Origin of the sequence: Pseudomonas tremae (genome assembly GCF_001401155.1) — a bacterium.
Lineage (GTDB): Bacteria > Pseudomonadota > Gammaproteobacteria > Pseudomonadales > Pseudomonadaceae > Aquipseudomonas > Aquipseudomonas tremae.
The window spans coordinates 172,453-286,607 of the sequence record NZ_LJRO01000090.1; the positions used below are offsets into that span (position 1 = coordinate 172,453).

Genomic DNA, 114,155 nt, shown 5'->3' on the forward strand with positions numbered 1-114,155 from the left:
ATGAGCGCTGATCGGGCACGCTTGTTTAAATGTCGGGAAAGGTCAGGACGCCCTGGTCAGGCGTCCTGTGGTGCTTAAAGGCAACGAGAGGATGACTGCTGTGTCCAGCTTTGAGCGGTGGCAGCGATCTTGTCGGCCAGTTTAGATACGGCTTTTTGGTGAGCCACGATGAGGTTCTCCATGCCTGCGCCGGCCTGTTCGCGGATCACGCTGCTGCAGGTCAGGCTTTTTCGCTTGCTGCCAGCAATTGCGCCGCCCTCGCGCAGCCCCAGCGTCCACACCACATCGATCAACGCATAATTGCCTGGCATCGACTCGAAGCGCCTGACGTCAGTGCGGATGGAAAGCACCGGCTGGTCAGCGCTCTTCGGCAGACCGGCCATGTCCCGGCTGCCGAAGCGACGCTCCAGTTGCGGCGTCAACGCATCATGAAACTCGTCGCCCAGTGGTGAAGCCCAGCGTTCGGCGTCAAGGATCGCCAGGCTGCCGTTGCCCTGGCGAACCACCAGCGGCGGCTGGTCGACCTGCACGGCCATCAGCACGGGAAGCATTTCAAACTGGAAAGGCATGGGCCTGGCTGCGGAAGCCTCGGTCTGGCCCATGGGCGCAATCAGTGTGTAGTAGTGAGTCTGCGTCGAGGTGCAGGCACCCAGTCCCAGCGTCATGGCCAATACCGTCAGTTTCAGGCGCAAGGTCATTGTTTTGGCTCCGGATCAATGGCTCGGGACGAGGAGGGGGCGTTGAACGAACGTGGGGCGGCATCGCCGGTACGACCACGAATCAACGACTCTGGATGGCGGCTGAGGAAGTCTGTCAGCACCCTGACCGACCGTGCAGTGCGTTGTACTTCGTCCAGTGCCTGGCCCAGTTGCTGGCGTGCTGGCGAGTCTTCGGCGAACGAATCGTTGGCAGTCCCCAAGGTTTTTTCAGCCTGTTGCAAGGTGCCGCGCATTTGCGGCAGTACGCTGCTATTGACCTGTTTGAGGGTTTTTTGCAGCTCGCTCAGTGTGCCATTGAGGTTGCCCGCCAATTGGTCGATTGGCAGTTTACTGAGCTTCTCTACGAATGCCTGCAACTGCTCCTGCAGCTTGTCGAAGCTGCCAGGCACGGTCGGGATCTCGAGCGGGCGAGCCTTGGCGTTGAACGCCACCTTCGGCGCCTTCGGATCGAATTCCATCGCGATGTACAGCTGGCCGGTCAGCAGGTTGCCGTTGCGCACCTGAGCACGCAGGCCATTGGCAACAAAGGCGCCCAGCACTCTGGCCGACTGCTCCTCTTCGTCCCCCGAGCCGCCGAGCTCCTGTAACTTAGACTCGGCTGCGCCCAGACGCTTGGGATAGATCACTGCGCCTACGATGCCCGGGAAGGTCTTGGTCGCCGGATCGTAATCCAGATCGACCGACACCACCTTGCCGATGTTGACGCCCAGGAAGTCCACCGCGGCATTGACCGTCAGGCCACGCAGCGACTGATTGAAACGCATGCGGATGTAACGTGGCTCGCCATCCGGAGGCGCCATTGCAGTGGTTTGATCATCGAAGATCTTGAATTCGGCATTCTCGTCGGCCAGCTTGGCATCCGGGCTCCAGTTGGGTTCGCGGAAGGCGATCCCGCCGGAGATGATCGAGGTCAGGGACTGGGTATTGACCTTGACGCCCGATGCGCCGACCGTGATGTCCACGCCACTGGCGTTCCAGAAGCGGGTATCGGTGGTGATGTATTGGTCGTTCGGCGCGTTGATGAAGATTTGTACGTCAACCCCGCGGCCATCCTTGGACAGCTCATAGGCGACGACCTGGCCAACCTGAATCCGTCGGTAATAAATAGGCGAGCCAATGTCCAGCGAACCCAGGTCATCGGTGTGCAGGATGAAACGCTTGCCCTTTTCACCGAACGTCACTGGTGGAGGTGTTTCCAGGCCGGTGAAGCTGTTTTTGGTTTCTTCGGAGCTGCCTGCATCGGCGCCAATGAATGCGCCGGAAAGCAAGGTATCGACGCCCGACACGCCGTGCGCACCAATGCGCGGACGCACCACCCAGTACTGGCTGTCTACTCGGGTAAAGGGGGTGGCGCTGGTATTCAGTTCGATGGTCGCCAGCACGTGAGTGCGGTCTTCGCTGAGGCTGATTTCCGTGACCATGCCGATGACCACATTCTTGTACTTGACCTGAGTCTTGTTGGCCTCCAGGCCCTCTGCGGTCAGGAAGCTCACAGTGATTCGCGGCCCGATATTCATCCAGTCGTGAAAGGCCATGGACAAACCGATGATCGCTGCGATGATCGGCACCAGCCAGATCAGCGAGACGCGCAGGCGACGACGTTTGACTTCAGGCCGTGGCACTGAAGCAGACGGTGGGAGGGTATTGTCAGACATCTTCAACCTCTGCGTCCCAGATAAGCCGGGGATCGAAACTCATGGCGGCGAACATCGTCATCACCACTACCAAGCCAAAAAACAGAATACCGATTCGCGGCTCGATGGTGCTGAGCTCGCGAAACTGAACAAGAGACGCCACAAGGGCTACAACCAGCACATCGAGCATCGACCAGTAGCCGATCAGTTCGATGAACCGGTAAAGGCGCGCACGTTCGCGCATGGCCCAGGTGCTGCGGCGCTGACAGGTGATCAGCAGCATGGCCAGGACCAGAAACTTGATACAGGGCACCAGCACGCTCGCGACAAAGATCAGGATGGCGATGTCCCAGGAGCCGCTTTCGAAAAACTCGATCACACCGCTCATGATGGTGCTTTCGCTGCGGTTGCCCAGCAGGTTGGTGTACATCACCGGCAAGACATTGGCCGGAACGTAGAAAATCAGCGCAGCAATCAGGTACGCCCAGGTGCGGGTAATGCTGTTGGGCTTGCGCCGATGCACCGGCGAGTCACAGCGCGGGCAGCGCGTGGCGTCTTCCTGGCAGGCGTAGCCGCAGGTATGACACAGGCACAGTTTGTGTTCGTGGGCGAAAGGGATGCCATTCATTCAGGCTTTACTCCCAGTTCATCCCAAAGCCGCCGGATATCCTTGTTGGCGATCAGTAGAATCAGCACCATCAGCATGGCCATCGCCCACAGGCCTACGCCGGGGTGAACATCGAGCATGCCGGACAATTTGATGATCGCCACCAGGATGCCGAGCATGCACACCTCAAGCATGCTCCACGGCCGCAGATGCTCCAGGGCGCGCATGCAGGTTCTGAAACCGGGCGCGATGATGCCACGCTGCGCATGCACCAGCACCCAGAACAGCAGCACGATCTGCAGCAACGGCGCGAAGATGATCGACAGGCCCGCGACCAGCGCAATGAGGGTGATCCGCCCCTGTGCCAGCGCCTCGACCGACTGCCAGAGCGTGACCTCGTTGGTCAGGCCCTTCATGCTGATACTGATCACGGGGAAAAAGTTGGCAAAAACGAAAAACATGGCCGCGGCGAGAGTCAGCGCCAACAACTGTTCGATGGTCATTCGCCGACCACGACCGAGCAGGGCTTCGCAACGAAGGCAGAACGCAGCTTCGCCCGGTTTCAGCGGCTGGGCTTCGTACAGCGAATCGCAATGCTCGCAGATGATCAGACCGGTTGAGTGTTCAGTAGGATGCACAGTGCTCATCGACGCCATGGGTGCAGAGGTAAAGGGTGAGGGTGCGAAGCACGAAAAGATACCTCGTTAATGGCGTTTTGTAGCTTTTATTTTGTACCGCCCGCGCCAACTGGCGGTACAAACCATTGACCGCGATCGGGGGAGGTGGTTCAGATGTCATAGCGCCATTATTTCATGGTCGTTATTTCATGAGAATAGCAATACGAGGAGTTAGCCTGTGCCCTTCACAAACCGATGAAGGGCACAGGTCATTATCGCGTCGTCTGCCTAGAGCTTGCCGGGTTTGACACGCTGTTTCAGAAACCCCAGCAATTGGCGGGCTGAAGCGGGTACGTTGTGTTCATCGAAGGTCATGCAGATTTCCTGAGCCGTGTCTTCGATGGTGATTTCATACTGATTCAAGTCCCGCGCCTCTTCGTTGAAGGCGCTGCCTGATTTATTCAGGCCGCTGTCACTCACCAGTTGCTGCAACTGCCGAGCTTCTGATGGGTCCAGCGTTTCAGTATCGACCTCACATCGTTTTACCGTGCCTGCAAAACCGCCTGACTGGACTAGACAGACCTTCATTTTATGCACCTTTCTGGTTAGACCTGACCCTCAAGCCTGTTCCTCATACCTTGACCCCGACTTCTTTCCAGGCCGCTTTCACGGCTTTTTTGGCGTCTGGACCAAAACGTGGGTCTGCGGCGATTTTCAGGCTGGTTTTGGCGCAATCGACGAACTGACTGTCCGATTTCAGCGCCAGCATCGTTTCATACCAGATTCTGCCTGCAACTTCCCAGGCATTTCCGCCGAGTGCCTTGGCAACCAGCACGAAAGCACGGTTGGGAATGCCCGAGTTGATGTGTACGCCACCCCGGTCCTTGGCACCTGTGTAAAGGTTGGCCATTGTTGCCGGTTGTGGATCGTCCCCCAGGTCCGGGTCATCTGTGTACGCCGTGCCCGGGTTTTCCATGTCGCGGATACCGCGGCGGGTCGGCGCGGGCACCAATAGCTCCTTGCCGACCACCCAGTCCGATTCAGTGGCGCTGGTGCCTTGTTTCCACTGGCGTACCAGCATGCCGAACACATCGGCAAAGTGCTCGTTCAAGGCCCCGGACTGACCGCGGTAGTCCAGGTTGGACGTGAAACTCTGCACGCCGTGGGTCAACTCATGGCCTATTACCTCAAGGCTGCCGGTGAAACGCTTGAAGACCAGATCGTCGCCATCGCCATAGGCCATCTGGCTGCCATTCCAGTAGGCATTGCTGAGGGGGACGTGTTCGCCGTTGAAGTCCACTTCGGCGACGTGAACAGTCGACACCAGTGACATGCCGCTGTCGTCCAGCGAGTTACGCTCGAACAGCTCGGCATAAAAGTCGTATACATCGCCGGAGCCTTCGTAAGCCTCGTCCGCCGCCTTGTCGCCCGTTGGCGCTTGGCCCTCGGTGCGGACAACGGCACCGGGAAGGTCGTCAGTCCCCTTGGCGTCATGAATTTCGCGATGTTTTCGGCCGTCAGGGGATTTTACTGCGTGCATGGACGGCATGGTCCTGGCGGTCAGGCGAGAGGCGAGGAATGCCGAGCTGCTCGTCAGGTTGGCAATGGCCCGGGTGCTGACCAGGGGCTGGGGGGATCGCGCCATACGCTCCAGCATATAAGGCGGAATGAAACAATGCAGCGGGTTTCGGTCGCACATGATGAACTCCTGTACTAATGCACCGATGGCAGCACGCCACCGATCAACATGGTCGCAGAAGGTTTGACACCTCATGTATCGTTTATATGCAAAGAAATATCCGATTACATGATTACCAATGCCCTATAAACCAGCCTTGGTGGCGAGAGCCCGCGTGGCCGGGGTTTTGTGTCGCCAGGCGCAAGCTGCGACACCTCGACACAGTCGCTCAACACCGCGCGCGAGAATGCTAGACTCGCGCCACTTCAGACGAGGAGCAGACTCACGTGCGCAAGACGGTAATGATAATGGCGATACTGGCGTTGGCTGGATGCGATGCAGGCAGCTCTCGTGCGCCAGCCAGAGAAAAAGCCCAGGACGCGGCAGTGACTGCTCCGGTGTCCGCGCCGCAATGGTTCATCCAGATGAACTCGCGCGAAGCGGTAAGCGATACCAGTGCCTGGCTGCTCGAGCGCAGCTATGCGCCAGTCATCGTGGACATAGACGGTAAACAGCAATTGTTGATCGGACCTTACGAAAGCCAGGCCCAGGCCGAAGAGCAACGTGAAGCGCTGCAGGCCAAGGTGAGCAAATCCCATCGGTTCGCAGAACCTTCAGTGGTGCAACACACCCGGTAATAGCTTCAGCCGACGCTGCTCGGGTCACGCCAGATATTTATTCAAGCAAAAAAACGGGCCTGTGATCAGGCCCGTTTTACGTATCAGCGGGGTGCGTCGATCAACGGCGACCCAGCAACAGCCCTACCACCAGACCAAAGCCGGCAGAAATGGCGACGGTCTGCCAAGGATGGCCACCGATGTACGTCTCGGTCGCTTCGACCACAGGTTTGGTGCGGTCGCGCACGCTGGCCATCGAGTCGAGTGCCTGCTTCAGTTTGACGCTCAGCTGTTCGCGCAGCGTTTCAGCTTCTTCGCCCACCAGTGCAGCGCTTTCCTTGAGCAGCTTGTCCGATTCCTCGATCAGTGCCTGAAGATCACTGAATGCCTGATCCTTGATTTGATCGGCGTTGTATTGAGCTGAGGTCTTGCGAGCCATGGCATTTTTCCTTTCAAGTGATGGCAATAGTGATAAATGGAGTCTCGCTTATCCTGAAAAGTTGCAATTGCTTGAATGACCCGACGCAAGACTCTGCAAGAGAAGCCCGTTACGGGTGTAAGATGCAGCCGTTTTTAGCCGTAGGTGACTGTCATGAGCTTCAATCTGGCCAACCGGCCGCTGCCTGAACGTACCGCTCTGGAAGACGAAAAATCCCGCTTGTTCGACCTCTGGCAGAGCAACCTGGGAAAGGCCAAGGGGGAGGCTGCACGCCTGATGGGCGAGCGCGCCAAGCGCAAGGGTAAATGGTCTGAGTGGGTGCGCTCCGAGCTGGACACAATGAGCCCTCCGGAGTACGCCAACATGGTTCGCAGTGAAGTGAATCGTCTGGTGGCGGCTGCCAGGTAGTCGAGTGTCCTGGCTGACTCTCGCGCCAATGCACCGGCTGGAGAGTCAGCAGGTTTTGTACAACGCCAGGCATGGAGCGCAAAAACAATCATTATTGCTATTTGAACCCCATTTTCAGGGGGCATCAGGCCTGTAGAGATATTTGATGGCCGAAGCCAGCGCAAGATTTACCCAAGGCAGCGTAGCGCGTCATATTGCCGTGACTGTCAGCACCAGTGCCGTTAGCCTGTTTGCAGTGTTCCTCGTGGATATCCTGACACTGGTCTACGTCGCGATGCTCCACGATCCGGTCTTGCTGGCGGCCATCGGCATTGCCAAAGTATTGATGTTTTTCAACAGTGCCCTCGCCACTGGCCTGATCATCGCAGCAACAGCCGTACTTTCCGAGCGCATTGGCCACCGTGCTGCCGGGTCGATCCCGAGGCTCACCGCCAGCCTGCTGCTGATGGTGTTTGCAGTCTGCGCCGTTTCTGCAGGCGTGCAGATAGCGCTGATCGGCCCGATTACAGGCTGGCTCGGTGCCGAAGCGGCCACTTATGACGCCGCGCACAGCTTCATCTGGTTGACGCTGCCGTTTACGGCGATTCAGGCCGTCATGCAGATGTCGGCACAAATGCTCAGGACTGCCGGGGATAACAACCGGGCGTTATGCGTTGTGCTGTCAGCCGCAGCCACATTGGCGGTTGCCGACCCGTTATTGATCTTCGGGCTCGACTTGGGCCTCAAGGGCGCAGGTATTGCGTTTGCGCTGTCCGCCTGCGTTTCTGCATCGTTGGGCGTGTATTGGCTGCGACAGCGAACAGGGCTGGTGCTGACGCGCAACCTCAAACTGTTTCGGCTCCATGCCGTGCGCACGTTCAGGATTGCCCTGCCAGCGATGGCCGCCAACCTGGCGACACCTGTGGGGCTGGCGTACTTCGTGGCTTCGTTGTCGGCATTCGGTACCTCGGCCCTGGCTGCCATGGCGGTGCTGGACAGGGTTGTGCAATTTTCCTATTGCGCATTTTTCGCGTTGCCTGGTGCCCTGGCCCCTGTGTTGGGGCAAAATATCGGGGCGCAACGGGATGATCGTGTCAGTGCGGCAATCGTCTTCACGCGCAAGCTGGTGATTTGCTACGGTCTGGCGGTGTGGCTGCTGCTGGTGCTGTGTGGCGGAATGATCGCCGATCTCTATCAGCTTGACGGCGACGCGCGGGCTCTGTTCCTTGCCTTTTGTCATTTTGGCGGAGGGTTGTGGGTGCTTATCGGGCTGGATTTTGTTGCCATCTCGGTATTCATGACCATGAACAGGTCGTGGTGGGTGCCGGTTTTCGCCTGGCTCAGGGCTACAGCAGGTACAGTGCCCTTCGTTCTGGCAGGCATTCACTGGTTTGGCAGCAGCGGTGCGTTCCCCGGGATGCTTGCCGGCAATGCGATCATTGCACTGATATCGATCGGCACCGCCTCGCGGACGGCAAAGCGTTTTTTCACCGGCAGGGTCCAGGCAGCAAGCACCCGGGCATATTGAATCAAGGCGTAATCAGGTTTTTATGGTCATCGAAGAATCAGGGAATGAATCCGAAGCGGCAACTGCGCCCAAGCGGCGCCGGGCGCCCAAAGGCGATATGCGTCGAAAGGCTTTGCTGGATGCTGCCACGGTGGTGTTCGCCAGAGATGGCTACTCAAGTGCGTCGATGCGCGAAGTCGCGCTGCTTGCGGGAATCACGACGGTCGGGCTGCTGCATCACTTTCCCAACAAGGAAGCGTTGCTCAGTGCGCTGCTGGAGCGTCGGGATCAGCGGGTGACGTCAAGGTTTCAGGACCTGACCACCGAGCTGACGCTGGAAGGGTTTCTGAAATTTCTCAAGCTGAGCATGAGCTTCAGCATCGAAAATGCTGATGAATGCCAGGCTGCATTGCTGATGAATACCGAAAGTCTTTCACCTGCGCATCCGGCCTGGTCGTGGCACCGCGAGCGCTTTCACATAACCCACGAGCATGCACGCGGCCATTTGAATGCGTTGATAGAGGCAGGAGAGGTGCGTGCGGACATCAATGTGAAAGCCATGGCTCAGGAAATATTTTCAGTCATGGACGGTTTGCAGATCCAGTGGCTGAGAAGTCCAGAAGACGTAGATGTCATGGCTGTCTTCGATATTTATGTGCAGCGTCTGGGAAGGGATATCAAGGCTCTTCCCTGAGCCTTGACGGGTTCATCAGTAGGTCTGTGCCGCGCTGACCTGCACTGCCTTGCGCAGTGGCAACGGCAGCGGGTTGCTGTCGCGGGTGGTCAGTTTTTCGGGGTATAGCGTGATCAGGGTCTTGTCGAGCGTCAGGTTCTCGGAGTCGGTGCCCACGAGAATCTTGAACTTCCCGGCATCGACGTCCCAGCTTGCAGTCTTGTCAACGTAGTAGGCCAGCGAACGCGAGTCTATCGGCACGCTGACCGTCTTGCTCTCACCGGGTTGCAAATAGACTTTGGTAAAGCCCTTGAGCTCCTTTTCCGGACGATCTGCAGCAGGCTTCACTGGCTGCACGTAGAGCTGCGCCACCTCGAAACCTGCCTTGTCGCCGGTGTTGGTCACGGTGAACTTGACGTCAATCGTAGCGCCTGGGGTCAGGACATTGGTCGAGAGCTTGAGGTCGCTGTAACTGAACGTGGTATAGGACAGCCCGTAACCGAACGGGTACAGCGGCTTGGCGTGCTTCTTGTCATAACCGCGATAGCCCATGTACAGGCCTTCGCTGTAAGTCATTTCAGTCAGCGCCTTGTCACCACGGTAGGCCGCCGGGTCCGGGTAAGAGGCGTAGCTCGGGTTATCCTCGATCTTCTTGTCGATCGTGACCGGCAGCTTGCCCGACGGGTTGATCTTGCCATAGAGGATTTCGGCCAGAGCCTGGCCACCTTGCTGGCCCGGGAACCAGGCTTGCAGGGAAGCGCCGACCTTGTTCGCCCAGGGCTGCATGTTGGCCACGCCGCCACCGTGCATGACGACCACGGTATTGGGGTTGGCTTTGGCCACGAAGCTGATCAGTTCTGCCTGCTGGTCTGGCAGATCGAAGCCGTGGTCAGAACCTTCGCCTTCGTTTTCAGATGTGGTGCCGGTTGCCACTACGACCGCATCGTACTTCGACAGGTCCTTTGGCGGACGCAGCGACGCCCAGCTCATCTGCACGCCAGTCAGGCCGCCGAGTACCGGGATGAAATTACCCTGAATGCGCTTGTACTCCAGCTTCACGGTATAGGGTTTGCCAGCAGTCAGTGCAGCCGTTTTTCCCGAGGTGGTTAGCGCGTTCACTACGTCGCCCGAATAAGGTACGCCGTCGCTCTGCAATACCAGTTCATCGTTGACCCAGAGTTTGTAAGGGCCGTCTGCACGGACCTTGAATACCTGCGGGCCGGAAACAGTAGGCTTGATGACGCTGGTAAATCGTGCTGAAAACGCGCCGGGTGATGTGCTGAAACCGGCAACGGCCGTCGCGCCGGCACTGGTGACGTTGGTGCCGGTGGCCCAGTTCAGGTTTACGCCTGGTTCGACACGCGTCAGTGCGGGATCACCGGAAAGGCCTGTGTTGGAGTAGTACTCGGCTTTTACCCCGGAGTTGCTGATGCCGTTGTCTCCCGACGCCGGCTGATACCACGCCGAACTGGCCGGGTTCAGGCTCATTTCCGGGAGGTAGGTAACGTTGTCACTGCTGGACGCCAGTTGCTGCAGGCCGCTCAGTTCGGTGACATAGCTGTTGGGTGGCGAGTTCGCAGTGCCGAAAGGCGAGGCAGGCACATCGTGCGCCCAGTTACCGATCACAGCGATCTTCGCCGAGCGCGCCAAGGGCAGCAACGGCTTGCCTGTTGCGGTGTTTTCGTTGCGCAGCAGGACGATGGACTCACGCGCGGTATTTAGCGCTGCACGCATGCCGTACTCGGGGTGGTCCAGTGTCTTGGCGGTATTGAGGTTTTCCTGGAGGTCATAGCTGACAATGGCTCGCAGGTTGCGTTTGACCTTGTCATCAATCACGTTCTGAGTCAGCTGGCCGCTCCACAGGTAAGGCAGCAGGTTGGCTTCGGTAAATTGAAGGCCAGACGGCATGTCGATGTCGGTACCGGCCCACGCGCCCTTGAATGCATCATGAATAGCATTGAAGTCGCTGATCACGGTTCCCTGATAACCCCATTCACCTTTGAGCACTTCGGTGATCAGGTGATGGTTTTCGCAAGCGTAGTCGCCATTGACCTTGTTGAAACCGCACATGATGGACGCCACGTTGGCGTTTTTCACCATCGATTCGAAGCCCGGCAGATACAGTTCACGCAGGGTGCGTTCATCGACCTTGACGTCGACTGCCTGGCGATTGGCTTCCTGCTCGTTGGCCAGGTAGTGCTTGCCGCTGGCCTGAATGCCTTGCGCCTGGATGCCGTTGACGATGGCCGGTGCCAGCACCGCGCCGAGGAAAGGGTCCTCACCGCTGACATACTCAGCCGAGCGTCCGTTGTAGGGAGTGCGATACAGGTTCACTCCGGGCGAAAGCATCTGTTGGCCGCCGGAAACCCGGGTCTCGTAGGCAATCGCGAGGCCGAATTCCTTGGCCCGGTTGATGCTCCAGGTCGCTGCCAGCGCGGACTGCGACGGGTACTGGGCGCCAAAGGTGGCATTGTTGACGTGAACCCCCATCGACGAGTCGTACGCCACGGTGCCCTTGATACCCCATTTGAGCAGGGATGGGATCATGTGCCCGTCATTGACACGTGTGAAATTAATTTTCTCGGACTGATTCATGTTGTCGAGAATAGAGCTGACGCGCGCTTCGACTTCATTGCCGGTGGCTGGCGTCACCGCCGCAAGAGCGAGGTTTGCCTGCATGACGCTGAATGTCAGCAGGCTCAGGCCCAGTGTCTGTTTGAACGCTGACAAGGCATCAATCCTTTTTTTCAGGGCAATCTGTGAATGGGGGTTGTTCATGGGCGTTGCACCTGCGCTGGCGCGTCTTCTGTGTCCACGGGTGTATCAAGCAGCGTGGAAGAATTCTTTTGCGCGGCCGGGGTGATCTTGTCGGCGCCGGACAGCTGGGCCCTTTGCGCGTCTACCTGCACACGCACCTGTTGATCAGTGGCCGTGGAAGTTGTGTCCGCTGCAAGAGCAGCCACACTTTGCGCGCACAGAAGTACTGCGCTGAAAACAGACAGCATGGTTCTAGTCATCGATTGCATCTCGATTGAGGGGTCAAAGTTAAAAAGACAGCGGTCGCAGTCCTGCAGTGCCGGGGCGGAAATCAAGCCCGGCGTGGCGTTATAAAGTTTGCTGGCGAGTAAAGTATTCGGAAGCCTTGAATAAAGAAATGATGTCACTTTGATATCTATAAATTTAGAGCTTGTTTTCGAAAAATCAAGTCTTGAAATAAAAGGAAATATCTGTATTTTTTGGCATAAAACGTGTGCTTTTGTAATTTTTTTGAATTCTAAAGCTAATATTTAGGTGTTCAATGATTATTTATTGTTTTTTATAAACCTAACTGTTGTTAGGTTTAACGATCTGTTAAGCTTTGTGCTGTGAATGGAAATCCTGCTTTTTACCGTGCCATGTATTTAAAAAGTGCATGTTAACCGGGTGCCAGATCTGTGCCAGACAATAAGTAAGGTAGTGCTTTAATTATTTAAGGTTCGTCAGGTGTTTTTGTCTGATTTCATTCGGCACGTTGTCTGGATTATAAGTCTGTGTGTATTGATTCTTCATGCGAGCCGCTGGGCAATACGCTGTCGTCGCTTGCCAGCGTTCGTTGTTCAAATACTTATACGGTGAGTGACTCTTTGTTTCGGACTGACCTTGCGATCTTGAAGGCCGTCAGGCGCCTTTGCGCCGGCCAGCCCCGAAAATTGACGTTCGGTCAGATCTACCGAGAGCTGGTCCGCGCCCATTCGAGCCTGCCTGCAATCGATGTGTGCGTTGCAATGGTCGATACGATGGTCAGGGAAGGGCTTCTGAGGTCAGCCAGGGTTCTTGAACACGATCTCTCATTTCCCTACCCACAACACATCATCAGCGGCCTGACCGAGATCGGTGCCGCTTCTCTGGTTGAGCGTGAACAGGCTGCGGGCTTTCGTTGATACTGCCTGGGTTAACCCGCGCCTGTCCGGTCATTCGCTGTAAGGCAACGACAGGTAGTACTGACCCAGTTCGGTCAGTCTGCCTTCGTCGCTTAACAGACTGGAAAAATGCGGGTCGTGATTCATGCGCCCAGTGAACCAGGCGTATCTGAACACGTCGGCTCGTCCCTCAAGCGTGGCAACCATATCGGCCATTTGCTGCTTTTGCTTTTCCACAGAGTCAATCTGCATTCCGTCATTCAGGCTGTGCCAATTGGCGAACTCCGTGACCCATACCGGCTTCCCGTAGCGTGTCAGCCTGTCGAGCATTCCTGACATACCGTAGTCGTACCAGTGAAAGGCCAGATAGTCGACCTGAGGATCGCGATTCTGGTTCAGGGAGCGATAGGCTGCGTAGAACGCGTCGAGCCATATCACAGGGTCGCCGTAGCCCGGCTGGGTTCCCCAGTTCATGGCCGGGCCTACCAGTTTTACCCCGGTCTGCGCTGAAATCTGTTCCAGCCTTGGCCAGAAGCGGGCAACTGCTTCGGGGCTCATGTTGGCTTGATCCATCAGATTGGGTTCGTTGATGACCAATAGATAGCGGATGGCGGGATGTGCCTGCAGATAGAGTTTCAGCTGGCCGTCATCGACGTTGTCGTTCCAGACCATCGGGATGAAGTCCACGCCATACAGTGCGGCATAGTCGTAGGATGCCAGGCGGTCGTGGGGTTTCGGGCTCCAGTTGTACCACCAGCTCAGGCCTGACGATAAAGTGCTGAGGTCGGCGGGTGACGTGATGTCGTAGGCGATACCGCGCTTGGCGCTTTTACTGGCGGCCCACGTCGAGGCGGTCGATGCGCAGAGCAGCAGCGCCAAAAGGGCATATAAGGGCAGGGTATGGAGGGTGGCCGACAGCTTGCGCAGCATCATGGGGTGTCTTCCTTGAAGTGAGGGGAGCAAACAGGCATAAACGGATTCAAGCAGCAAACATGCCAGCGCTTTCAAACCCACTCACGTTGGCATCCGCTTTATGCCCCCGCCACGTACGCTGGCCGCTCAGGGCGCAGGTCTTACCACGGATCCCCCTCTGCCTGACGCAGGTCCAGTGTGCCGCTGTCGCTGAAGCGCAGGGTGCCGAATAACCCGCCAGCCAGTTTGCCGCGCAACGTATAAGGCAGATTGTCCAGGCGCTGGCTTTGCGAAAGGCCTAGCGCCTGGCGCAAGGCGGCAAAGGCCGAGACACTGACCGGGACCACCAGCACAGCCTCGGAGAAGCGTCCTACCGTACCTTTCTGGTTGCTGACACCGGACGCCAGCAGCTTTCCATTCACGTCCAGGTCCAGTGCCACGCCGGTGTAATTGATCTCGGCATCGTTGGGGTTCTGAACACGCAGTGTGACTGCCATGCGCAGCTCCAGGCCCTGTCCGGGGATGGGTTCGATACCGACGACGTTGATCGCAAGCGGGTCTCGATGGGGCAGCAATGCACATGCACTCAGGGTGAGAACGAGCAGGCCTGAAAGCAGGGCACGGATCGGGCGTAGCGACATTGGTGGCTCCGGCATCGTGAGGGTGTTGGTCTTTCAGACCCCTTCTTGCAGAAGAGATTCGGCCTGCAGGGCGCAATCCACAGATACCCGCTAATCTGCCTGCCTTACCCGTTGCGTCCTTATCGCCGCGGGTTGATCATTTCAGCAATACCAACAAGAACAAGACTGGAGATAGCCATGTCCATAGAAAGGACGATTTCGCATCACGACCCCGTGGTCATCGTGAGTGCTGCACGCACGCCCATGGGCGGTTTTCAGGGTGACCTGCAGAGCCTCGGCGCAACCCGCCTCGGGGCAATCGCCATTCGCGCAGCCGTCGAACGGGCCGGGATCGAACCCGCCGACGTAGAGCAGGTGTTGTTTGGGTGTGTGCTGCCGGCTGGCCTGGGGCAGGCGCCTGCCCGGCAAGCGGCGCTGGGTGCGGGCCTGAGCACAGCAACGCTGTGCAGCACCGTCAACAAAATGTGCGGCTCAGGCATGCAGACAGTGATCATGGCCCATGACTTGCTGCTGGCAGGCAGCGCTAAGGTAGTGGTGGCTGGGGGCATGGAAAGCATGTCCAACGCGCCTTATCTGCTGGATCGTGCGCGCAGCGGCTATCGCATGGGGCACGGCAAGGTACTGGATCACATGTTCCTCGACGGCCTCGAAGATGCCTATGAACCCGGTCGACTGATGGGCACCTTCGCCGAGGACTGCGCTCAGCGCCACGGCTTCAGTCGTGAGGCCCAGGACGCATTCGCCTTGGCTTCACTGGCTCGTGCGCAGCGCGCCATCGCCGACGGGCACTTCGACGCCGAGATTGTTCCGGTGCAGGCCACGATGGGCAAAGAGTTCAGGTTGATCGCTCACGACGAACAGCCTCCCAAGGCTCGCCCGGAGAAGATCCCGACGCTCAAGCCAGCCTTTCGCGAGGGCGGGACCGTGACGGCGGCTAACGCCAGCTCGATCTCGGACGGCGCGGCGGCGCTGGTGCTGATGCGTCAGTCGCAAGCGCAGCAACGAGGCCTGCAGCAATTGGCTGTGTTTCATGCGCATGCCGCATTCGCGGACGAACCGGGATTGTTCCCTACCGCACCTATCGGGGCCATCCAGCGTCTGCTGAGCAAAGCGGGTTGGGCTGTAGATGATGTTGACCTGTTTGAAATCAACGAGGCCTTTGCGGTCGTGCCGCTGGTGGCAATGAGCGAGTTGGGGCTTGCCCATGAGAAAGTCAACGTCAATGGCGGCGCCTGCGCACTGGGCCACCCAATAGGCGCATCGGGTGCGCGGATTATCGTGACGCTGCTGGCCGCGCTGCAGCATCGGAATCTGCGAAGAGGCGTAGCGGCCATTTGTATTGGCGGTGGTGAGGCGACAGCTATTGCTGTTGAAATTATTTAGTTTAAATTCAACAATTTAAGAGCAATTTATGAAGTTATTTCTATAATAATTGGATTAAGTCGGTAATTTTTTAAAAAGGATATTTATCAATGATTTACGAGATGATCCTCACAGAGACTATCGAAAAGGTCGGGCTGATCACCTTGGATCGTCCCAAGGCATTGAACGCGTTGAATGCCCGGCTTATCGACGAGCTGAACCATGCGCTCGACCGCTTTGAGGCAGACCAAACCATTGGTTGCATCGTGCTGACAGGTTCGGAAAAAGCATTCGCTGCCGGAGCCGATATCAAGGAGATGGTCGAGCTTTCGTACCCGCAGATCTACCTCGATGACCTGTTCCGCGAAAGTGATCGGGTCGCAGCCCGCCGTAAACCCATTGTGGCTGCCGTGGCCGGATTTGCACTGGGTGGTGGATGTGAGCTGGCGCTGATGTGCGACTTCATTCTGGCGGCTGAAAACGCCCGTTTCGGTCAGCCTGAGATCAACTTGGGAGTGTTGCCGGGCATGGGCGGGACGCAACGTCTGACACGGGCCGTCGGCAAGGCCAAGGCGATGGAAATGTGCCTGACCGGTCGCTTGATGGACGCTCAGGAGGCCGAGCGCGCCGGGCTGGTATCCCGAGTCCTGCCGCTGGACCGGTTACTCCCGGAAGCGCTTGCGGTGGCAGCCAGCATCGCAGCGAAATCGCTGCCTGTGGCAATGATGGTCAAGGAAAGCGTCAACCGCGCGTTCGAGGTCAGTCTGGCCGAAGGTATCCGGTTCGAGCGCCGGGTATTCCATGCTGCATTTGCCAGCCATGACCAGAAAGAAGGCATGAAGGCCTTTATCGAAAAGCGCCAGCCTGGCTTCAAGGATTGTTGATCTCGATCAGGCCGCGCTCCCCCTGACCCCGGCTCTGTTCAAACCAGATGTGCAGCGGCAGGCAGTGGCCTGGGTGGATAATGCAGAGCGCCCGTGGCGTCTGGCGATACTCGTCTGCCAGGCGCCTGCACTGTTCTTCGTCCAGACCCAAATGGCCACGTTCATCGGTTCTGCCTTCGAACAGAATGTCTTCGGCGGCTACGCGCGGCAGATGCTGCAGGCCAGGCTGGTCCATTCGTACGATGTACCAGATACGGTCTGCCAACGGCTCGCCATCACGGCCCGGCTGCCCGGTCAGACGAAGGTCACCCAACGCCGGGTGCCCGGCAGAAGGCGTCGAGACCGACGTGTTGGTGACGGACGCTGTAATCGGCGTAGTGTTCGGGGCGGTTATCAGGATGTGCTGTGGAACGATGTGCAGCGTTGTCATCTGGTCGTGCAAAATCAACCCTTCATGTGTCGTGATCTGCAAGTGTTCACCACTGGCCAGACGAATGCTGTCGACAGGGGCGATGGCTGCACCGTCCAGTCTGAGACTGCAGCCTGAAGGGGCGTCAGCCGGGCCGAGTGCGGCGCAGATCACCGGGCGTTCCGGGTTATTGTCGAGATAGCGAATCAGGACGCTTGTACCTGGCGGCAGAGCATACAACTCATCGCTGGCAGCCTTAGCGGTTGGCCAGGAATGAGTTGAGCTGCCATGGCCGAGGGCTGCTTGCCAGTCGAATCTGATTGATCGAAAACCGGGTCTTTGTTCTTGGGCACTGTCACGCTGCAACGTCGCGATGTGATCGCCTGTGGCGGCAGGCCGAGGGTGTCTGAGCGAAGGGCGAAAGGGTATCGCCCACGGGATGGCCCTGAAACTGTTGCTGTAGCCATTGCCTGATGCGTGCCTTGATTCAGCTGGGGCGCGTGGGTCGTTGAGGACAGCCTTCAGAATGGCTTGTGTGTCGTTGACATCGGCTCCACGCAGCACCTGCAACTGGCGTCCCGAATGAGTCACTTCGGTCAGCAGCCATTGATCGTTGAACAACGGTTCGGGGTGCTCAAGCACCTGAACGACTTCACCGCTACGCAGCGCACACAAGCGGGTCTGGCCTCTGACTTCACGTCGTTCGCAGCGCAGACGCTCCAGGTTGCGAATGCCGTGCTGGCGGTCGAGCGCCTCCTGGGGGCTGACAGATCCGCTATAGGTTGCAGGCACAAAAGGCTGATTGGCTGCCGGTGTGCTCATCTCCTCTGGTGAGCCCGGTGACAGTGGGCTGGCAGTCCTTCGGCTTTGGTGTTGGTAGTGCGAGGCAGGCGGCATTGCCAGTCTTTCGGCCATGTGTAAAAGCGCTGCCTCCGCCGCGTCTGTCTGCCCGTTGTGGCGGAACCTAATTGGCGCGCGCTGGATGGGAAAGCTCGCCGGGTCATCCGAAAACACCAGTACGTGGCCGCTCGGCTCATGCTCGAAGCGGAAATGAATCCCTTCTTCTTCGCACAGTCGGTACAACACGTGCAGGTCGGTTTCGTCGTACTGGACTCGCATCGGACTGGGAGGATAAAAGCCGCTCATCAAGCCGAACCGGCAGGCGTTCGTGCCGACTGCAGGCGAGCTTAGTAACCGAGCGATCAGTTGCGGTGTCGTGACATCCTGATGAATACGGCGCCGTTGAACGAGCGCAAGTTTTCTCAGGTTCGGCATCAGCACCAGATGGTAAAGGCTGACACATGCTCCGTCGTGGATCCGGCTGATCTGGCAAACCTGGCCATGCACACCCTCGCCAAAACGTCCGTAGCTCAGAAACGCGTCGCGATGCAGCAACGCAAGGATGTCCGGATGCTCAGTACTGCTGATCAGCTTGATATCAAAGCGATAAGTTTCGTTAAGCGCGTCGCGACCCGTGAAGCCGATGACACGCAAGTCCGCCTGGCAGTCGGCAATGGCCAGCGTGATTGGCATTTGCAGGTCTTTGCACATTCGCGGGCTCTCCCACCTGTGAATTCAGGGAGCGCAGGGTACGGAAAGCCAGGCGTCAAAAGCATTGCCGTATGTTTTTTCGGAAAGGGACTACAAGCCGTGCTGCCTATTGGATGATTGCATTTCGCCAGCTCAACAGCCATCTTGGTGAGTTCGTCAGCCAATATGGCTGTCGGGGGTTTCATCTGCGGTGATCGCGTATAAAATGCGCCGCGCCGGACAGGGTATTTTGCCGGCGACCCTTTTTCAGCGCTTTGCAAGTGCCGCGTTCTGCCAGTCATGCAGGCGCAGGCGGCGAAGCGCCTATCGAATCAAGAGAGCAGACATGGGCGCACAGTGGAAGGTCAAGCATAAAGAAGCGGCAGCCAATGCCAAGGGACGTACGTTCGGCAAACTCTCCAAGGAGATCATGATCGCGGCCCGCGCGGGTGCTGACCCGGTCATGAACTCGCGTCTGCGCCTGGTGGTCGAGCAGGCCAAGAAGGCTTCGATGCCGCGCGAAACCCTGGAACGCGCAATCAACAAAGGGGCTGGCCTGCTGGGCGAGAGCGTCAACTTCGAGCGCCTGACCTACGAAGGTTTTGCACCGCATCGCGTGCCGGTGATCGTCGAGTGCCTGACCGACAACATCAACCGCACCGTTTCCGAAATTCGCGTGCTGTTCCGCAAGGGGCAGTTGGGAGCTGCCGGTTCGGTGTCCTGGGATTTTCTCTATCAGGGCATGATCGAAGCTGTTCCTGCGAAGCCAGACGCAGATCCGGAGCTGGCAGCGATCGAGGCCGGTGCCCAGGATTTCGAGCCGGCTGAAGAGGGCGCCACGCTGTTCCTGACCGAGTCCACCGATATGGATGCGGTCTGCAAGGCGCTCCCTGAGTTCGATTTCACGGTTCAGTCCGCGCAACTGGGCTATCGTCCGAAAAGCACAGTGGATGGCTTGACCGACGAGCAGATGGCTGAAGTCGAAGCATTTCTCGAGGCTATCGACAACCATGATGACGTTCAGAACGTCTACGTGGGCCTGGCTGGCTGATCGGCTTAAGCAAGAGGGCGCTTCATGCGCCCCATGCCGTCAGTTCCCCGAGTACTTCTTCCAGCGATGGCCGTTTATCGCACGCGGGCTGTACGCAGCGCGTCTGCAGCGCCTGCAAACCCGCAATAACGGCATGCTCCTGTGGCGCGGCGTCACAACGCTCCAGCAGTTCCCCCAGCAAAATACCGAAAGCCCGCGTCTCTATACGCTCGAGCGCCTGGCCCAGCGTTGCCGAAGGGTGAAACGACGCCGCGCCGAAATCGCCCAGCAGGCAGTCACCGTCATTCTGCAAGAGAATATTGTGCCCATACAGGTCGCCGTGGGTGATACCACTTGCATGCAAATGGGCGGTCACCGAGGCGATGCCTTTGACAAGGCGCAACAGGACATCCAGCGAAAAGCGCGCATCGCTGGCGTAGACGTCCCGGCTGCAGGACTCCAGGCTCGGCGGTCCGGCAAGGTTGCTGAAGTTGGGGGCGATCAGTTCCATGACCAGACCACTTTGCCCATCTGGATGCCCGGTGATCTGCCCCAGTACCTCGATCAGGTGCCCGTGGCGCCCGGCGGCAATACAGGCGGCCATTTCATTGAGAGGGGAGCCGTCACTGGTAACACTGCCTTTGTACAGCTTGACCGCGACTGTTCGATCTTCGTTACCGGTCTGCCAGACCGCTTGCTGAATGATTCCGGAAGCGCCTTCGCCCAAGCGCTGACGCAGGCTCAAGTGCTGCCAGGGGATCTGTTGAACCGGTATGGTCGGCGGCTCGCTGCACAGCGGATTTTCGGCGTAGGCGAGCCAGGCAAGGGCGGGCAGATTCAGTAGCCATTCCGGCAATTCGCTGAGACGATTGGCGGCGATGCGGATCAGTTCCAGATTATGACAATGCCTGAGGCTGGCGGGCAGGGCGCGCAGGCGGTTGCCGGCAAGCATCAGTTTTTGCAGGTCGGCACGCTGGCCCAGCTCATCGGGCAAGGACTCGATCCGGTTGTCGGTCAGGATCAGCCAGCGCAAGCGAGGCGGCAGTGACGCCGCGCTGACCTGCCCGATGCGATTGGCCTTGAACCCGACGATGCGCAGGTTCTCGCATTGGCCAATGCTCTCCGGCAAGTGCGTGAACAGGTTGTCGGAGCCGAACAGCACTTTCAAGTGTTTGAGGCGGTGGAGGTCGTCAGGCAGCGAGGTCAGTGCATTGCCGCTGAGGTTGAGCACTTCCAGAGTGGGCGCCAGATCGAATATCTCGACGGGAAATTCGCTCAGACCACACGAGAGGTCCAGCCGTTTGATGCCTGCCAGCTTGCCGGCGCGTAGGTCTGCGAGGGTGTGCATGAATAGGTTCGGTCATTGATCGGACAAGGCGCGCATCATAACGGGAGTTTCAGCCTATGGCTGCCGGAACCTCGTTTCAGGGCAGACAGCGGTCTACCCATTCCCGGACGCGCTCGGCTGTCGGCGCGGATTCTGAGTACAGAATCCGGTAGATCATCGGCGCGACAATGGCGTCGATGAGGTCATCGGCAGGCGGCGACACTTCTCCGCGACTGGCCGCGCGATCAATCAGGGTCTGCAATTGCTCACGGACCATCGCTGCGCATTTACCCACGCCACCGGAGGTGCTGGCAGCCACATCACGCATCAAGGCCCGACCTGGCGCCGAAGACATTTCGTCGAGATACATTTCGCTCCACGTCAACAAATCCTGACGCAGGCTGCCCTGATCGATCGGTGTGTCAGGACGCAGGCGCTCAATGGCTGCATCGGCCAACAGCGTGCTCAAGTCACCCCAGCGGCGGTAGATAGTCGAGGGTGTGACACCGGCCCTGGCGGCAATCATGGGCACACTGAGCACTGCGCGCTCGTGTTCGAGCAGCAAGTCACGAACGGCGCGGTGAATGGATTCCTGCACTCGGGCGCTGCGCCCTCCGGTGCGTACTGCATCTTTAATAGCCATACGGCGGACCTTAACACAAAGTATTTGCTTTAAGAGTTGTAGAGTCGCACACTCCGCAAAAGCTAATTTATAGCTTTAGAGATTTGTTTCAGCGGAGAGTGCAGTCATGTCCCGTTCGTCACCCCACCTGTCAGCAGCAGGCGCGCAACCTCAAGTCGGGGCAAGGGGCAATCTCGGCTTCCTGGCCTTTACCACGCTGTGTTTCTTTGCCGCGTCCAGCGCGCCTACGCCGCTTTATCATTTGTACCAGGATGCGTGGGGTTTTTCGTCCGCGGTGCTCACACTGGTTTTTGCAGTGTATGCATTCAGCCTGCTGGCTGCATTGTTGATGGGCGGCTCCTTGTCTGATTACCTTGGACGACGCCCGGTCATCTTTGGCGCGTTGCTGTTGCAGAGCGCCTCAATGCTGCTGTTTATTTTCGCCCGTGATGTCAGTTGGCTGGTTGCTGCACGGCTGGTGCAGGGCTTCGCTACCGGTCTTGCTGCCAGCGCACTGGGTGCCGCCTTGCTCGACAGCGACCAGGCCAAAGGGCCGATGATCAACAGCATCTCGCCGATGCTGGGCATGGCGGCAGGCGCACTGGGCACGGCGCTGCTGGTGCAATGGGCGCCGCTGCCCCTCACACTGGCCTACTGTTTCTTGCTGACCGCGTTTGTGATTCAGGCCATCTACCTCGGGCGAGTCGCTGAAACGGTCAGCCGCCAGCCAGGCGTCTGGCAGTCTCTCAAGCCATCGCTGCACGTTCCTCAACAAGCGCGGCCCATGTTGTGGCTGGTGTTGCCGGTAGACATCGCGGCGTGGGCACTTGGCGGCTTTTTTCTGTCCTTGAGCCCGTCCTTGCTGGTAGCGGCAACCGGTTCGACCTCGCCACTCAATGGCGGGCTGGCAGTGGCCGCGCTGACCCTCAGCGGCGCCCTGGCAATTCTTGTATTACGCCTGCGCAACCCCGAGGCGGGATTGTGGGTAGGCGCAAGCTTTTTGCCAGTCGGGGTTGCGGTGATTTTGCTGGCAGTCAATCTCGGCATGCTGTGGCTGTTCTTCGTTGGCGCGGTGGCGGCGGGGGTCGGCTTCGGCTCGAGCTTTCTGGGTTCGCTTCGCATGCTCATGCCGATGGCACACGCCCATGAGCGTGGCGGTCTGATGTCGGCGTTTCTGGTACTCAGCTACCTCGCGTTCTGCGTGCCGGCTCTGATAGCGGGTTATTACGCGCGTACTGCAGGCCTGGTGATGACCAGCAATGTATACGGGGCGGTGGTAATCATACTGGCACTGCTGGCGTTGACGAGTTTGATCGTGCGACGTGCAGCGGGCAGAAGGGAGGGCGCTCGGGTTTGAACTATGGGATGTATCCGCTCAGGTGGGGTACATGCTGGCGGCGGGTTATTACTATCACGTGTTCCGCAACAACAAAACAACGAGACCTGTCCGGGGTATAGAGGGGCATTTCTTCTGCACAAGGAAAGATGAAAAAGTGGCGCGATGCAGTTGTCCGGAACTGCGACTGGCCTGAGTCTGATGCCCGTGACAAAGACAAGGGCCGCGAAGGCCCTCATCATCATGTTGTCAATCAGTCCAGCCAAGACTCTACAGTGTCGGAGCCGTGTTTGGCCTTCCACTCTTTCAGGGTTTTATGATTGCCGCCTTTGGTTTCCACTACCTCACCGGTGTGAGGGTTCTTGTAAACCTTGAGCGCGCGCGCCTTGCGGGTCGACTTCACGGGCGTGCCGGAAGCCTTGCCAGGCTTCGAGTTCGATGGATGATCAAGAATTGCAATAACGTCTTTCAGGCTTTTGCTGTATTCACCCAGAAGTTCGCGCAATTTGGTTTCAAACTCGATTTCCTGCTCAAGGCCCTTATCGCCTTTCATCGCTTCCAGCGCAGCAATTTGGTCGGCCAAGTGACGTTCGAGTTGGCGGTATTCAGCGAGTTTTGACATGTGTGCTCCAAGCAATTGCTAAGTGTGATGTGTTTTTTATCCTGCCCCGAAACGCTTGAAGAGGGCAGGAAGAGTGTTGAATAGTCATCCCTTGAACTGACTGTCACCGGGATAAAGAAGTTCGAACTAATGCACAATGCATTGTCCGACATGTTTGCGTGTTCAGCCGCTTTTTGAAGCTGGAACAATTTTCAGCGCAAGTCCTTGACCATGTCGGCCAGTACATTAAGCACGTCACTGGCCAGTTGTGCCGAGCGTTTGCCTGACCATCCGGCGATCGGGTCCGGGGCGTTATCGTGGTCTTTGAACGGCATTTCCAGCGTCAGCGCCAGGCATTTATAACGCTCGCCCACGGCGTTAGCCGCCAGGTTCAGGTTGGCCTGGCCTTTGGCACTGCGCGGGTAACCATGGACAGTCTGGAAGTCCACGGTAACTTCACACAGTTGGCGGCGGAAGCGCTCTTCAAGCTGCTGTTGATGAGGGGTGTATCCAGGGTTGCCTTCACAAGCCGCCGTGAACACATAGGGGATTTCCTCGTCACCGTGGACGTCGAGGAACATGTCCACGCCGTACTTTTCCATTTGCTGTCTGGCAAAGAAGACCTCCGGGCTCTGCTCTTCAGTACTGTCCTGCCAGGCGCGGTTGAGGTCTTTCCCATTGGCATTAGTGCGCAAGTGGCCATGGAAGGCACCGTCCGGGTTCATGTTCGGGATCAGATACAGATCGGCGTGGTTCAGCAGGTGTTGCAAAGCTGCATCGTCGCGTTGCTGAAGGCGCTCGATCACGCCTTCCATGAACCATTCGGCCATGTGCTCGCCGGGATGTTGTTGAGCGATTATCCAGATGTTGCGTTTGCCCTCGGCACCGTCTCCTTTGCGCAGAAGCTGGAGGTCACGGCCTTCGACACTTTTGCCAGTGGCCAGCAATTGCATGCCTGCCTGCTCTTGTGCCTGCAGGATCAGCCGGTGATGGCGTTCGCGGCTGTAGGGTTCGAAATAGGCAAACCAGACGTGCTGCTGTTCGGCAGCAAGGCTGAAATCGAGCGCCTTGCCATCAAAGCCGGAGGGCACGCGAAACCAGTTCTGATGGTCGTAGGACGCCACAGCGTTATAGCCGGTCCAGGCCCTGTTGAACGTGGACTCGCTGGCATTGGACAGGCTGAAACCATACGTCTCGCCAATCGCCAGGCCATCGACCTTGAAGTGAAACCACTGAAAATGAGCACTTTGGGTATCGGGCCGAATGGCCAGTCTGATTCGCGTCGGGTCGCTTGCGTCCAGTACCTGAATATTGCCGCTGTCGAAATCTGCGCTGATAGTGAGGGTCACAATGTGTTCCTGGGTACGTTAGTGCCATGTCAGGCCGTTACTGTACACCGATCGACATTGTGCTCCACGACGTAAAGTTCATGCGCCGCGACGTAAGTTTCATTGCAACGGTCATACGGCTTCAGGAAATGGCTTCTGCTGTGACCATAAGGCTGCAAATGAAGGCTGTCAGCACGCACCAGACCAGATACGCATGACGCTTGCGTCTATGCCAGCCTGACGCGCCAAGCAACGAGGCGGGCGCCTGCAAAAGGCGCCAGACGCGTTCGCTGTTCTGAAATGCAGACAGGTGCCTGGCATCGGCATCAAGCCAGTGACGAAATTCGATACGTTCGCTGGCCGTGGCCGCCGGGCTTTGCAAGTGGACGTACCAGCGGCTTGCCTGATCCTGAATGACCTGGTCGGCGTCGGGCAAGTGCGTGTGCGCCTTGCCCATTGCTCTGAGCATGGCACGCTCGACGCGTGCCACATCGATCTCCATGAAGCGGGCAATGTCCGCATAGGACCAGCCGTCCAGGCGACTGAGCAGAAATATCTGTCGGCTGCGGCGTGAAAGCTTGCCCAGTTTCTGGCCGAGTTCAACTGTCTCAGGCGTTGGCTGCATGCCAGCTGGCAGGTGCAGTAGAGAAGAGAGCTGACTACTCATGATATTTCGGTCGCTGATCTTCCATGGGAATTCTTCCTTGAGCCGTCGGGACATCCGTAACGAGAATAGACTAGTTTATTCGAGAATCATTCTCAATTGAAAAATTGCAGCATTCACTTCTTATGTGCGAATCCTGCCATTTTCAGGGCCTTGGACATGGCCGAAGGGCAGGTGGCTTTGCTATGATGCGTTCCATCGCAGCATGCACATGCAGCCCCCGACTTCATTAGCCTGAAGCAGCGGTAACATTAAAAGAAAGAACCAAAAAAAGACCCGGCTAATAAAGCCGGGTCAAAAACCGTGATTAGCCTGATGAGGAGATAATCCGGAAGCCGACCTAAGACTTCCAGGTTATCAAGCAGTTCTCGCGAACCGCTGAAGCAATAATAATCATTATCATTTGAAAATCAAATGTTTTTATTGCCCTCATCGAAAAAAATTATCCGCCGGCGCTCGTCTGGCGGATTTTCCCATCCCTGAAATCGCCGTCTCCCTCAGTCCAATGGCAATTCCGTGGTGCGTTTCACCGTACTCATGGCGATGTTGGAATGTGCTTCATGCACGTGGGGGAGTTGCAGCAGATGATCACGTAAAAAGCGCTCGTAGCTGGCAATGTCATGCGCCACCACCTTGAGCATGAAATCCATCCCGCCCGCCATGGTGTAGCACTCCAGTACCTCGGGGTGGCCGATGATTGCCTCTTCGAACTCGGCCAGATACCGCCGGCCATGTCCTGAAAGCTTGACCTCGACGAAGACGGTCATGCTAAGCCCGAGTTTTCGGGTGCTGAGCAAGGCGACGGTGCGCTCGATCACCCCGTCCTCCTGAAGCCGGTGGATGCGCCGCCAGCAGGGCGACTGGGACAGTTCTACGCGTTCTGCTATCTCTGCCGCAGACAGATTGGCGTCATGCTGCAACAGACGGAGAATCTTTCGATCGATGGGGCTCAATTTCAGCTGCATGAATTGACCTTGTTTTTTGTTCTTGTCGAAAAAGGCATGCGCAATATCAGCAGATTTGCACGCATTTAGAAAGAAAAAGCCGCTTTGCTACAGGCAGTCTAGTGACAAGGCTGCCGGGCAGGACCGTCCCGGTGCAAAAGGCCTGTTCCCTATAAGAACAAGACTAGAACAAGAGAGGTACGCGCATGTCCCTGGCTGATATTCGTCTGGATGATAAATACCGGCTTGCCACTGGCAATCTGTATCTGACAGGCACTCAGGCGCTTACCCGCCTGCCGATGCTGCAAAAGCAGCGCGACGAGGCGCAAGGCCTTGATACTGCGGGCTTCATCTCCGGTTATCGTGGTTCGCCGCTGGGCAATCTGGACAAAAGCCTGTGGGATGCCAAGGATTATCTGCAGCAGAACGCCATCCACTTTCAGCCCGGGATCAATGAAGAGTTGGCGGCCACGGCGGTGTGGGGCAGCCAGCAGGTCAATCTGTTCCCGCATGGCAAGTACGATGGCGTGTTTGCGCTGTGGTACGGCAAGGGACCTGGGGTAGACCGCTGTGGTGACGTGTTTAAACATGGCAACTCTGCAGGCGTGGCAGCTAAAGGCGGCGTACTGATCCTTGCGGGCGACGATCATGGCTGCAAATCCTCGACCATCGCGCATCAGAGCGAACACGCATTCATTGCCTCCATGATCCCCGTGCTCAACCCGAGCAATGTCCAGGAAATTCTCGATTACGGGATTATCGGCTGGGAACTGTCGCGTTACAGCGGGTGCTGGGTGGCGATGAAGACGATCGCCGAGAACGTTGACTCGTCGGCAGTGGTTGAGGTTGATCCACTACGGGTCAAGACCCGGATCCCTGATGACTTCGAACTGCCCGAAGGCGGGCTGCACATCCGCTGGCCGGACCCGCCCTTGGCACAGGAAGCGCGACTCAATACTTACAAGATCTATGCTGCGAGGGCTTTTGCCAGGGCCAATCAGCTCAACAAGGTGGTCATGGATTCGGCGCAGCCGAGGCTGGGGATCATCACCACTGGAAAATCCTACCTCGACGTGCGTCAGGCGCTTGAAGAGCTGGGCATTGATCAGCAATTGTGTGACAGGGTCGGTATTCGGGTGCTCAAGGTAGGTATGAGCTGGCCGCTCGAGCCGGTCTCTGTCCATGACTTTGCCGAGGGGCTGGAAGAGATTCTGGTGGTCGAGGAAAAACGCAGTGTCATCGAGGACCAACTGACCGGCCAGCTTTACAACTGGCCAGTGGATCGCCGCCCGGTGGTGGTGGGTGAATTCGATGAGCAGGGCCGTTCGCTGCTGCCGAACCTCAGTGAACTGACGCCAGCGATGATTGCCCGGGTGATCGCCAAGCGGCTGGCACCGTTCTACAGCAGCCCGCAGATCGAGGCACGCCTGCAGTTTCTCAGCGAGAAGGAAAGGGCGCTTCAGGCTCCGCTGTTCAACACCCAGCGCACCCCGCATTTCTGCTCGGGCTGCCCGCACAATACCTCGACCCGCGTGCCGGAAGGAAGTCGCGCATTGGCCGGGATCGGTTGTCATTACATGACCATCTGGATGGATCGCGAAACCGACACGTTCACCCAGATGGGCGGCGAGGGCGTGACCTGGATCGGCCAGGCACCGTTTACCGAAACGCCTCACGTGTTTCAGAACCTGGGCGACGGTACTTATTTCCACTCCGGTCACCTGGCAGTGCGTGCGGCTGTGGCTTCAAAGGTCAATATCACCTACAAGATTCTCTACAACGACGCTGTGGCCATGACGGGTGGCCAGCCGATTGATGGCGTTCTGCGTGTCGATCAACTGAGCCGTCAGGTGTTCAACGAAGGTGTGCAACGCATCGCGCTGGTCTCCGACGATCCGGACAAGTATCCCGACCGTGCCGGCTTTGCGCCGATCACCACGTTTCATCACCGACACGACCTGGACAGCGTGCAGCGTGAACTTCGGGAGTTCAAAGGTGTGTCCGTGATCATCTACGACCAGACCTGCGCTACCGAAAAACGTCGCCGTCGCAAGCGTGGCACGATGCCTGATCTGGAGAAACGTGCCTTGATCAACGCGGCCGTGTGCGAGGGTTGTGGCGACTGCGGGGTCAAGTCCGGCTGCCTGTCGGTCCTGCCCAAAGAGACCGCCCAAGGGCGCAAACGGGAAATCGATCAGAGCGCCTGCAACAAGGATTTCAGCTGCGTCGAGGGTTTCTGTCCGAGCTTCGTCACCGTGCATGGCGGCAAATTGCGCAAGCCGGTACTGCCAAAGCAGGTCGAGGCGTTCGCGCTTCTGCCGGAGCCTGTACTGCCGTCACTGGAACGACCGTTCAATATTCTGCTGCCCGGCGTCGGCGGGACCGGTGTAACCACCGTCGGGGCTATGCTTGGTTATGCCGCCAACCTGGAAGGCAAGGGTTGCAGTGTGCTGGATCAGGCCGGACTGGCGCAGAAATTCGGCCCGGTTGTCAGTCATATCCGCATTGCTGCGCGTCAGCAGGACCTGTTCGCGGTGCGCATCGCCGCCGGAGAAGCGCACCTGTTACTGGGCTGCGATCTGCTGGTGGCCGCAGGCCCGGACGCTATCGCCAAGCTCGACAGCAGGATCTCGCATGCGGTCATCAACAGCCAGCAGACGCCAACTGCCGAATTCACGCGCAACCCCGACGCCGTGTTCCCGGCCGAGGCGATGAAGCAGACGATTATTGACGCTGTCGGCGCCGACAAGACTCACTTTGTCGAAGCCACTTCACTGGCGACCCGTTTGATGGGCGATAGCATCGCCAGCAACCTTTTCATGCTGGGTTATGCCTTCCAGCTGGGGCTTATTCCCCTGACCTCGGCAGCCATCGAAAAGGCCATCGAACTCAATGGTGTGGCGGTCAACCTCAATCAACAGGCGTTTCTCTGGGGGCGCCGCACTGCGCATGACCCTGCCGCCGTCGAAGCGTTCGTCAACCCGCAGCCGCAGGTCAGCGAACCGCAGCAGATGAATCTTGAACAGCGTATTCAAGGCAATGTCGATGCGTTGACCCTCTACCAGAACAGCGCTTATGCCATGCGTTACCTGGAAGGGGTGCAGCGTGTCCGCGAGGTCGAATCACGCCTGTTTCCCGATCAGCCGCCGATGCTGACCGAGGCGGTGGCGTTCAACTACTTTAAGCTGCTTGCTTATAAGGATGAATACGAAGTCGCGCGCCTTTACAGCAACGGCGACTTCACTCGCCAGCTGGAAGCGCAATTCGAAGGTAATTACCGGCTGGAGTTTCATCTGGCGCCCTCTTGGCTGGCCAAACGCGACCCACACAACGGCCAGCTGCGCAAACGAAGCTTCGGCCCGTGGATGTTGCGCGCTTTCGACGTGCTGGCGACATTTAAATTCCTCCGCGGTACGGCGCTCGATCCTTTCGGGCGCAGCCTGGAGCGCAAGCAGGAAAGGCAACTGATCGATCGTTATTTCAGTGACATCGAGCTGATTGTTCAGCACCTTCAGGCGCACAATCGCCACACAGCGTTGAGCTTGGCGCGTCTGCCAGAGAAAATCCGTGGTTACGGCCACGTCAAGGAAAGCACCATGAAAGCCGCTGCGTTGCAGGCTGATATCCTGCGCAAAAGCCTGGAAAGCGGGGAAGTGATAGCGCCGAAACTCTATGAGGTGGCTGCCTGATGGGGTAGGCGCTGTCGGGTAGATTTGAGTGTTTGCGGGAGCTGCCGAGGCGGCGCTCCCGCAAAGGCTTGAGGGCGCGAGTTACTTTGGCCTGAACAAATGTGCATGCCCGGCGCGGTACAACGAGGAGTCGCCGAAGGTGTTGGCGCCAAGCACACGGCCGACCAGAATCAGTGCCGTGCGACGGAAGCCTTTGGTTTGCACCTTCTCTTCGATATCGGCCAGCGTACCCAGCGCCCAGTCCTGATCTGGCCAGCTGGCGCGATGCACCACCGCAATCGGGCAGTCGGCCCCGTAATGCGGCGTCAGTTCTTCAACGATCCTGTGCAGGTTATTCACCCCCAGATGAATCGCCATCGTCGCGCGATGGCTCGCCAGGCTGGCCAGTTCTTCGCCGCTCGGCATCGACGTCTTGTCAGCGTAACGGGTCAGAATCACGCTCTGGGATATGTCCGGCAACGTCAATTCCACGCCCAGCAAGGCAGCACAGGCGGCGGTCGCAGTCACGCCAGGAATGATTTCGTAAGGGATATTCAATTCGCGCAGATGGCGAATCTGCTCGCCGATGGCGCCATAAAGGCTGGGGTCGCCCGAGTGGACACGCGCAATATCCTGCCCCTGTGCATGAGCGGCCCTGATCAGGTCGATGATCTGCTCCAGATGCAGTTCGGCACTGTTAGTGATCTGTAATGCCTGATTGCCTTCCAGCACAGCCAGCGGCACCAGTGAACCCGCGTAGATGATCACCGGGCAGCTGCATATCAACCGCTGGCCCTTGACGGTGATCAGCTCGGGATCACCTGGGCCTGCGCCGATGAAATAGACAGTCAATGAATGCTCCGAAGATAAATGAACGTGACGGGATTATCCGCCCGCAGCGGGGCTGGTTGCCAAGGCAAATGTGACCTGAGCGCTTTTCTGTCGCTCGATCAGTAACCGGGCGGTGCCATCGCCGAGCTGCGCAGCCAGTGCCAGCGCCGAGCCTTCGGCGACCCCGTGACAGCCTGTGGTCTGGAACACCTGCGCGGAACGGTGCGTCAGATGAAGTTCCCACGCCACCAATTGCGCGGCATTGAAGAACACCAGCGGCACAGCCAACTGCTCGGCAAGCTCGAGCAGCCCAGGCTCCTGATCTTTCAAGTCGATGGAAGCCAGCGCAGTGACGCTGCTCAGCCTCAGGCCATGTGCCTCGAGGCTGTTGCCGATCAACTCGCGCAATGCCTCCGCCGAACAGCCGCGCCTACAGCCCAACCCGACCACCAGATGTGCGCCGGGCTGAGCCTGAACGCACGGTGGATCAGGCCTGATGCAGGTCGACATTGTTTTTGTGAGTCATATGTCGATGGGCATCGCTTCTGCTGAACAGCCAGGCACTTATCAGGCCCATTGCCACCCAGAACAGGGCATTGGTCAGCAGCGAAGCGATCATGAACTGCGACTCCAGCGCTTCAGGTGCCAGGCTTTCATGAACCAGTGGTTGCGGCGCGCCGATCACATGCGGCACCACCAGAGTTGCGACACCCAGCGCTTTCAGCAGCCAGTTCTGGCCGAACACCAGCAAGGCCAGCCCGGCGGCAGTCGAGGCGGCTGTGCCGACCCACCATAGCTGACGCTGGCTCAGTTCTGCGGCTGCGGTCCCCGGCAATTCGGGTGGCAGGCCTAGGGTCGGCGCCAGCACGAACACTGCAAAACCTGCCAGCCCCCACCATGCGCCCTGTGCGGTGTTGCGCGGAGCACGCAGCGTATAGAGCCCGGCAAGCATCAGTGCGAAACCCACTGCGACCACCAGATTGCCGCCTGTCGTGGACAGCACGCGTTGCCAGCCGTTTTCCGGTTCCCAGGCCGCTTCTTCATGTACGTGGTTGTGTTCAGCCCCCTGGCCGTCGGCGTGCTCGTGCGCCTGTTGCGCCGAGGCTGTCTCATAAGTCTCGGCCTGCTGGATCAGCGGGACGACCCAGAAGCTTTGCAGCAGAGTCAGCAGCAAGGCGGCCAGCAGGCCGGTGAAGCCTGCCGTTTGTGCGATTCGCTTGAACATTGTGTAGTCCTCGATGACGCTCAATGGCAAGGAAAGGCAGCGCTGTGGCGGGTATCGTGGGCTGCGTTGTGTACCGCCGCGATGTGCGAGAAACCGGCGAAGTAGACCAGGCAGGCGCCGAGCAGCGCTGCGCTGATGGCAGCGGTCAGGTGTTGGGTCTGGGTGGAGCTGGTGGCAGCCGTCTGGCTGCTGCTGATGGTGCTGGACATGGGCGATCCCTCTTGAGTGTCGGCAAGTGGGCCATGCGCATACGAACCCGCTGGCGAGTGCCAGAGGTTTCGACTGCGCCCGCCCACCGCGGGTTTGTCATCGGAAAGAATGTCGGGCCGGTCTCCGGGCTTGCGAGGGGCTCGAACGGTTTTGCGTTCAAGCCTTCAAGGTCACCTTCCCATGCCGGGGCACAGTGGATCAGACCTTCTCTCGCTTACCGTTGCGGGGGCAGCACCGGACTTGCTCGACAGGTCGAACGCACCGGTTTCCCGTTTCACCCCGTGAGGGGCACCCGAAACAAGGCGCACAGGAGAGCATGGGCGGCGTGGGATCGTCAATCTGAACGATTGACCTGTCTGCGGCCACTGCGTAGCCTTGCCGGTTCGAGGTTCTTCATTGGTAAGCGTTACCACATGGAGCTAAGACGGGAATGCGGTACACGCCGCAGCTGCCCCCGCAACTGTAAACGGTCATGTTCATTGCACAGCCACTGCTGCGGCGGGAAGGCGCGATGAACGTGTGTCGGCAAGGTCTACAGCATCTGCCACACGCTGCCGTGAGCCAGGAGACCTGCCTCGAAACAGGCCCAGTGCCTGCGAATTCTCACTACAACCGGGCGGGGTGATCCGGTGGCGATCCGATCTGCATGCCATGCATGCGGTTCTCGTCCTGTTTGCCCGCCGCATTGCCAAAGGGCACCTGATGAAAACACTGGCCAAGCTTCCCGTCACCATCGTCACCGGCTTTCTAGGCTCGGGCAAGACCACGCTGTTGCGGCACATGCTCGACAACGCCGAAGGGCGGCGCATCGCGGTGATCGTCAACGAATTCGGCGAGTTGGGCATCGACGGTGAAATCCTCAAGCAATGCACCATCGGCTGCACCGAAGAAGAGGCCAGCGGCCGCGTATACGAGTTGGCCAACGGTTGCCTGTGCTGCACGGTTCAGGAAGAGTTTTTTCCGGTCATGCGCGAACTGGTTGCCCGCCGTGGCGATCTCGACCACATCCTGATCGAAACATCGGGCCTGGCATTGCCCAAGCCGCTGGTCCAGGCCTTCCAGTGGCCCGAAATCCGCAACGCCTGCACGGTCGATGCGGTAATCACAGTAGTCGACAGCCCGGCGGTTCTGGCCGGTACGTTCGCTGCATTCCCGGATCAAGTCGACGCACAGCGCAAACTGGACCCTAATCTGGACCACGAGTCGCCGCTGCACGAACTGTTTGCCGATCAACTGGCCAGCGCCGATCTGGTGATTCTCAACAAGGCCGACATGATTGATGCCGAAGGGCTGGCCGCAGTGCGCGCCGAAGTCGCCGAAGAGCTGCCGCCCGCCGTCAAGGTGGTCGAAGCCAGCAGTGGTCGTTTGCCGATCAGCGTTCTGCTGGGTGTCGGTGCCGAGTCCGAGCTGCACATCGACGGTCGCGAGACCCACCACGATCATCACGACGATGGCGACGAGGATGACCACGATCACGACGCGTTTGACTCGATCTCGCTGAAACTGCCGCAAGCCGATGAAAAGGTCCTGCTCGATGCGCTCAATCAGCTCGTTGTGCAGCACGGCATTTTGCGCGTTAAGGGCTTTGCCGCCATTCCGGGCAAGCCGATGCGTTTGCTTATCCAAGGCGTGGGCACGCGCTTCGACAAGCACTTCGACCGCGCCTGGCGCGCCGATGAAGAGCGTGCTACGCACTTGGTGCTGATCGGCCAGGAGCTGGACGCTGTTGCGCTGCAAACCCAGCTCAACGCTGCGATTGCCGGCTGACCCATGCATTTACTGAGAACCCAGCCCGGCGGTTTTGTACCGGACGACAGCATCGCCGACCTGGGGCAGACGCCAGCCGAGCTGGTGATTCTCTGCAGCGGCGATTCCAGCCTCGCCCTGCTGGCCGAAGCCGCCCGGCAACTCCCTGAGGATTACCCCAGCCTGCGTCTGGCCAACCCGATGCAGGTACAAAATCACGCGTCGGTCGACTTGTACGTTGACGAGGTCTTGCGCCACGCCAAAGTCATTCTGATTTCTCTCCACGGCGGTATCGGCTATTGGCGTTACGGCGTGGAACGACTGATGGAGCTGGCGGAGCGTGGCGTTGACGTCATTCTGGTGCCGGGCGATGACCGCCCTGACCCCGAGTTGAGCGACCTGAGCACAGTGCCTGCCACAGAGCGCGACCGGCTCTGGCAGTTTCTGCGTCAGGGCGGGCTGCAAAATGCGCTGGACCTGTATCGCTGCATGGCCAGTCAGTGGCTTGGTCGCGATTACCCTTGGGCCGAGCCGCAGCCATTGCCGCGCACGGCGGTCTATCATCCGCAACGGGCAACTGCCGGGTTGCATGACTGGCAGGCAGAATGGCGTGCGGACCGTCCTGTGGTCGCGCTGTTGTTCTACCGTTCGCACTTGCAGGCTGCCAACACCGGCTTTATTGATGAGTTCTGCACCCGCTTGCAGGCGCAGGGCATCAACCCTTTGCCGATTGCGGTCGCCAGCCTGAAGGAGCCCGGCTGTTTCGTTCAGGTGGAAAACTGGCTGGATGAGGCTGGGGTCGAACTGATCCTCAACACCACCGGCTTTGCGCAGTCGAGCCCGGAGTCGCCGCATTTGCGCCCGTTCCGACGCGACGTGCCGGTCATTCAGGCGATCTGTGCCCAGGACAACGAGCCTGCCTGGGAGGCCAGCGAGCAGGGGCTCGGCGCTCGTGACCTGGCGATGCACATTGCCTTGCCGGAACTGGACGGGCGCATCATCAGCCGACCGATCAGCTTCAAGGATCTGGCCTGGCGCAGCGAGCGCAGTCAGTCGGATGTGGTCTGTTACCGGGCCCAGCCTGATCGTATGGACTTTGTCGCCCAGTTGGCGCGGCGCTGGATCGAACTGGCGCGTCTGCCCAATGCCGACAAGCGTGTGGCGCTGATTCTCGCCAACTATCCGACCCGCGATGGGCGGATCGGCAACGGCGTCGGCCTCGACACGCCAGCAGCTGCGCTAAACATTCTGCGCGCCATGCAGGCCGAGGGCTATCCGCTGGAGCAGTTGCCGGAAAGCGGCACTGCGCTCATCCAGCAGCTACTCGGTGGCGTGACCAACGACCTGGACAGCATCGACCAGCGCCCTTGTCAGCAAAGCATGGCGCTGGATGAATACCTGGCGGCATTCAACGAACTGCCGCAGAGCAACCGCGACGCAGTGAACGCCCGCTGGGGTGCTCCGAATGCAGATCCGATGTTCCGCAGTGGCAGAATGATGATCGCCGGTCTGCGTTTCGGGATGACCTTCATCGGCATTCAGCCAGCACGCGGTTACCAGGTTGATCCCAGCGCGGTCTATCACGATCCGGATCTGGTTCCGCCGCACGGTTATCTGGCGTTCTACTTCTGGTTGCGCAAGGCTTACGGCGCGCATGCAGTGGTGCATGTTGGCAAACATGGCAATCTCGAATGGTTGCCCGGCAAGGGCGTCGGTTTGTCGCGAACCTGCTGGCCGGATGCGGTGCTGGGCGCGATGCCCAATATCTATCCATTCATCGTCAACGACCCAGGCGAGGGCGCACAGGCCAAGCGCCGTACCCAGGCGGTGATCATTGACCACCTGATGCCACCGCTGACCCGCGCCGAAACCTACGGCCCGTTGCGCAATCTGGAGCTGCTCGCTGACGAATTCTACGAGGCGCAGTTGCTTGATCCGCGGCGCGCTCGTGAGCTGCAACGCGACATTCTCGAACTGGTCCGTGAAACCCGCATTGATCGTGAACTGGCGCTGGACGAGTCCACTGACAGCGACGCCGATGCAGCAGTCTGGCTGCCACGTCTGGACACTTACCTGTGTGATCTGAAGGAATCGCAGATTCGCGATGGCCTGCATATTTTTGGTCAGTCGCCGGAAGGGCGTCTGCGTACCGACACCTTGCTGGCCCTGTTGCGTATTCCGCGTGGCGACGGGCGCGGAGCGCAATCCAGTCTGTTGCGGGCCTTGAGCAAGGCCTTCGGGTTGGAGTTCGACCCGCTCAATTGCGAGCTGGCCGCGCCGTGGACCGGCGCCCGTCCCCCTGAGTTGCTGGCCGTCAGCACAGACCCCTGGCGCAGTGCGGGTGATGCCCGCGAACGGCTTGAGCTGTACGCTGCTGCCATGATCGAGCGGGTCACGCAGGGCGAAGAACTGCACGACCTGCCGGTTCATGAGGACCTGGCGCTGATCATCGACAGCCTGCGTGAAGTGGTCGCGCCGCGGCTGGACGCCTGTGGCCCAGGCGAAATGCAGGGCATGCTCGACGCACTGAGCGGCCGCTTCGTTCCGGCGGGGCCTAGCGGCGCGCCCAGTCGCGGACGTCTGGACGTGCTGCCGACCGGGCGCAATTTCTTCAGCGTGGACGTGCGCAACCTGCCGACCACCACCGCCTGGCGCATTGGTTTTCAGTCGGCAAACCTGCTGCTGGAACGCCACCTCCAAGATCATGGCGATCACTTGCGCCAGTTGGGTCTGTCCGTCTGGGGCACGGCAACCATGCGCACCGGCGGCGACGACATTGCCCAGGCGATGGCCTTGATGGGCGTTCGCCCTGTGTGGGCGACCGGCAGTCAGCGGGTCGATGATTTCGAGATTCTGCCGATCAGCCTGCTGGATCGGCCGAGGGTGGATGTCACCTTGCGGGTATCCGGGTTCTTCCGCGACGCCTTCGCCAACCTCATCAAGCTGTTCGATGCCGCCGTTCAGGCTGTCGCAGCACTGGATGAGCCGGATGACATGAATCCGCTGGCGGCCAGAGTGCGCGAAGAACGCGAGAGTTTTGTGGCGCAAGGTCTCGACGAAGACGAAGCTGCACGCCAGGCTGGCTGGCGGATCTTCGGCGCCAAACCGGGTGCCTATGGCGCTGGTGTGCAGGGGGCCATTGATGGCCGCCTGTGGCAAAGCCGCGAAGACCTTGCCGAGGTTTACCTGAATTGGGGCGGTTACGCCTATGGCGCTGCAGATGAAGGCACCCCGGCCCGGCAGCGTTTCGCTGAGCGCCTGTCTAAGGTGCAGGCAGTCTTGCAGAACCAGGACAACCGCGAGCACGACCTGCTCGATTCGAACGATTATTACCAGTTTCAGGGTGGCATGCTTGCAGCGTCAGAAAGCCTCAGCGGGCAGAAGACTGCCAGCTATCATGGCGATCACAGCCAGCCTGATCTGCCGAAAATCCGCACCCTCAAGGAAGAGCTGAACCGGGTAATCCGTTCGCGTGCGGCAAACCCGAAATGGATCGAAGGGGTCAAGCGTCACGGCTACAAAGGCGCGTTCGAGATGGCTGCGACTGTGGACTTTCTGTTCGCCTTCGACGCGACTACCGAACTGATCGACGATCATCAGTACGCGTTGCTGGCCGACGCCTATCTGCTTGATCCGGCGACCCGCGAATTTATCGCACAACATAACCCCGACGCCTTGCGCGACATGACCGAGCGCATGCTCGAGGCTCAGCAGCGCGGGCTCTGGCAGGAACCTGGCGAGTATCAGCAAGCGCTGGAAGACCTGTTGTTGGACATAGAAGAGAGTTGATGACCGTGCCCGATTCAAGCCGTAGCGACACTCCGCATTTTCCGCTGGCCGCAGTGGTCGGGGCAGATGATCTGAAACTGGCACTGTGCCTGACCGCCATTGACCCCCGCATTGGCGGTGTATTGATCGAGGGGCCGCGTGGCATGGCCAAGTCGACACTGGCGCGTGGTTTGGCTGATTTGCTGGCCAGCGGTCAGTTCGTCACTTTGCCGCTGGGCGCGACTGAAGAACGGCTGGTCGGCACGCTGGACCTGGACGCCGCGCTGGCCGAGGGTCGTGCGCGTTTCTCGCCGGGCGTGCTGGCAAAGGCAGATGGCGGTGTGCTGTATGTCGATGAGGTCAACCTGCTCGCCGATCACCTGGTCGATCTGCTGCTGGACGTTGCCGCCAGCGGTGTCAATCTGGTCGAGCGTGACGGGATCTCCCACCGGCATGCTGCGCGTTTTGTGCTGATCGGCACCATGAACCCGGAAGAAGGCGAACTGCGTCCGCAATTGCTGGATCGCTTTGGCCTGAACGTGGCGCTGAGTGGTCAGACACAACCTGTCGAGCGCAGCCAGATCATCCGACGCCGTCTGGATTTCGATGCCGATCCGGCGGTTTTTTGTCAGCATTGGCAAGCACAGCAGGACGCCTTGAAGCTTCGTTGCGAGCAGGCGCGTTCGCTGTTGCCCGGCATCGAGCTGGACGATCAGTCGTTGGTCGCGATCACCGAGCGCTGTTTTGCTGCCGGTGTGGACGGTATGCGCGCTGATCTGGTCTGGCTGCGGGCTGCACGAGCCCATGCTGCATGGCGTGGGGTGGGGCAGATCGAAGAGCAGGACATCGAAGCTGTCGCTGAATTTGCCTTGCGTCACAGACGTCGCGAACCGACTCCGCCGCCGCAGAATCAGGAAGCGCCGCCGCCACCCGAATCGTCGCCTAAGTCAGACAAACCCGAAAGCGGGCAGGGCAGCTGGGGTGAGTTGCCGGCTCAGGCAGTGGTCACCGGGTCACGCCGTGAAGTGCCGAGCTGGCCAAAAAAGCCGTAGGCATCCGCCCCCGTATTACTCAGGGGGCGGATGCCATCCCCCGTCCCGGTCGATTGGCCTCCGGCAGGCAAGGAGCCATTCGCGCAGGTGCCGAGGGCCTGGTGCAATGGCTGCCCACCTTATTGAGGGGGCGACCGAAGAGCCGCAAGGATCTAGTCCGCCAACCACGTAGCGCTCGCCCGAGTGAGTTGCTGCTGGTGATTGTCGATGCGTCGGCTTCGACGCGGCGTCATCAGGCTCTTAGTCAAGCCAAGGGCCTGCTTTCTCAGGTATTCGATGACGCCTATCGACGCCGTGCGCGGCTTGCGTTGCTGACGGCCAGCGGCGCTGTGCCGCGCTGGCAGCATCAGGGCCTCAAGGCTTCAGCAGCATTGGTTCCATGGCTTGACGGGCTGGGCGCGGGGGGCGGCACGCCACTGACGGCCGCGCTGGAACAGGCCAGAGCATGGCTGGAGCAACGCCAGAAGCGCTACCCCGCCGAACAGCATCGGGTGCTGGTGATGACCGACGGCAGGATCAAGCAACTGCCTGTGTTGTCGGCATTTACCTGTGCCAGTCTGCTTATCGATATAGAGAAGGGTCCGATCCGCCTTGGAAGGGCCAGAGAGCTGGCATCAAGCCTGGGCGCGGAATATCGCCATATCGACGAGCTGAAAGAGGTTTGAGGCGCGGCGCCTTATTCACTCTCGTGCCCGAACAGAGCATTGGCGCGGGAGTGAATCGGCTTCAGGTATCGCGATTGGCGCAAGGCGCAATCAGGCAGGCATGGTCCACGGCTTGAGGTCGTAGCCTTCGCTGCTGATTTCTGCGCGGGCCTGTTCCAGCGCACTGGCCAGTTGCCGCTTGTCTGAGTAGGTGCTGCTCGGGATCTGCTTGCGACCGATGCGATTGCTGGTGCGGTCAATCACCGTCAGGCTCAGCTCGCCGTTACCGTCCTGTGGTGCCCAGGCAACACACTGGAAGGGTTCAAAAGCGTGTCCAGCGATCAGAAGTGCATCGTTGAAGCGCAGTGGGGCGTTCATGGTCAAATCCTCAAGTGCCCGTATCAATTCAGTCTCGGCGGCGGGCTGACCGTCCGGCTGGTTACTTGTGTTGATGAACAACAGGGGGGCGTGAGTCACACTGTTGAAAAGAAATTTTCTGTTTTTTTCAAACGCGGCTTAAAAAACAGCCCTGAATCGGCCGCTAATGAACCGAAAGGCACTTAATGACACCTGCCGAAGCTTGTTAGACGTAATCGGTACAAGGCTGCGTCAAATAGTTGCTAGGGTGGTAGTTGGGCTCGCCAACATGCTGTTTATAAGAAGTTTTTAATAATCCAACTCGACGCCGGGCGCCAAGGACTCTTCATGCATCTATCGGCCCCACCGCGACGTCTGTTAATAATCGACGCCAATGACGACTTTCACCAACTGACGCAGGCACTCGACGAGACCGGATGGACGGTACAGCGGGGTACGCTTGATTCAGCGCGTGATGCTGGCTACGACGTCGGCCTGATCCATTTGACGTCTGATCATTTCGAGCATCCGGAGCAGATTGAAGGACTGCTCTCGGGCACTCGTAAGCAGTGGATTGCGCTATTGGCGCCCGATGACCTGCGGCATGAACAGAGCAGCGAGTTCGTCTGCAAGCGCTTTTTTGACGTTCACTCCCTGCCATTTGACATGGGTCGGATGCAGATCAGTCTGGATAGAGCCTTCGCGGCAGGCTGTGTGCCTGCATCAGGCACACCACCGGCGCCTGCTGCCGAGCCGGAAATGCTAGGTGAAAGTCGCCCGCTTCGTGCCCTGCGCAGGCTGCTGAGCAAGTTGGCGCCCACCGACTCGCCGGTGTTGATTCGTGGTGAGCGCGGAACGGGCAAGAAGCTGATTGCGCGCAGCCTGCACGCCCAGTCCCAGCGGCACAGTAAACCTTTCGTGGTGGTTGATTGCGGCTCGGCGCCCGAGCACTCGATCCACGCCGAGCTGTTCGGCTATGAAAAGGGCGCGTTTGAAGGGGCTCTGGAACGCAGCGCAGGACAGATCGAGGCGGCGCACGGAGGCACGCTGCTGCTTGATGAAGTCGGCGATCTGCCACTTGAAGCTCAGGCGCATCTGGTGCGATTTCTCGAAGAGCGGCAGGTTCAGCGTCTGGGCGGCATTGAGTCGACTGCAGTGGATATCCGGGTGCTGGCCACGACCCGTGAGGACCTTGAGGCGGCGGTGGGCAAGAAACGCTTTCGCGAGGATCTGTATTACCAGCTCAATGTGCTGCAGGTAGGGACCGCGCCATTGCGCGAACGTCATGGCGATCTGGCGCTGCTGGCCAACCACTTCGTTCACCGGCACAGCGTCGAAACGGGCAGAAAAGCGCGCAGTTTCAGCCAGGACGCTTTGGTCGCACTGGGCAAGCACGACTGGCCTGGCAACGTGAGCGAACTTGTCAGCCGGGTACGGCGGGGGCTGATGCTGGCGCAAGGGCGGCAGATCGAGGCGGCGAATCTTGGCTTGCAGGGCGAAGAAGAGAATGCCGGCAGCATGGACACACTGGACGAATACAAGTCCCGCGCCGAGCGTCAGGCATTGTGTGAGGTGCTGACGCGTCACAGCCACAACATGAGCGCGGCGGCCAAGGTTCTGGGCATTTCGCGGCCGACCTTCTACCGGTTGCTACACAAGCACCAGATCCGCTGACCTGTCCAGCAGACGCATCACCGCCGCCATCGCCAGCTCGTGGCGTTGCGGCCAGCCACCCCCTAGCACCTCATATGCCTGCCCATGACTGTCAAGCCAGTCTCGACTGGCCTCGAAAAAGGCCTGGCGTTCATCTAACTGCGGCTGACAGCGCTGGCCGTCGCTGATCCATTCCACCCCTTCTGGCGACAACAGCAGATGCAGGTCGTAGCGCCTGCTCAGCAGTTGTTGTTCGATCCACGCCGGGCAGTCACCGAACAACGCCCGACTCCAGAGCACATTGCTCAGCAAGTGGGTATCGAGAATCAGCAGTTCGGGCTCGCTGGCGCGTGCCGCGTCTTCCCAGGCCAATTGGCCATGTGCGATGGCCGGGATATCTCCATAAACAGTGTCACGCCCCTGCTGATCGATAAAGTGGCGGACGTATTCGCCCACCAGCACTCCGCCAAAACGACGTTGTATTTCGGCTGATAGCCAGCTCTTGCCGCTGGATTCCGGGCCGGCCAGCACCAGGACTTTCATCGTGCCAGCGCCAGATCGTTGCGCCATTCGCGCCAGCCCTGTACGGCCAAGAGGGTGAAAAGCCCGTAGAGCGCAGCCGTCAGGTAAAGCCCCTTGTAGATAAACAGGCCTACGAAAATCACGTCCAGCAGAATCCACAGCGGCCAGCACTGGACACGCTTTTGCGCCATCCAGACCTGCGCCACCAGGCTGAAACCCGTCAATGCAGCGTCCAGCCACGGCTGAGCGGCATCGGTGAAATGCGCCATGCCCGCGCCCAGCGCAACGCTGATAATTGCGCCAACAACCAGACCTTTTATCAGCGGGCCGCTCTGCAACACTGTGACGGCCCGACCTGGCAGACCATTGCCATGTCGGGTCCATTGCACCCAGCCATACACCTGCAGGCCGGCATAAATCACTTGCAGCAGCATGTCGGAATAGAGCTTAACGTCGAAGAAAATCCAGATATAGATGACCACCATCACCAGCCCGATTGGCCAGCACCAGGGATTCTGCTTCACTGTCAGCCACACTGCGATAACGCCGATGGCGGCAGCGAAGAGTTCAAGCCCGGACATGGCGGCTCCTTGATGAGGTTTGTTAAGCGGCAGGGGCGGCGATTGTATGCGCTTCTGCGCGCGGCGTGGAGCTTGTGTTGAACAGGTGCGAAGCTGGCAGGCGTTGTGCGTGCAGGTCTGCTAGCATTCCGCGCCTTGCAGGGCCTTGCCGATGAATTCAGGCCTGCTGCAGGTTCAAGCTACGTTCAGGCTTGTCGCGGCATAGTGGCAACCATTTTTTACACAACAACACTAAACAGCGAGCCTGCGGCATCGCTTCATGGGGGAATGATGGATCTTTGGACCGCTGCTCAGGCGTTGATATTGGGTGTCGTAGAGGGTTTGACGGAGTTTTTGCCGATCTCCAGTACCGGGCATCAGATCATCGTTGCCGATCTGATCGACTTTGGCGGCGAGCGTGCCATGGCCTTCAACATCATTATTCAACTGGGTGCCATCCTCGCGGTGGTCTGGGAATTTCGCCGCAAGATTCTCGACGTGGTGGTGGGTTTGCCCAAGCAGCAGCAGGCCCAGCGTTTCACCCTGAACCTGCTAATCGCTTTCATGCCCGCTGTCGTGCTGGGGGTTATTTTTGCCGACACTATCCACCACTACCTGTTCAACGCGATAACTGTCGCAACCGCACTGGTTGTCGGTGGCGTGATCATGCTGTGGGCCGAGCGACGTGTGCACACGGTGCGTACCGAAACCGTCGATGACATGACGTGGACCGATGCCCTGAAAGTGGGGCTGGTGCAGTGTCTGGCGATGATTCCGGGCACATCGCGCTCGGGCTCGACCATCATCGGTGGTCTGTTGTTCGGCCTGTCACGCAAGGCGGCGACCGAGTTTTCTTTCTTCCTGGCCATGCCGACCATGGTCGGTGCTGCGGTCTACTCGGGTTACAAGTACCGTGACATGTTTCGGCCGGACGACTTTGCGGTCTTTGCCATCGGCTTCATCACATCCTTTGTCTTTGCAATGATCGCTGTTCGCGCGCTGCTCAAGTTCATCGCCACCCACAGCTATGCAGTGTTTGCCTGGTATCGGATCGCCTTCGGTTTGCTGATTCTGGCGACCTGGCAGTTCGGCTGGATTGACTGGGCGTCGGCAAAAGCATGACCGCCCAGCGCCGGCCTGCGGCACCTGCCGATCGGGGCAGGGCGCCTGTGCGGGGAGTACGCCTCAAGCTTTGTGTGTTCGTGCTGTTGTGCGCAATGCCGGTCTACGGTTTGGCGTCTCTGTGGATCACGCAGGGCACCATGATCCCGGCTATAGTGCTGGTGGTCATGAGCTTGCTGGCCTTCGTGCTGTACCGCAGCGACAAGCGCCAGGCTGGTAGCGGCGGCCAGCGCACCCCGGAAAACGTCCTGCACACGGTCGAGCTTCTGGGTGGCTGGCCAGGGGCGCTGTTGGCGCAGCAGATGTTTCGTCACAAGACCCGCAAGGTGCCTTTTCAGGTGGTCTTCTGGCTGATCGTGCTGGCGCATCAAGCGTTCTGGATCGACTGGCTGTTTCTGGGCAAGCGGCTTTTGCAGGCAGTACCGTGGTCTTTATAGCTTCAGACCGATCTGTTTCAGTTTCGGCAATTTGCCCACCACCAGTTGGTGCGAGCGGGTCAGCAAGTCGTGTATCTCGGTTTCGTCCAGGGCGTGCAGGTCCGTCACGCTGACCCAGTAAGCTCGCGCCAGATAAGGCGCAGGCCTGATACCCGGCCTGTCCACGTAGCCCAGAAACAACTCCGGGTGAACCTTGAAGGCAAGGTCCTGATCGGTGAGGTCCATGACCGCGAACATCTTTTTCTCCGCGACGGAAAACACCCGCACGCCGCCCCATTTGTAATCTTCCCGCGCGCCCGGCAGGCCAAGGCAAAATCTGGCAATGTCTTCTTTGTGCATGTATTGACCTCTCGTACCACACGTCGCGCGGTAAGCTGTTCGATAGCCGCACGAATATTCGATCCGCAGATTGTATGCTGCAGCAACACTCATTAGTGTGCTCGTTTTGCCTTGTGTGGAGCCTCGTATGCCTGTTGTGCAACTTGCCGATGGTGAACTGAATTATCTGCTGGAAGGCCCGGCCAGCGCGCCGGTGCTGGTGTTTTCCAATTCGCTGGGCACCAACCTGCATATGTGGGACAACCAGGTTGCAGCCTTCGCAGGGCACTTCCGGGTGCTGCGCTACGACACTCGCGGTCATGGTCAATCTCTGGTCACCGGTGGTAGTTACACTATCGAGCAGAACGGGCGTGACGTGGTCGCACTGCTTGATGCGCTGCAGATCGAAAAAGCCTTCTTCTGCGGGTTGTCGATGGGTGGGCTGATCGGTCAATGGTTGGCTATCAATGCGCCGCAACGCTTGCACAGGGTTGTGTTGTGCAATACCGCGGCGAAAATCGGTAATCCGGATACCTGGAATCCGCGTATCGAAACAGTGTTGCGCGAGGGGCAGGCGGCGATGGTGGCGTTACGTGATGCCTCTATTGCGCGCTGGTTCACGCCAGCGTTCGCAGACGCCGAGCCTGCCAGGGTCGAGGCTGTGGTCGGCATGTTGGCGAGTACTTCTCCGCAAGGCTACGCGGCCAATTGTGCCGCCGTACGCGACGCAGACTTTCGCGAGCAACTGGCGACCATCAAGCTGCCCGTCCTGGTGGTCTGCGGCACTGGAGATGCAGTAACGACGCCTGCCGACGGGCGTTTCATGGTCGAGCGCATCAAGGGCTCGCGCATGATCGAGCTGCACGCGGCGCATTTGTCCAGCGTCGAATCCAGCGAGGCTTTTGCCGCTGCAGTCCTGGCTTTTCTGACCGAGCGGTAACCCGCGTTCCCGGCCGACCCTGTCTTGAGGGGCATGCCGTAGCGCGGCATACTCGGCGCTCTTGAAGCGAGGTGGCCGGGTGTTCGATCTCAATGATCTGTTTTATTTCGTCCAGGTGGTCGAATGTCGAGGCTTTGCGCCTGCTAGCCGCAAGCTGGGGATTCCCAAGTCCAAACTAAGTCGGCGCATCGCCGGGCTGGAAGAGCGCCTGAGCGTTACGCTGATTCACCGCTCGACCCGCAAGTTTGCGGTGACCGAAAGCGGACGCGATTACTATGGGCATTGCGTGGCGATGCTGGTCGAGGCTGAAGCCGCAGAAGAGGCCATCCAGCGTTCAAAATCCGAGCCTCAGGGCAGGGTGGTCATCAGTTGTCCGCCAGCCATGGCCGCCATGGGCATCAACGAGTCCATTGCCCGGTTCATGGCCGCACATCCCAAAGTGCAGGTAAATATTGAAAGCACCAACCGGCGTGTCGATCCGCTGGCCGAGAACATCGACATCGCGTTGCGGGTACGTTTTCCGCCGCTGGAAGATGACGGTCTGGTGGTGAAACAGCTTGGCCATAGTGCACAGCGGCTGGTAGCACACCCTGATCTGGCTGCACTGATCCCGGCAGGTGCGTCATTCGACGAGTTGGCCAGGTTGCCCAGTCTGGATGTGCCATCTTCCACGCCGGAGCACCGCTGGCTGCTGGAAAACGGACCAGGTCACTACGTCGAAGTGCGACACGTACCGCGGCTGGTGAGCTCGGATCTGGACGCCATACTGCAGGCAGTTTTGCAGGGCGTCGGTGTGGCGCAGTTGCCGGAAATTCTGGTCAGAGAGGCCTTGCAGCAGGGCCGTGTGGTGGAGCTGTTCGATGCGCATCGCCCCAAGTGCGGCATTTTGCACGCGGTGTTCGTCTCGCGACGAGGTCTGCTACCAGCCGTAAGGGGCTTGCTGAACGAATTCGAGAGCTCGTTCAAGGAGCTGACGCAGAACCCGGAATCTATCTATTGTTCTTTAAATAGAACGAACAGTCGCGTTAAGGGCGGCTAATCAATCATTAAGATCACAGGTAGGATGCTCCCACTTGATCGCTCAACGGCGACACTCATTTGGGAAGCCCGTCATGAAAATCCTGCACCTTGATTCCAGTATCCTCGGCGACCATTCCGCGTCGCGTCAATTGACCCATGAAGTTGCTCAGGCTTATCAACGCGCCCATGCCGACAGCCAAGTGACCTATCGCGACCTGGCCAGCGAAGCTCTTGGGCATTTTTCTGCTGCCAGCCTTGCTGCAGCGGGCACTCCGGTAGAGGCCCGAGACGCCGCCCAGCAGCAGGAAGTTGATAGCAACGAAGCCACCCTGCAGCAGTTTCTCGATTCCGATGTGCTGATAATCGGCGCGCCGATGTACAACTTCAGCATCCCATCGCAGTTGAAGGCGTGGATTGATCGCATCGCTGTCGCCGGGCGCACTTTCCGCTACTCCGAAGCCGGCCCTGAAGGTCTGTGCGGCGGCAAGAAAGTCATTATCGTGTCGACCTCCGGCGGCCTGCATCAAGGGCTGCCAACCGGCGCCGGTCATGAAGAACTGCTCAAGGCACTGTTTGCCTTCATCGGTATTACCGATCTGCAATTCGTCCGTGCCCACGGTCTTGCTTATGGTGAAGAGCCTCGTACCAATGCGATGGCAGCCGCCAGACAGCAGATCGACAGCGAGCTTTTCGCTGCCTGATTCATCATGCATTGCATAAAAGCTCCACAGTCCGCGCACGGTTTTGCGCATGGTTGTGGAGTTTTTTATTATGTGAAGCGCGAGTGGCTGAAACCTTGACAGCTTTCTTACAGGTAATTGCGGGCTTGCAGTATTAAGCTGTCGTCTGATTGACCTGTTTTCCAGCTGATTAACGAGCAATTCGAGAGTGCGCAACAGAGGCAAACAGATTGTGGCCCGGCTTGTGCACTATTTCAGTTTTCAAGACTCTCATTTGAGTGAGAGCGGCGCGCTGGAGCATGATGCTCGACACAAGCGCATAACGGACTGTCCGGACGAGTTGCCGGAATTGCAAAGGTTGGGCCTTGCCATGGTACGTCTTTGTGCAGTGATGCTGGTTTGCCTGCTCGACAGCCTGATTCCTGTTTACGCCCAGGCTGACGAGTCCTGGAGTGCCGGTTATCACGAGTTAAGTTTCCCCGACCCGCTGGATTCGCGGCCTGTGCAGGCCATTGCCTTTTATCCGTCAACGGGCAGCGAACAGACGAGCATCCTCCAGGGCTACCGCGTCGACGCCAGCGAAGACGCACCCATCGCCATGGGTCGTTTCCCGCTGCTGCTGCTTTCCCACGGCAATACCGGCACGCCTCTGGCGTTGCATGACCTCGCCACTTCGTTGGCCCGTCAGGGGTTCGTGGTGGTTGCCGTGGTACACCCGGGCGACAATGATCGCGACCATAGCCGTTTGGGCAGCTTGAGCAATCTTTATGGTCGTCCGCTGCAGATATCCGAAGCGATCAGCACGGCTTTGCTAGATCCAATGCTTGCGCCTTATCTCAATGCCCGTCAGGTGGGGGTTATCGGTTATTCCGCCGGTGGCGAAACCGCGCTGATTCTGGCTGGTGCGCAACCTGACTTGCAGCGCCTGCGCCGATATTGCCTTGAGCGACCGCTGGATCGCGACGCCTGCAAGACTCAGGGTGAGCTGGTGGCAGATCGTGATGACCTGCATGCGCAGGCTGACCCAAGGGTTGGTGCGCTGATGCTGATGGCGCCGCTAACGCTGATGTTCGGCCGTCACACGCTGGGTGATGTACATGTTCCGGTGCTGATGTACGCGGGTGATGACGATCAGTTGCTGGCGCTGGACAGGAACGCAGAAGCTCTGGCGCGCAAACTGCCCCAGGCTCCGGAATACAAGTTGCTGGCAGGGGCAGGGCACTTTGTTTTCATGGCACCGTGCAGTGACGAACAAAGGTCAAGCGCACCTTTATTGTGCAATGACCCTGACGGCGTAGACCGCGAGGACATTCATCGCAACCTGAGCGCCGAGGCTGTAAAGTTTTTCAGTGCTGCGCTTAACTCTGCCGACCCCGATCATTCTGGTATGCAGACAGCCGGTCATCTATAACGCCCCTCAGGCGTCCAGCGATCGCAGGTAATCGCCAAACCCGCCCCTGGCCTTCGAGTCCAGGCGGGTACTGGTGGTGACACGCGGGCGGCAGCTCCAGGCTATCCGCGCACCTATCGATTCCAGCTGGCGAACCAAGTGCACATCTTCGTGGCAGGTCAGCGAAGGGAAACCGCCCGCGCTGACGTAGGCTATCGAACTCACTCCCAGATTGGCCCCATGAATGTGCCGATGGCCATCGCGGTGCTGATAGTGCTCTATGTAAGCCGCTTGGGCAGCAATCGAAATACCACTGTTCCAGTCGCCCGGCATCACGGTTCCGCATACTGCGTCGGCATCCAGCGCCAGCTGTTCGGCAAGCCAGTCACTGGCCACGGTGCTGTCGCCATCTGTGCAGGCCAGCCAGCGCGCGCCTCTGTCGAGAAGAACGGCAGCGCCCTCGGCGCGCGCCTGGCCTACGTTACGCGCCGAAATTTCAAGGGTCATCGCGCCGTATGCTCGTGCAATGTCTGCCGAACCGTCCGTACAGCTGTCGAGAACGACCAATACTTCAACCCGTTCGCCTTTCAGGTCCGGGTGAGCTGCAGCCTGCATGACCGTTTCAAGGCACAGGCCGAGCAGTTGCTCTTCATTGTGCGCCGGAATCAGAATGCCGATCATGGGAGAACTCCTGTTCTGCTACGGAGGTTTCATCACGACTCCACAGGTCCAGCAAGAAATCCTGTTCGTGATGACTGAAAAGCCGGTGCATGGCTAACCGCTTGCCAAGGATGTCGTGGACGGCCTGTGCATTCAGCGGGCAGCCTTCTATATCGGGACGCCAGTGGCAGGCGAGCAATTGACCGTCAGGTGCCAGGGCCGACAGCGCGCAATCGATCAGACGATTGAGATCATCGACGTCAAGGTAATACCCCAGTTCGCTGAACACGATCAGATCAAACTGTCCCTGCGGCCACTGATGCGGCAGACGCGCCTGCACGACAGTGGCGTGGGGCAGTGCCGCCAGACGATGCCGCGCCAGATCGACCGCCAGGCTCGACGTATCGCAGCACACCAGCGCGTCGCAGCGCGCCGCAAGGGCTGCACTGAGCTCGCCATTGGCACAGCCAGGCTCGAATATCGCACGGTAATGTTCGCGGGGCAGGGCGGCCATTGTCAGGGCACGCTTGCGTCGCTCGTACCAGCGCTGTTTGAACGCCCAAGGGTCATCGTTATTGCAAAACAGCTCGTCGAAGTAGCTGTCGGCCACGCTCATGTGAACACCACTTCAAAAGGTTGCAGCAGTCGTTCGAGAACCGCGGCAGGCAGCACGGGCGACAGGCCGATGCCTGGGTCCCCCTCCAGCTGGCTGACAAACGCCTGGGCTGCATGGCGCTTGCGGGCCAGTGTCATCGGGTCCAGCAACAGCTTGCGTGCGCGTTCCCATGGCAGGCGCGGGTCTTCCGGGTCAGCCCAGTGCCAGGCCCAGACGGGGAATTCATGCAGTTGCGCACCGCTCGCCAGGCAGGCCCTGGCACTGGCCCGACCAACCGCTTCATGATCGCCATGGCCGTCACCCGACCATGTGGCAAATACCACATCGGCTGGCCCCAGATGCTTCTCTAGGAACGTAACCAGCCGATCTTCCTCGTCAGCCACCGCGCCGTCCTGAAAACCGCCTCGCGCCCATTCCAGCTGCTCGGCGGGAACCTGAAGACGATGCAGCGCTTCGGCGCTTTCCTGAGGGCGCATTTCAGCCAGGCGCTCGACAGACCAGAGCATTGAGCCTGGGTGGCTACCGGTGCCGTCAGTGACCGAGATAACCAGCAGTTTGCGCTCCAGCTGCGCCAACTGACTCATCAGACCGCCACAGCCCAATACCTCATCGTCAGGGTGCGGAGCTATGATGACGGCCCGGCAATTGGGCGGTACCAACAAGTCTGCAGTGATGACCGCCAACTCACGCAGTTTTGCGGACGCATTCCACGCCGCCAGGGGAGTGCCCTGACCGGCGGAATCGTCGCTGACCAAAAAGCCTTCACTCATTTGCTGGCGTCCTCACAATGACCACGTTTGCGCGGCAGGCAGTCGGGCACCTGTCAATTGACCCAACGCTTCCAGGTCGCGTTCGGCATGGCTCTGGCGCAGGAACACCGGCAGGTCGGTGATCAGGCGGGCAAAATGTGCGTCCTTGCAATAAGGTCCAGCGCCGACTGCGCGGCCTACGTGCTGAATCACCAGATCCGCAGCCTGCTCGACATAGGCACGGCAGCGTCTGGCGAGCACTTCGGCGTTTTCAGTCGGTGCTTGGTCCAGATGCACGGCGGCAGCGCGCAGCACGTCGATTGCCGCTGTGAGCGCAACATCCACCGCACCAAGATGCGCGAGCGCATGGGGCTCTTCACGCTTGCTGACCTGTGCGAGCAGGCGCTGCGCGATTGAGCGGGACGCACCGTACCAGCAAGCCGCTATGCCAATGCCGCCCTGCCAGAAACCGGGTCGCTCCAGGTAGCCTCCCGGTGCGCCGATCAATTGGCCGTGTGCCTGGTCGAACACCACTTCGATACTTCCGGTCGCGCCCATGCCCACGGCACGCCAGCCCTCGTTCGTCAGGTGTACGCCGGGCTGCTGGAGCCTTACGGCGACCAGTTGCTGGCGATTTTCCTGGTCCCAGGCAGTAATCAACGCATGGCTCAACACATTTGCGCCAGAGCACCATGCCTTGCGACCGGTCAGGCGAATCGAATCGTCCGAGCCGCTGATATTCACCCGTGCCTGCGGCGGCTCTGCCGCCCACATGCCCCAGGTGCTGAATTGTTCGGGGGGCGGGGCACCCAGTTCCGCCATGATAGCCAAGGCGTCTGTATGCCCCTCATACAACTTGCACAACCCCAAATCGTGGCCTGCCACGCAGGCCAGCGCCTGCCAGCGCTCAAGTGTCTGACCACCGGCAGGCAGGGGAAGCTGATCCAGACCTTCTCTGACCAATGCCTGCAAGCACTCGCCCAGCGCGCGCGTATCGGCATAGCCATGCTTGCGCCAGTCGAGAAACTCACTCAAGGCATCGGTCATTGCGGATCTTCGTGCTTCAGTTCGAACAGCAGCAGTGAACGAGGGGTAACGGTGTATTCCGAACCGAACGCAAATTGCTCCTTGTTGCGTGCATCGTCCTGATTTGTGTCGATCAGGCACTCATAATGCGTGCCTTCAGGCACCTCCGGCAGGGTGAAGTTGACGCCGTCGTGGTGTGCATTGACTACCAACAGCAATGTGGCGTCAGCACCCGGACGACGAATCCCGGTTTCCTGTGCGCGGCCATCCATCAGCATGCCGAGGCAGCGACCATTGGCATCATGCCATTGCTCTACGCTCATCTCTTCGCCATTCGGGGCGAGCCAGGTGACATCCTTGACGCCGATTTCTTCGTTGTAATCGCCGACCAAGAAGCGACTGCGACGCAGGATCGGGTAGCTCTGACGCAGCTTGATCACTCGGGTCACGAACTTGAGCAGCGCCTCGCCGTCTTCGTCCAGATCCCAGTTGATCCAGCCAATCTCGCTGTCCTGACAGTAGGCGTTGTTATTACCGTGCTGGGTACGGGCGAACTCGTCACCGGCAACGATCATCGGTGTGCCTTGTGCCAGCAACAGGGTGGCGAAGAAGTTGCGCATCTGACGCAGGCGCAGAGTATTGATGTCCTGATCTTCAGTCGGACCTTCAACGCCATGGTTCCAGGACAGGTTGTTGTTGCTGCCGTCCTGGTTGTTTTCGTCGTTTGCTTCGTTGTGCTTGTCGTTGTACGAAACCAGGTCGTGCAGCGTGAAGCCGTCGTGAGCGGTGATGAAGTTCACCGAGGCCTGAGGGCGACGACCGCGCTGGTTAAACATGTTGCCGGACGCAGTCATGCGCGCAGCGAAATCGGCCAATTGGCCTTCGTCGCCTTTCCAGAACGCACGCACGGTGTCGCGAAACTTGTCGTTCCATTCCATCCAGCCCGGCGGGAAACCACCGACCTGATAGCCGCCCGGGCCACAATCCCAAGGCTCTGCGACCAGTTTGACCTGACGCAGCACAGGGTCCTGACGGCACGCAACCAGGAAGCTGTGGCGCTCGTCGAAGCCGTCGTGGTAGCGACCCAGAATGGTTGCCAGGTCGAAGCGGAAACCATCGACATGCATTTCCGACGCCCAGTAACGCAGGGAGTCGGTAACCATCTGCAGGACACAAGGATGGCTCAGGTCAAGCGTGTTGCCGGTACCGGAGTCGTTGATGTAGTAACGCTTGTCGTCCGGCATCAGTCGGTAATACGAGGCGTTGTCGATACCGCGCATCGACAGGGTAGGGCCCAGCTCGTTGCCTTCTGCGGTGTGGTTGTAGACCACGTCGAGAATGACTTCCAGCCCGGCATGGTGCAGGTGCGCGACCATTTCCTTGAATTCGGCAATCTTGCCGCTCGCCAGATAACGCGGGTCCGGGGCAAAGAACGCGATGCTGTTGTAGCCCCAATAGTTGGTCATGCCTTTTTGCAACAGATGCTGATCGTTGACGAACGCATGGATCGGCAGCAGCTCTACGGAGGTCACGCCCAGCTTGCGAATATGCTCGACGACAGGTGCCGATCCCAGACCGGCAAACGTGCCACGCAGCTCTTCGGCGACTTCAGGGTGGCGCATGGTGATGCCGCGCACATGGGTCTCGTAGAAAATGGTCTTGTCCCAAGGCGTGCCGACACGTTGGTCGCGGCCCCAGGTGTAGGCCTCGTCGATAACCTTGCTTTTCGGCACGAATGGCGCGCTGTCGCGTTCATCGAAGCTCAGGTCGCAATCGGGGTGGCCAATGGTGTAACCGAACAGTGCTTCTGACCATTTCAGTTCGCCGACCAGTTGTTTGGCGTACGGGTCGATCAACAGCTTGTTGTGGTTGAAGCGATGGCCGTTCTTCGGATCGTAAGGGCCGTAGACGCGGTAGCCGTAGATCAGGCCTGGGTGCGCATCGGGCAGATAGCCGTGGTAGATCTCGTCGGTGTATTCCGGAAGTTCGATACGTTCGATTTCTACTTCGCCGGTCGAATCGAACAGGCACAGCTCAACCTTGGTGGCGTTCGCGGAGAACAAGGCAAAGTTGACGCCCAGCCCGTCCCAGCTCGCACCAAGGGGGAAGGGGAGCCCCTCACGAATGCGCGTCGGGGTACTGGCAGGATTGTCATGCTGAGCGGAGCTGTCATCTGCCGCGGTAGTGGACTTCGTATTCATGGTGACTTCCTGACGTCGAATGGTTTTCTGAGCAGCCGAGACCGCTATCGAAGCCGTGGGGGCTCCAACATTAAATATAACGAGTGGAGTGGCGGCAGGCCTCGGCTCTTATCAGAGCGAGACCTGCAACAATTGACCGGAGTACGGCCAGAAGAGTTTCAAGAATCAGACGATTTGCGCGGCTTCTTGGCAGCAGGTTTTGCAGGTGCATCGCTGGCAGCCTCTGGCGCCGGTTTAGCCTTTGGCGCAGGCTTGGGAGCCGCCTTTGCAGCAGGTTTGGCTTTCGGAGCTGCAGGCTTGGCTGGAGCGGACTTCGCAACCGGCTTGGCTGGGCCTTTTGCTGGCGCCTTGGCGCTGTCTACTTCAGGCAGCTTCGGCTTGGCCGATTTGCGCACAGTTGACTTGTTGGGTGCCAGTGCCTCGGCTTCCGCCAGTTTGCGCGCCATTTCCCAGTGACGCTCATCATGACCGGAAGGTTTGCCCTCCGATTCCCAGATCTGATAAGCGAAATCGCGAATTCTTTTTTCGTCTGCACTCATGTCGAGACTCCCAGCTATTACGTAGTTTGAATAAGCAAGTTGACGGAAAATCTTTCAAGCGCTGCATTGAGCGGTATTTCCCGGTCATTCATCGCGACAACGTCAGAAAAGAGCCCCTTCCAGTGAGTACCGGAATCGGCAAACGGCACCACAATCCGCGTGTCGCCCCAATTGGCAGCATTAATCAATGGAGTTTGTGCAGTACCCAATAGTTCACTGCTTATGCGTGGGACTACTATGATTGCGCGCACTCCTTGCGTCTCTCGGGCAAACGCCATCACCTGATCAGCGTGGCTGCCCTTTATTTCCAGAGGGATATATTTCCCCTCGCTGAAAAGTGTTGGATGATCGGCCCGCAGGTTCAATACCCTGGCAATCAACGCCTGTTTGATTCGGCCATCCTGCCAGTGCTCCAGCAGTTCAGCTGCGCTGATGTCTTGTGCCAGCGACTTCTGTCTGGTTGCATAATCCACTGGACGCCGGTTGTCCGGGTCTACCAGGCTGAAATCCCAATACTCGGTGCCCTGATACAAGTCGGGGACGCCCGGTGCTGTTAAGCGTAGCAAGGTTTGCGCCAGGCTGTTGAGCGCGCCCGCGGTAGCAATACGATTGGCGGTTGCGCTCAACGACTGACGAAGCCCCAGTGCTTCCGGAGCAAGCAGAAGCCGCTGCAGGAACTCGCGGCAAGCTGTTTCATAGGCCTGATTCGGGGCGCTCCAGCTGCTGTGCAGTTTTGCCTCGCGCAAGGCTTTTTCCTGCCACTGGACCATACGTTGTGCATAGGCTTCGTGAGCGGCTTCGCCTTCCAGATCCAGTGGCCAGCTGCCCAGCAGGGCCTGGTAAAGCATGAGTTCGTCGCCTGCGCTGATCGCAGACTCTTCACCCTTGAGGGGGATAGCCAGTTGTCTCCAGCGCTCGACCTGTTCTGCATACCACGGGGCGCATTCGCTCAGCACAGCAAGGCGCGTGCGAGTGTCTTCGCCACGTTTGTGATCGTGTGTCGCAGTGGTCAGCAGGTTGTCAGGGAATTTCTCCAGACGCTCAAGGCAAACCTTATGGAAATCCTCGACCGGCGCACTGAAATGCTGCGGATGAAAGCCCACATCGTTGCGCGACAGCAGTACTGCGGAACGATAGAACGAGGTGTCTTCAACCGACTTGGCAGCAACGGGGGAGGTCAGTTGCTGGAACCTCACGCATGCATTCTTGTACAGCTTGCGCAGATGGCCGCGAGGCAGTTTGCGCCACGATTCTCCGCCCAGCCAGCGTGCCAGATAGTCCAGCACCGGCCAGTCACCTTCATTCAAGGTGGTACGAGCGCCTTCCATTGCCTGTTGGAAGTAATGGTCATCCTGCTCGGACCGGCCGCATACCGAAATGTAGGTGCGATAGATAGGGAAGTTCACAACCAGCGCCAGCAACGCACGGCGGATCGCCCCCAATGTCAGGTCACGGCTCATCAGGTCGCTACGAGCGACTTGCAACAGAGATTGCGCGACGTTCTCGAAGTCACCTGCCAGGGTGCCATGCAGCACCAGATCGCGGGCAATCAGCACTTCTTGATCAAAGTCGGCGGTGCGCTCGGACAGGCGGCTCCACAGCTCGCCCAGCGGTTCATGGCCCTTGGGGTCATGCTGCAGCAACGAGACCTGATTCATGAACTCGTAACCGGTGGTGCCATCGACACTCCAGTCTTCGCGCAGCGGTTCGTCAGGGCCCAGAATTTTTTCGACGAAGATCGGCAAATGTTCGATCTGCGCTTCGGCAGGACGTTGCTTCAACAGGCTCTTGACCCGGCGATGCAGCTTGCGGCCATAGCCTCGCGGGTTGGCCAGCCCATCGATGTGATCGATGCGCAAGCCATCGACCAGACCGTCGGCGACCAGTTGAAAGATTTTCCCGTGAGTGGCTTCGAACACCTGCGGGCGCTCGACCCGCAGGCCACCCAGCTCGTTGATGTCGAAAAAACGCCGCCAATTGATGTCATCGCCGGCAGTACGCCAACTGGCCAGACGGTAGTGCTGGCGTTCCAGCAACTGATGCAGGCGCTTGAAGCCCTCAGGCTGGCTAGAGTCGAAGTATTCGAAGATGCCCTCGATGCCTTTCAGAACCTGCGCATCCTTTGCAAGCTCGGCCAATTCTGCCTTGGCCTGACGCGCCCGCTCATAAGCCTGAGGGAACTGCGCAAGGGTGGCGAAGCGTTCGCTCATTTCCTTCAACTGCGGGTGGTCGACTGACTGAAGCAGTGAATCATAGGTCAGTGGGCAGATCGGGAAGTGATGCTGATAGTGCTCGATATAAAACGAACCCTGCTCGGCGTTGAAGCGCAGCGGAATTTCTCCGGCCTGCAACACCGTGCCGTAATCACTGCTCAGGAACGGCAGCAGCAACTGACCTTCCAGCAACGGATCTGGCGAATTCCACTGGATATCGAAGAAGTCTGCATAGGGGCTGCGACGCCCCCATTCCAGCAAATCAAGCCACCATGGGTTGTCGGCGCCGCCGACGGCCATGTGGTTGGAAACGATATCGAGAATCAGCCCCATGCCATGCTCGCGCAAGGTTGCCACCAGACGCAGCAGGGCGGGTTCGCCGCCCAGTTCGGGGTTGATGACTGTCGGGTCGACCACGTCATAGCCGTGCATCGAACCGGCACGCGCCTTGAGCAGCGGTGAGGCGTAAATATGACTGATCCCCAAGCTGGCGAAATACGGCACCAGCGGCACCGCGTCGTCCAGCGTGAAATCCTTGTGGAATTGCAGGCGTTGGGTCGCACGCAAAGGCTGTAGTGGACGTTTCATCGGTCACGCTCCGCAGCTTGCAGCCGGGATTGGGACAGCAATTCCAGTCGTCGAGCAGCATTCGGGTTGTCTAGCAAGGAGGCCGCATTGCCGGGAAGGCGTCTGCGCCAGTTCGGGTGGCTGTCGATGGTGCCAGGCAGGTTGGCCTGTTCCTCGACGCCCAGCGCATCTTCCATTGGCAGCAGTACCAGCGGCGCGCGGGTGTGGCCGATGTAGCGCGTGCTCGCATCAATGATCTGATCCGGAGCTTCGCTGTCGGCTGGCAAATCGTCGACGCTCTGGCTCAATGCACGGCGCAAGCTCTGGGATTCTCGCAGGCGTTCTTCACGCCATTGAGATTCGTGCTGATCGTCGATGTGGCCCAGTCGGGCATTCCATTCGATATCCAGCTCGCTGAGCCAGCCTGCCAGCGTTGGCAAGTCGTGAGTACTGGTAGTGGCAAGCGCCTGGTCGGACCAGTCGAGAACAGGTTTGAACTGGCCGTTGTTCTGTTCGAACAACAGCACGCGCATGCCCAGAATGGCCCGCGCGCTTAGCTTGTCGCTGAGACCCTCGGGCACTGTGCCGAGGTCTTCACCCAGCACGATTGCCTTGTGCCGCCAGGATTCCAGACTCAACAGCCGCAGCATGTCATCCAGCGGGAAATTCAGATAAGCCCCTTCACTGGGCGGCGAGCCCTGCGGAATGACCCACAGACGTTGCAGGCCCATGACATGGTCGATACGCAGCCCGCCCGCATGGGCAAAGTTGGCACGCAGCATCTCGATGAAGGCACGGAAACCATTGCGTTTGAGGCCGTCCGGAGAAAACGCGGAAATCCCCCAGCTTTGCCCTGCACGGTTGAGAATATCGGGCGGAGCACCAACCGTCAGAGCCGACAGTAGCTCATCCTGACGACTCCAGGCCTGACTTCCCGCGCCATCGGCACCCACCGCCAGGTCGGCGATCAGGCCGATACGCATGCCGCTGCTGCGTGCGGCATCCTGTGCGCGCTCCAGGCCTCTTGCTATGAGCCATTGGGCGAAGGCATGAAAGCTGATCTGCTCGCCATGAGTCTTGGCAAACTCGGCCACGGCAGCGCCGCGTGGGTCCTTGAAGCGGTCCGGCCACTCATGCCAGTTATTGCCGATAGCCAATGTCGACGACTCTGCAAGCAACGCCTCGAAGCGGCAGTGGTTTTCCAGCGCTTCACCGCCACTGTGACGGAAGCTGTTGAAGTCCTCATGCAAGGGGTGATCGCTCGCACTGAACACATCGTAAAGTGCATGAAGCGCCTTCCATTTGGCAGAGGCAGCGGCAGGCCAGTCAATCAGCGACAGCGACTCGAGACGCTTCATTTCTTCGCCAACACCGGCATCTTCGATCGCCTGACGCCACGCGCGCTCGCCAAGGATGGCGCCGGGGGAGGCATACAGGCTGTTGAGGAACAGGCGGCTCGATGGCGAATAAGGGCTGTAACGGTGCGTGTCATTGGCAAACATCGCATGGATAGGGCTGATGCCTAAAGCATCGGCACCTCGCTCGCCAGCAGAGCGCACGAGCGTCTCGAGTGCCTCGGTGTCGCCAAAACCGCCATCACCTTCTCGACGCAGGCTATAAAGCTGAGCCGTCAGGCCCCAGCCGCGAGGCTTGTCTGCCTGGGTGGCCATTGCCATGCTGTAGCAAGTCTTTGGTGCAATCGCGATGGTCAAGTGCTGCCCGGCAATTTCCAGCTGTTGGTAACCGGGCGGTGCCAGTGCAGGCAATTCGCCATTTGCCGTCAGCCTTGCATCCATTGACGAGCCATCTTCGAGGTGCAAGGTGAAGGGCGTTTCCGGCGCAAACCATTCTGACAGGTTCAGATTAGTGTCCTGATCCACCGTCAGCAGTGGCGGGGCGCTGCTGCCGTGACTGGCGTTTTGCAAACGTTGCAGGCTGGCGTCAATAGCCTCGCCGCTTTCAGCCGGGTAGCCCAGCGCTTCGAGAACCTTGCGCAGTACATCGGGGCTTACGGTCTGTGGCCGAGCGTTGGCGTCGACCCAATGCACCGACAAGCCTGCTTCCGTCGCAAGCCTTTCCAATTGCTCATTGTTCATCCTGTTCCTCCAGAACATCACTTGCTTTCAGGCTGACAATGGCCGTGTATGGATTGAGGATGCCTTGCGAGGAAAGTTCGGACGATTTACCGGAGCTGGAGAAAATCAGGCGGCTCTCTGGCGGCAGGGTCACAGCGACGGCTGTTTCACTGAGGTTCAGGTCGATGCGCAGAACACTGCCATCGCCCATCGTCCATCGAGCGCTGACCGCCTTGTCGCCCAAAATGTCGGTTTTCAGGAAGTGTGCGCCTGGCAGCCGCGGGATTATTTCCTGATGACGCAGGGCCAGCAGCATCGCGTAAAAGTCGACCCAGCTGCGGTGATCCAGGCCGATATCGGTTTCCAGGTCCACTGCGGCAAAGGCCGGGCGCGATGCCTCGAAGGTCTTGATATCGTTGGGGTCAGGAATATGTTCACGCTTTTCCGGGTCTGCAAACGCAGCGAAGTCGGCAAATTCCTTGCGACGACCTTCACGTACCGCGTCGGCCAGTTCGCCGTGGTGGCTGGTGAAGAACAGAAAGGGCTCGCTCGCTGCCCACTCGTCGCCCATGAACATCAGGGGGATCATCGGTGAGAGCAGCAGCAGGGCGGTCGCCGCTTTCAGCGCGGCAGGCGAGCACAGCTGTGGCAGGCGCTCGCCCAGTGCGCGATTACCGATCTGGTCATGATTCTGCAAAAACAGCACGAAGGCGCTTGGCGAAAGGTGCCCGCTGGGCTCGCCACGCGTGTGCCCGTGACGAGTGGCTTCACCCTGGTAGACAAACCCCTCGCTCAGCAGACGAGCGAGTTTTTGCGTCGGCTCCTGGGCGAAGTCCGAATAATAGGCATCGGTCTCGCCGGTCAGCAGCACGTGCAGGGTGTTGTGCCCGTCATCGTCCCACTGTGCGTCGAAGCCCTTTTCGAGCAGGCTGGCCTGGTTGAATTCGTTTTCCAGGTTCAACCACACATGCCTGGACGGTTCTATCTGCCCGCGAACCCTGGTGGCGAACTCAGGCAGAAAGGTTTCGTCGCGTATGGCGTGTACGGCATCCATGCGCAGCCCGTCGATTCTGTATTCGAGTAACCACATCAGTGCGTTGTCGACGAAAAAGTCGCGTACTTGCGGGCGTCGGAAATCAATCGCATCGCCCCAAGGCGTGTGCAGGTCACTGCGGAAGAATTCTTTGGCGTAACTACCCAGGTAATTGCCGTCCGGACCGAAATGGTTGTACACCACATCCAGAATCACCATCAGACCCAGGCCGTGGGCAGTGTCGATCAGGTGTTTGAGCTGTTCCGGCGTGCCGTACGAGGACTGCGGTGCGTAGTGAAGAACGCCGTCGTAGCCCCAGTTTCTGTCGCCAGGAAACTGCGCCAGCGGCATCAGTTCGATGGCAGTGATGCCCAGCTCTGCGAGGCGTGGAAGATGTTTCTCGACGCCGGCGTAGCCACCCATCGTACCTACATGCAGTTCATAGATGACAGCCTCATGCCACGGACGGCCGTTCCATGAGGTGTTTTGCCACGAATAGGCGTTCGGGTCGACGACGACACTGTGCGAGTGCACGTCGTCGGCCTGCGAGCGTGATGCCGGGTCTGGCACTTCGAGCGTGCCATCGACTTTGAAGAGGTATCGAGTACCCGCCTTGCAGCGGGTTTCAAGAACGAACCAGCCTTGCGGCTTCGGCTCCATGGCCAAAGACTGGCCATCCTGCAGTTCAACGCTTACCTGTGAGGCATCCGGTGCCCAGAGGGCAAACCGGGTGTTTTCGGAGTCCAACAAAACGGCGCCGTGGCGCCAGTTATCGTCTGTACGCAGGGGCATCCATTAATCCTTAACCTAGTAGTTGCTGGAAATACTCACATTTTTCTTCAACAGGTCACGGTACAGCTCTGCGTAAGGCTCTACGGCCTGATGCCAGTTGAAGGGAGCGGCCATGGCACGGCAGCGCATGGCATTGAGTAGCTCCGGGTATTGAAAAACGTGAAACGCGCGATTCAACGCGCCGATGTAGCTCTCGACCGTGGATTCATTGAACAGGAAGCCAGTGACGCCATCCTCGATGGTGTCTGCCAGGCCGCCGGTATTGCGTGCCACAGGCAACGAGCCGAAGCGTTGTGCGTACATCTGGCTGAGGCCGCACGGTTCATAGCGCGAAGGCATCAGCAGAAAATCGCTGCCGGCGAACATGCGTCGAGCGTCGGTTTCATTGAAGCCGATACGCACACCGATGCGCCCCGGGAAACGAGCAGCCAGTTCGCGCATCGCTTCTTCTTCCTCGGGCTCGCCACGGCCGATGATCGCTATCTGGCCGCCGTTGTTGACGATGTGTTCGGCGACGCCAATGGTCAGGTCCAGGCCCTTCTGAAAAACCAGTCGTGAGACAACGGCAAACAGCGGGCCGGAGGAGGCGTCAAGTTCGAACAATTCGCGAACGTAGTCGGCATTGATTTCCTTTCGCGTCCACTCATTGGGCGCGAAATGGCAGATCAGGTGTTCATCTGTCGAGGCATCCCAGCTTTCATCGATTCCGTTGGGGATTCCGCTGAGTTGGCCTTTGTCGGCCTTGCTTTGCAGAAAGCCTTCCAGCCCGCAGCCGAACTCAGGCGTGGTGATTTCCTGGGCGTATGTGGCGCTTACAGTGGTGATGTGGCTGGCGAACGCCATGCCGGCCTTGATGAACGACAGCTGGCCGTAGAATTCCATGCCTTCCGGCGTGATCGCTTCATCTGGAATACCCAGTTCGCGACTCGAAGCGGTGCTCACAGTTCCTTGGTAGGCCAGGTTGTGAATGGTGAAGATGCTGGGTGTGGTCTGCCCGCGCCAGCGCATGTAGGCAGGCGCCAGGCCAGCTGGCCAGTCATGCGCGTGCACCAGTTCAGGACACCACTGGCTTTTCACTTCGCCGGCCGCGAACTCTGCAGCTGCGAGGCCCAGACGAGCGAAACGGATATGGTTGTCCGCCCAGTCGCGGCCAGTGCTGTCGGCGTATGGCGTGCCCTCACGCTCGTACAGTTCCGGGCAGATCAGCACATAAATGACGAGGCCGTCCTTCATGTCCATGCGACCGACCTTGCAAGGCGGCAGTGCGGCGTGTCCGCCCAGCTGGCTGATGATGTGAATCGGGTTCCCGCTATTAATAACCTGCGGATAGCCTGGAATCAAAACACGTACATCGTGCAGGTGGCGCATGGCTCGCGGCAGCGCGGCGGACACATCACCCAGGCCTCCGGTCTTCACCAGGTCAGCCAGTTCCGATGTTACAAAAAGCACTTTACGCCTGTTGACCTGAGACAAGGCCGGTTTGACAGGCGAAGCCGGCAGTTGCAGCGATGGAAGGCTGCTGGCAGTGAAGACAGGCAGATGAGTCAGCTCGCCAACTGGCTGGTTAAAACTCTCTCCCTTCTGGGTTTTGACAGCGGCGCTAATCATCGATTTTTCCCCTTTAAACAGTCTTGGTGCATCACTTAGATTTTTATTGGCCATTTCCTATGGCCGGGTACACATACGTGCATTACGCAAGATCAATACCCGTTTCGAGCTTGCGTAATGACAAAGCGGCGTGATGTCGCCATAACCGGATGTCAGCCAATAGCATAGATGCTCTATTCACCTGACAGGGGCGTTTTGGAGAAGTTTCGAGTTTTTTATCGCTGAATGTCTGGAACGGGCTTCGCAGCTGCTATCACAGTCATGCTGCAGGCTGCAGCCCGTCGGACGCTGCGCTCTTTCGGGGCAGAATGGCGTGCCGAGAGTGTGCATGACCGGTCGTCGGATCGTTCGACAATCCCTGTCAAATACCTCGTTAGAAGCCTGTTTGCACGGTCCGTGGAAAATGCAGTGAGTCTGGTCGGTGCATGACGCCCTTTCTCGGTGCGTCTGGCGGTTAATCTTTTATGCTTCTGAGACGTTTCCTACGGTTGCGCTGGAACATTTTAAGGTGGAGCAGGATAGAATCGGGTCATACCTATTAGACAGTCTGCTCGAGTTGATGAGCTGGCCTGTGACTGATTTCACTGAACGACGCTGATCGAATTGACGAGGATGGAAATGGAAGCCCCCGAGGTGCTGGTGCTGCAAGCGAGTTACACAAATCCTGTTCACGCCGAGGCGATTGGTTTTGTATTGAATGAGTATTCAATGGATGTAATGGGCACAGGCCGGCCTCTGTCGACTGATACCCGCCAGCAACTGGCTATCGAGCTTGCCAAGCGCCCGCATGCGTTCAGTGTGCTGGCGTTCATTGCCGGGCAGCCGGTCGGGCTGGTCAATTGCTTTGAAGGTTTTTCAACCTTTGCCTGCCGTCCGCTGGTCAACATTCATGACGTTGCAGTCATTTCCCAATATCGGGGGCTTGGTATCAGCCAGAAAATGCTGCTTAAAGTAGAGGACATCGCCCGTCAGCGGGGCTGCTGCAAATTGACGCTGGAAGTTCTGGAAGGCAATGAAGTGGCGCAGGGCGCTTATAAAAAGCTCGGCTTTGACAATTACCAGTTGAGCCCTGAGATGGGCCGTGCGATGTTCTGGCAGAAGTCGCTTTAGCCGCGCAGATGCATGAGCAACGCGCGCAGTGGCATGTTGCAGGCAGGGTCGGAGGCGGGGAGTGGTGATAATGTCAGGCGGGCAAGCCAGCGTATCGGGCTTGCCACGGTGCGGTTTGAATGGCAGTACAGCCGCAGTCAGGCGTGAATCATGGCGCCGGGGGCAGACAGCTGGGATTGCTGCAGCATCAGGTTCAGGTGAGCGACCTTGCGCTGGAGCTGATCACGCTCTTCTTTCAATAAACGCAACTCGTCGCGACGGATCGTGACATACAGGGTTTGTGGTGCAAGTGCTGGTAGTAAAGTACCCATTGCTCACCTCGCAAATGGCGGATTAAACCTCAGAAAGGTCCGTGGCAATGACTTTCGATCCGTGAGCGTCGTTGCTTACCCTCTCTATCGGCACTGATTTTGATTTCTTTTGCATCTTTTTGGAACTTTTTTCTTTTTAATTGTCGCGAATGTTTCTCGATCACGACAAAATGCACCACCGGAGGGCGTTAGGCGTCTTCACTGTTCCTCCAAGGGAACCGACGTTCCGCCTCGCTTGACTAACCAGCATGCTCACATTCTGTCGATGCGCTGTACGGCAGGTGAGGCACCTTTTTACGATTTGGGAGCACCTTCATGCAACTTGGGATTATTGGACTGGGCCGTATGGGCGGCAACATCGCACGGCGTCTTATGCTAAGCGGCCACACCACCGTGGTGTATGACCGTGATGAGGCCTCGCGCAGCGCCCTGGCCAATGAAGGGGCGACTGCCGTTGCCGACCTTGCCGAAATGGTCGGCGCGCTCGACAAGCCTCGCGCAATCTGGGTAATGCTTCCCGCTGGCGCTCCTACCGAGGACACCATTCAGATACTCAGCCAGTTACTTGATGCCGACGACGTAATCATCGACGGCGGCAATACGTTCTACAAAGACGATATCCGTCGTGCACAAGAACTGACCGAGAAGGGCCTGCACTACGTCGATGTAGGAACATCCGGCGGCGTGTGGGGCCTCGAGCGCGGCTATTGCATGATGATCGGCGGTGAAGATGCCGTTGTACGGCGCCTTGACCCTTTATTCGCGACTCTCGCACCGGGCGCCGGGTCGATTGAGCGTACCAAGGGCCGAGTCTCGACAGACGACCGTGCCGAGCGTGGCTATATTCACTCGGGCCCTGCTGGTTCGGGTCACTTCGTGAAGATGATCCACAACGGTATCGAGTACGGGATGATGCAGGCCTTTGCCGAAGGGTTCGATCTGCTCAAGCAGAAGAACTCCGAGCACTTGCCGGCGGCGCAGCGTTTTGACCTGAACACCGCTGACATCGCCGAAGTGTGGCGTCGCGGCAGCGTGGTCTCATCCTGGTTGCTGGACCTGACTGCCGATGCACTGGCAGCAGACCCACAACTGGATGCATTCTCGGGTTCGGTTGCCGACAGCGGCGAAGGGCGCTGGACCATCGAGGCTGCCATCGAGCAGGCAGTGCCGGTTCCTGTGCTGTCCAGTGCGTTGTTTGCACGTTTCCGCTCGCGTCAGACCAGCTCGTATGCAGACAAGATGCTGTCCGCCATGCGCTTCGGATTCGGTGGCCACAAGGAACCAAAATAATGGGCCTGTCGCGTGGCACTGCCGAGCACAAACCTGAAGTGGCACCACCGACGACGCTGTTTTTGTTCGGCGCGCATGGTGATCTGGTCAAGCGACTGCTGATGCCAGCGCTGTATAACCTGTCGCGCGACGGTCTGGTGGACGAAGGCCTGCACATTGTCGGGGTGGATCACAACGCGATCAGTGATGCCGACTTTGCCAAAAAACTGGAGAATTTCATTCGCGACGAAGCGGCTGGCAAGGTCGCCGAAGGTGGCAAGGATCCACTCGATCCTGCGCTCTGGAGCAAGCTGGCCGAGCGCATCAGCTATGTGCAGGGCGATTTTCTGGACGACTCTACATATCTGGACATCGCCAGCAAAATCGAGAGCACGGGCACCGCGAATGCGGTGTTCTACCTTGCCACGGCGCCGCGCTTTTTTAGCGAAGTCGCCCAGCGTCTGGGTTCCTCGGGTTTGCTGCAGGAAGTGGATGGCGGTTTTCGTCGTGTCGTCATAGAAAAACCGTTTGGCTCCGACCTGGCCAGTGCCGTTGAGCTCAACGGTTGCCTGCTAAAGGTCATGAGCGAAAAACAGATTTACCGGATTGACCATTACCTGGGCAAGGAAACGGTGCAGAACATTCTGGTAAGCCGTTTCTCCAATGGCCTGTTCGAATCGTTCTGGAACAATCACTACATCGACCACGTGCAGATCACTGCGGCGGAGACGGTCGGTGTCGAAACACGCGGCAGTTTCTACGAGCATACCGGGGCGCTGCGTGACATGGTGCCTAATCACCTGTTTCAGCTGCTGGCAATGGTCGCGATGGAGCCTCCTGCAGCGTTCGGTGCCGATGCCGTTCGCGGCGAGAAGGCTAAAGTGGTCGGGGCCATTCGGCCCTGGAGCGAAGAGGATGCGCTGGCCAACTCGGTTCGCGGCCAGTATTCCAGCGGCAAGATGGCCGACAAGGATGTTGTCGGCTATCGCCAGGAAGATCGTGTCGAGCCTGACAGCACGACCGAGACCTACGTTGCGCTCAAAGTCATGGTCGACAACTGGCGTTGGGTCGGCGTGCCGTTCTACCTGCGTACAGGCAAGCGCATGAGTGCGCGCAGTACCGAGATCGCTATCTGCTTCAAGCCAGCACCCTACGCGCAATTTCGCGACACCGAGGTAGACCGGCTGAAGCCTAACTACCTGCGCATCCAGATTCAGCCGAATGAAGGCATGTGGTTCGATCTGTTCGCCAAGCGCCCCGGCCCTACGCTGGACATGGAAGACATTGCACTGGGCTTTGCCTACAAGGACTTTTTCGAGATGCAGCCTTCAACCGGCTACGAAACCCTCATCTATGACTGCCTGACCGGCGACCAGACGCTGTTCCAGCGTGCCGACAACATCGAGAACGGCTGGCGCGCAGTGCAGCCTTTTCTTGACGCCTGGGCCAAGCAGCCGCAAGTGCAGTTGTACGAGGCTGGCAATGACGGCCCCGCTGCCGGTGAAGAGCTGCTGAGTCGCGATGGTCGTGAATGGAGAGCGCTCAATGTCTGATGCATCTTCGTCGTCTGTGCAATTTCTCATGTCTGACATCGATGGCACCTTGCTGCGTCGCGACCATAGTCTGAGTCAGGCCAACATCGAAGCGATCAGCCGTTTGCGTAAGGCCGGTATTCATTTCACCCTTGCCAGCAGTCGCCCGCCCAGGGCCATGCGTCAAGTCATCGAGGCGCTGGGCGTCGACCTGCCAACCGTGGCGTTCAACGGTGGCACCATCACCCATCCCGACGGCAGCCTGCTGGCCGCCCATCGCATTGATCGGAACGCAGTCGAGACGTGCCTTGATCTGTTCTCCGGCGAGGACGTCGCTGTCTGGGTGTTCGCTGATGATCAGTGGCTGCTGCTCGACCCCGAAGCTGATTACGTCGATCACGAGCGCGATGCCCTCGGGTACGATTATGTACAGGTCACAAGCTTCAAGTCCTACCTGGACCGCGTCGACAAGATCGTCGCCGCCAGCGCCGACTTTGAACTGCTCAAGGCTCTTGAGGCCCGGCTCAATCCGCAGATAGAAGGGCTGGCTCTGGCGGCTCGTTCGCAGAAATACTATCTGGATGTGACAGCGCTGGATGCCAACAAGGGAGCTGCGCTGGTAGCGCTGGCGGATTATCTCGGGGTTGATCTGTCACGTACAGCAGCCATCGGCGACGGCGGCAATGACGTTGCGATGTTTCACCAGGCCGGTGTGTCGATTGCCATGGGTCAGGGCGAGCAGACAGTCAAGGGACAGGCTGACCATGTTACTGATAGCAATGAGCAGGACGGTGTTGCCAAGGCTATCGAACGTTACATTCTGCCAGCCTGAGTGCGCGAGGTATCGACCATGAGTGAGCAGGGCGGTCGAGGTCCGGACTTGTAACGAACCATCATCAAGACGGGCATTTCTGAATGGCTGCACTGATTGAAGACTACGCATTACTGGGCAACTGTCAGACTGCGGCGCTGGTCGCCCGGGATGGTTCGCTGGACTGGTTGTGTTTCCCTCGCTTTGATTCCACTGCCTGTTTTGCAGCGCTGCTGGGCAGCGAGGAGAACGGGCGCTGGAAGATTGCACCGACCGCCGAGGTGCTGTCCGTCGAGCGTCGCTATCGCGAAGGTACGCTGATTCTCGAAACCGTTTTCGAGACCCGTGACGGGCGCGCGATGCTGGTCGATTTCATGCCCATGAATACCAGTGGTCACGTTGTGCGCATCGTTGTCGGCTTGACCGGAATGGTCGAGTTCGGCGTCGATCTTGCCATCCGCTTCGATTACGGCAGCAGCGTGCCTTGGGTCGAACGCAAGGATGCACATACCTTGACTGCAGTTGCCGGGCCGGAAATGCTGGTATTGAGAAGTCCGGTCGCTCTGCACCCGCAGGATCATCATACCGCCAGCCATTTTCAGGTGGGCGAGGGTGAGCGCAAGGTCTTCACCCTGGCGTATCAACCTTCTTTCGAACCTCTGTGCGCGGACATCGACGCTCAGCAAGCGCTGGAGGCTACTGCAGCGTACTGGCACGAATTTTCTGACGGTTGTCCCGATGTGGGTTCATGGACGCCGCAGGTCAAGCGCTCTTTGATCACCCTCAAGGCCATGACCTACGCGCCTACCGGCGGCATTGTTGCCGCAGTGACCACTTCATTGCCTGAACAGCTTGGTGGTGAGCGCAATTGGGATTACCGCTACTGCTGGTTGCGTGACGCCACCATGACGCTGCTGGCATTCATGAATCTGGGGTATTACGAAGAAGCAACTGCCTGGCGCGACTGGCTGCTGCGGTCGGTTGCCGGTAATCCTGAGCAGATACAGATCATGTATGGCGTGGGTGGGGAGCGTCGCTTGCAGGAGTACGAATTGCCCTGGCTGACCGGCTATGAGCATTCGCTGCCGGTACGGGTTGGCAACGGTGCGGCCAGCCAGGTTCAGCTGGACGTGTACGGCGAGGTCGCAGACGCCATGATCCAGGCGCTCAGAAGCGGCATGACGCAGCATCCGCGCAGTGTGGCCATTTCCAAAGTGGTCATGCCCTATCTCGAGAAGATCTGGCACCTGCCTGACGCTGGTATCTGGGAGATTCGTTCCGAGCCGCGTCATTTTACCCATTCGAAAGTCATGGCCTGGGTGGCGTTTGATCGTAATGCCACCCAGATCGCCCAGGCTGCCGATGACGATGAAGACCTTGCCCTTGCGCAGCATTACCGCAAGGTGGCAGACGACATCCATGCCGACGTCTGCCGCAACGGTTTCAATGTCGATCTTGGCAGTTTTGTGCAGACTTACGGCTCAACTGAAGTCGACGCCAGCCTGTTGCAGATTGTCCTGACCGGGTTCCTGCCGCCCGAGGACCCGCGTGTCGTCGGGACTGTCGCACAGATAGAGCGCACGCTGATGCAGGACGGTCTGTTGTTGCGCTACGACAATGAGCGCAGCGTTGATGGTGTTGCGGGTCGCGAAGGGACGTTTCTGGTGTGTTCTTTCTGGCTGGCTGATGCCTACGTGCTGCTGGGGCGTGCCGACGATGCCGCCAAACTATTCGAGCGTTTATGCGGGCTGTGCAATGACGTGGGGTTGCTGGCTGAACAATATGATCCGAAGGGCGGCCGTATGCTTGGGAACTTCCCTCAGGCGTTCAGCCACATAGGCATTATCAACACGGCATTGAACCTGCATCGGTCGGTGTGTCCTGCGCTGGCTAGAACGTCGAGTGAGCTGGAAGGCGTATGACCAGCTAGTTCGGGCCGGCTTTTCGAAAGGTCAGATTGATGCGCTGCTCACCCAGCAATGGGTGTTCAGCCTGTTTGACTGGCAGGATGCCGTGGAAGCGCAGGCGGTCTTCACCGCCCCAAACCACGACATCCCCGTGAAACAGCGAGATACGTAAGGCCTTGTCGCTACGCAGCAAACCGCCGAACTGGAAGATCGCCGGGATGCCCAATGACACCGATACCACTGGCCAGCGATGATCATGCTCATCCTTGTCCTGATGGAGGGACATCTTCGCGCCGGGGATGTAGCGGTTGATCAGGCACGCATCTGGCGTAAAGCCCGGGTAGCCTGCTTTAAGCGCGGCGCTCTGGGCGAGTTGCATGAAGGCGTCCGGCATTGCAGACCACTTGCTGCCGGTCTGCGGATCCGTTTCGCTGTAGCGATAGCCATGCCGGTCGGTTATCCAGCCCAACTGTCCGCAACTGCTCAATGCAGCAGACATGCTCAAGCCTCCCGGGGTCAGCATGTGACGAAAGGGCGAGTGGGTCACGGTTGCCTGAAGGTCTGCCAGCAGCCGGGTGATCACTGGCAGTGCAAAACCGCGGAGCAGCCATGTTCCTGGCCCGAGCTGTTCGTCGCCACCGGCCTGAGGTGTCTGGTCGGCAAATAGATCGAAGTTGGCGGGAGTATCACCTTTGCGCTGCATGATCGACTCGGGTACTTGTGAATGTCAGAGTGCCTTGCTGACCTTGACGTCGGTAATCTGATCGTCGCTCTGGTCGTGCATTTTCTTCAGGGCTGCCTCTGCTTCCTCGATAGAGGCAGTCTGTAATTGCGCAAACTCAAAGCGGCGTTCGCCATTGAGCTTGTAGCTGACAGCGAATTTGGTCGTGCGTGGTGCTGTAGTGTTCACAGTGACTCCTTGCATCATCCCAGTCGCGAGGTCGAGCGCCGGACGATTTTGATCTTGTGGGTGAAGGCCGGTTTGCGCCCTGCGTTGGTGTCTACCTTGCGGCCTGCGGTATCGATCGTAATGTTCCAGAAACCATCGCTTGGTGCCGCGATCTTGGCTGGAAATGTATCGAATGCGCCGCCATGGTAGGTGTGCCGACCGCCGTTCTTGAAGCTGCGGAAATTCGCGTCGTTCATCAGGCGAATGTTGCAGGTCTGAGAGCACTCGATAACGACCAGGTCGTCCTCGTTGAGATGCTCACGCTGGTGTACGAATTTCATGACGGGCTCCGAAAAGGGGTTTTTCTGAAAAATCAAAACGATAGCATGCGACGCCCCTGATTTGACGTGTAGCGCATTAATTTGCCGTGTTTCTCGCAAAAAATGTTCGTCTCGGGATTTAATTGCTCTGAGGCTTGTCGTAGCACCTTTATTTGGAGGCTTTGTATGAAACTGGCTGCTGTAGTAGTCCTGGCTCTGGCAATGACTGGCTGTGCCACGGTGAATGACATCGAACATACACTCCCCACCATGAGCGTGATGTCAGGCAAGAACCCTCAGGAGTATGCGGACTGTTTCGCCGGCAAGATCAGCAGCAGTCGCAAGCCGCCACTCATCGAGCCTCGCCATGATGGACTGCGAGTGATTGTTGCGCAGAAGCTCAGCAAGGCGCCGGCGGCAGTCGTGGACATCGAGACGCGCTCGGGTGGCAGCACGATCAAGGTGTACGAGCGACTTTCCAATGTTCCGATTCGTTTCAGGGACGTGCAGAACGCTGCCGAGGCGTGCATTTCAGGCTGATCGCCTGAACTTGAATGGCGCCGCCCCATTTTGTTCGGACAGGGCGGCGGGCAAAAATTACTTGCAGACCACCAGCACGCTGCGGCTTTTGTAGTTGCCCACGTCTACGCCGAGAGTCTTATCTCTTTCGGCAGGCTGCGGTGTGCCATCTGTGCCAACAATTTCGTAGCCGGTGCCTGCGCAGGATGCATCGGCTTTTTCGTAGCAACTGGCCCAGGACATCGCTTCGCCCGAGCAATCGATGCTAAGCCCCTGTTTACCGTTTTTAAGGTAAGTATTGGAGGCAGTCGCGCAACCGGTAAGGCCTAGCACGGCAATAATGCAAAGAAGTCTGATCATGTTTTTCGCTTCAAGATAATTTCAGAGGGTATTAAGTCTGGTAGTAGCTGTGTGAATGTTGGACTGATAGCGAGTGCCATCGTTCCGCCATGTTTTTGCATTGCTGTATCAGCTTCGTACCAGCATCGTTCGCCAGTGGAGGCATGCGGATCCCTGGTTTTTGCGTTGGTCTTGCCTTGGACGACCGTCGCTATGTGAAAGAATGTGCGGAACTATCTGGCTTCGTATTCCTCTATGATGGCATTGGACGGTCAGTGGCGGCTCATTGTAAGGTGGTCGCCGCCTGATTAGACTGGCCCGTTAACACCATCAGCCCTTACCAAGGACTTTTATGATCAAGAAATGCTTGTTCCCAGCAGCCGGTTACGGCACTCGCTTCCTCCCGGCGACCAAGGCCATGCCCAAGGAAATGCTGCCGGTGGTCAACAAGCCACTGATCCAGTACGGGGTTGAAGAAGCGCTTGCAGCTGGTTTGACTGAAATCTCGATCGTTACAGGTCGTGGCAAGCGTTCTCTGGAAGACCACTTCGACATCAGTTACGAGCTTGAGCACCAGATCAAGGGCACCGACAAGGAAAAATACCTCGTTGGTATTCGCAAGCTGATTGACGAGTGCAGCTTTGCCTACACGCGTCAGACCGAAATGAAGGGCTTGGGTCACGCTATTCTGAGTGGTCGTCCACTGATCGGCAACGAAGCATTTGCTGTGGTTCTGGCGGATGACTTGTGCGTCAACCTCGACGGTGAAGGTGTGCTGGCGCAGATGGTCAAGCTGCACAAGCACTACGGTTGCTCGATCATCGCCATCCAGGAAGTCGATCCTTCCGAAACCAACAAGTACGGCGTGATAGCTGGCGAAGAGATCAAGACAGGCTTGTTCCGCGTCACCAGCATGGTCGAAAAGCCGAAGCCTGAAGATGCTCCGTCCAATCTGGCGATCATCGGCCGTTACATTCTGACGCCGGACATCTTCGAAAAAATCGAACAGACCGAGCCAGGCAAGGGTGGCGAGATCCAGATCACTGACGCCCTGATGAAGCAGGCAGCGGAAGGTAACGTGCTGGCCTACAAGTTCAAGGGCAAGCGCTTTGACTGCGGCGGCGCTGAAGGCTACATCGAAGCGACCAACTTCTGCTTCGAACATTTCTACAAAGCTGGCAAAGCGCACTGATCTTTGATCGTTAGCGTTTTGGACAAAGCCACCTTCGGGTGGCTTTGTCATTTCTGACAGGCCGCCAAGCGGTTATGCTGTGCTTCTGCCGAGGAGATTTTAATGGCCTTTGATTTTGATCTGTTTGTAATTGGTGCGGGTTCGGGTGGTGTCAGGGCGGCACGCTTTGCGGCCGGTTTCGGCGCGCGCGTAGCGGTTGCCGAGAGCCGTTATCTGGGCGGCACCTGCGTCAATGTAGGGTGCGTGCCCAAAAAGCTGCTGGTCTATGGCGCGCATTTTTCCGAAGACTTCGATCATGCCAAAGGGTTTGGCTGGTCGCTGGGTGAGGCGAGCTTTGACTGGTCCACCCTGATCGCCAACAAGGACCGCGAGATCAGTCGTCTTAACGACATATATCGCAAATTGCTGGTTGATAGCGGCGTCACGTTGCTGGAGGGGCATGCGAAGATCGTTGGTCCACAGCAGGTCGAGATCAATGGTCAGACCCACAGTGCCGAGCGCATTCTCATTGCCACGGGCGGTTGGCCGCAAGTGCCTGACGTGCCAGGGCGCGAACATGCCATCACCTCCAATGAGGCGTTCTACCTCAAGTCGCTGCCCAGGCGCATAGTGGTCGTTGGCGGTGGTTACATCGCCGTGGAGTTTGCCTCGATTTTCAACGGCCTGGGTGCTGACACCACGCTGGTCTATCGAGGTGAGCTGTTTCTGCGTGGCTTTGATGGCGGTGTGCGCACCCATCTTCACGAGGAGTTGCTCAAACGTGACATGACGATCCGCTTCAATAGCGATATCGAGCGCATCGACAAACAACCGGATGGCAGTTTGCTGCTTTCCATGAAGGGTGGCGGCACGCTGGAGACTGATTGTGTTTTCTATGCGACGGGCCGTCGGCCGATGCTGGACAACCTTGGCCTCGACAGCGTCGATGTCAAGCTGGACGAGCACGGTTACATCAAGGTCGACGAGCATTACCAGACCAGCGAGCCTTCCATTCTGGCCCTTGGCGACGTTATCGGTGGTGTGCAACTGACGCCGGTGGCGCTGGCTGAGGGCATGGCGGTCGCGCGTCGCCTGTTCAAGCCTGAGCAATATCGCCCGGTAGACTACAATCACATCCCAACAGCGGTTTTCAGTCTGCCGAACATCGGAACTGTCGGCTTGACCGAAGAAGATGCGATCAAGGCGGGTCATGATGTGCAGGTATTCGAAAGCCGTTTTCGGCCGATGAAACTGGCGCTGACCGATGATCAGGAGCGCACGTTGATGAAACTGGTTGTGGACGCGAAAACCGATCGGGTGTTGGGTTGCCATATGGTGGGGCCGGACGCTGGCGAAATCGTGCAAAGCCTGGCAATCGCCATCAAGGCTGGCGCAACCAAGCAGGTGTTCGATGACACGATCGGCGTGCACCCGACGGCTGCAGAAGAATTCGTCACCATGCGTACGCCCGCCAAGCGATAAAAAGGCGCAGTACCCGGAGTTCAGGATGGGCTCCGGGATAGAGGCTTGAACGGACGGATCCCTTAGTGAACAGAGAAAACCCTTCGGCGAAGATGCCTCTGCATCCGGCCAGACACAATCGAAATGCCGCCCGGCCCATTGATGTGCTGCGTGAAAGCGAGCGTCAGTTCAGAACGCTTGCTGACAACATGAGCCCACTGGCGTGGACCGCCAGCCCCGGCGGGCAGATCCAGTGGTACAACGAGCGCTGGTACGCCTACACCGGAGCGACGCTTGAGGCCATGAACGCGCTGGGATGGCGTTCGGTTCTTCATCCCGAACATCGCGAGCGCGTAGTCTCGCGACTGCAATACTGTTTTGCGACCGGCTCCATTTGGGAAGATACTTTCGCGCTGCGAGGCAAGGATGGAGCCTTCAACTGGTTTTTGTCGCGCGCGCTGCCTATGCGTGACGCCCAAGGACACATCACTCACTGGCTGGGCACTCATACCAACATCACTGCCCAAGTCAATGCCGAGGAGGCGCTGCGCGAGCTCAATGAAAGTCTGGAGTTGCGTGTTGCCGAGCGTACCCGTGAACTGGCAAAGACCAATGAGCTGTTGCAGGTTGAAATTGCAGAGCGAGCTCAGGCAGAAGAGGTGCTGCGTCATGCGCAAAAAATGGACGCCATCGGTCAATTGACGGGCGGCATAGCTCACGACTTCAATAATATGCTGTCCGGAGTGCTCGGCGCTCTCGAGATGATCAGGATGCGCGTGGGGGGTGAGCGATTTGCCGAAGTGGAGCGTTACGTGGATGCGGCAGTAAGTTCCGCTAATCGGGCTGCTGCACTGACCCAGCGGTTGCTCACATTTGCCCGTCGTCAGTCACTCGATGTCTGTGCGGTGGATGTCAATTGCATGGTGCTCTCTATGGAAGCGTTGTTGCGGGGCACTGTCGGCAATCATGCGCAATTGCACATTGAGCTGGAGGAGGGTTTAAGCGTTATCCAGACAGATGAGCATCAGCTTGAAAACGCTTTACTGAATCTGGTGATCAATGCGCGTGACGCCGTTTCTTCCGGAGGCTTGATCAGGGTTGGCAGTCAGGCGTTAAGTCTTGCAACGCCGCAAGGGCTGTTGCCGGCAGGTGACTATGTACAGCTCAGTATTGAAGACAATGGCTGCGGAATTCCCGAAAGCGTCATTGATCGAGTATTCGACCCGTTCTTTACTACCAAGCCTGTAGGTCAGGGTACGGGGCTGGGCTTGTCCATGGTTTACGGTTTCATGAAGCAGAGCGGCGGGCATGTGCAGATCAACAGCTTGCAGGGGCAGGGAACCCGCGTTTGCCTCTACTTGCCTTGTGCGGCAGGCAACTGAGGTTCCGTCATGTTTTACCCTGTGGCTTCTTTCTGGGAGCTGCAGTTTTCTCGGGCTGATCAGCCTGCTGCTGCAGGTTTTCCAGAGCGATTTCCTTTTTGGTCAGCAGCAGTTCCAGCATCCGGTTCTGCTGTCGGGCTTCGGTCAAACCCTGCTTGAGTGCTGCGTTTTCTTCCTGCGAGTTGCTTAACCTCTCTTCCAGTAGCGCGCATTGAGTGTGGGTGTGCTGCTGTTGTTCTGCCGAGGCGGCAGCCTTTGCGCTGGCCCGGTTCAGGAGGTCCTTCTGGTCGTGCAGGTCGCGCAGGGTGCTGCGGTTTTCAGCCAGCAATCGCTCGTTGTCACGATTCAGCTGGGTGATTTCTTCCTGGCGCATGGCAATGCTTTGTTGTGCCTGGCGCAACTCCATCTGCAATTGCTGAGTCTGCCCTTCATGGCGCTGCTGTTCCTGTTCGCGCTGCTCCTTGATGGAGTTGCGATAGTGCTCCAGTGCCTCTCGGGCATGCAGGTGTTTTTCCTCAAGCGAATGAATCTGAGCGTCTTTGTCTTGCAGGCGTGAATCCAGGTCCAGGTTGGCCTGGAGCAGTCTGGCGTGCTCGGTCTGGGCGTCTTGTAGTGTTTGTCGCGTCTGGAGCAGGGCGGTTGCCTGACTGTCGACGGTGTCGTCACGTTGCTGCACGTGCTCCTGCAGTTCGCTTATCTGCTGTCGAGCGGATTCCAGCTGCTGCAGCAGTTTGGCGCGCTCCGTCTGGTGCTCGTCGTACGCCTGGTCTATGCGTTCCTGAGCCTGCTCATCAAGCCGTTGGGCAAGGTGCGCGACCAGCGTACTTAATTCCTCATTGATATCCGGCGCGGGTGCATGTGCGTTATCCAGCTCCTTGAGATAGCGATGAATCGTGGTTTTGGAGCCGGTATTGCCCATTTCGATGCGTACTGCATCGATGCTTGGGTTATCGCCTCTGGCCAGCAATGCTGTCCTGGCTTTTTGCACCAATGCCTTGTTTACGCCGCCACGAGCCATGCTCTCTCCTACGATTTCGTACTGTGGTATGTACTCTGTAATTACATACTATATTATTTAGAATAAATTCATATATTTTGAATTATTTAACATGGGGTATTGGCGTATTATCCCGTGTCAGGCGGGTTCTACTGCCATCTTGTCTTTGTTATCGGTACACCTGCAGGCTTGATCCATGAATGACGTTGATCGCTACATCGATGCGGCAACCCGTGACAACACGCGCCGCAGTTACCGGGCAGCCATCGAGCATTTCGAGGTGGCGTGGGGTGGGTTTCTGCCGGCGACCAGTGAAAGCGTGGCGCGTTACCTGGCCAGTTATGCCGGCACGCTGTCGGTCAACACATTGAAGCTGCGCTTGTCAGCGCTGGCCCAGTGGCATATCAGTCAGGGTTTTGTCGATCCCACCAAAGCGCCCATGGTGCGCAAGGTCATCAAGGGCATTCGGGCATTGCATCCTGCGCAAGAGAAGCAGGCCGAGCCCTTGCAGTTGCAAGACCTGGAGAAAGTCGTTGCCTGGCTGGACATCGAGGCGCGCGAGGCGAGCGCGCAGCATGATCAACCGCGTCTGTTGCGCTGCCGGCGGGATTCGGCGTTGATTTTGCTCGGGTTCTGGCGTGGGTTTCGCAGTGACGAGCTGTGCCGTCTGCAGGTGCAGGACGTCAAGGCTGTCGCCGGTTCCGGCATCAGTCTTTATCTGCCACGCAGCAAGGGGGATCGCGATAACCTGGGCAGGACCTACCAGACGCCTGCCCTGCAGCGGTTGTGCCCGGTTCACGCGTACATCGAGTGGGTCAACTGTGCTGCGCTCGTGCGCGGGCCGGTGTTCCGGGCGATCGATCGCTGGGGCAATATGAATGAGGACGGGCTGCACGCCAACAGCGTCATCCCGCTGCTACGTCAGGCCTTTGAACGTGCAGGCATCGCTGCCGAACATTACACCAGCCACTCGTTGCGCCGCGGTTTCGCAAGCTGGGCGCACAGCAATGGTTGGGACCTCAAGTCACTGATGGCTTACGTTGGCTGGAGGGACATCAAGTCGGCGATGCGTTACATTGATGCCGCGCCGTTCCCGAGCAATGCCGGGGTGGGGAGCGGCCTGAAGGTTTCTTCTATTGATAAGCTTCCTTCATAGCGAAAAGCAATCGGCGACATCAGGTTTGCCAATGAGCGATTGTCATCGATCGTGCGTAAGCTTCACCCCATCGAATTCACAACCCATCTAACCCATCAGGAGATATACCGATGCCTATCATCAACAGCCAAGTAAAACCGTTCAAGGCTAACGCATTCAAGAACGGTAGTTTCGTTGAAGTTTCGGACGCTGACTTGAAAGGCAAGTGGTCTGTCGTATTCTTCTATCCGGCCGACTTCACCTTCGTTTGCCCGACCGAGCTGGAAGACCTGGCTGACAACTACGAAGAGTTCAAGAAGCTGGGCGTGGAAATCTACAGCGTGTCGACTGACACCCACTTCGCCCACGCTGCCTGGCATAGCACCTCGCCAGCCATTGGTAAAATCCAGTACACCATGATCGGCGACCCTACGCTGACCATCTCGCGCAACTTCGACGTGCTGATCGAAGAAGCAGGCTTGGCGGATCGCGGTACTTTCGTGATCAACCCTGAAGGCCAGATCAAGATCGTCGAGCTGAACGATGGCGGTGTAGGCCGCGACGCTTCCGAGCTGCTGCGCAAGATCAAGGCTGCTCAGTACGTTGCTGCTCACCCGGGCGAAGTCTGCCCAGCCAAGTGGAAAGAAGGCGAGGCTACCCTGGCTCCGTCTCTGGACCTGGTCGGCAAGATCTGATTCGCATGAATCGGCTGGGGGCGTTGAGCTCTTGAGCAAGTAAACCGCATCGCCCCACAAAACGCCCGGGCGGTAATCGCCTGGGCGTTGTTATTTCTACCCTTTGTAAAACAGGAAGTCGCCACATGTTGGACGCCAATCTTAAAGCCCAGTTGAAATCCTACCTGGAGCGGGTTACTCGCCCCATCGAGATCGTCGCGTCCCTTGATGACGGCGCGAAGTCTCAGGAAATGCTCGCACTGCTGAACGACGTGATCAGTGTTTCCAAAGACGTCACCCTGAATGACAGCGGCACCGACGCACGTACGCCGTCGTTCTCGCTGAACAGCCCTGGTCACGATATCAGCCTGCGTTTTGCCGGTATCCCCATGGGTCACGAATTCACCTCGCTGGTCTTGGCGTTGCTGCAAGTTGGCGGCTACCCACCCAAGGTCAGTGCGGAAACCATCGAACAGGTTCGCGCTCTTCAGGGCGAGTTCCACTTCGAAACCTATTTTTCGCAGTCCTGCCAGAACTGCCCTGACGTTGTTCAGGCGCTGAACCTGATGGCAGTACTGAACCCTGGCATCAAGCATGTCGCTATCGACGGCGCGCTGTTCCAGGATGAAGTCACCGACCGCAAGATCATGTCGGTGCCAAGCATCTACCTGAACGGCGAGCTGTTTGGCCAGGGCCGTATGGGCCTGGAAGAAATTCTGGCCAAGATCGACACCGGTGCCGGTGCGCGTCAGGCTGAAAAGCTCAACGCCAAGCAGGCTTTTGATGTACTGGTGGTCGGTGGTGGGCCTGCCGGGTCGGCGGCTGCAGTCTATGCGGCGCGCAAAGGCATTCGCACCGGTGTTGCAGCCGAGCGCTTCGGCGGTCAGGTGCTCGATACCATGGCCATCGAAAACTTCATCTCGGTGCAACACACCGAAGGTCCGAAGCTTGCTGTTGCGTTGGAAGAGCACGTCAAGCAGTACGAAGTCGACATCATGAACCTGCAGCGCGCCGACAAGTTGATCCCTGGCGCAGCCGGTGAGTTGCATGAAGTGAAGTTCGCCAGCGGCGCCAGCCTCAAGGCCAAGACCATCATCCTTGCCACCGGCGCACGCTGGAGGGAGATGAATGTTCCAGGTGAGCAGCAGTATCGCAACAAGGGTGTGGCTTATTGCCCACACTGTGACGGTCCGCTGTTCAAGGGCAAGCGCGTAGCGGTGATCGGTGGCGGTAACTCGGGTGTAGAAGCTGCTATCGACCTGGCAGGTATCGTGTCGCACGTGACGCTGCTGGAGTTCGACGTGCAGTTGCGCGCCGACGCAGTCCTGCAGCGCAAACTGCACAGCCTGCCTAACGTTACCGTGATCACCAGCGCGCAAACTACAGAGGTTACGGGTGACGAGCAGAAGGTCAACGGCCTGCGCTACAAGAACCGCAACACTGGTGAAGAAATCACCATTGCGCTGGAAGGTATCTTCGTCCAGATCGGCCTGCTGCCTAACAGCGAATGGCTCAGGGGCTCCATCGAGCTGTCGCCGCGTGGCGAAATCGTGGTCGACTCTCGTGGCGAGACTTCAGTGCCAGGCATATTTGCTGCCGGTGACGTGACGGTTGCGCCTTACAAGCAGATCATCATCGCCCTGGGCGAAGGTGCCAAAGCCTCCCTGAGCGCCTTTGACCATCTGATACGCACCTCTGCGCCGGCCTGATCACACAAAGCCGCGTAAACGCAAAAAGCCCCGTGAGCGATCACGGGGCTTTTTGTTGTGTTCGCTAATCGTTCTACAAAAGAGCGATCACGCGGAGCCTCAAAGCGGCGTCGGCTGGATGATCTCAACCCAGTAGCCGTCCGGGTCCTTGATAAATGCCAGGCTGTTCATGCGACCGTCGGACAGGCGCTTCTGGAAGTCCACGCCCAGTGTTTCAAAGCGCTCGCAGGCGACCTTTACATCAGGTACGGACACGCAAATGTGGCCAAAGCCACGCGGGTCGCTGTTGCCGTTGTGGTAGGACGCTGTCGCATCGCTTTCGGTACCGTGGTTGTGGGTCAGTTCCAGAATGCCTGGAATCGACTTCATCCACTGGCCACGTGCCGCGTCGTCTTCCGGAATCTGGGTTTTATCGACCAGAGCAAGGAAATACAGGCTGAACTCGGCTTCCGGAAAGTCACGCTTTTCAACCAGGCTGAAACCGAGCACGCGGGTGTAGAAATCCAGTGAGCGGGTGATGTCCTTGACGCGCAGCATGGTGTGGTTGAACACAAATTGCCGGGTGGCCGCTTCTGGATCAGCCGTGACGCCCGGTAGTGTGTTGAGTTCGTGCAAGCTCATCAATATTTCTCCAACATAATGTACAAGTATTGCCCAATGATACGGGGCAGGGCAGTCAGCACCAAACCCAGGCTCGGATAACACGGTTGCGCTCTTGCTCGTGGCGGGCAACAGGCTCAGAATTCTCGGTCACCTGTTATGGCGACCCGATCATGATCTTTGCGCAATACCGACGTTTTTTGCCAAGCCTGTGTCTGTGCCTGCTGGCTGGCGCTGCGCCAGCCCATGCAACTGATGCAATGATCACCTGGCCCGCAGGCTGGGAGGTCGAATCATTGCCGGTCGAGGCAGGCGCAGCCGTTAAGCCGTCCGTGCAAGTCAGACAGCGCGCGGTTAAAAACGATCAAAATGGTAATCCCCTGATGGTGATGGAGCTTACCCAGACGCGGCTGACGCCTGGACACGAGGTGAATGTCTCGGGCGTGTTGCTGGAAATGCGCAAGTCGATTCAGGTCAATTTCGCCCGGAGTGGCTTGCAGAGTGCCTGCACCCATGTCCGTGAAAGCCGGTTAAGCGTCGTGCCGGCGCTGGAGACGACCTGCACCATCACCCAGAACGGTGTACATGTGCTGACCCAGACGCTGGTGGCGGCTGCCAGCAAAGAGATGGCCTGGTCGTTATCGTATGCGGGATCGGCAGAAGGCTATGCAGCCAACAAGGAGGAGGCGTTGCGTATCCGTGAGAGCCTGCAGTTGGGCGATGTGCAGTGAGCGTGTTTTTTCGCAGGCAAAAAGAAGCCCGCCGAGGCGGGCATGGGGCGCTATTCCTTTAGCGGTCTTCATCATCCTAGAACCCATGTGAAAAAAGTGTGAAGCTTGACCGGCCAATTCGAACCGTGCGTTTTTCTTGCACTGACGACCGCACTAACAAAGGTTTTATATTTCGTTACATTGGACAAACTGAATAATTGCTCTACCTTATTCAGGAAATGTTCAGTTTTGTCAGTGTGAAGTGAATCGCTTAAGCCACGTGTTTTATTGGCGTCATTATTTTCACGGTATTAATGTTGCTCGGCACGAAGTTTAGCGTTCCTTCGCGCTCGTCGACGCTTTCGCTATGAAAGCGGCAACACTCGGAAGCCGTCACCGTTAGGCGATGTTTGATCAGGTGGCTGCACCGCGTGGATAATCAGCGGGCTCGCCAGGGCCTGTAAAAAAAGCCCTGCAAGTGCAGGGCTTCAGATGACGAAGTGCAATCAGGCGCGAAGCCAAGAATCAACAGTGTCGACACCGTACTGCTCTTTCCAGGCTTTCAGGCCGCGGTGATTGCCGCCCTTGGTTTCTATCAGCTCGCCAGTGTGCGGGTTTTGATAAACCTTGACGACGCGTGCCCGGCGACGCTTTGGCCCGGCGGACGCAACCAGCGACGTTGAGCTGGAGGGGTCGAGGATAGCAATGATGTCACGCAGGCTTTTGCCGTAGGTGCCCATCAGGTCCTGAAGCTTTTGCTCGAATTCAATCTCCTTTTTCAACCCGGCGTCATTCTTCAAGGTTTCCAGCTGTGCAAGCTGCTCTTGAAGGGCTTTCTCTGCTGCTCGAAACTCGGCAAGTCTGGACAAGTAATACACTCCAACAATGTAATGGCTGTTGTCAGCCCAATAAAACGATGAGACAAAACTGTCTGACTGATTGGCTCGTTCGGTCTTGCCCTCGGCCTGCGGTTTCCAGGATGAAACTTGGACTTTTCGGCGTATCATTGTACAGGCAGAGGGTGTTTATAACTCAGTAGCGCGCAAATAATGCACCTTTTTTGCCAGTTAGAAAATAGTATTTTTCAAATTCCTTAAATGCTGACCGTGTGCGCCGTTGGATATAGACCCTCGGGTCGGTGTATTCAAGCGAGGTGGTTTGTAAGTTATTTCTGATAGTAGACGAGTATTGAAAACGTGCCAGATTGACACCGTGCAGCATAAAAAAGAAACATCTGACAGACACTGTGACTGTCAGATTCGGACTGCGCAAAGGAGGTGGCAATGTCTGCAGGTAACGGGCTGGCAGGCGGGCAGCGGTGTCAGGGTGGCCTTTTGCCGCAATCCGGTCCTACAAGCCCTGCTGCAATTCAGGGTCATCGGGGTTCTGCTGTTCGAGCTCGGCCAGAAGAATTTGAACATTCTGTAACTGACCGTTTTCTTTCCAGTACTGGATCAGCAGGACCCTGGCCTTGCGATTGGCGGGTTGGTTCTGAACGATCTGTGTCAGTTGCTTTTGCGCCGCCTCAAGCTCGTTCAACGAGTGAAGGGCGACCGCGAGGTCATAGCGATAGTCATTGTTATCAGGTGCCAGCTCGGTTGCTTTTGCAAGGCTGAGCAAGGCAAATTCGGCTTGCCCGTGGTTCAACAGCCACATTCCCAGCGCGTGCTGAAGCATGGATGAACCGGGATTGCGCTCCAGCAGACCGGCGAACAGGCCGCGTGCCTGTTCCGCCTGGCCCTTGCGGTCCAGCAGTTCTATATGGGCCAGGGCCGCTTCGATGTTACCCGGATCCAGTGAAGTGGCGCGCTGCAGCGCCTCGACCGCCGGGTCGAGGTCGCCAGTCTGCAAGTACAGCCTGGCCAGTTGTAACTGGTTCTGAGTATTCTGCGGCTGGCTCTTGAGGTACTCCTGAAACGCCTCGGCGCTTTGCTGCAGGACTGCAAAGTAAAGGCCCAGTTCGTCCGGCGAGAGGCCGAGCAAAGCGCCGGTGGCATGAAACCTGACGGACTGCTCTTCGTCGTCCAGCAGCGGCCCAAGCAGCAGACTGCGCTGACTGTTGGACACCAGTTTCACGCTCACGTCGATAGCGGCTTTGCGGACCTGAGCAGAGGGGTCGCCAAGACCTGCTGCCAGCAGTTTGAGGGCCTGAGGGCTGGGATAGTCGCTCAGCTCGGTGAGCAGATTGATGCGTTGGGCGTCAGACAGGTCGGTGCGGGCCAATTGCTGATACAGCACCCTTGCAGCGCCAGGCTTGCCATCGTGGGCCTGCTCCAGTGCCTGCTCGTAGGTGTGGCTCAGCCTGGTCGGCGCAGTCTGCACCGGAGTGCGCCACCACCAGAATGCCAGCGAAAGAGCCAGCACTGATGCGAGCACCGTACCGGGCAGCCAGCGATGTCGAGTAACCGGTAGAGGCGATAACCCCTTGAATGGCAATCTGGGCATATCGATTTCCAATGCTTGACGGGGTGCAGCTTCGGGGAGTGGCTGGCAGCTGTCAAACGGCAATCAGGATGCGACCGTATTCAATCCCGAAAAAAAGCCCCGCGTCCTGGAAGGAGTGCGGGGCTGTGTTGGCGCTGTCAGGTCAGGCTTGAGGCTGCCAACCACCGCCCAATGCCTTGTAAATCGCCACAATGCCACGGTAAAGGTCGATTTCTGCCTGAGCCTGAGAGTCTTCGGCCGCCAGACGTTCACGCTCCGCATCCAGTAACACAAGAAAATCTGCGGTGCCTTCGCGGTACTGCACCGATGCCAGTCTGGCAGCAGCGCGGCTCGATTCGCTCTGGCGCATCAGGGCCACCAGGCGTTGCTGGCGTTTGTTGTAATCGCTGAATGCGTTTTCCGACTCCTCAAGCGCAAGCAATACCTGTTGCTCGTAGTTGGCCAGCGCGCCTTCGGCATCCGCATCAGCGCTGCGAATCTGCGCCCGGACGCTGCCCAGGTCGAAGGCTGCCCACGTGATACTCGGGCCCAGCGACCAGGCTCTGGCGGCGGACGAGCCTATCTGCGAACCACGTCCTGCGGTAAAGCCCAGAAAGCCGCTGAGACTGACGCGGGGAAACAGGTCGGCAGTCGCGACACCGATGCGTGCGGTGGACGCGGCCAGCTGACGTTCGGCCGCGCGCACATCGGGACGATTGCGCAGCACCTGTGTAGCGTCGCCGATCGGCAAGGCCTTGGCGATCGCCGGCAGCTTGCTGGGGCTCAAGTCCACACTGAGGCTTTCCGGACGCTCACCCAGCAGCGTCGCAATGCGATGGCGCTGGCGAGCCTGTTCGGCCTGCAATTGCGGAACCGTTGCTTCTACCGCTGCCAGGCGCGCATCGGAACGCATCACATCCAGTTCGTTACCGACTCCGGCATCGCGCAGTTGAGTGGTGATGTCCTGAGACTTCTGCTGGTTGGTCAGGTTGTCCTTGGCGATGGCTTCACGCAATTGCGCCCCCCGCAGTTGTCCGTAGGCGTCCACCACTTCGGCAATCAGCGTTACCTGAAGCTGATACAGATTGGCTTCTGCCGCATCCTGGTCGGCATCGCTGGCTTCCAGTTGGCGCTGGATACGCCCGAACAGATCCACTTCCCAAGCCATATCGAGGCCCAGGTCATAGCGCTCGCTGTTGACGCGTCGCTCGGTGATGCCGGGCTGCTGACCCTTGCCGATGTCGCTGCTGGCGCGGCTGGTCACCACCGGCATGACGTCGTTGGCGACGTCATCGCGAATGGCCCGTGCAGACTTGAGGCGGGCAAAGGCGACACGCAGGTCGCGGTTGCCGTCCAGCGACCGGGTCACCAGCCTGTTGAGGGTAGGGTCCTCGAATTGCTGCCACCACAGGGTGTTGACCTTGCTGCGGTCATAGTTGCCCTGAGCTGCGGATTCCAGCTTGGCCGGCGCCGTTTCCGGCGCCTTGTAGTCCGGGCCGACGGCACAGGCTGCCAGCGCCAGGACCAGCAGGCTCGGGGCGAAGAGTTTAAATGCGCTCATCAATGCGTCTCCGCGGGCAGGTTTTGCAGAGTCTGTGCACGGGTGGCCTTGCGGGCCTCCTTGCGCTCGACGTAATTACGGATCAGCACGTAGAACACCGGCGTCAGCAGCAGCCCGAAGAAGGTCACGCCCAGCATCCCGGAGAACACTGCGACCCCCATCGCATGGCGCATTTCGGCGCCTGCACCGCTGGACAGCACCAGAGGCACGACGCCCATGATGAACGCGAACGAAGTCATCAGGATCGGACGCAGCCGCAGGCGGCAGGCTTCCAGTACGGCGTCCAGCGGGCTCATGCCCTCAGCCTGTTTGTCCTTGGCGAACTCGACGATCAGAATCGCGTTCTTGCACGCCAGGCCCACCAGTACGATCAGCCCGATCTGGGTAAAGATGTTGTTATCGCTGCCGGCAATCATTATCCCGGCAATTGCCGAAAGCAGGGTCATAGGTACGATCAGGATTACCGCCAGTGGCAGGCTCCAGCTTTCGTACTGAGCCGCCAGCACCAGAAACGCCAGCAACACACAGAGCGGGAATACGAACAGCGCAGTGTTGCCCGAAAGGATCTGCTGATAGGTCAGGTCGGTCCACTCGTAGACCATGCCGGTGGGCAGTTCCTCACGCAGCAGTTTTTCCACTGCTGCCTGGGCCTGACCAGAGCTATACCCTGGCGCTGCAGCACCATTGATCTCGGCCGTGATAAAGCCGTTGTAGTGCATGACCCGGTCAGGGCCGGCGGTGTCACTGACCTTGACGAAGGTCGCCAGCGGGATCATTTCTCCGAGGTTGTTGCGCACCTTGAGCTGGCCGATCTGGTCGGCGTCCTGGCGGAACTGCTGCTCGGCCTGAACGTTGACCTGATAGGTGCGGCCGAACCGGTTGAAGTCGTTGGCATACAGCGAGCCCAGGTACACCTGCAGGGTGTCGAAGATATCGCTGACTGCCACGCCGTGGGTCTTGGCCTTTTCGCGGTCGATCGCGGCGTCGACTTGCGGCACGTTGACGGTGTAGCTGGTAAACAGCCCCGCCAGTTCCGGCACGCTGCGGCTCTTGGCAATGACGTTCTGGGTTTCCTTGTACAGCTCGTCATAACCCAGGTTGCCACGGTCCTCGATCTGCAGGCGGAAGCCACCGATAGTGCCCAGTCCTTGTACCGGCGGAGGCGGGAAGATCGCCATGTAGGCTTCTTGAATAGACGCGAACTGGCCGTTCAGGGCGCCTGCGATGGCGTTTGCCGACAAGCTGGCGTCCTTGCGTTCATCGAACGGCTTGAGGGTCACGAATACCACGCCGTTGTTGGGACTGTTGGTGAACCCATTGATCGACAGGCCGGGGAAGGCAATTGCGTCCTGCACGCCTGGCTGCTTGAGGGCCAGTTCCGACATGCGCTTGATGACGTCCTCGGTACGGTCGAGGCTGGCGGCGTCCGGCAACTGGGCAAATGCAACCAGGTATTGCTTGTCCTGACTGGGGACGAAGCCGGTCGGTGTGCTGACAAAACCCACCCAGGTCAGAACCATAAGCCCCGCGTACACCAGCAAGGCAATGCCGCTGCTGCGAATGACCCGAGCGACAGTGCCTACATAACCATGACTGGCTTTTTCGAAGAAGCGGTTGAACGGGCGGAACAACCAGCCGCCAAGCATTTTGTCGAGGAAACGCGAGAAGCGGTCCTTGGGCGCGTCATGACCTTTGAGCAGAACGGCGGCCAGTGCCGGCGACAGGGTCAGCGAATTGAACGCCGAGATAACAGTGGAGATGGCGATGGTCAGCGCGAACTGTTTGTAGAACTGCCCCGTGAGCCCGGAGATGAACGCTGCCGGTACGAACACGGCACACAGCACAAGTGCTGTAGCGATGATCGGCCCCGTCACTTCGGCCATCGCCTTGTGGGTGGCTGCGACCGGTTCAAGCCCCAGTTCGATGTTACGCTCGACGTTCTCCACCACCACAATCGCATCGTCCACCACGATACCGATTGCCAGCACCAGCCCGAACAATGACAGCGCGTTCAGCGAAAATCCGAACATGTGCATCACGGCGAACGTGCCGATCAGCGAAACCGGTACTGCCACCAACGGGATGATCGAGGCGCGCCAGGTTTGCAGGAACAGAATCACTACCAGGACAACGAGAATCAGGGCCTCGAACAGCGTGTGGATCACAGCCTCGATAGAGCCACGTACGAAGATGGTCGGGTCATAGACAATGCTGTAGTCCATGCCTTCGGGGAAGCTCTTCTTCAACTCGGCCATTCGCGCCCGAACATCGTTGGAGATATCGATGGCGTTGGAGCCTGGGCGCTGGAAGATCGGGATCGCCACCGCAGGCTGGTTATTGAGCAGGGAGCGTAACGCGTACTGGCTGGAACCGAGTTCGATACGTGCGATGTCCTTCAGGCGCGTGATCTCGCCGTCTGCACCTGCGCGAACCACCACGTTTTCGAACTCTTCTTCGCTGACCAGACGCCCTTGAGTGTTGATCGACATCTGGAAGCTGGTGGCATTCGGCGAAGGGGGTGAGCCCAACTGGCCTGCCGCGACCTGGCGGTTCTGTTCGCGGATTGCGTTGACCACATCAGTCGCGGTCAGATTGCGAGAAGCGGTCTTGTTCGGGTCGAGCCACACGCGCAGCGAGTAGTCGCCCATGCCGAACAACTGCACATCACCGACACCGCCCAGCCGCGCCAGCTCGTCCTTGATGTTGAGCACCGCGTAGTTGGACAGGTACAGCATGTCGTAGCGTTTGTCCGGTGACGTCAAATGCACGACCATGGTCAGGTCAGGGGAGGCCTTGTCCACGGTAATACCGATGCGTGTCACTTCTTCTGGCAGCTTCGGCTCGCTGCGAGTCACACGGTTCTGCACTTGCACCTGCGCGTTGTCCAGGTCAGTGCCCAGCGCGAAGGTGATGGTCAGGGTCAGCTTGCCGTCGGCGGTGGCCTGCGAGGACATGTAGAGCATGCCTTCTACACCGGTAATGGCTTGCTCCAGCGGCGAAGCGACGGTTTCGCCGATGACCTTGGGGTTGGCGCCGGGGAAATTGGCACGTACCACCACCGTCGGCGGCACCACTTCCGGGTATTCGCTGATAGGCAGCTTGAACAGCGATATTGCACCGGCGATCAGGATCAGCAGCGACAGCACTGCGGCAAAGATCGGCCGTGAGATAAAGAATTTGGAGAAGTTCATCGGACGAGTCCCTTAGCCGCGTGGCGCAGTTGCGCTGGCGATATTGGCCGGTTTTGGCGTCACTTTTGGCTGGTTGCTGGCGTCGAGCGCCTGGCGTTGTTTGAGCAGGGCGGCGAGGGTCTCGGCGCTGGCCATCGGCGTCACTTCCGGGTCCACAGGCTGGCCGGGACGTACACGCTGCAAGCCTTTGACGACGATGGTGTCGTCCTTACCCAGCCCGTTACGCACGATGCGCAAGCCCTCGATTTTCGGGCCCAGTTCGACCGCGCGATAGGCGGGTTTGTTGTCCTTGTCCATCACCAGCACGAATTTCTTGCCCAGATCGGTGCCCACCGCTTCATCGTTGATCAGCACGGCTGAGTAAGTACCACTGCCGACCAGCTTCAGACGTGCATAGAGGCCAGGGGTGAAGCCGCCGTCAGCGTTATCGAACACGGCACGACCGCGAATGGTGCCGGTCCTCGGGTTGACCTGGTTGTCGACAAAGTTCATCTGCCCCAAGTGCGGGTTGCCGCTTTCATTGGACAGGCCGAGGTAGACCGGAGTGGTCTGGCCACGCTGGCCCTTGCGGGCGAGTTCGGTGTACTTGAGGAACACGCGTTCGTCAGCGTCGAAGTAGGCATAGACCTTGTCGGTAGAAACCACGCTGGTCAGTGCGGTGACATCGGCGGTGACAATATTGCCGGCGGTAATTTCGGCCCGGCTTACGCGGCCTGCAATCGGCGCGGTCACGCGGGTGAAGCTGAGGTTCAGTCGGGCCAGGTCCAGTTGTGCCTGGATGGCTGCGACACCGGCCTTGGCTTCCGCCGCCGATGTCGTACGTGAGTCGGCCAGTTCTGCGGAGATCGCATTGTTGCTGCGCAGACGCTCACCGCGCTGGGCTTCGCTGTCGCTGCGTGATGCAACAGCTCTGGCCTGTTGCAGTTGGGCTTCGAGGCGACGGACTTCCGACTGGAAGGGGCGAGGGTCGATCTGGAACAGCAGATCACCTTTCTTGACCAGCGAACCGTCGGTGAAGGCGACATGATCGATCTGGCCAGACACCCGAGGGCGAACTTCGACGGTTTCCGGTGCCTCGAGACGTCCAGTGAACTCATCCCACTCGTTGACCGGCTGCTCCAAGACCTTGGCGACGGTGACTTTGGCTGCGCCGGGCGCTGCAGGGGCTTCTGACGTCTTGCCACACGCACTGATCACGATGAGAGCGATGGCAGTGAGGGGGAAGCGCAGCTGGCTGATTGTCTGGGGCATGGGAAGTTCCGCCGAGAATAGTGAATGGGCGGATTCTGTTGGCGGGGGGTGTTATTAACGAATCGAATAAATCGAAGGTTACTATCACCCGCAATGATGCACGGTCACAGGCCAGTCAACCGGCGATCCAAATCAGCATGTTCATGAGTTTCACCCCCGCGCATGACGAGTGCAACACGAGCTGGCACCGTATCTGGATAGCGCATCACTGGCTAAAAAAGAACATGGCATATTGCTATATGGGTGATGAATTCTTGCAATCGCCACGACTATCAAGTTGTCCGGCCCGGCGTCGATCCTTGGGTATCACGATAAATACCAAGGCAAAATTTGATGAAATCGACATGGCTGGACAACTTGAACGTCAGCAAAAAACTCAGTCTGGGCTTCGGCCTCATCCTGCTCGGCGTACTGACGGTGACCACTATTGGCTACCTCAGCACCAACCTGCTGATCGAGCGACTGGGCAAGGCGTCCAGGGTAGCTGAAGTAAAAGCAGATGCGCTGAGCTTGAGGATCGCTGCGCAGACCTACACGGCAAAACCTGACGCAAGCACCCAGCAGGGTTATATCGCTGCTCTCGACGACCTCGGCAAGACCATCGAGAACGGTCTGAAGATTCTGACCGTGCCGGTCAACGCCGATAAGCTCCGGGGCATCCGTGATCAGGCGGGCGGCCTCAGGCAGACGTTCGGCCAGTTGGCGGACAACAGCCAGAAAATCGACCAGGCCATGCAGCCGTTGATTACCATTTCCGAGCAAGTCAGCGGCAGTTTCGAAACGCTTCTGCAAAAGACCTTCGAAGACGCCTCACGCTCGCTTGATCAGAACGCTATCGATCAGGTCAAGGTTGCCGGTGACTTGCGCAATGGCATGACCAACTTCCGCCTGGTGTTCCGTCGCTATATCAGTATTCCTACCGCCGAAAACAAGCAGATCACCTTCGACGCAGCAGACTCTCTGATTACCCAGGCGGGCAGCGCGCGTACCCAGTTGCCGAACAAAGCCGGTCCGGCGGTGGATGCTGCCCTTGCGGCCTTGCAGCAGTACAAGTCGCTGATGGTTTCCATTTCCCAACTAATGCAACAGAACGACCAGTTCCGCGACACACTGCGCCAGCAGTCGCTGGACATAGTCAAAAGCTCCGATGGGTTGATGGCGGGTCAGGTGATCAGTGCAAACAACGAAAAAGACAGTGCAGTGACCCAGTTGCTCACCGTAGCCCTGATCGTTCTTTTGCTGGGCATCTTCGCAGCCATCCTGATTACTCGCCAGATCACGCGTCCTCTGGACTCTACGGTGATCGCTGCGCGGCGTATCGCTGACGGCGATCTGACCAACGACATCAGCACCACTCGCCAGGACGAACTGGGCCTGCTGCAGAACACCATGCAGCACATGACCGTATCGCTGCGTGCGCTGATTGGCGGTATCAGCGGCGGTGTGACCCAGATTGCCACGGCAGCCGAGGAGCTTTCGGCGGTCAGTGAACAGACCAGTGCTGGCGTCACTCAACAGAAACTGGAGGTAGACCAGGTTGCAACGGCCATGAACCAGATGGCGTCTACCGTGCAGGAAGTGGCTCAGAACACCGAAGATGCCTCGCAAGCTGCCAGGCAGGCAAGTGAGCGTGCCGCCCACGGTAGCAGCGTGGTGCAGCATGCCACTCGCGAAATCAGCCAGTTGGCGGGTGAAGTAGGGCAGTTGGGGCAGGCCATGCAGCGGCTGATTCAGGACAGTGACAAGATCGGTGGCGTGATCGACGTCATCAAGGCGGTTGCTGAACAGACCAACCTGCTGGCGCTGAATGCCGCTATTGAAGCTGCACGCGCTGGCGAGCAGGGACGCGGGTTCGCCGTAGTGGCCGATGAAGTGCGCTCGCTGGCCCAGCGCACGCAAAAATCGACCACAGAAATCGAAGCGTTGATTCAGGCATTGCAGCAGGGCACCGGAGCCGCTTCGGATCTGATGGACGCCAGCCGTCAACGCACTGAAGGCACCGTGGAACTGGCCCGTCAGGCCGAACAGGCGCTGGTCGAGATCACTCACTCTATCGGCACCATCGAACAGATGAGTCAGCAGATTTCCGCTGCCGCCGAAGAGCAAAGCGCGGTGACCGATGAAATCAATCGCAGTGTTATCAGCGTGCGAGACATTGCCGACCAGTCGGCGACAGCGACCGAGCAAAGCGCTGCGTCTACCGTAGAACTGGCGCGCCTGGGCAGCAATTTGCAGGAGATGGTTGCGCGCTTCCGGATCTGACAATCGTTATGCGTAAACGGGAGCAGCGCTGAAGGTCAGCGTTGCTCCACCAACTGCAGAAAGCGTCGCGTTCGTTCATTCTTTGGGTTCAGCAGGATATCGCTGGCTGAGCCATCCGCCACAATTCGGCCGCCCTCCATGAATAAGACCCGGTCAGCGATGTCCTGGGCAAACTTCATTTCGTGGGTCACCAGCAGCATAGTCATCTGAAACTCATGGGCAATCGAGCGAATCACGGCCAGGACTTCCCCGACAAGTTCCGGGTCCAGCGCCGAGGTCACCTCATCGAACAGCATGATCTGCGGGCGCATGGCCAATGCCCTGGCAATCGCCACACGTTGTTGCTGACCACCGGAGAGCTGGCTGGGGTATGCGTCGGCTTTATGTGCAAGCCCCACCAGCCCGAGATATTGATGCGCGCGTTCAAGCGCCTCCTCGCGAGAAAGCCGGAGCACGCGCAATGGTGCTTCGGTGATGTTTTCCTGCACGGTGAGATGCGGGAAGAGGTTGAACTGCTGGAACACCATCCCCACCCGATGAATCACCGGGGCTCTGCGTGATCCTGGCCAGTGCCAACGCCCCTTGCGCGCCGGCACCTGCTCGCCAGCAACTTCAATGCTGCCGTGCTGATAGTTTTCCAGCCCTTTGATCAGCCGCAGCACAGTGGATTTGCCCGAGCCGCTGGGGCCGATCAGCGCAACTTTCTGACCTTGCGGAATGGTCAGGTCCAGATGGTCGATAATCCGGTTGCTGCCGAAGTCCTTGACCACTTGTTTCAGTTGTATCTGCGCAGTCGTGACGGACGATAGGGCGGGGCTTGCGAGATCAGACATGAGTGCGCCTTTCCAGGTATTTGAACAGCAACGAAGTCGGCACGCTGATCGCCAGGAACATCAGCGCCATCACTGTGTACGGCTCGTTGTAGCGGTAGGTCATGCCAGCAATCTGCTTGGCCGCCTGAAACAGTTCGGGGATGGTGATCACTGCCAGCAGTGGCGTTTCCTTGAACATGCCGATCAGGTAATTACCGAGCACCGGCAGCATCGGTTTCAATGCCTGCGGCAGGATGAGGCGTCGCCAGGTATCGCCACGATCAAAGTCCAGTGCGCGGGCGGCTTCCCATTGCCCGGCAGGGATATCGTCGATTGCGCCGCGATACGCTTCGGCAATGTAAGCTGCGTAGTAACACCCCAGGCCAATCACGCCAGTGGTGATCGCCGGAAATGTGATGCCTGCCAGCGGCAGCGCAAAGAACAGCACGTACAACTGGACCATCAGCGGCGTGTTACGGAAAAAGCTCAGGTAGCCCTTGCTCAGGTAATGCACGAGCTTCGCCTGCGAGCGCAGGGCCAGTGCCAGAACCAGTCCCAACACCACCGCCAGCATGAAACCCAGCACCACCACCTGCACGGTCACCAGCAAACCCTGAAACAGCTCCGGCAAAATCGACCAGGCGAATGCAATATCGAATTCCATGTTCAGTCTCTCACCTGACGCCACGCGGTTGCGTGTCGTTCATAACGTCGGACCAGCCAGCTAAGCGGCCACGCCATGACGAAGTAGCAGATCAGGACGATGCTCCATATCAGCGTTTGCTGGCCCAGCGTCGTGACCAGTTGACTGCCGGTAAAGGTCAGGTCTGTCAGGGTGATGAGCGAAACCAGCGAGGTGGTTTTCAGCAACTCGACCAGTTGGTTGCCCATCGGCGGAATCATGAAGGGCAGGGCCTGTGGCAGGATGATTCGCCTGAACGCGTTCACTGGCCCGAAGTCCAGCGCCCGCAATGCATCGCGCTGGCCCTTGCTGACATTGATCAGTGCCGAACGGATGATTTCCGAACCATAGGCGGAAAACGTCAGGCCCAGGCCCAGTACGCCTGTGGTCATGGGTTACAGGCGAACACCGAACAACGGCAGGATGAAGAACAGGTAGAACAGCAGCACCAGCGCCGAAATACCCCGCAGCACTTCGACATAAATTGTGGCGAACCAGCGCAACACCCGAATCGGCGACAGGCGCATCAGGGCGATCATCAGGGAAAGCATCAGCACCAGAAGCTCGGCGAAGAAGGTGATCTGCAGCGTAACCAGTGAGCCGTGCGCCAGTTGTCTGGCTATAAACCCGGCAGTATCCAGTGTTTCAGGGTCGACAAGCATGGCCTGTACTCGTGTGGGTTAAGGCCTTGGAGGGGCAGCCCGCAGGCCGCACCTGTCATGGGTTGCAGCGTTGGGCTGCGGTAATGGCGGGCTCAGCCAGTTCGTTCTCGGTGTAACCGTACTTCTGCAGAATTTTCAGCAGTTCGCCGGACGCCCGTAGCTTGGCCAATTGCTCATTGAAAGCCTGTTCGAAAGCCGGGTCATTTTTCGGCAGACCGTAGGCATGGTAATTCCAGCCCGGCTTGCCGCTGGCGTCCGGGATCTGTTCGAACGGCAAAGCGCGCTCGATATCCGGACTGTTGGTCTTCTTGATCAGGCTGATGACTTCGGCGTCCGGGAAATACACCACGTCCACGCGTCCGGCCTGCAAGGCAGCCAGTGCATCGGTGTCTTTATCGAACAACACGACATTGGTGGTGGCGATGCCACTGTCCCTGGCTTCTTGAACCTGATTGCTGCCTGGCTGCGTAGCCAGTCGCGCCTTGCCATTGCTGGCGACATCTTTAAGGCTGTGCAACTTCAGCGGGTTACCGGTTTTGACGATAAACGCACCACCGGATCGCGTGACCGGGTTAGAGAATGCAATCACCTTGCAGCGGTTCGGGTTGATGAACAGGCCTGCACCGATCAGATCGAAACGACCCGCTGCAAGCCCTGGCACAAGAGAACCGAAATCAGTGATCGGCGTCTCGATCTGTTTGATGCCCAGCGGTTCGAGAATAGCCCGCAGTATCTCTACATTGGCACCTGTGGCTTTGCCGTCGGTACCAATGTAGGCATAAGGCTGCTCGTTGGCGATGCCTGCGGTCAGGCCATCGCTGCGACCTTTTTCCAGCAAACCGGCGAGCGCCGGAAATGCCAGAGCGGCGTTTAACACTAAGGCCGAGCCGAACAGGACTGGGGATGACAAGAGTTTGATGCCTTTCATTGCGCGTGCTCGAAATAGGTGGAGGGAGGCGGGCATGTTGGCACTGAGCCTGCTCTTGCAGTCTGTTCTAAAGCGCTGCGCGTTTCGTATAAGGAAGCACCTTATAGTTATTAAAAAATAAATCTAAATATCAATAATGAATATGCATATGCGTTATTCAGGGCCTTACGCGCTCTGAAAACGGCCTGGTCGCGATCATCTATCTATAGCCGCAAGACGGTTTACGAGTGCTGCTCGGGATACGGTTGTGGCAATGGACGAATCTTAAAGGCTAAGCGGGGCGGTTACTGGATTGTCGGTGTGCATCGCGCTATGGGCGCATGAGTAAAGGACTGACAGAGGATTCTGAAAATCGAGTCATTGGGTGGTGATCTCTGTCAGTGAGTGAGGAACATGCGTGCGCCGCAATGCCCCAATCTGACCTCGCAAGCCAACACTACTGCAAAAGCCACTGGCGCGTCGTGAAGGACGATCTACGCTGGAGATCGCGGCCACGCACATATGGATAGGCGGGCAGGCTGCGTAAACGGCCCTCTCCAAAGCAGTCATGATTGAAAACGAGTGTCGGATTGATGAAGAAAAGCTCTTTTACGTGGCTCGCCAGCTGGATGGCTCTGGTTTTGTTGGTCGGGCTAGGCGTCAGCTACATCGCCAGTCATGAGCAGGCCAGGTCGATTGATGCACATGTAGAGCAGGCGCTCAAAGAGGCCGGAGAGGGGATCGGCGATAACTTGCAGGCGCGCCTCAGGGTGTATGAATACCGCCTTCGCGGCCTGCGCGGTGCCATTCATATGCTGGATCTGGCGCATGTAAACAGTAGCCAGATAAGCCGCTACAGCAAGGGCCGCGATATCGAGAAAGAGTACCCCGGTGCGCGCGGTTTTGGTTTTATCCGTCGGGTACCAGCCAGCGAAGAAGCCGATTTCGTGAGGCGTGTCAGGGCTGATGGCATGCCGGACTTTAAAATCAGTCGACTGGGTACCCAACAGGGCGACCGGTTCATCGTTCAGTTCATCGACCCTCTGGCCCGCAATCTCCAGGCACCGGGGCTGGATATCGCGTCTGAGGAGCGGCGCCGCAATGCGGCGATTCAGGCCATGCTTACCGGGACTGCAACCCTGTCGGCACCTGTCACCCTGTTGCAGAACAACGATGATCACATGCGCTCGGTTCTGTTCATGTTGCCGGTTTACATCACTCCGGAAACCCCGCCCGATAGCACACAGCGCGAAACCTCTTTAATCGGCTGGACTTACGCGCCGCTGGCCATGCGTGAGGTGATGGGCAATCTGGACCCGGTGAACCACAGGCTGCACCTCAGGCTCTACGACGTCAGCGAGGGCAAGCAGCAGATCTACCAGACACCGGAAAACGGTCCCGAGCCGGAAATCCTGCAGACTTATGCTTTCGAGCGAGAAATCTATGGGCGTGTGTGGCGCATGGAAGTAGGTGCCCACCCACAATTTGTCGTGGCTCTCGATCCGGTCCCGGCGGGCAGGGTCTTCATCATCGGCGTGCTGGTCAGCCTTATGTTGACGGTGCTGGTCGGCACTCTGTTGGTGTCTCGCCAACGCAAGCAGCAGTTCATCGCCGGTCAGGCAAGGCTGGCGACGATTGTCGAAAATTCCAGCGATGCGATCATCGGTGAGGCGCTGGACGGGCGCATCATTACCTGGAACCGTGCTGCCGAGCAGATGTTCGGCTATGACGAGGGCGAAGTGCTAGGAAGCCCGCTGGCACCGCTGTTGGTTCCGCCGCCGCTGGTTCATGAAGACGAACAACTGCTGAAACGCGTGGCGCGTGGCGAGCTGGGTTCGACGCTGGAAACCCAGCGCCTGCACAAAAGCGGTCAACTGATTGATGTGACGATCACCTGCAGCTTCATTCGCGAAGCGGACGGCACAATACTCGGTGCCGCGAAAATGATGCACGACATCACTGACCGCAAACGCGTCGAGCGCTACCTCATTGAGTTCAACGCGCAACTCGAGCAACAAGTCAGTGAGCGTACTGCCGAGCTTTCCAGAGTCGCCGGATTGCTACAGGCGGTGCTGGATGCTTCCTCGGAGGTTTCGATCATCGTTATCGATCCGCAAGGGCAGATCGTTGTGTTCAATCGAGGGGCTGAACTGCTGCTGGGCTACGGCAACTCGGAAATGGTCAGGCGCAAGGACCCGAGCGTATTTCACCTTCCTGAAGAAGTGGCCGCGCGCTCCGCAGAGCTGAGCCGTGAGTACGGCACCTCAATCGTAGGCATTGACGTATTTTTCTACAAAGCGGACCGTGAAGGTTCGGAAACCCGACAATGGACCTACGTGCGCAGGGACGGCACGACGGTGCCCGTCTCGATGATCGTTACGCCTATCCGTACTGCCGATGGAGAGGTTATAGGGCACCTTGGCATTGCTCAGGACATCACCGAGCGACTGCACCGCAACGCCGAGCTGCACGCAGCCAAAGCCAGCGCCGAGGCCGCCAATGCGGCCAAGAGCCTGTTTCTGGCCAACATGAGCCATGAAATCCGCACCCCCATGAATGCCGTGATCGGCATTTCCCATCTGCTGCATAACACTGCCTTGAACGATCAGCAGCGCCAGTTGCTGACCAAGTTGCAGATTGCCGGCAGGTCACTGCTGGGGATCATCAACGATATTCTGGACATCGCAAAAATCGAGGCGGGAGAGATGCGGCTGGAAAATAATCCTTTCAGCCCGCGGCTGCTGTTCGACGAGTTGAGCGAGCTGTTTTCACCCCAGGCGCAGGAAAAAGGTCTGCGTTTTTCGGTCAGTGTAGTCACCCCGTTACCTGGCTTGCTTATAGGTGATGCATTGCGCGTCAATCAGATCCTCATGAATCTGGTCGGGAATGCGCTGAAGTTCACAACCGTGGGCGGCGTCGATGTGACGGTGAGTTGTGAAAGCGATACTGCCGATACCTGCTGGCTGCGTTTGTCTGTGCAGGATACGGGCTGCGGCATACCGGCCGATGTGCTTGGTCAGTTATTTTCTCCCTTTACTCAAGCGGACGCCTCTACAACGCGCAGGTTTGGTGGCACCGGGCTGGGTCTGTCGGTGGTACGCGGGCTCTCCGAGCAAATGGGAGGTCGGGTCGGGGTAGAGAGCGAGCTTGGTGCAGGCAGTGAGTTCTGGGTGTCATTGCCGTTCCGGATCAGCCAGAGTGACGTCGATCCGTCAGGCACCGGAAACAGTCTGGAGGTCATGCTGCTCAGCGACGACGCGCCGTCATCCGCGATGCTGCAGCGGCTATGTCGCAGCCTGGGCTGGCGGGTTACCAGCCTCGCCGACGAGCAGACACTGCACAACACCTTGCAGGAGCGTAAGCAGAGGAATGCTGCAGTGCCGGACGTGCTGCTGGTTGACTGGCAAAGGCCGCCTGTTGAGGAGGTGAAACGTCTGATTGACTCGACGCCACTCCCGATCATTCTGGTCACCCAGTCCGAGGCGTGGGCAGAGTTGGGTCCGCTGGTTGACACGGTATTGCTCAAGCCGCTGGACAGCTCGGCACTGTTCAATGCGGTAAATGCTTGCATCGCCAAGTACCAAGGCAGCACCGAACGAGTCATTCAGGCCACGCGCCTGGATACGTCCATGACACTTTGGCTCAGCGGCTTGAACCTGCTGCTGGTAGACGACAGCGACATCAATCTGGAGGTCGGCAGCCTGCTCCTGCAACAACAGGGCGCTTTGGTACAAACCTGCACCAACGGGTTTCTGGCCCTCGAACGGCTACGTCAGACGCCAGACTTCTTCGACGCTGTGCTAATGGATGTGCAGATGCCGGAAATGGATGGCTATGAAGCCACGCGGCGCTTGCGCAACGAGCTGGGCCTGACCCGTCTGCCTGTGCTGGCGTTGACCGCAGGTGCTCTGGCAGAAGAGCGGCGACAGGCCGAGCTGGCGGGTATGGATGACTTCCTCACCAAGCCTCTGGACCCCGCAGCCTTGATCCGGGCAATACGCCGTGCTGTCGAGCGTGTAAGAGGCGCTCCGCTAGCGGTCGGCGCAATAGTGCAGGACGCACCGGCACATTCCGAATGGCCGGTGATCGAGGGTATCGACACCCAGGAAGTCGCCGGTCGGCTCGGCAATGACCTGCCCTTGTTTCTGTCGTCCCTGAGGCGTTTTTTCAACGAATTCGTCGAGTTTGGCGAAAGCGAAAAGATTCTGATGCGTGCGCGGCAAAACTCCGCTCAGACAATTGCCGATCTGCATAAGCTGCGCGGCTCTGCGCACCTGCTAGGCGCGACCGAGACGGGGCGTCATGCCGGTCTGGCGGAAACCTTGCTGCGCGATGGCCATGACCCGGAACAGGCGCTGCGAGACCTGAGTGCAGCGTTCCGGGTGTTGCAGGAGCGTGCTTCGGTACTTCCGGACATCACGCCAATGCCGCACAGCGATGCGGATCTCGAGACCTCTCGAGAAGCGCTTTCAGCGCTACGTGAGTTGCTCGAAAACCGTGATATCGCCGCACTGGATCAGTTTTCGCTAGCTGCGCCTGCTCTTCGCGAACAGGCCGGACAGGCCTTGGTTGAGCAGCTTTGGCAGGCCATTGAAGGGCTGGAGTTCGAACAGGCGCTGCAACTGCTCGAACGGGCGGACTTATGAACGGAGCTTTTCCCACCATGGAACCTGTACCCAGTCTGCTTATTGTAGATGATGATATTTCCGCCATTCGGGTGTTGAGCAAAGTCCTGCAGGGCCTGGGGCAGATTCGTTTTGCCACGAGCGGCGTCCAGGCGCTGAAGATGGTCAGGGAAATGCGCCCGGACCTAATCCTTCTCGACGCCGAGATGCCTGGAATGAACGGATTTGAAGTCTGTGAAGCGCTAAAAGCCGATCAACTGCTCAAAGACGTCCCGGTCATCTTCGTCACCAGCCATACCGAAACCCGCATCGAGGAGGCCGGACTGGCGCTCGGTGCGGTGGATTTCATCGGCAAGCCGATTCAGCCATTGATCGTCACGGCCCGGGTAAAGACTCATCTGCGCCTGAAGATGGCGATGGATCAGCTCAACCTGCTGGCGCAGACCGACGGCCTGACCGGCCTTGCCAACCGGCGCTTTCTCGACCAGAGCATCGAGCGCGAGTGGCTGCGCGTGCGGCGTAACCAGGAGGCGTTTTCGCTACTGCTGCTCGATATCGATTTCTTCAAGCGTTACAACGATCGGTATGGTCACCTGCAGGGTGACGAGTGCCTGATATCCATTGCGCATGCATTGAGGTGCTGCGTGCACAGATCGACTGATCTGGTGGCTCGTTACGGCGGCGAAGAGTTTGCGGTGCTGTTGCCGGATACGGGCGCAGAGGGCGCCTGTCGGATGGCGGAGGACATTGTGCAGCACATTCATAGCCTGAAAATGCCCCATGAGACCGGTGACTTCGGTCGAGTCACGGTGTCAGTTGGGGTGGCAAGTCTGGAGGCCGGTATGCTGCCTGTTACGCGCCCCGGCACGGCTGTCACACCCGTGCCCGACTCGATTGCTGTGGCCTTGTTGGCTGAAGCAGACCGGGCCTTGTATCGGGCCAAGCACGAAGGTCGAAACTGCAGCCGGTTTGTGCCGATAGAGGTTGAACAGTGATTGTACGGCCTGTGTTTTTGTAAATGGCCTTGTGACCCTTGCAGCCTTCTATTTCGCCGCTACTGTTTTGAGTCAAGCCGCGCTCTTCTTGAGCTCTGCTTCAAGGTGGTCAATGAACAAGCGCACCCGGTGAGGCACACGCTGGCGGGTTGGCAGGACAGCCGTAACAGACAATTGTTCGGGGATGACATCCTCCAGGTCCACTCGCCGAAGGCTGCCTTCGTTAATTTCCTGTTGAACATCCCAATAGGTCAGCATGGCCAGCCCCATGCCTTGTCTGCATGCCGTGCGAACGGCTTCGACACTGTTGGCAGAGAACGACCCCAGAGCGCGAACGGTCACTGGTTCGCCGTGCCGGGTGAACGACCAGAAGGGCATTGCCTGCAAGGCGATGCACTGGTGGTGCCTGAGTTCGTCCAGAACCAACGGCATGCCGCGCCGCGCGAGGTAGTCAGGGCTTGCGCACACCACCCGAGGGTTGGGCGCCAGTGATCTGGCGACCAGTGCCGAGTCGCGTATTGTGGCAATCCGGATGGCGACATCGATTCCCAGCCCGGCAATGTCCACGATGCTGTCTGACAGGGTCAGATCGATGCTCAACGCCGGGTTTTCCAGCATCAATGCAGGCAGCATGGGCATGATGACTGTCTGGCCGAACACACTCGGCGCCGTTACCCGCAGAATGCCGCTGGCTGTGCCCGCATCGGCCTTGAGCGTGGCGCGAGCGGTCTCGTTTGCTTCAAGCATGGTTTTGGCGTGAGGCAGAAAGACTTCGCCCTCGGGCGTCAGCGACACTGAACGGGTAGTGCGATGAACCAGTCTCACTCCCAGGTCGTTTTCCAGCGCAGCCAGGCGTCTGGAAACTGCCATGGGAGATAGCCCGAGGCGCCGGGCCGCGTCGGACAGGCTCCTGCCGGAGGCAATGGCTGCGAACACCTCTACGTCAGAAATTTGCACAGATTCTATCCATTATCGTTAAACCGCTTTATCGGAACGCTTGGGTTCCAATGAGCTGCTCATGCACTTACCGTCGTGCAGGTTGTGTTTATGACTGCGGCAATTCGCAGGCGATCTGCACCGTGAGGGTTAGAAGTATGAGCGAGATAAGCAAGCACGTTACCGCCCCGTTCGATATGGGTCATCTGAAACTGAAGAACAGATATGCGCTCGCGCCCATGACACGCGTCAGCGCGACCGAAGAAGGCTGTGCCACACACGCAATGGCCCGGTATTACGAGCGTTTCGCCAGGGGCGGTTTCGGCCTGATCATCACTGAGGGCAACTACACCGATCGCAGTTTTTCCCAGGGATATCGGTTCCAGCCCGGGATCACCGACGACGAGCAGGCCCAGGCGTGGCGAGCTACTACCGAGGCACTTCATCGTCATGGCAGTGCCGTGATTGCGCAAATCATGCACGCGGGCGCGCTCAGTCAGGCCAATCGCTTTGTCAACGAAGCGATCGGCCCTTCGGCCATTCGCCCCAAAGGCGAACAAATGGCGTTCTATTACGGCGAGGGCAGCTACCGTGTTCCGCGTGCCATGAGTGACAAGGATATCGCCGACGTCATTGAAGGGTTTGTCCGTGCCACACAGCTGGCTATCGGCACTGCGGGTTTTGACGGTGTCGAGATTCATGGCGCGAACGGCTACCTGCTGGATCAGTTTCTGACCGACTACAGCAATCAGCGTACGGATCAATGGGGCGGCGACGTCGAGCAGCGCCTGCGCCTCACGCTTGAGGTCATCGCCGAGGTCAAAAAAGTCGCTGGGCAGGCCCCGGTCGGAGTACGTCTTTCACAAGGCAAGGTTAACGATTTTGAGCATAAATGGGCGGGCGGGGAGCGCGATGCGGAAATCATCTTCGGTGCCCTGGCCGATGCCGGTGTCGATTACATTCATGTAACAGAACATGAAGCGTGGCAGCCTGCTTTCCACCAGGGTGAAGCCAGCCTGGTCAAACTGGCCCGTCGCTACGCCCCCGGTGTTGTGCTGATCGCCAATGGCGGGCTGCACGAACCGGATAAAGCCCAGCAGGTACTCCAAGACGGCGCAGACATCATCGCCGTGGGCAAGGGCGCACTGGCCAACCCGGATCTGCCTCGGCTACTGCTTGAGGGAGGCGCAGTCCGCGACTTTGATCCATCCATTCTCGGGCCGATTGCCAACATCAAAGACCGCGAGCTGGCGTTCAACATGGCGAGTTGAGCGAGTACAGGCTGCCTTGCGTGAACAGCCGTTCCGGGCTGTTCACGCCTATGGCTCAATCCATGACGTCCGTCAAACCTTGATCTTCTCCAAGAAACCCGCCGCTCTGGTGATGCCACAACCGCGCATAAACACCATTTTTCCCGAGCAGTTCGCTGTGCGTGCCTTGTTCGATGATTCGCCCGTCGTCCATGACAATAAGCCGGTCCATGGCCGCAATCGTCGACAGCCGATGAGCGATGGCGATCACGGTTTTGCCCTGCATCATGTCATCAAGGCTTTCCTGAATAGCGACTTCGACTTCCGAGTCCAGCGCGCTGGTGGCTTCGTCGAGTAGCAGGATCGGGGCATTCTTGAGCATCACCCGAGCAATCGCGACGCGTTGACGCTGGCCGCCAGACAACTTGATGCCGCGCTCACCCACTAGTGTGTCGTAGCCGCTATGGCCTTGCTTGTCGCTCAGTTGACTGATAAACCCGTCGGCCTGTGCACTGACCGCGGCGCTGTGTATTTGCGCATCGGTTGCGTCGGGACGGCCATAAGCGATGTTATCGCGAATGGAGCGGTGCAGCAGCGAGGTGTCCTGAGTGACCATGCCGATGGCGCTGCGCAGGCTGTCCTGGGTAACGTGCGCAATGTTTTGCCCATCGATGCTGATCGAGCCTTTATCGACGTCGTAGAAGCGCAACAGCAGGTTGATAAGGGTGGATTTTCCGGCGCCGGAGCGGCCTACCAGTCCTATTTTCTCACCCGCACGAATGCTCAGGTTCAGACCATCGAGTACCTGGCGTTCGCCGTTGTAGTTGAAGCCCACATTGTCGAACGTCACCGCGCCACCCTTGGTCGTCAGAACGGCGGCGTCCGGTGCATCCTTTACTTTGGGGCCTCGGGTCAAGGTCTCCATGCCATCCTGCACGGTGCCGATGTTCTCGAACAACGAGGTCATTTGCCACATGATCCAGTGCGACATGCCGTTGATGCGCAGCGCCATGGCAGTGATCGCCGCTACGGCACCTGTGCCGATCTGACCCTGGTGCCACAGCCACAGTGCATAGCCGCCTGCACCCATGATCAAGGCCACTACCAACGCCTGGTTGACGATTTCGAACTGGCTGACGAGGCGCATCTGACGCAAGCCGGTCAGCTTGAAATCCTCCATCGCAGCGCGCGCGAAATGTGCCTCACGTTTGGAGTGAGAGAACAGCTTCACCGTGGTGATGTTGGTGTAGGCATCCGAGATACGCCCGGTCATCGATGATCGCGCATTGGCCTGCTCCTGGCCGACTTTGCCCAGGCGAGGCACAAAGTACAGCATGGCCATGCCGAACAACACGATCCAGGCAAGGAAAGGCAGCATCAGCTTCAGGTCGAAGGCGCCGGCCAGGGCAATGATCGCGATGAAGTACACCCCGATTCCGGGCGCGATCTCGATGAGGGTGAACAGCACGTCGCGCACCGACAGCGCCGTCTGCATCACCTTGGTGGTGACCCTGCCGGAGAACTCGTCGGAAAAGAACGACAGGCTTTGCCGCAGCATCAACCGATGGAAGTCCCAGCGCAGCCGCAGTGGCAGGTTGATCGCCAAGACCTGGTGCTGCACCATCGTGCGCAAGGCCACCAGCCCGATGCTGGTCAGCAACACCAGGCCGATGCCCCACAGCACATGGCTTTCCTGTAAGGCAGCATCGCCGCCAGCCTGCCAGGTCGAGAGCAGGTCCACGACCTGCCCGAGGAAAGAAAACAGCCAGGCTTCGTAAATCGACACGCCGGCACTGAGCAGTGCAAGCGCAAGGACATAACCCCTGGCGCCCCGCGTACAGGCCCAGAGAAACCGTACCAGGCCGTCAGGCGGAGGCGGGACTTCGTCAGGCGGGAAGGGGTCTAGCCATTTTTCAAACGCGCGAAGCATGGAGGTCTCCAAAAAAATATTCAGTGCAAGAATTCCGGCGTCTTGGACGCTCTCCGAGAATCTTCCGGACCGAGGCTCCGGTTCATTGATCATCGGCAACAGTATGCCGGCTGTCCCAAAGCCCCATTACTTGGGTCACTGCGGCATCCAGTGTGGCATGTGACACGCCATCGCGCGCCAGTGTAGACAATCCCGGGGGAAAACGGTCGAGCACGATGCAGACGTGGCGTGCTCGATGAGAAAGGAATAAATGCAGGGATGCAGAATCTATCAGGGTGACGGGGAGCGCCGATGGGTGGCTTTGAGTTCTATCAGGACCGTTTCAAAGCTATATGCCTGATGGTATTCATGCTCACTTGAGAGCCTAGGCATCGGCCCCCACCAACGCGTCTACCTCTTCACGGCCAGGAGCCGTCGCTGGACCCCGACGTGTGACTGCAATTGCCGCTGCCGCATTGGCGCGCAGGGCCGCCCGGTCGACACTACTGCCCCTGGCCAATTCGGCCAGCAGCACGCCTGCATGGGCGTCGCCGGCGCCGTTGGTGTCAAGCGCCGTGACGGCAAAGCCGGGTATGTGCCGTGTCTGTCCAGCATGGTGGACCCAGCAACCTGCGGGGCCGTCGCGAATCACGATTAGAGCATCTTCGCGCAGAATGGAGGCCAGGCTATGAAGGGCGTCGGCTGGCCTCTGGGTTTGCGTGAAGCGCAGGGCTTCTCCGCGGTTGCTGGACCATAGGCTGATCAATGGAAGTACAGCGTGCATCTCTACGCCATGAACAGCATCAAGCAATGGGCCTGGGTCGAAGGCCACAGCAGTGCCACCGGGTAAACCGCCCAGCCAGGCGAGCAAGGCTGTTACCTTGTTTTTGTGTGCCAGGCTATAGCCGCTGACAAATACGTAATCTTCGGCGCTGACCTGCACTCCCTGCAGATCAGCGGCGGACAAACCACCTTCAGCGCCCACATAGGAGATGAACGAGCGCTCTGCCGAGGCTTCCACCAAGGCGACCGCCAAGCCGGTATCCTCACCGGCAACCGGCTTTGTGGAAATCTCCACACCCTCGTCGCGCATGGCCTGGCGAGCCAGATCGCCGAAGCGGCCCTGGCCATGGCGGCCCAGGTAAACCGTGCGCAAGCCATTGCGACAGGCAGCGGCCATGACATTGAAGCCGCCTCCGGCCTCGAACGTGGCACTGCTGGCCAGTACATCTCCGCCCGATGACGGCAGGTGGTCGACGGCCATGACAAGGTCAACCACAACCTGGCCTGTATAGAACAATTTAGCGGGCATGGGCAGCCTCTTGGGTACTGACGCGGCGGTCACGCGCGCCGCCGAGTAGCGCGTACAGGCCACCGGCGACAATGAAGGTCACGATCCAGCCCAGGCCGTTATGACCCAGCCAGGAATCGGCGAGAAAGCCTTTGAACAGCACATGCTCCGGGGTGGTGGCCACGGTGGTGAAGCTGAAACCGAGCACGATGGCCAGTGCCCACGAGCCCAACGCGCGCCATTCGACACCGCCGCGATACCAGTAGGCGCTGCGTGGTGTCTGGTCCAGCAGGTCTTTAGGAGAGTAAACGTGGCGGTGCAGCAGGTCGACGACAAAGATGCCGACCCACGCGGTAATGGGCACCGCCAGCATCGAAATGAAAGTAATGAAGGGGCCGTAGAAGCTGTCGGCGATCAGCATGAAGTAGATCGAACCCGCAAAGATCGCGACGATATCGACGATTACTGCGTGTACACGCTTGACCTTCAGGCCGAGGGTCAAGGTGGTCAGGCCGGCCGAGTAGACCGACAGGTTATTGGACAACAGCAGGCCGCCGAACGCAGTGATCAAATAGGGCACGGCCATCCAGGTGGGCAACATTTCGCGAATGGCGATGATCGGGTCGGTGGCTGAAGCAAGGTGGTCGTTGCCCACCGACAGCAGACCGCCGAGAGTGATCAGCAAAATCAGCGGGATCCCTGCACCAAACGCCGCTGAGGCCACCAGTCGAGTGGCCTTCACGCTGGCGTGCTGATAGCGCGACATGTCGGCGCCCGCGTTGGCCCAGCCGATACCTGTACCGGCAGCCATGGTGCCGACACCGATAATCATGGCACTCAACGGAGCTGCAGGCGCGTCGAAAACCAGGTTCCAGTCGATGTGGGTGAGCAGAAAACCACCAACGATCAGGTTCAGAGCGCCAAACAGGTAAGTCGCCCACTTCTGGATGACCAGCAATGTGGCATGGCCCAGGCCCGAGACGGTCAAGGTCAGCAGCACGAACAAGGCGATGAACAGCAGGGTCAAGCCGGGCGCGTTCTTCGCCTCTACGGGGGTGCCGAAAAGGATCGCGAACAGTGACAGCAAGACGAACGCGGCGGTGGTGGTATTGACCGTTTCCCAGCCCAGACGCGACATCAACGAAACCAGGGTAGGGCCGATATTACCTCGCACCCCGAAGATGGCACGGGACAGCGTCAGGCTTGGCGCACGACCACGCCGTCCGGCAATCGAGATAACCCCGACCACTGCGAATGAGCCAGCGGCACCGAGGATGGCGACGATAATGGCCTGCCAGATGGCCAGCCCCTGGAACGCTACCAGGGTGGCCCCGAGCGGCAAGCCCAGAATGCTGATATTGGCGGCGAACCAGACCCAGAACAGCTGCAACGGGTGGCCATTGCATTCGTTTTCAGGGACCGGCTCAATCCCACGGGTTTCCAGCTGACCGGCACCTTGAGAGGGGGAAGATGTATTCATTTGCGTTGCTCCTATTGCCTTTATTGTGGTTGTGGCAGTACGTCAGCAGATGCAATCCAGTGCAAACAGGCCTTCCTGAGTAAGGGGCAGCCTGATCGCCGTTCGGAAGTCCGAGGGCGAGGGTGATCTGGTTCCAGTGGGCGAGCAGCGCTCGGCCCGTCAACCGGCGCGCAGGGCCAGCAGTTGATCGACCAAGGGGGCGAGCTCGAGCGCGTTGACCGCATCAATTTGCTCGATCAACGCCCTCGGCCATGCCTGCATGCCGGTGCAGGCGCCCAGCATGGCGCCCAGAATGGCAGCAATCGTATCGGTGTCACCGCCCAGGCTGGCCGCCATGCACACCGCATCGAACGGGCTGAGCTGGCTGCTGGCCACGCGGTGGGCGAGGGTGAACGCTGCGACCACCGATTCCTGTGAGGCGACCGAGGTGCCAATCACATCGTGAACCCGGTCGGCCAACTGTTCGTCGGTGCAGTCGGCGCACAGTGCTTTGGCCCAGTGAATGCGCGCGGCGATACGCCCACCCGCAACCCAATGGCCATGGTGTTCGGCACTCAGGGCCACCTCGGCGCCAATCTCCAGAGCCTCAGCCAGGGAGGAGCCATTGATCCCGGCGGACACCACAGCCGCGACCGCCGCTGCGCTGGAGATGCCCAGTGTGGTGTTATGGGTGACCTGACAGGCCTGCACCACCTGTTTGATAAAAGCCTCGCGATTGCCTACGTCGGCCGCGATGCCCACCGGGGTAATACGCATTGCTGCGCCATTGGTGGTGCCGAAGCGGCCAGCCTCTTCAGGGCTGTGACCATCAAGGATCATTTCAATCGCGCGCTTGGTCGAAGGCCCCAGCAGGTCTTGGGAGCCCTTGGCTTTCATGGCGGCTTCCCACTCGATCAGTCTGTGGGCCAAGGCTGAGGGGTCGATGCTACCTCCGCCGGCCACTAGCAGGTGTGCCACCAGAATGGCTTGTTCTGTGTCATCGGTGATGGCGCCCGCCGGCATGTCAGGTGCGATCGGCTGATCAGCATCGGCGCCGATGAGCGTACTGATACGGCCATAGCGTTGCAGGATCAACGCGCGCGGCAGCGATTGCGTCGGCATGCCCAAAGCGTCGCCCAAGGCCAGGCCATAAAAGGCACCCAGGCCTCGGTCTTGTAGAAATGCTGAGCTCATGTGGAGGATCCAAAGGCGAGATGAAGGCGGAAATGCACGGGGTCCAACAGGCTCTCTACGTGCTCCATAAAACGTGCACGGCGGTCAAATGTCGTGCGCACGGCTTTGAGAAACACTGTGCCGGGGTCGCGCGCCAGTAGCGCGGCGTCATCGCTGTTCAGGGGCTCTGCACCTATCCACTGGTCACCCTTCTCGCCAATGAAACCGTGGGCGGCCATGGTCACCGTCAGTGAGTCCTCCAGCAGGCCGTACTGCGGCAGGTCTTCCAGGCCATCGACTGCAGGGATCAATGCGCGCTCAAGGGAAACGATACTGCCATCGGCGGCGATACGGCGGCGGTCCAGAGCCACCAGGCTGGAGGTGCCCAGGCGTACTTCAAGGTCGGGCCGTTGCACCGCTACCAGACGCAGGATTTCCGTACGCACGCCGGCGCCAGTGTCAGCAAGAGCCTGGGCCCAGCCAGCGTGCTGATCCAGGCTAAAGCCGTCGTAGGTGACGATTGAGCCCACTCCGGTCTGGGTGGCAATGAAGTTACGCCGCTTGAGCTCGGACAACGCCTCGCGCAGCGTGCCGCGGCTGACGTTAAATTCCTGGGCCAGGAGGTTTTCTCCGGGGAGCAGGGCGCCTGAGCTCATCTGGCCGCTTTCGATACGGCGTATCAGCTCATTGATCACCTGGGTTTTCTTGTCGAATCGAACCTGTCTAGTCATGTACAATTTATAGTGGCAAGGTGGATATTAATGCAAGCTGTTTTTGCATGCCACATCGACACGCGACGTACCAGCAAGGCACTGATAATGGGCGAAAGTCGTATCCGCGAGCTTGAACGCCTTTGAAGGATGCGGGGGCCAGCGCACCATATCCGGAGCAGTGCCGATACTTGGATAGTGCTGTGTCGACAACCCCATTGGTGCAGCAGGAGGGCTCGTCGGTATCACGCTAGACGGGCGGGAGCAAACGAGTGTCTGCCAGCCTGATTGCTCCGGAGACTCGTCAGCAGTGCGTGTTACTTGCTATTTGAATCGCTTCAGGGGTCAGTTATGGCGCTCCCTGTATAGCTCGTGCGGCGGGCGTGTTTGAAACCGTTCGCTCAGATGAAGCGCTGTTCCATTTCCTCTACTTGAAGTATTTGTCGATGTAAGACTGGATCTTTTGGCGCATGAAGCGCCCGGAGGCATCAGCGCGCGCTTCCCAGCCGAAGACGCACGCGGTGACGATACCGTCGAAGCCGGTCCTGGCCAAGGCGCTGAAAAACACGTCCCACTTGGCGAACACACCTTTCTGATGCCAAGGTCAGACGTGACAACTCTGCCGTCCGGTTTGTGGGTGCTGCTTATCTGGCATTTTTTTGCTTGGAAAGCTTTTACCTCAACTGCATCGCAGTTGGAGGCCGATGTAGCCCTTGCATCCACGCCTCTGCTGCGTACTTTCCGGCAAGGTCTGGTGACCAATCTGCTAAATCGCAAATGAGCTCAATCTCTGCGCATATATTGTCCAACAATCAAAAAAACATCGAAAAATTTCGTCAGAGGTTTAACGAGTAAAACATGTACTTAGGTCCAGTATGGATCTGTTTCTTGCTTGAAAATCGAATTATTTTTCATTTCCCTCTTTCAATAAAATAAGTTGTAGCACAATATCGGGCTATCAGAAGCCTGCTGTGGATAGCCTTCCAAAGCCTGGAGTTCAGCGATGCGAGAGATGCGGGAGTGCAATTTCAGCGACAGCCTTGCGGTATTACAGGGCGATCTGGCAGCCACATTTACCCCGGTTTCGTTAGAGGAGACCGGTCGGATACTGCTGGATCAGTTTGAGATAAAAGCTGATCTGACCCGCTTCTCTACAGAAAAAGGCAATACCTTTCGCTGCGACAGTGCGGACGGCAAATCCGTTGTTTTAAAAATCGCTAATCCTCAGGACACACCAGTTGAGCTATCGCTGCAAGTCGCGGTCGATAGCGTGGGCTTCCTCGTTCTGTCGTCAATATGGCATTCGCTTTCCCCTGGCCATGATTCGTCAGACCGTGCTTTCAGTCAGTGCCCCGCGCGAGGAAATACCCAGTGCGCTTCACACAGCTGGCGCCTCCATGACGCGCCGCGCCGATGGCAGTTACACGCTGGCGATCAGCGGCAGAGGACATGCTGATGTGACGCCACAGTTGCTCAGTTTCGCCCCGCAGTTTCTGCCTGTGTTTCAGCGCAGATGGCGCAACCTCGCACCGGGTGGCCTGGAGGGCCTGCTCTCGGGTCACGAGCGCCAAAAACGCTGGCGCCTGGACCAGCCGACGCCAATGGAGAGGATGTGGATTCTCGATCCGAAAGCAGGTGCCAAGTCGGTGGCCCTGACCTACAAACGTGCAGTGGAGCTGGTTCCGGCGTTGAAAGATTCGACGGTCACTGCCGCTTGGGCCGGTTATGTAGACAGCACGCCTGATGGCGTTCCTGGCATTGGTGAAATGGACAACCTGCCTGGTTTGGTGCTGGCATCCGCGTTCAGTGGACATGGCTTCGGGATTGCTTCAGGCGCAGGTCATTTGATTGCCGACATCGTCAGCGGCAAAGCCCCGATCGTTGATCCGCAGCCCTACCACCCGAACCGCTTTCAATCGTCTGCCTGGGGCAAGGTTGCGGAGTTTTAAACGTACACACAGCTTGACTCACAGGAACCTTCGTTATGTTGAAGCACTCCGATCTGACCGCCCCATCCCAGCCCCGGCATGCTGCGTCAGCTGGCTCTGCGGCCCCACAGTTGATGCCATTGCGTGCTGACCATTTACCGCAGGCCGTCGGCCTCTCATCTGCATTGGCGTGGCCATACCGGGAGGCTGACTGGCGCTTCGCCTTCGATCTTGGCGCCGGTCTCGCGGTGGAAGTAGAGGGCCAATTGGTCGGCACTGCCCTATGGTGGCTGCAGGGCGATAGTCACGCTTCGGTGGGCATGATCATTGTCTCGGCAGCTGTGCAGGGCAAGGGTATCGGACGCGCCCTTATGGACAGTGTGTTGCAGCACACGGGCGAGCGAACGCTGATTCTCAACTCGACTCAAGAAGGTTTGGCGCTGTACACCCGACTCGGGTTCGTTGCCCACGGGCAGCTCCATCAGCATCAGGCGGTGCTGGAGCAGGCGTCGCATTTTGTCCCCGATGACTTGCACCTTCGAAGCATGCAGCCCTGCGACGAGCAGGCCGTGCGACAGCTGGACAGGGTGGCCACAGGCAGGGACCGCAGCGCATTGTTAAGCCACCTGTTCGACATCGGCAGCATCCTGGTCGTCGATCGAGGTGCCGGTGTGTTGGCTTACGGTTGTGTCCGCGAATGGGGCCGTGGCGTGGTCATCGGCCCGGTAATTGCCAGTGGGCCAGAAGCGGTGCCGGATGCCAAAGCGCTTATCGGCGCACTGGCGCATGCCCATCGAAGCCGTTTCGTTCGCATCGACGTGACCCACAGCAGTGGCTTGTCAAACTGGTTGACCGAGCTAGGTCTGCCTTGCGTTGGCTATGCAACCCCCATGGTGCGCACCACGCACTCCCACCCGAACTCTGCTGAAACTGATGCGCGTTTATTTGCCCTGTCCAACCAGTCGATCGGCTGATGCAGGCAACTACTCACAGATTCTGCATTGCGCGAACGGCTCACTCACCCTCATGTAATGGATGTTGCGTATGAAAATGATGCCCTACTGGCTGGATACCGCTCCCAGGTTCGCAGCGGGTGAACGTGACGCGCCCAGCGGTGAGGTCGATGTGGCGATCGTCGGCGCCGGGTTTACCGGTTTGTCCGCCGCCATTGCACTGGCCAAAAAGGGTGCAAGGGTTGCCGTGTTCGAGGCTGGTTTGGTTGGCAACGCAGCCTCCGGACGCAATGGTGGAATGTGTAACAACGGTTTTGCCCAAGACTACTACGCGTTGTCTACCGCTATCGGGCGCGAGCGTGCGAACCTTTTGTTTCGCGCGTTTGACGCCGGCGTCAATAAGGTCGAATCGCTGATCGCGGAGGAGGGCATCGACTGCAATTTTAAACGCGTCGGCAAGCTCAAACTGGCGGCCAAGCCTGAGCATTTTGACAAGCTGGCCCGGTCCCAGGCACTCATGGAAAAAGAATGCGACCCCGATACGTTCATGTTGACTCGGGAACAGCTGAGCAGCGAAGTCGGATCAGACCGTTATTTCGGTGGTCTGGTCTTTGCTAAAAGTGCCGGCATGCACGTAGGTCGCTATGGTCAGGGGCTTGCGGAGGCTGCGGCCCGGCGTGGCGTGCGCATCTATGAAGATGCACCGGTGCTTGGCCTGGCGCGTCACACAGGCACTGAGCATCAGGTGAAGACGCCGCGCGGCGAGGTGCGTGCCAAACAGGTGCTACTGGCGACCGGCACGTCCGCAGTCGGACCGCTGGGGTGGTTTCGCCGACGCATTGTGCCCGTGGGCGCTTTTATCATCGTTACCGAGCCATTGTCTGTTGAAGTGCTTGACCGTCTGGTGCCGAATCGGCGCATGTACACCGATACGAAAAACTTCGTTAACTACTTTCGGATCACCCCGGACAATCGCTTGTTGTTCGGTGGGCGTGCGCGGTTTGCCAAGTCGAACCCGGCATCCGACATGAAAAGTGGCGTGATCCTGCAGAAGGCACTGATCGATATCTTCCCTGAGCTGAGCGGTACACGCATCGATTACTGCTGGGGAGGCATGGTGGATATGACCCGCGACCGCCTGCCTCGTGCCGGTGAGCACGATGGGCTGTTCTATTCCATGGGTTACAGCGGTCATGGGACGCACATGGCGACCTACATGGGCGCGATCATGGCCGAGGTGCTCGATGGCCGCGCCGACCTCAATCCGTGGAAGGATTTCACCTGGCCTGCCATCCCGGGGCACTTTGGCAACCCATGGTTTCTGCCGTTAGTGGGCGCCTATTACCGGTTTCAGGACTTGGTGCGTTAAGCCGCGACCTGAAGTATCCCCCTGTTTGTTGATGTTGGCATCACCGTCGTGCGCGTTTGAAGGACGTTCCGCTTGGCCGGGACATTCCGCTTTCCTCACTTATGGCAGGTACAACTGAAATGACTGATACCAAGATCGACTCCCAACTGATCAGCGGCCAGGAAAGCCTGCGCGTCTTCGAAAGCCTTAACCGTGATATTTCTCGGCGCAGCGCGTTGCAAATGCTAGGAGTCGCCGGTGTCGCGGCCGCCGGAACCGGCAGTCTATTCGGCGCTGCCGGGAAGCTGTTCGCGGACGAGGCCGCAACCCCCTTTAAAGGCAAGCCGGGCGGGCGGATTCGCGTCGCGGGCATGAACAGTTCAACTGCCGA

At 58.7% G+C, this 114,155-nt stretch carries 100 protein-coding genes, 4 pseudogenes and 2 riboswitches (2 of these 106 only partly in view); of the genes and pseudogenes, 44 read left to right on the forward strand and 60 right to left on the reverse strand.

Translation table 11 applies throughout. From position 1 onward, the window contains the following. Positions 1-4 carry the final stretch of a LysR family transcriptional regulator gene (locus ALO43_RS07335; protein ID WP_024669390.1) on the forward strand. Its footprint begins 908 nt before the window's first position, so only the last 4 of its 912 coding nucleotides appear in the window; its start codon lies beyond the left edge, outside the window; the stop codon is at positions 2-4. A 70-nt stretch (positions 5-74) separates the two neighbouring features. On the opposite strand, the gene ALO43_RS07340 is transcribed toward ALO43_RS07335, so the two are convergent. The 6 genes from ALO43_RS07340 to ALO43_RS07365 form a co-directional block, all read right to left on the reverse strand. After that, a complete protein-coding gene (locus tag ALO43_RS07340; protein WP_024669389.1) occupies positions 75-698 on the reverse strand; it encodes a PqiC family protein in 624 nt (207 codons plus the stop codon). Continuing rightward, positions 695-2,374, reverse strand: a complete 1,680-nt coding sequence (locus tag ALO43_RS07345) for a PqiB family protein (protein WP_024669388.1) — start codon at positions 2,372-2,374, stop codon at positions 695-697. Before ALO43_RS07345 ends, ALO43_RS07340 begins: the two co-directional genes overlap by 4 nt. After that, positions 2,367-2,981: a paraquat-inducible protein A gene (locus ALO43_RS07350; RefSeq protein WP_024669387.1), complete on the reverse strand. Its 615-nt coding sequence runs from the start codon at positions 2,979-2,981 to the stop codon at positions 2,367-2,369. Before ALO43_RS07350 ends, ALO43_RS07345 begins: the two co-directional genes overlap by 8 nt. Next, positions 2,978-3,607 (reverse strand): paraquat-inducible protein A, encoded by a 630-nt coding sequence (locus ALO43_RS07355; RefSeq protein WP_005894042.1) that lies wholly within the window; start codon positions 3,605-3,607, stop codon positions 2,978-2,980. The genes ALO43_RS07350 and ALO43_RS07355 overlap by 4 nt, the downstream gene beginning before the upstream one ends. A gap of 258 nt (positions 3,608-3,865) precedes the next feature. Further along, the gene (locus tag ALO43_RS07360) at positions 3,866-4,165 is read right to left on the reverse strand and encodes a protealysin inhibitor emfourin (RefSeq protein WP_005894044.1); all 300 of its coding nucleotides are present in this window, start codon (positions 4,163-4,165) and stop codon (positions 3,866-3,868) included. Between the two features lie 43 nt (positions 4,166-4,208). Then, positions 4,209-5,276, reverse strand: a complete 1,068-nt coding sequence (locus ALO43_RS07365) for a M4 family metallopeptidase (RefSeq protein ID WP_053480244.1) — start codon at positions 5,274-5,276, stop codon at positions 4,209-4,211. Positions 5,277-5,542: 266 nt separating this feature from the next. On the opposite strand from ALO43_RS07365, the gene ALO43_RS07370 reads away from it, so the two are divergent. Then, positions 5,543-5,893: a hypothetical protein gene (locus ALO43_RS07370; protein ID WP_005894049.1), complete on the forward strand. Its 351-nt coding sequence runs from the start codon at positions 5,543-5,545 to the stop codon at positions 5,891-5,893. A 100-nt stretch (positions 5,894-5,993) separates the two neighbouring features. Here ALO43_RS07370 and ALO43_RS07375 read toward each other — a convergent pair whose 3' ends face one another. Then, complete coding sequence (locus tag ALO43_RS07375; RefSeq protein WP_005894051.1) at positions 5,994-6,311, reverse strand: ElaB/YgaM/YqjD family protein; 318 nt, start codon at positions 6,309-6,311, stop codon at positions 5,994-5,996. 153 nt (positions 6,312-6,464) lie between these two features. Here ALO43_RS07375 and ALO43_RS07380 point away from each other — a divergent pair, with 153 nt between their 5' ends. The 3 genes from ALO43_RS07380 (at position 6,465) to ALO43_RS07390 (ending at position 8,899) form a co-directional block, all read left to right on the forward strand. Then, positions 6,465-6,719 (forward strand): hypothetical protein, encoded by a 255-nt coding sequence (locus ALO43_RS07380; RefSeq protein WP_005894053.1) that lies wholly within the window; start codon positions 6,465-6,467, stop codon positions 6,717-6,719. A 145-nt stretch (positions 6,720-6,864) separates the two neighbouring features. Next, complete coding sequence (locus ALO43_RS07385; protein WP_054997312.1) at positions 6,865-8,226, forward strand: MATE family efflux transporter; 1,362 nt, start codon at positions 6,865-6,867, stop codon at positions 8,224-8,226. Positions 8,227-8,248: 22 nt separating this feature from the next. After that, complete coding sequence (locus tag ALO43_RS07390; protein WP_054997313.1) at positions 8,249-8,899, forward strand: TetR/AcrR family transcriptional regulator; 651 nt, start codon at positions 8,249-8,251, stop codon at positions 8,897-8,899. Positions 8,900-8,914: 15 nt separating this feature from the next. Here ALO43_RS07390 and ALO43_RS07395 read toward each other — a convergent pair whose 3' ends face one another. Together ALO43_RS07395 and ALO43_RS07400 are read right to left on the reverse strand one after the other, a co-directional pair. Further along, positions 8,915-11,656, reverse strand: a complete 2,742-nt coding sequence (locus tag ALO43_RS07395) for a glycoside hydrolase family 3 protein (protein ID WP_054997314.1) — start codon at positions 11,654-11,656, stop codon at positions 8,915-8,917. Continuing rightward, positions 11,653-11,883: a hypothetical protein gene (locus tag ALO43_RS07400; protein ID WP_054997315.1), complete on the reverse strand. Its 231-nt coding sequence runs from the start codon at positions 11,881-11,883 to the stop codon at positions 11,653-11,655. The genes ALO43_RS07395 and ALO43_RS07400 overlap by 4 nt, the downstream gene beginning before the upstream one ends. 618 nt (positions 11,884-12,501) lie before the next feature. Between ALO43_RS07400 and ALO43_RS07405 the strand changes: the two genes are divergently transcribed. Beyond that, positions 12,502-12,798, forward strand: a complete 297-nt coding sequence (locus ALO43_RS07405) for a hypothetical protein (protein ID WP_081000230.1) — start codon at positions 12,502-12,504, stop codon at positions 12,796-12,798. Positions 12,799-12,828: 30 nt separating this feature from the next. Here the strand turns inward: ALO43_RS07405 and ALO43_RS07410 are convergent, their stop codons facing one another. Then, complete coding sequence (locus tag ALO43_RS07410) at positions 12,829-13,710, reverse strand: glycoside hydrolase family protein (RefSeq protein ID WP_053480246.1); 882 nt, start codon at positions 13,708-13,710, stop codon at positions 12,829-12,831. 140 nt (positions 13,711-13,850) lie between these two features. Then, positions 13,851-14,330, reverse strand: a complete 480-nt coding sequence (locus ALO43_RS07415; RefSeq protein WP_024669382.1) for an LEA/WHy family protein — start codon at positions 14,328-14,330, stop codon at positions 13,851-13,853. Between the two features lie 177 nt (positions 14,331-14,507). Here ALO43_RS07415 and ALO43_RS07420 point away from each other — a divergent pair, with 177 nt between their 5' ends. Next, positions 14,508-15,713, forward strand: a complete 1,206-nt coding sequence (locus ALO43_RS07420) for an acetyl-CoA C-acyltransferase (protein ID WP_024691183.1) — start codon at positions 14,508-14,510, stop codon at positions 15,711-15,713. Between the two features lie 89 nt (positions 15,714-15,802). Continuing rightward, positions 15,803-16,576 carry an enoyl-CoA hydratase gene (locus ALO43_RS07425; RefSeq protein WP_024691182.1) on the forward strand — a complete coding sequence of 258 codons (774 nt, stop codon included), beginning with the start codon at positions 15,803-15,805 and terminating at the stop codon, positions 16,574-16,576. Here ALO43_RS07425 and tssI read toward each other — a convergent pair. Continuing rightward, positions 16,563-18,518, reverse strand: coding sequence for a type VI secretion system tip protein TssI/VgrG (tssI, locus tag ALO43_RS07430; protein WP_230855678.1), 1,956 nt, complete (start codon positions 18,516-18,518; stop codon positions 16,563-16,565). The two genes, ALO43_RS07425 and tssI, sit on opposite strands and share 14 nt — an antisense overlap. A 343-nt stretch (positions 18,519-18,861) precedes the next feature. Between tssI and ALO43_RS07435 the strand changes: the two genes are divergently transcribed. Next, positions 18,862-19,566, forward strand: coding sequence for a YebC/PmpR family DNA-binding transcriptional regulator (locus ALO43_RS07435; RefSeq protein WP_005894082.1), 705 nt, complete (start codon positions 18,862-18,864; stop codon positions 19,564-19,566). A gap of 22 nt (positions 19,567-19,588) precedes the next feature. Here the strand turns inward: ALO43_RS07435 and ALO43_RS07440 are convergent, their stop codons facing one another. Together ALO43_RS07440 and ALO43_RS07445 are read right to left on the reverse strand one after the other, a co-directional pair. Then, entirely contained in the window at positions 19,589-20,893 is a 1,305-nt protein-coding gene (locus ALO43_RS07440) for a leucine-rich repeat-containing protein kinase family protein (RefSeq protein WP_024691180.1), read from the reverse strand. Positions 20,894-20,969: 76 nt separating this feature from the next. Then, on the reverse strand, positions 20,970-21,515 hold the full coding sequence (locus ALO43_RS07445; RefSeq protein WP_005894087.1) for a TetR/AcrR family transcriptional regulator: 546 nt from the start codon (positions 21,513-21,515) through the stop codon (positions 20,970-20,972). Positions 21,516-21,621: 106 nt separating this feature from the next. Here ALO43_RS07445 and ALO43_RS07450 point away from each other — a divergent pair, with 106 nt between their 5' ends. After that, positions 21,622-22,851 (forward strand): MFS transporter, encoded by a 1,230-nt coding sequence (locus ALO43_RS07450; RefSeq protein WP_054997316.1) that lies wholly within the window; start codon positions 21,622-21,624, stop codon positions 22,849-22,851. A 232-nt stretch (positions 22,852-23,083) separates the two neighbouring features. On the opposite strand, the gene ALO43_RS07455 is transcribed toward ALO43_RS07450, so the two are convergent. The 4 genes from ALO43_RS07455 to ALO43_RS07470 form a co-directional block, all read right to left on the reverse strand. After that, on the reverse strand, positions 23,084-23,452 hold the full coding sequence (locus ALO43_RS07455) for a histone-like nucleoid-structuring protein, MvaT/MvaU family (RefSeq protein WP_024669376.1): 369 nt from the start codon (positions 23,450-23,452) through the stop codon (positions 23,084-23,086). Between the two features lie 191 nt (positions 23,453-23,643). Beyond that, a complete protein-coding gene (locus ALO43_RS07460) occupies positions 23,644-24,780 on the reverse strand; it encodes a M14 family metallopeptidase (protein WP_054997317.1) in 1,137 nt (378 codons plus the stop codon). 121 nt (positions 24,781-24,901) lie between these two features. After that, complete coding sequence (locus ALO43_RS07465; protein WP_024669374.1) at positions 24,902-25,426, reverse strand: sigma factor-like helix-turn-helix DNA-binding protein; 525 nt, start codon at positions 25,424-25,426, stop codon at positions 24,902-24,904. A gap of 494 nt (positions 25,427-25,920) precedes the next feature. Then, complete coding sequence (locus ALO43_RS07470; protein ID WP_005894096.1) at positions 25,921-26,388, reverse strand: Lrp/AsnC family transcriptional regulator; 468 nt, start codon at positions 26,386-26,388, stop codon at positions 25,921-25,923. A gap of 185 nt (positions 26,389-26,573) precedes the next feature. Here ALO43_RS07470 and ALO43_RS07475 point away from each other — a divergent pair, with 185 nt between their 5' ends. Next, positions 26,574-30,056, forward strand: a complete 3,483-nt coding sequence (locus ALO43_RS07475) for an indolepyruvate ferredoxin oxidoreductase family protein (protein WP_054997318.1) — start codon at positions 26,574-26,576, stop codon at positions 30,054-30,056. Positions 30,057-30,137: 81 nt separating this feature from the next. Here ALO43_RS07475 and cobM read toward each other — a convergent pair whose 3' ends face one another. The 4 genes from cobM to ALO43_RS07495 are packed head-to-tail and all read right to left on the reverse strand — an operon-like array spanning position 30,138 to position 32,300. Continuing rightward, complete coding sequence (gene cobM / locus ALO43_RS07480) at positions 30,138-30,887, reverse strand: precorrin-4 C(11)-methyltransferase (RefSeq protein WP_053932707.1); 750 nt, start codon at positions 30,885-30,887, stop codon at positions 30,138-30,140. Positions 30,888-30,920: 33 nt separating this feature from the next. Then, the gene (locus tag ALO43_RS07485) at positions 30,921-31,376 is read right to left on the reverse strand and encodes a cobalamin biosynthesis protein (RefSeq protein ID WP_053932706.1); all 456 of its coding nucleotides are present in this window, start codon (positions 31,374-31,376) and stop codon (positions 30,921-30,923) included. Further along, positions 31,354-32,091 carry a CbtA family protein gene (locus tag ALO43_RS07490; RefSeq protein ID WP_024691174.1) on the reverse strand — a complete coding sequence of 246 codons (738 nt, stop codon included), beginning with the start codon at positions 32,089-32,091 and terminating at the stop codon, positions 31,354-31,356. Before ALO43_RS07490 ends, ALO43_RS07485 begins: the two co-directional genes overlap by 23 nt. 20 nt (positions 32,092-32,111) lie before the next feature. Then, positions 32,112-32,300, reverse strand: coding sequence for a CbtB domain-containing protein (locus tag ALO43_RS07495; RefSeq protein ID WP_053932705.1), 189 nt, complete (start codon positions 32,298-32,300; stop codon positions 32,112-32,114). A gap of 98 nt (positions 32,301-32,398) precedes the next feature. After that, positions 32,399-32,612, reverse strand: a riboswitch (cobalamin riboswitch). 58 nt (positions 32,613-32,670) lie between these two features. Then, a riboswitch (cobalamin riboswitch) is annotated at positions 32,671-32,893 on the forward strand. 110 nt (positions 32,894-33,003) lie between these two features. Between ALO43_RS07495 and cobW the strand changes: the two genes are divergently transcribed. The 4 genes from cobW to ALO43_RS07515 are packed head-to-tail and all read left to right on the forward strand — an operon-like array spanning position 33,004 to position 39,532. Next, positions 33,004-34,068, forward strand: a complete 1,065-nt coding sequence (cobW, locus tag ALO43_RS07500; protein ID WP_054997356.1) for a cobalamin biosynthesis protein CobW — start codon at positions 33,004-33,006, stop codon at positions 34,066-34,068. 3 nt (positions 34,069-34,071) lie between these two features. Beyond that, positions 34,072-37,836, forward strand: a complete 3,765-nt coding sequence (gene cobN, locus ALO43_RS07505) for a cobaltochelatase subunit CobN (RefSeq protein ID WP_054997319.1) — start codon at positions 34,072-34,074, stop codon at positions 37,834-37,836. Beyond that, the gene (locus ALO43_RS07510) at positions 37,836-38,867 is read left to right on the forward strand and encodes an ATP-binding protein (protein WP_024669368.1); all 1,032 of its coding nucleotides are present in this window, start codon (positions 37,836-37,838) and stop codon (positions 38,865-38,867) included. Before cobN ends, ALO43_RS07510 begins: the two co-directional genes overlap by 1 nt. 53 nt (positions 38,868-38,920) lie before the next feature. Then, positions 38,921-39,532 (forward strand): vWA domain-containing protein, encoded by a 612-nt coding sequence (locus tag ALO43_RS07515; RefSeq protein WP_024669367.1) that lies wholly within the window; start codon positions 38,921-38,923, stop codon positions 39,530-39,532. 90 nt (positions 39,533-39,622) lie between these two features. Here ALO43_RS07515 and ALO43_RS07520 read toward each other — a convergent pair whose 3' ends face one another. Continuing rightward, positions 39,623-39,889, reverse strand: a complete 267-nt coding sequence (locus ALO43_RS07520; protein WP_005894108.1) for a hypothetical protein — start codon at positions 39,887-39,889, stop codon at positions 39,623-39,625. A gap of 327 nt (positions 39,890-40,216) precedes the next feature. On the opposite strand from ALO43_RS07520, the gene ALO43_RS07525 reads away from it, so the two are divergent. After that, positions 40,217-41,542, forward strand: coding sequence for a sigma-54-dependent transcriptional regulator (locus ALO43_RS07525; RefSeq protein ID WP_024669366.1), 1,326 nt, complete (start codon positions 40,217-40,219; stop codon positions 41,540-41,542). Here the strand turns inward: ALO43_RS07525 and ALO43_RS07530 are convergent. Beyond that, positions 41,519-42,064, reverse strand: a complete 546-nt coding sequence (locus tag ALO43_RS07530) for an AAA family ATPase (RefSeq protein WP_024669365.1) — start codon at positions 42,062-42,064, stop codon at positions 41,519-41,521. The two genes, ALO43_RS07525 and ALO43_RS07530, sit on opposite strands and share 24 nt — an antisense overlap. After that, positions 42,061-42,624: a nicotinamide riboside transporter PnuC gene (gene pnuC, locus ALO43_RS07535; protein WP_054997320.1), complete on the reverse strand. Its 564-nt coding sequence runs from the start codon at positions 42,622-42,624 to the stop codon at positions 42,061-42,063. Before pnuC ends, ALO43_RS07530 begins: the two co-directional genes overlap by 4 nt. A 270-nt stretch (positions 42,625-42,894) precedes the next feature. On the opposite strand from pnuC, the gene ALO43_RS07540 reads away from it, so the two are divergent. Beyond that, positions 42,895-43,725 (forward strand): undecaprenyl-diphosphate phosphatase, encoded by an 831-nt coding sequence (locus tag ALO43_RS07540; protein WP_005894112.1) that lies wholly within the window; start codon positions 42,895-42,897, stop codon positions 43,723-43,725. After that, complete coding sequence (locus ALO43_RS07545) at positions 43,722-44,162, forward strand: DUF1294 domain-containing protein (RefSeq protein WP_024691166.1); 441 nt, start codon at positions 43,722-43,724, stop codon at positions 44,160-44,162. The genes ALO43_RS07540 and ALO43_RS07545 overlap by 4 nt, the downstream gene beginning before the upstream one ends. On the opposite strand, the gene ALO43_RS07550 is transcribed toward ALO43_RS07545, so the two are convergent. Further along, positions 44,157-44,501, reverse strand: a complete 345-nt coding sequence (locus ALO43_RS07550) for an MmcQ/YjbR family DNA-binding protein (RefSeq protein ID WP_005894116.1) — start codon at positions 44,499-44,501, stop codon at positions 44,157-44,159. The two genes, ALO43_RS07545 and ALO43_RS07550, sit on opposite strands and share 6 nt — an antisense overlap. 127 nt (positions 44,502-44,628) lie before the next feature. On the opposite strand from ALO43_RS07550, the gene pcaD reads away from it, so the two are divergent. From pcaD to ALO43_RS07570, 4 genes are all read left to right on the forward strand, one after another. After that, positions 44,629-45,420: a 3-oxoadipate enol-lactonase gene (gene pcaD / locus ALO43_RS07555; protein WP_005894117.1), complete on the forward strand. Its 792-nt coding sequence runs from the start codon at positions 44,629-44,631 to the stop codon at positions 45,418-45,420. A 79-nt stretch (positions 45,421-45,499) separates the two neighbouring features. Then, entirely contained in the window at positions 45,500-46,459 is a 960-nt protein-coding gene (locus ALO43_RS07560) for a LysR family transcriptional regulator (protein ID WP_005894118.1), read from the forward strand. Positions 46,460-46,532: 73 nt separating this feature from the next. Beyond that, complete coding sequence (locus ALO43_RS07565) at positions 46,533-47,141, forward strand: FMN-dependent NADH-azoreductase (RefSeq protein WP_005894119.1); 609 nt, start codon at positions 46,533-46,535, stop codon at positions 47,139-47,141. A gap of 349 nt (positions 47,142-47,490) precedes the next feature. Then, positions 47,491-48,531: an alpha/beta hydrolase family protein gene (locus ALO43_RS07570; protein WP_024691161.1), complete on the forward strand. Its 1,041-nt coding sequence runs from the start codon at positions 47,491-47,493 to the stop codon at positions 48,529-48,531. A 6-nt stretch (positions 48,532-48,537) separates the two neighbouring features. Here the strand turns inward: ALO43_RS07570 and ALO43_RS07575 are convergent, their stop codons facing one another. The 10 genes from ALO43_RS07575 to glgA all read right to left on the reverse strand — a co-directional run bounded on the left by ALO43_RS07575 (position 48,538) and on the right by glgA (position 62,589). Beyond that, positions 48,538-49,191 carry a glycosyltransferase family 2 protein gene (locus tag ALO43_RS07575; protein ID WP_005894122.1) on the reverse strand — a complete coding sequence of 218 codons (654 nt, stop codon included), beginning with the start codon at positions 49,189-49,191 and terminating at the stop codon, positions 48,538-48,540. After that, entirely contained in the window at positions 49,160-49,786 is a 627-nt protein-coding gene (locus ALO43_RS07580; RefSeq protein WP_054997321.1) for a class I SAM-dependent methyltransferase, read from the reverse strand. The genes ALO43_RS07575 and ALO43_RS07580 overlap by 32 nt, the downstream gene beginning before the upstream one ends. Next, the gene (locus ALO43_RS07585) at positions 49,783-50,556 is read right to left on the reverse strand and encodes a PIG-L deacetylase family protein (RefSeq protein WP_054997322.1); all 774 of its coding nucleotides are present in this window, start codon (positions 50,554-50,556) and stop codon (positions 49,783-49,785) included. Before ALO43_RS07585 ends, ALO43_RS07580 begins: the two co-directional genes overlap by 4 nt. 12 nt (positions 50,557-50,568) lie before the next feature. Continuing rightward, positions 50,569-51,582, reverse strand: coding sequence for an acyl-CoA dehydrogenase family protein (locus ALO43_RS07590; protein ID WP_024669356.1), 1,014 nt, complete (start codon positions 51,580-51,582; stop codon positions 50,569-50,571). After that, positions 51,579-53,762, reverse strand: coding sequence for a glycogen debranching protein GlgX (glgX, locus tag ALO43_RS07595; protein ID WP_054997323.1), 2,184 nt, complete (start codon positions 53,760-53,762; stop codon positions 51,579-51,581). The genes ALO43_RS07590 and glgX overlap by 4 nt, the downstream gene beginning before the upstream one ends. A 158-nt stretch (positions 53,763-53,920) precedes the next feature. Next, a complete protein-coding gene (locus ALO43_RS07600; protein ID WP_005894127.1) occupies positions 53,921-54,301 on the reverse strand; it encodes a DUF2934 domain-containing protein in 381 nt (126 codons plus the stop codon). A 17-nt stretch (positions 54,302-54,318) separates the two neighbouring features. Beyond that, positions 54,319-57,102, reverse strand: a complete 2,784-nt coding sequence (locus tag ALO43_RS07605; RefSeq protein WP_054997324.1) for a malto-oligosyltrehalose synthase — start codon at positions 57,100-57,102, stop codon at positions 54,319-54,321. Next, positions 57,099-59,177: a 4-alpha-glucanotransferase gene (gene malQ / locus ALO43_RS07610; protein WP_054997325.1), complete on the reverse strand. Its 2,079-nt coding sequence runs from the start codon at positions 59,175-59,177 to the stop codon at positions 57,099-57,101. The genes ALO43_RS07605 and malQ overlap by 4 nt, the downstream gene beginning before the upstream one ends. After that, on the reverse strand, positions 59,167-60,981 hold the full coding sequence (gene treZ / locus ALO43_RS07615) for a malto-oligosyltrehalose trehalohydrolase (RefSeq protein ID WP_024691154.1): 1,815 nt from the start codon (positions 60,979-60,981) through the stop codon (positions 59,167-59,169). Before treZ ends, malQ begins: the two co-directional genes overlap by 11 nt. 15 nt (positions 60,982-60,996) lie before the next feature. Continuing rightward, a complete protein-coding gene (gene glgA, locus ALO43_RS07620) occupies positions 60,997-62,589 on the reverse strand; it encodes a glycogen synthase GlgA (RefSeq protein WP_005894132.1) in 1,593 nt (530 codons plus the stop codon). 618 nt (positions 62,590-63,207) lie between these two features. Between glgA and ALO43_RS07625 the strand changes: the two genes are divergently transcribed. Next, positions 63,208-63,699 carry a GNAT family N-acetyltransferase gene (locus ALO43_RS07625; protein ID WP_005894134.1) on the forward strand — a complete coding sequence of 164 codons (492 nt, stop codon included), beginning with the start codon at positions 63,208-63,210 and terminating at the stop codon, positions 63,697-63,699. A 137-nt stretch (positions 63,700-63,836) separates the two neighbouring features. On the opposite strand, the gene ALO43_RS30895 is transcribed toward ALO43_RS07625, so the two are convergent. Then, entirely contained in the window at positions 63,837-64,010 is a 174-nt protein-coding gene (locus ALO43_RS30895; protein ID WP_005894135.1) for a DUF6026 family protein, read from the reverse strand. Positions 64,011-64,325: 315 nt separating this feature from the next. Between ALO43_RS30895 and gnd the strand changes: the two genes are divergently transcribed. The 4 genes from gnd (at position 64,326) to ALO43_RS07645 (ending at position 69,544) form a co-directional block, all read left to right on the forward strand. Then, complete coding sequence (gnd, locus tag ALO43_RS07630) at positions 64,326-65,300, forward strand: phosphogluconate dehydrogenase (NAD(+)-dependent, decarboxylating) (RefSeq protein WP_005894136.1); 975 nt, start codon at positions 64,326-64,328, stop codon at positions 65,298-65,300. After that, entirely contained in the window at positions 65,300-66,832 is a 1,533-nt protein-coding gene (gene zwf, locus ALO43_RS07635) for a glucose-6-phosphate dehydrogenase (RefSeq protein ID WP_054997326.1), read from the forward strand. Before gnd ends, zwf begins: the two co-directional genes overlap by 1 nt. Further along, positions 66,825-67,643 (forward strand): Cof-type HAD-IIB family hydrolase, encoded by an 819-nt coding sequence (locus tag ALO43_RS07640; RefSeq protein ID WP_005894138.1) that lies wholly within the window; start codon positions 66,825-66,827, stop codon positions 67,641-67,643. The genes zwf and ALO43_RS07640 overlap by 8 nt, the downstream gene beginning before the upstream one ends. 83 nt (positions 67,644-67,726) lie before the next feature. After that, a complete protein-coding gene (locus tag ALO43_RS07645; RefSeq protein ID WP_054997327.1) occupies positions 67,727-69,544 on the forward strand; it encodes a glycoside hydrolase family 15 protein in 1,818 nt (605 codons plus the stop codon). A gap of 4 nt (positions 69,545-69,548) precedes the next feature. Here ALO43_RS07645 and alkB read toward each other — a convergent pair whose 3' ends face one another. Genes alkB through ALO43_RS07660 form a run of 3 tightly spaced genes read right to left on the reverse strand, consistent with a single transcriptional unit; the run spans position 69,549 to position 70,759 of the window. Then, the gene (gene alkB / locus ALO43_RS07650; RefSeq protein ID WP_005894141.1) at positions 69,549-70,232 is read right to left on the reverse strand and encodes a DNA oxidative demethylase AlkB; all 684 of its coding nucleotides are present in this window, start codon (positions 70,230-70,232) and stop codon (positions 69,549-69,551) included. A gap of 24 nt (positions 70,233-70,256) precedes the next feature. Beyond that, on the reverse strand, positions 70,257-70,439 hold the full coding sequence (locus tag ALO43_RS07655; RefSeq protein WP_005894142.1) for a hypothetical protein: 183 nt from the start codon (positions 70,437-70,439) through the stop codon (positions 70,257-70,259). Between the two features lie 14 nt (positions 70,440-70,453). After that, entirely contained in the window at positions 70,454-70,759 is a 306-nt protein-coding gene (locus tag ALO43_RS07660) for a DUF1883 domain-containing protein (protein ID WP_005894143.1), read from the reverse strand. Between the two features lie 165 nt (positions 70,760-70,924). Here ALO43_RS07660 and ALO43_RS07665 point away from each other — a divergent pair, with 165 nt between their 5' ends. Continuing rightward, a complete protein-coding gene (locus ALO43_RS07665) occupies positions 70,925-71,278 on the forward strand; it encodes a hypothetical protein (RefSeq protein WP_005894144.1) in 354 nt (117 codons plus the stop codon). A 57-nt stretch (positions 71,279-71,335) separates the two neighbouring features. Here the strand turns inward: ALO43_RS07665 and ALO43_RS07670 are convergent, their stop codons facing one another. After that, a complete protein-coding gene (locus ALO43_RS07670; protein WP_024669348.1) occupies positions 71,336-71,617 on the reverse strand; it encodes a hypothetical protein in 282 nt (93 codons plus the stop codon). Between the two features lie 331 nt (positions 71,618-71,948). Here ALO43_RS07670 and galU point away from each other — a divergent pair, with 331 nt between their 5' ends. The 3 genes from galU to ALO43_RS07685 all read left to right on the forward strand — a co-directional run bounded on the left by galU (position 71,949) and on the right by ALO43_RS07685 (position 75,610). Further along, complete coding sequence (gene galU / locus ALO43_RS07675) at positions 71,949-72,788, forward strand: UTP--glucose-1-phosphate uridylyltransferase GalU (protein ID WP_054997328.1); 840 nt, start codon at positions 71,949-71,951, stop codon at positions 72,786-72,788. A 102-nt stretch (positions 72,789-72,890) separates the two neighbouring features. After that, a complete protein-coding gene (gene gorA / locus ALO43_RS07680) occupies positions 72,891-74,249 on the forward strand; it encodes a glutathione-disulfide reductase (protein ID WP_054997329.1) in 1,359 nt (452 codons plus the stop codon). Positions 74,250-74,314: 65 nt separating this feature from the next. Further along, positions 74,315-75,610: a hybrid sensor histidine kinase/response regulator gene (locus tag ALO43_RS07685; RefSeq protein ID WP_054997330.1), complete on the forward strand. Its 1,296-nt coding sequence runs from the start codon at positions 74,315-74,317 to the stop codon at positions 75,608-75,610. 7 nt (positions 75,611-75,617) lie between these two features. Here the strand turns inward: ALO43_RS07685 and ALO43_RS07690 are convergent, their stop codons facing one another. Further along, positions 75,618-76,628, reverse strand: a complete 1,011-nt coding sequence (locus ALO43_RS07690) for a DNA-binding protein (protein WP_054997331.1) — start codon at positions 76,626-76,628, stop codon at positions 75,618-75,620. 175 nt (positions 76,629-76,803) lie between these two features. Here ALO43_RS07690 and ALO43_RS07695 point away from each other — a divergent pair, with 175 nt between their 5' ends. The 3 genes from ALO43_RS07695 (at position 76,804) to ahpF (ending at position 80,125) form a co-directional block, all read left to right on the forward strand. Continuing rightward, complete coding sequence (locus tag ALO43_RS07695; RefSeq protein WP_024691147.1) at positions 76,804-77,763, forward strand: site-specific integrase; 960 nt, start codon at positions 76,804-76,806, stop codon at positions 77,761-77,763. Between the two features lie 110 nt (positions 77,764-77,873). Further along, a complete protein-coding gene (gene ahpC / locus ALO43_RS07700) occupies positions 77,874-78,437 on the forward strand; it encodes an alkyl hydroperoxide reductase subunit C (protein ID WP_005894153.1) in 564 nt (187 codons plus the stop codon). Between the two features lie 125 nt (positions 78,438-78,562). Continuing rightward, on the forward strand, positions 78,563-80,125 hold the full coding sequence (ahpF, locus tag ALO43_RS07705; protein WP_054997332.1) for an alkyl hydroperoxide reductase subunit F: 1,563 nt from the start codon (positions 78,563-78,565) through the stop codon (positions 80,123-80,125). Between the two features lie 99 nt (positions 80,126-80,224). On the opposite strand, the gene gloA is transcribed toward ahpF, so the two are convergent. After that, on the reverse strand, positions 80,225-80,746 hold the full coding sequence (gene gloA, locus ALO43_RS07710) for a lactoylglutathione lyase (RefSeq protein ID WP_005894155.1): 522 nt from the start codon (positions 80,744-80,746) through the stop codon (positions 80,225-80,227). Between the two features lie 152 nt (positions 80,747-80,898). Here gloA and ALO43_RS07715 point away from each other — a divergent pair, with 152 nt between their 5' ends. Further along, on the forward strand, positions 80,899-81,456 hold the full coding sequence (locus tag ALO43_RS07715; protein ID WP_005894156.1) for a DUF4946 domain-containing protein: 558 nt from the start codon (positions 80,899-80,901) through the stop codon (positions 81,454-81,456). 485 nt (positions 81,457-81,941) lie between these two features. Here ALO43_RS07715 and ALO43_RS07720 read toward each other — a convergent pair whose 3' ends face one another. The 5 genes from ALO43_RS07720 to mexE all read right to left on the reverse strand — a co-directional run bounded on the left by ALO43_RS07720 (position 81,942) and on the right by mexE (position 89,862). After that, entirely contained in the window at positions 81,942-82,304 is a 363-nt protein-coding gene (locus ALO43_RS07720; protein WP_005894157.1) for a histone-like nucleoid-structuring protein, MvaT/MvaU family, read from the reverse strand. Positions 82,305-82,785: 481 nt separating this feature from the next. Further along, positions 82,786-83,880 carry a HEAT repeat domain-containing protein gene (locus ALO43_RS07725; RefSeq protein ID WP_024669341.1) on the reverse strand — a complete coding sequence of 365 codons (1,095 nt, stop codon included), beginning with the start codon at positions 83,878-83,880 and terminating at the stop codon, positions 82,786-82,788. Positions 83,881-84,022: 142 nt separating this feature from the next. Beyond that, complete coding sequence (locus ALO43_RS07730; protein WP_024691144.1) at positions 84,023-85,420, reverse strand: efflux transporter outer membrane subunit; 1,398 nt, start codon at positions 85,418-85,420, stop codon at positions 84,023-84,025. Then, complete coding sequence (locus ALO43_RS07735; RefSeq protein WP_024691143.1) at positions 85,420-88,611, reverse strand: efflux RND transporter permease subunit; 3,192 nt, start codon at positions 88,609-88,611, stop codon at positions 85,420-85,422. The genes ALO43_RS07730 and ALO43_RS07735 overlap by 1 nt, the downstream gene beginning before the upstream one ends. Before the next feature lie 12 nt (positions 88,612-88,623). Then, entirely contained in the window at positions 88,624-89,862 is a 1,239-nt protein-coding gene (gene mexE / locus ALO43_RS07740) for a multidrug efflux RND transporter periplasmic adaptor subunit MexE (protein ID WP_005894165.1), read from the reverse strand. Positions 89,863-90,195: 333 nt separating this feature from the next. Here mexE and ALO43_RS32070 point away from each other — a divergent pair. Together ALO43_RS32070 and ALO43_RS32075 are read left to right on the forward strand one after the other, a co-directional pair. Further along, a pseudogene (locus ALO43_RS32070) lies at positions 90,196-91,221 on the forward strand (methyl-accepting chemotaxis protein); the annotation flags it as partial. A 198-nt stretch (positions 91,222-91,419) separates the two neighbouring features. Further along, on the forward strand, positions 91,420-92,124 hold the full coding sequence (locus ALO43_RS32075) for a methyl-accepting chemotaxis protein (protein ID WP_371903710.1): 705 nt from the start codon (positions 91,420-91,422) through the stop codon (positions 92,122-92,124). A gap of 35 nt (positions 92,125-92,159) precedes the next feature. Here ALO43_RS32075 and ALO43_RS07750 read toward each other — a convergent pair whose 3' ends face one another. From ALO43_RS07750 to ehuB, 4 genes and pseudogenes are all read right to left on the reverse strand, one after another. Beyond that, the gene (locus tag ALO43_RS07750) at positions 92,160-92,957 is read right to left on the reverse strand and encodes an amino acid ABC transporter ATP-binding protein (protein ID WP_024691142.1); all 798 of its coding nucleotides are present in this window, start codon (positions 92,955-92,957) and stop codon (positions 92,160-92,162) included. Then, positions 92,950-93,600 carry an ectoine/hydroxyectoine ABC transporter permease subunit EhuD gene (ehuD, locus tag ALO43_RS07755; protein ID WP_005894169.1) on the reverse strand — a complete coding sequence of 217 codons (651 nt, stop codon included), beginning with the start codon at positions 93,598-93,600 and terminating at the stop codon, positions 92,950-92,952. Before ehuD ends, ALO43_RS07750 begins: the two co-directional genes overlap by 8 nt. Positions 93,601-93,602: 2 nt before the next feature. Next, positions 93,603-94,280, reverse strand: a pseudogene (gene ehuC / locus ALO43_RS07760) (ectoine/hydroxyectoine ABC transporter permease subunit EhuC). A 55-nt stretch (positions 94,281-94,335) separates the two neighbouring features. Then, complete coding sequence (gene ehuB, locus ALO43_RS07765) at positions 94,336-95,208, reverse strand: ectoine/hydroxyectoine ABC transporter substrate-binding protein EhuB (protein ID WP_054997334.1); 873 nt, start codon at positions 95,206-95,208, stop codon at positions 94,336-94,338. Positions 95,209-95,780: 572 nt separating this feature from the next. Between ehuB and ALO43_RS07770 the strand changes: the two genes are divergently transcribed. Both ALO43_RS07770 and ALO43_RS07775 read left to right on the forward strand, forming a co-directional pair. Next, on the forward strand, positions 95,781-99,833 hold the full coding sequence (locus tag ALO43_RS07770) for a CHASE domain-containing protein (protein ID WP_024669333.1): 4,053 nt from the start codon (positions 95,781-95,783) through the stop codon (positions 99,831-99,833). 17 nt (positions 99,834-99,850) lie between these two features. After that, entirely contained in the window at positions 99,851-100,807 is a 957-nt protein-coding gene (locus tag ALO43_RS07775; RefSeq protein WP_024691139.1) for a diguanylate cyclase, read from the forward strand. Positions 100,808-100,879: 72 nt separating this feature from the next. Here the strand turns inward: ALO43_RS07775 and ALO43_RS07780 are convergent, their stop codons facing one another. Beyond that, on the reverse strand, positions 100,880-101,764 hold the full coding sequence (locus tag ALO43_RS07780; RefSeq protein WP_024669331.1) for a LysR family transcriptional regulator: 885 nt from the start codon (positions 101,762-101,764) through the stop codon (positions 100,880-100,882). 137 nt (positions 101,765-101,901) lie between these two features. Here ALO43_RS07780 and ALO43_RS07785 point away from each other — a divergent pair, with 137 nt between their 5' ends. Beyond that, on the forward strand, positions 101,902-103,014 hold the full coding sequence (locus ALO43_RS07785; RefSeq protein ID WP_024691137.1) for an NADH:flavin oxidoreductase: 1,113 nt from the start codon (positions 101,902-101,904) through the stop codon (positions 103,012-103,014). Positions 103,015-103,069: 55 nt separating this feature from the next. Here the strand turns inward: ALO43_RS07785 and ALO43_RS07790 are convergent, their stop codons facing one another. The 7 genes and pseudogenes from ALO43_RS07790 to ALO43_RS29980 all read right to left on the reverse strand — a co-directional run bounded on the left by ALO43_RS07790 (position 103,070) and on the right by ALO43_RS29980 (position 110,121). Next, positions 103,070-104,923, reverse strand: a complete 1,854-nt coding sequence (locus tag ALO43_RS07790) for an ABC transporter ATP-binding protein (protein WP_024691136.1) — start codon at positions 104,921-104,923, stop codon at positions 103,070-103,072. An 82-nt stretch (positions 104,924-105,005) separates the two neighbouring features. Continuing rightward, positions 105,006-105,137: pseudogene (locus ALO43_RS28430) on the reverse strand (TetR/AcrR family transcriptional regulator); the annotation flags it as partial. Between the two features lie 150 nt (positions 105,138-105,287). Continuing rightward, positions 105,288-106,214 (reverse strand): PfkB family carbohydrate kinase, encoded by a 927-nt coding sequence (locus tag ALO43_RS07795; protein WP_024669328.1) that lies wholly within the window; start codon positions 106,212-106,214, stop codon positions 105,288-105,290. Further along, entirely contained in the window at positions 106,204-107,673 is a 1,470-nt protein-coding gene (locus tag ALO43_RS07800) for a purine-cytosine permease family protein (RefSeq protein WP_024691135.1), read from the reverse strand. The genes ALO43_RS07795 and ALO43_RS07800 overlap by 11 nt, the downstream gene beginning before the upstream one ends. A gap of 159 nt (positions 107,674-107,832) precedes the next feature. Next, complete coding sequence (locus ALO43_RS07805; RefSeq protein ID WP_024691134.1) at positions 107,833-108,846, reverse strand: ADP-ribosylglycohydrolase family protein; 1,014 nt, start codon at positions 108,844-108,846, stop codon at positions 107,833-107,835. Beyond that, entirely contained in the window at positions 108,843-109,556 is a 714-nt protein-coding gene (locus ALO43_RS07810; RefSeq protein ID WP_054997335.1) for a GntR family transcriptional regulator, read from the reverse strand. Before ALO43_RS07810 ends, ALO43_RS07805 begins: the two co-directional genes overlap by 4 nt. Positions 109,557-109,962: 406 nt before the next feature. Next, a complete protein-coding gene (locus tag ALO43_RS29980) occupies positions 109,963-110,121 on the reverse strand; it encodes a hypothetical protein (RefSeq protein WP_235661497.1) in 159 nt (52 codons plus the stop codon). A 682-nt stretch (positions 110,122-110,803) separates the two neighbouring features. On the opposite strand from ALO43_RS29980, the pseudogene ALO43_RS07815 reads away from it, so the two are divergent. From ALO43_RS07815 to ALO43_RS07830, 4 genes and pseudogenes are all read left to right on the forward strand, one after another. After that, positions 110,804-111,484 (forward strand): annotated as a pseudogene (locus ALO43_RS07815) (NAD(P)/FAD-dependent oxidoreductase); the annotation flags it as partial. A 35-nt stretch (positions 111,485-111,519) separates the two neighbouring features. Then, positions 111,520-112,437 carry a GNAT family N-acetyltransferase gene (locus ALO43_RS07820; protein ID WP_083492132.1) on the forward strand — a complete coding sequence of 306 codons (918 nt, stop codon included), beginning with the start codon at positions 111,520-111,522 and terminating at the stop codon, positions 112,435-112,437. A gap of 70 nt (positions 112,438-112,507) precedes the next feature. Further along, the gene (locus ALO43_RS07825; protein WP_054997336.1) at positions 112,508-113,785 is read left to right on the forward strand and encodes an NAD(P)/FAD-dependent oxidoreductase; all 1,278 of its coding nucleotides are present in this window, start codon (positions 112,508-112,510) and stop codon (positions 113,783-113,785) included. 119 nt (positions 113,786-113,904) lie between these two features. After that, a protein-coding gene (locus ALO43_RS07830) for an ABC transporter substrate-binding protein (RefSeq protein ID WP_054997337.1) crosses the window boundary here: on the forward strand, positions 113,905-114,155 show its beginning. The gene runs 1,387 nt beyond the window's last position; 251 of the gene's 1,638 nt are visible here — the first part of the coding sequence; the start codon lies at positions 113,905-113,907; its stop codon lies off the right edge, out of view.

What these genes read in the sequence shown, in the direction of transcription:
- ALO43_RS07520 (WP_005894108.1), bottom strand. Translation starts at nt 39,889, where the DNA reads ATGAACGCCCCACTGCGCTTCAACGATGCACTTCTGATCGCTGGACAC.
- ALO43_RS07355 (WP_005894042.1), bottom strand. Translation starts at nt 3,607, where the DNA reads ATGAGCACTGTGCATCCTACTGAACACTCAACCGGTCTGATCATCTGC.
- ALO43_RS07695 (WP_024691147.1), top strand. Translation starts at nt 76,804, where the DNA reads ATGAATGACGTTGATCGCTACATCGATGCGGCAACCCGTGACAACACG.
- ALO43_RS07495 (WP_053932705.1), bottom strand. Translation starts at nt 32,300, where the DNA reads ATGTCCAGCACCATCAGCAGCAGCCAGACGGCTGCCACCAGCTCCACC.
- cobW (WP_054997356.1), top strand. Translation starts at nt 33,004, where the DNA reads ATGAAAACACTGGCCAAGCTTCCCGTCACCATCGTCACCGGCTTTCTA.
- ALO43_RS07440 (WP_024691180.1), bottom strand. Translation starts at nt 20,893, where the DNA reads ATGCACACCCTCGCAGACCTACGCGCCGGCAAGCTGGCAGGCATCAAA.
- ALO43_RS07365 (WP_053480244.1), bottom strand. Translation starts at nt 5,276, where the DNA reads ATGTGCGACCGAAACCCGCTGCATTGTTTCATTCCGCCTTATATGCTG.
- ALO43_RS07410 (WP_053480246.1), bottom strand. Translation starts at nt 13,710, where the DNA reads ATGATGCTGCGCAAGCTGTCGGCCACCCTCCATACCCTGCCCTTATAT.
- malQ (WP_054997325.1), bottom strand. Translation starts at nt 59,177, where the DNA reads ATGAACAATGAGCAATTGGAAAGGCTTGCGACGGAAGCAGGCTTGTCG.
- ALO43_RS07445 (WP_005894087.1), bottom strand. Translation starts at nt 21,515, where the DNA reads ATGGCTATTAAAGATGCAGTACGCACCGGAGGGCGCAGCGCCCGAGTG.
- ALO43_RS07375 (WP_005894051.1), bottom strand. Translation starts at nt 6,311, where the DNA reads ATGGCTCGCAAGACCTCAGCTCAATACAACGCCGATCAAATCAAGGAT.
- ALO43_RS07345 (WP_024669388.1), bottom strand. Translation starts at nt 2,374, where the DNA reads ATGTCTGACAATACCCTCCCACCGTCTGCTTCAGTGCCACGGCCTGAA.
- ALO43_RS07580 (WP_054997321.1), bottom strand. Translation starts at nt 49,786, where the DNA reads ATGAGCGTGGCCGACAGCTACTTCGACGAGCTGTTTTGCAATAACGAT.
- ahpF (WP_054997332.1), top strand. Translation starts at nt 78,563, where the DNA reads ATGTTGGACGCCAATCTTAAAGCCCAGTTGAAATCCTACCTGGAGCGG.
- ALO43_RS07350 (WP_024669387.1), bottom strand. Translation starts at nt 2,981, where the DNA reads ATGAATGGCATCCCTTTCGCCCACGAACACAAACTGTGCCTGTGTCAT.
- ALO43_RS07670 (WP_024669348.1), bottom strand. Translation starts at nt 71,617, where the DNA reads ATGATCAGACTTCTTTGCATTATTGCCGTGCTAGGCCTTACCGGTTGC.
- ALO43_RS30895 (WP_005894135.1), bottom strand. Translation starts at nt 64,010, where the DNA reads ATGGGTACTTTACTACCAGCACTTGCACCACAAACCCTGTATGTCACG.
- zwf (WP_054997326.1), top strand. Translation starts at nt 65,300, where the DNA reads ATGGGCCTGTCGCGTGGCACTGCCGAGCACAAACCTGAAGTGGCACCA.
- ALO43_RS07540 (WP_005894112.1), top strand. Translation starts at nt 42,895, where the DNA reads ATGGATCTTTGGACCGCTGCTCAGGCGTTGATATTGGGTGTCGTAGAG.
- treZ (WP_024691154.1), bottom strand. Translation starts at nt 60,981, where the DNA reads ATGCCCCTGCGTACAGACGATAACTGGCGCCACGGCGCCGTTTTGTTG.
- pnuC (WP_054997320.1), bottom strand. Translation starts at nt 42,624, where the DNA reads ATGTCCGGGCTTGAACTCTTCGCTGCCGCCATCGGCGTTATCGCAGTG.
- ALO43_RS07645 (WP_054997327.1), top strand. Translation starts at nt 67,727, where the DNA reads ATGGCTGCACTGATTGAAGACTACGCATTACTGGGCAACTGTCAGACT.
- ALO43_RS07750 (WP_024691142.1), bottom strand. Translation starts at nt 92,957, where the DNA reads ATGTCTGATCTCGCAAGCCCCGCCCTATCGTCCGTCACGACTGCGCAG.
- ALO43_RS07360 (WP_005894044.1), bottom strand. Translation starts at nt 4,165, where the DNA reads ATGAAGGTCTGTCTAGTCCAGTCAGGCGGTTTTGCAGGCACGGTAAAA.
- ALO43_RS07600 (WP_005894127.1), bottom strand. Translation starts at nt 54,301, where the DNA reads ATGAGTGCAGACGAAAAAAGAATTCGCGATTTCGCTTATCAGATCTGG.
- mexE (WP_005894165.1), bottom strand. Translation starts at nt 89,862, where the DNA reads ATGCCCCAGACAATCAGCCAGCTGCGCTTCCCCCTCACTGCCATCGCT.
- tssI (WP_230855678.1), bottom strand. Translation starts at nt 18,518, where the DNA reads ATGCCAATCACGCTGGCCATTGCCGACTGCCAGGCGGACTTGCGTGTC.
- gnd (WP_005894136.1), top strand. Translation starts at nt 64,326, where the DNA reads ATGCAACTTGGGATTATTGGACTGGGCCGTATGGGCGGCAACATCGCA.
- glgA (WP_005894132.1), bottom strand. Translation starts at nt 62,589, where the DNA reads ATGATTAGCGCCGCTGTCAAAACCCAGAAGGGAGAGAGTTTTAACCAG.
- ALO43_RS07415 (WP_024669382.1), bottom strand. Translation starts at nt 14,330, where the DNA reads ATGTCGCTACGCCCGATCCGTGCCCTGCTTTCAGGCCTGCTCGTTCTC.
- cobN (WP_054997319.1), top strand. Translation starts at nt 34,072, where the DNA reads ATGCATTTACTGAGAACCCAGCCCGGCGGTTTTGTACCGGACGACAGC.
- ALO43_RS07425 (WP_024691182.1), top strand. Translation starts at nt 15,803, where the DNA reads ATGATTTACGAGATGATCCTCACAGAGACTATCGAAAAGGTCGGGCTG.
- ALO43_RS07475 (WP_054997318.1), top strand. Translation starts at nt 26,574, where the DNA reads ATGTCCCTGGCTGATATTCGTCTGGATGATAAATACCGGCTTGCCACT.
- ALO43_RS07640 (WP_005894138.1), top strand. Translation starts at nt 66,825, where the DNA reads ATGTCTGATGCATCTTCGTCGTCTGTGCAATTTCTCATGTCTGACATC.
- ALO43_RS07770 (WP_024669333.1), top strand. Translation starts at nt 95,781, where the DNA reads ATGAAGAAAAGCTCTTTTACGTGGCTCGCCAGCTGGATGGCTCTGGTT.
- ALO43_RS07490 (WP_024691174.1), bottom strand. Translation starts at nt 32,091, where the DNA reads ATGTTCAAGCGAATCGCACAAACGGCAGGCTTCACCGGCCTGCTGGCC.
- gorA (WP_054997329.1), top strand. Translation starts at nt 72,891, where the DNA reads ATGGCCTTTGATTTTGATCTGTTTGTAATTGGTGCGGGTTCGGGTGGT.
- ALO43_RS07785 (WP_024691137.1), top strand. Translation starts at nt 101,902, where the DNA reads ATGAGCGAGATAAGCAAGCACGTTACCGCCCCGTTCGATATGGGTCAT.
- ALO43_RS07735 (WP_024691143.1), bottom strand. Translation starts at nt 88,611, where the DNA reads ATGAACTTCTCCAAATTCTTTATCTCACGGCCGATCTTTGCCGCAGTG.
- glgX (WP_054997323.1), bottom strand. Translation starts at nt 53,762, where the DNA reads ATGAATACGAAGTCCACTACCGCGGCAGATGACAGCTCCGCTCAGCAT.
- ALO43_RS07590 (WP_024669356.1), bottom strand. Translation starts at nt 51,582, where the DNA reads ATGACCGATGCCTTGAGTGAGTTTCTCGACTGGCGCAAGCATGGCTAT.
- ALO43_RS07390 (WP_054997313.1), top strand. Translation starts at nt 8,249, where the DNA reads ATGGTCATCGAAGAATCAGGGAATGAATCCGAAGCGGCAACTGCGCCC.
- ALO43_RS07465 (WP_024669374.1), bottom strand. Translation starts at nt 25,426, where the DNA reads ATGAGTAGTCAGCTCTCTTCTCTACTGCACCTGCCAGCTGGCATGCAG.
- ALO43_RS07795 (WP_024669328.1), bottom strand. Translation starts at nt 106,214, where the DNA reads ATGCCCGCTAAATTGTTCTATACAGGCCAGGTTGTGGTTGACCTTGTC.
- ALO43_RS07725 (WP_024669341.1), bottom strand. Translation starts at nt 83,880, where the DNA reads ATGCCCAGATTGCCATTCAAGGGGTTATCGCCTCTACCGGTTACTCGA.
- ALO43_RS07820 (WP_083492132.1), top strand. Translation starts at nt 111,520, where the DNA reads ATGTTGAAGCACTCCGATCTGACCGCCCCATCCCAGCCCCGGCATGCT.
- ehuD (WP_005894169.1), bottom strand. Translation starts at nt 93,600, where the DNA reads ATGGAATTCGATATTGCATTCGCCTGGTCGATTTTGCCGGAGCTGTTT.
- ALO43_RS07690 (WP_054997331.1), bottom strand. Translation starts at nt 76,628, where the DNA reads ATGGCTCGTGGCGGCGTAAACAAGGCATTGGTGCAAAAAGCCAGGACA.
- ALO43_RS07810 (WP_054997335.1), bottom strand. Translation starts at nt 109,556, where the DNA reads ATGACTAGACAGGTTCGATTCGACAAGAAAACCCAGGTGATCAATGAG.
- galU (WP_054997328.1), top strand. Translation starts at nt 71,949, where the DNA reads ATGATCAAGAAATGCTTGTTCCCAGCAGCCGGTTACGGCACTCGCTTC.
- ALO43_RS07545 (WP_024691166.1), top strand. Translation starts at nt 43,722, where the DNA reads ATGACCGCCCAGCGCCGGCCTGCGGCACCTGCCGATCGGGGCAGGGCG.
- ALO43_RS07550 (WP_005894116.1), bottom strand. Translation starts at nt 44,501, where the DNA reads ATGCACAAAGAAGACATTGCCAGATTTTGCCTTGGCCTGCCGGGCGCG.
- ALO43_RS07470 (WP_005894096.1), bottom strand. Translation starts at nt 26,388, where the DNA reads ATGCAGCTGAAATTGAGCCCCATCGATCGAAAGATTCTCCGTCTGTTG.
- ALO43_RS07660 (WP_005894143.1), bottom strand. Translation starts at nt 70,759, where the DNA reads ATGAAATTCGTACACCAGCGTGAGCATCTCAACGAGGACGACCTGGTC.
- ALO43_RS07805 (WP_024691134.1), bottom strand. Translation starts at nt 108,846, where the DNA reads ATGAGCTCAGCATTTCTACAAGACCGAGGCCTGGGTGCCTTTTATGGC.
- ALO43_RS07575 (WP_005894122.1), bottom strand. Translation starts at nt 49,191, where the DNA reads ATGATCGGCATTCTGATTCCGGCGCACAATGAAGAGCAACTGCTCGGC.
- ALO43_RS07450 (WP_054997316.1), top strand. Translation starts at nt 21,622, where the DNA reads ATGTCCCGTTCGTCACCCCACCTGTCAGCAGCAGGCGCGCAACCTCAA.
- ALO43_RS07715 (WP_005894156.1), top strand. Translation starts at nt 80,899, where the DNA reads ATGATCTTTGCGCAATACCGACGTTTTTTGCCAAGCCTGTGTCTGTGC.
- ALO43_RS07775 (WP_024691139.1), top strand. Translation starts at nt 99,851, where the DNA reads ATGGAACCTGTACCCAGTCTGCTTATTGTAGATGATGATATTTCCGCC.
- ALO43_RS07605 (WP_054997324.1), bottom strand. Translation starts at nt 57,102, where the DNA reads ATGAAACGTCCACTACAGCCTTTGCGTGCGACCCAACGCCTGCAATTC.
- ALO43_RS32075 (WP_371903710.1), top strand. Translation starts at nt 91,420, where the DNA reads ATGGCGTCTACCGTGCAGGAAGTGGCTCAGAACACCGAAGATGCCTCG.
- ahpC (WP_005894153.1), top strand. Translation starts at nt 77,874, where the DNA reads ATGCCTATCATCAACAGCCAAGTAAAACCGTTCAAGGCTAACGCATTC.
- ALO43_RS07400 (WP_054997315.1), bottom strand. Translation starts at nt 11,883, where the DNA reads ATGCTGTCTGTTTTCAGCGCAGTACTTCTGTGCGCGCAAAGTGTGGCT.
- ALO43_RS07395 (WP_054997314.1), bottom strand. Translation starts at nt 11,656, where the DNA reads ATGAACAACCCCCATTCACAGATTGCCCTGAAAAAAAGGATTGATGCC.
- ALO43_RS07800 (WP_024691135.1), bottom strand. Translation starts at nt 107,673, where the DNA reads ATGAATACATCTTCCCCCTCTCAAGGTGCCGGTCAGCTGGAAACCCGT.
- ALO43_RS07485 (WP_053932706.1), bottom strand. Translation starts at nt 31,376, where the DNA reads ATGTCGACCTGCATCAGGCCTGATCCACCGTGCGTTCAGGCTCAGCCC.
- ALO43_RS07585 (WP_054997322.1), bottom strand. Translation starts at nt 50,556, where the DNA reads ATGAGTGAAGGCTTTTTGGTCAGCGACGATTCCGCCGGTCAGGGCACT.
- ALO43_RS07420 (WP_024691183.1), top strand. Translation starts at nt 14,508, where the DNA reads ATGTCCATAGAAAGGACGATTTCGCATCACGACCCCGTGGTCATCGTG.
- ALO43_RS07625 (WP_005894134.1), top strand. Translation starts at nt 63,208, where the DNA reads ATGGAAGCCCCCGAGGTGCTGGTGCTGCAAGCGAGTTACACAAATCCT.
- ALO43_RS07790 (WP_024691136.1), bottom strand. Translation starts at nt 104,923, where the DNA reads ATGCTTCGCGCGTTTGAAAAATGGCTAGACCCCTTCCCGCCTGACGAA.
- ALO43_RS07525 (WP_024669366.1), top strand. Translation starts at nt 40,217, where the DNA reads ATGCATCTATCGGCCCCACCGCGACGTCTGTTAATAATCGACGCCAAT.
- ehuB (WP_054997334.1), bottom strand. Translation starts at nt 95,208, where the DNA reads ATGAAAGGCATCAAACTCTTGTCATCCCCAGTCCTGTTCGGCTCGGCC.
- ALO43_RS07510 (WP_024669368.1), top strand. Translation starts at nt 37,836, where the DNA reads ATGACCGTGCCCGATTCAAGCCGTAGCGACACTCCGCATTTTCCGCTG.
- ALO43_RS07340 (WP_024669389.1), bottom strand. Translation starts at nt 698, where the DNA reads ATGACCTTGCGCCTGAAACTGACGGTATTGGCCATGACGCTGGGACTG.
- gloA (WP_005894155.1), bottom strand. Translation starts at nt 80,746, where the DNA reads ATGAGCTTGCACGAACTCAACACACTACCGGGCGTCACGGCTGATCCA.
- ALO43_RS07565 (WP_005894119.1), top strand. Translation starts at nt 46,533, where the DNA reads ATGAAAATCCTGCACCTTGATTCCAGTATCCTCGGCGACCATTCCGCG.
- pcaD (WP_005894117.1), top strand. Translation starts at nt 44,629, where the DNA reads ATGCCTGTTGTGCAACTTGCCGATGGTGAACTGAATTATCTGCTGGAA.
- ALO43_RS07570 (WP_024691161.1), top strand. Translation starts at nt 47,491, where the DNA reads ATGGTACGTCTTTGTGCAGTGATGCTGGTTTGCCTGCTCGACAGCCTG.
- ALO43_RS07455 (WP_024669376.1), bottom strand. Translation starts at nt 23,452, where the DNA reads ATGTCAAAACTCGCTGAATACCGCCAACTCGAACGTCACTTGGCCGAC.
- ALO43_RS07730 (WP_024691144.1), bottom strand. Translation starts at nt 85,420, where the DNA reads ATGAGCGCATTTAAACTCTTCGCCCCGAGCCTGCTGGTCCTGGCGCTG.
- ALO43_RS07825 (WP_054997336.1), top strand. Translation starts at nt 112,508, where the DNA reads ATGAAAATGATGCCCTACTGGCTGGATACCGCTCCCAGGTTCGCAGCG.
- alkB (WP_005894141.1), bottom strand. Translation starts at nt 70,232, where the DNA reads ATGCAGCGCAAAGGTGATACTCCCGCCAACTTCGATCTATTTGCCGAC.
- ALO43_RS07530 (WP_024669365.1), bottom strand. Translation starts at nt 42,064, where the DNA reads ATGAAAGTCCTGGTGCTGGCCGGCCCGGAATCCAGCGGCAAGAGCTGG.
- ALO43_RS07380 (WP_005894053.1), top strand. Translation starts at nt 6,465, where the DNA reads ATGAGCTTCAATCTGGCCAACCGGCCGCTGCCTGAACGTACCGCTCTG.
- ALO43_RS07665 (WP_005894144.1), top strand. Translation starts at nt 70,925, where the DNA reads ATGAAACTGGCTGCTGTAGTAGTCCTGGCTCTGGCAATGACTGGCTGT.
- ALO43_RS07385 (WP_054997312.1), top strand. Translation starts at nt 6,865, where the DNA reads ATGGCCGAAGCCAGCGCAAGATTTACCCAAGGCAGCGTAGCGCGTCAT.
- ALO43_RS07435 (WP_005894082.1), top strand. Translation starts at nt 18,862, where the DNA reads ATGGGCGCACAGTGGAAGGTCAAGCATAAAGAAGCGGCAGCCAATGCC.